The 115106-nt window shown below is 44.1% G+C and carries 121 protein-coding genes and 3 pseudogenes (1 of these 124 only partly in view); 55 read left to right on the top strand and 69 right to left on the bottom strand.

The genetic code is table 11. The annotated features are described in order from the left end of the window. The first annotated feature begins 28 nt into the window (after nt 1-28). Together BLS59_RS21840 and BLS59_RS21835 are read left to right on the top strand one after the other, a co-directional pair. Complete coding sequence (locus BLS59_RS21840) at nt 29-1999, top strand: sensor histidine kinase (RefSeq protein WP_091152573.1); 1971 nt, start codon at nt 29-31, stop codon at nt 1997-1999. A gap of 40 nt (nt 2000-2039) precedes the next feature. Further along, the gene (locus BLS59_RS21835; RefSeq protein ID WP_090463226.1) at nt 2040-2408 is read left to right on the top strand and encodes a response regulator; all 369 of its coding nucleotides are present in this window, start codon (nt 2040-2042) and stop codon (nt 2406-2408) included. Nucleotides 2409-2488: 80 nt separating this feature from the next. Here the strand turns inward: BLS59_RS21835 and BLS59_RS21830 are convergent, their stop codons facing one another. Then, nucleotides 2489-4492, bottom strand: coding sequence for a sensor histidine kinase (locus BLS59_RS21830; RefSeq protein WP_091152571.1), 2004 nt, complete (start codon nt 4490-4492; stop codon nt 2489-2491). 352 nt (nt 4493-4844) lie between these two features. Between BLS59_RS21830 and BLS59_RS32735 the strand changes: the two genes are divergently transcribed. Then, nucleotides 4845-5333, top strand: coding sequence for a response regulator (locus BLS59_RS32735; protein WP_091152569.1), 489 nt, complete (start codon nt 4845-4847; stop codon nt 5331-5333). On the opposite strand, the gene BLS59_RS21820 is transcribed toward BLS59_RS32735, so the two are convergent. From BLS59_RS21820 to BLS59_RS21800, 5 genes are all read right to left on the bottom strand, one after another. Continuing rightward, nucleotides 5232-6671, bottom strand: a complete 1440-nt coding sequence (locus tag BLS59_RS21820) for a sensor histidine kinase (protein WP_162842737.1) — start codon at nt 6669-6671, stop codon at nt 5232-5234. The genes BLS59_RS32735 and BLS59_RS21820 overlap by 102 nt on opposite strands. A gap of 819 nt (nt 6672-7490) precedes the next feature. Beyond that, complete coding sequence (locus BLS59_RS21815; RefSeq protein ID WP_091152565.1) at nt 7491-8654, bottom strand: ATP-binding protein; 1164 nt, start codon at nt 8652-8654, stop codon at nt 7491-7493. A 440-nt stretch (nt 8655-9094) separates the two neighbouring features. Beyond that, the gene (locus BLS59_RS21810; RefSeq protein ID WP_091152563.1) at nt 9095-10018 is read right to left on the bottom strand and encodes a HipA domain-containing protein; all 924 of its coding nucleotides are present in this window, start codon (nt 10016-10018) and stop codon (nt 9095-9097) included. A gap of 3 nt (nt 10019-10021) precedes the next feature. Continuing rightward, nucleotides 10022-10348 carry a HipA N-terminal domain-containing protein gene (locus BLS59_RS21805; RefSeq protein WP_240315308.1) on the bottom strand — a complete coding sequence of 109 codons (327 nt, stop codon included), beginning with the start codon at nt 10346-10348 and terminating at the stop codon, nt 10022-10024. Then, on the bottom strand, nt 10338-10580 hold the full coding sequence (locus BLS59_RS21800; protein ID WP_240315307.1) for a helix-turn-helix transcriptional regulator: 243 nt from the start codon (nt 10578-10580) through the stop codon (nt 10338-10340). The genes BLS59_RS21805 and BLS59_RS21800 overlap by 11 nt, the downstream gene beginning before the upstream one ends. Nucleotides 10581-11891: 1311 nt before the next feature. Between BLS59_RS21800 and BLS59_RS21795 the strand changes: the two genes are divergently transcribed. From BLS59_RS21795 to BLS59_RS21785, 3 genes are all read left to right on the top strand, one after another. Continuing rightward, entirely contained in the window at nt 11892-12848 is a 957-nt protein-coding gene (locus BLS59_RS21795; RefSeq protein ID WP_091152559.1) for a helix-turn-helix domain-containing protein, read from the top strand. Nucleotides 12849-13245: 397 nt separating this feature from the next. Further along, the gene (locus tag BLS59_RS21790; RefSeq protein WP_091152557.1) at nt 13246-13512 is read left to right on the top strand and encodes a hypothetical protein; all 267 of its coding nucleotides are present in this window, start codon (nt 13246-13248) and stop codon (nt 13510-13512) included. A 133-nt stretch (nt 13513-13645) separates the two neighbouring features. Then, entirely contained in the window at nt 13646-13996 is a 351-nt protein-coding gene (locus tag BLS59_RS21785) for a hypothetical protein (RefSeq protein WP_143014211.1), read from the top strand. Between the two features lie 59 nt (nt 13997-14055). On the opposite strand, the gene BLS59_RS21780 is transcribed toward BLS59_RS21785, so the two are convergent. The 3 genes from BLS59_RS21780 to BLS59_RS21770 are packed head-to-tail and all read right to left on the bottom strand — an operon-like array spanning nt 14056 to nt 19869. Next, nucleotides 14056-15423 carry a RagB/SusD family nutrient uptake outer membrane protein gene (locus tag BLS59_RS21780; RefSeq protein ID WP_091152553.1) on the bottom strand — a complete coding sequence of 456 codons (1368 nt, stop codon included), beginning with the start codon at nt 15421-15423 and terminating at the stop codon, nt 14056-14058. A 9-nt stretch (nt 15424-15432) separates the two neighbouring features. After that, nucleotides 15433-18504, bottom strand: coding sequence for a SusC/RagA family TonB-linked outer membrane protein (locus tag BLS59_RS21775; RefSeq protein ID WP_091152551.1), 3072 nt, complete (start codon nt 18502-18504; stop codon nt 15433-15435). Nucleotides 18505-18555: 51 nt separating this feature from the next. Beyond that, nucleotides 18556-19869, bottom strand: coding sequence for a redoxin family protein (locus tag BLS59_RS21770; protein ID WP_091152550.1), 1314 nt, complete (start codon nt 19867-19869; stop codon nt 18556-18558). Nucleotides 19870-20468: 599 nt separating this feature from the next. Here BLS59_RS21770 and BLS59_RS21765 point away from each other — a divergent pair. Then, nucleotides 20469-20762: a helix-turn-helix domain-containing protein gene (locus BLS59_RS21765; RefSeq protein ID WP_240315306.1), complete on the top strand. Its 294-nt coding sequence runs from the start codon at nt 20469-20471 to the stop codon at nt 20760-20762. A gap of 29 nt (nt 20763-20791) precedes the next feature. Here BLS59_RS21765 and BLS59_RS21760 read toward each other — a convergent pair whose 3' ends face one another. From BLS59_RS21760 to BLS59_RS21745, 5 genes are all read right to left on the bottom strand, one after another. Continuing rightward, the gene (locus BLS59_RS21760) at nt 20792-21739 is read right to left on the bottom strand and encodes a DUF5712 family protein (RefSeq protein WP_091152547.1); all 948 of its coding nucleotides are present in this window, start codon (nt 21737-21739) and stop codon (nt 20792-20794) included. A 12-nt stretch (nt 21740-21751) separates the two neighbouring features. Further along, nucleotides 21752-22303 carry a BfmA/BtgA family mobilization protein gene (locus BLS59_RS21755; RefSeq protein ID WP_090463317.1) on the bottom strand — a complete coding sequence of 184 codons (552 nt, stop codon included), beginning with the start codon at nt 22301-22303 and terminating at the stop codon, nt 21752-21754. Between the two features lie 46 nt (nt 22304-22349). Then, complete coding sequence (locus BLS59_RS31755) at nt 22350-22511, bottom strand: hypothetical protein (protein ID WP_162842736.1); 162 nt, start codon at nt 22509-22511, stop codon at nt 22350-22352. Nucleotides 22512-22799: 288 nt separating this feature from the next. Continuing rightward, entirely contained in the window at nt 22800-23111 is a 312-nt protein-coding gene (locus BLS59_RS21750) for a hypothetical protein (RefSeq protein WP_090465673.1), read from the bottom strand. Between the two features lie 23 nt (nt 23112-23134). After that, nucleotides 23135-23401 (bottom strand): helix-turn-helix domain-containing protein, encoded by a 267-nt coding sequence (locus tag BLS59_RS21745; protein ID WP_090463320.1) that lies wholly within the window; start codon nt 23399-23401, stop codon nt 23135-23137. Nucleotides 23402-23694: 293 nt separating this feature from the next. Between BLS59_RS21745 and BLS59_RS21740 the strand changes: the two genes are divergently transcribed. Further along, nucleotides 23695-24402 carry a hypothetical protein gene (locus BLS59_RS21740; RefSeq protein ID WP_091152545.1) on the top strand — a complete coding sequence of 236 codons (708 nt, stop codon included), beginning with the start codon at nt 23695-23697 and terminating at the stop codon, nt 24400-24402. A gap of 215 nt (nt 24403-24617) precedes the next feature. Here BLS59_RS21740 and BLS59_RS32730 read toward each other — a convergent pair whose 3' ends face one another. Further along, nucleotides 24618-24737: a tellurite resistance TerB C-terminal domain-containing protein gene (locus tag BLS59_RS32730; protein WP_143014213.1), complete on the bottom strand. Its 120-nt coding sequence runs from the start codon at nt 24735-24737 to the stop codon at nt 24618-24620. A gap of 514 nt (nt 24738-25251) precedes the next feature. Between BLS59_RS32730 and BLS59_RS32555 the strand changes: the two genes are divergently transcribed. Then, nucleotides 25252-25377, top strand: a complete 126-nt coding sequence (locus BLS59_RS32555) for a hypothetical protein (protein ID WP_262492970.1) — start codon at nt 25252-25254, stop codon at nt 25375-25377. Between the two features lie 11 nt (nt 25378-25388). Here BLS59_RS32555 and BLS59_RS21735 read toward each other — a convergent pair whose 3' ends face one another. Then, nucleotides 25389-25967 carry a Crp/Fnr family transcriptional regulator gene (locus tag BLS59_RS21735; protein WP_091152543.1) on the bottom strand — a complete coding sequence of 193 codons (579 nt, stop codon included), beginning with the start codon at nt 25965-25967 and terminating at the stop codon, nt 25389-25391. Between the two features lie 190 nt (nt 25968-26157). Between BLS59_RS21735 and BLS59_RS21730 the strand changes: the two genes are divergently transcribed. Next, nucleotides 26158-26904, top strand: a complete 747-nt coding sequence (locus BLS59_RS21730; RefSeq protein WP_091152541.1) for an SDR family NAD(P)-dependent oxidoreductase — start codon at nt 26158-26160, stop codon at nt 26902-26904. Between the two features lie 68 nt (nt 26905-26972). On the opposite strand, the gene BLS59_RS21725 is transcribed toward BLS59_RS21730, so the two are convergent. Next, on the bottom strand, nt 26973-27833 hold the full coding sequence (locus BLS59_RS21725; RefSeq protein WP_091152540.1) for a sigma-70 family RNA polymerase sigma factor: 861 nt from the start codon (nt 27831-27833) through the stop codon (nt 26973-26975). A gap of 386 nt (nt 27834-28219) precedes the next feature. On the opposite strand from BLS59_RS21725, the gene BLS59_RS21720 reads away from it, so the two are divergent. The 4 genes from BLS59_RS21720 (at nt 28220) to BLS59_RS21705 (ending at nt 30805) form a co-directional block, all read left to right on the top strand. Next, complete coding sequence (locus BLS59_RS21720; RefSeq protein WP_091152538.1) at nt 28220-28930, top strand: SDR family NAD(P)-dependent oxidoreductase; 711 nt, start codon at nt 28220-28222, stop codon at nt 28928-28930. A 186-nt stretch (nt 28931-29116) separates the two neighbouring features. Further along, entirely contained in the window at nt 29117-29254 is a 138-nt protein-coding gene (locus BLS59_RS31315; protein WP_240315305.1) for an SDR family NAD(P)-dependent oxidoreductase, read from the top strand. Between the two features lie 291 nt (nt 29255-29545). Then, nucleotides 29546-29998, top strand: a complete 453-nt coding sequence (locus tag BLS59_RS31310) for a S8 family serine peptidase (RefSeq protein ID WP_162842735.1) — start codon at nt 29546-29548, stop codon at nt 29996-29998. 402 nt (nt 29999-30400) lie between these two features. After that, entirely contained in the window at nt 30401-30805 is a 405-nt protein-coding gene (locus tag BLS59_RS21705) for a hypothetical protein (RefSeq protein WP_091152532.1), read from the top strand. Between the two features lie 254 nt (nt 30806-31059). On the opposite strand, the gene BLS59_RS21700 is transcribed toward BLS59_RS21705, so the two are convergent. The 6 genes and pseudogenes from BLS59_RS21700 to BLS59_RS21675 all read right to left on the bottom strand — a co-directional run bounded on the left by BLS59_RS21700 (nt 31060) and on the right by BLS59_RS21675 (nt 34004). Beyond that, nucleotides 31060-31419: a response regulator gene (locus tag BLS59_RS21700; RefSeq protein ID WP_091152530.1), complete on the bottom strand. Its 360-nt coding sequence runs from the start codon at nt 31417-31419 to the stop codon at nt 31060-31062. Nucleotides 31420-31433: 14 nt separating this feature from the next. After that, nucleotides 31434-31841 (bottom strand): response regulator, encoded by a 408-nt coding sequence (locus BLS59_RS21695; protein WP_091152528.1) that lies wholly within the window; start codon nt 31839-31841, stop codon nt 31434-31436. 307 nt (nt 31842-32148) lie between these two features. After that, the gene (locus BLS59_RS21690; protein ID WP_091152526.1) at nt 32149-32397 is read right to left on the bottom strand and encodes a hypothetical protein; all 249 of its coding nucleotides are present in this window, start codon (nt 32395-32397) and stop codon (nt 32149-32151) included. Nucleotides 32398-32406: 9 nt separating this feature from the next. Further along, nucleotides 32407-32809, bottom strand: a pseudogene (locus BLS59_RS21685) (DUF1810 domain-containing protein). After that, nucleotides 32800-33681 (bottom strand): SDR family oxidoreductase, encoded by an 882-nt coding sequence (locus tag BLS59_RS21680; protein ID WP_240315304.1) that lies wholly within the window; start codon nt 33679-33681, stop codon nt 32800-32802. The pseudogene BLS59_RS21685 and the gene BLS59_RS21680 overlap by 10 nt, the downstream one beginning before the upstream one ends. Beyond that, complete coding sequence (locus tag BLS59_RS21675) at nt 33678-34004, bottom strand: hypothetical protein (protein WP_091152524.1); 327 nt, start codon at nt 34002-34004, stop codon at nt 33678-33680. Before BLS59_RS21675 ends, BLS59_RS21680 begins: the two co-directional genes overlap by 4 nt. 133 nt (nt 34005-34137) lie before the next feature. Between BLS59_RS21675 and BLS59_RS21670 the strand changes: the two genes are divergently transcribed. Both BLS59_RS21670 and BLS59_RS21665 read left to right on the top strand, forming a co-directional pair. After that, on the top strand, nt 34138-34386 hold the full coding sequence (locus BLS59_RS21670) for a hypothetical protein (RefSeq protein WP_091152522.1): 249 nt from the start codon (nt 34138-34140) through the stop codon (nt 34384-34386). Then, the gene (locus tag BLS59_RS21665) at nt 34376-34657 is read left to right on the top strand and encodes a hypothetical protein (protein ID WP_091152520.1); all 282 of its coding nucleotides are present in this window, start codon (nt 34376-34378) and stop codon (nt 34655-34657) included. Before BLS59_RS21670 ends, BLS59_RS21665 begins: the two co-directional genes overlap by 11 nt. Here BLS59_RS21665 and BLS59_RS21660 read toward each other — a convergent pair. Further along, a complete protein-coding gene (locus tag BLS59_RS21660) occupies nt 34644-35741 on the bottom strand; it encodes a class I SAM-dependent methyltransferase (RefSeq protein WP_091152518.1) in 1098 nt (365 codons plus the stop codon). The two genes, BLS59_RS21665 and BLS59_RS21660, sit on opposite strands and share 14 nt — an antisense overlap. A gap of 350 nt (nt 35742-36091) precedes the next feature. On the opposite strand from BLS59_RS21660, the gene BLS59_RS31750 reads away from it, so the two are divergent. From BLS59_RS31750 to BLS59_RS21620, 8 genes and pseudogenes are all read left to right on the top strand, one after another. Next, a complete protein-coding gene (locus BLS59_RS31750) occupies nt 36092-36247 on the top strand; it encodes a hypothetical protein (RefSeq protein ID WP_162842734.1) in 156 nt (51 codons plus the stop codon). Nucleotides 36248-36485: 238 nt separating this feature from the next. Next, nucleotides 36486-36653, top strand: a pseudogene (locus tag BLS59_RS32725) (hypothetical protein); the annotation flags it as partial. 99 nt (nt 36654-36752) lie between these two features. After that, entirely contained in the window at nt 36753-36932 is a 180-nt protein-coding gene (locus tag BLS59_RS21650; protein ID WP_143014209.1) for a cell wall metabolism sensor histidine kinase WalK, read from the top strand. Continuing rightward, nucleotides 36899-37159, top strand: a complete 261-nt coding sequence (locus BLS59_RS32720) for a sensor histidine kinase (RefSeq protein ID WP_091152513.1) — start codon at nt 36899-36901, stop codon at nt 37157-37159. Before BLS59_RS21650 ends, BLS59_RS32720 begins: the two co-directional genes overlap by 34 nt. Before the next feature lie 134 nt (nt 37160-37293). Continuing rightward, entirely contained in the window at nt 37294-37518 is a 225-nt protein-coding gene (locus BLS59_RS21640; RefSeq protein WP_143014208.1) for a hypothetical protein, read from the top strand. 4 nt (nt 37519-37522) lie between these two features. Beyond that, the gene (locus BLS59_RS21635; protein WP_091152509.1) at nt 37523-38020 is read left to right on the top strand and encodes a DUF4142 domain-containing protein; all 498 of its coding nucleotides are present in this window, start codon (nt 37523-37525) and stop codon (nt 38018-38020) included. A gap of 475 nt (nt 38021-38495) precedes the next feature. Next, nucleotides 38496-39161: a response regulator gene (locus BLS59_RS21625; protein ID WP_091152505.1), complete on the top strand. Its 666-nt coding sequence runs from the start codon at nt 38496-38498 to the stop codon at nt 39159-39161. Then, entirely contained in the window at nt 39158-39439 is a 282-nt protein-coding gene (locus BLS59_RS21620) for a hypothetical protein (RefSeq protein WP_091152503.1), read from the top strand. Before BLS59_RS21625 ends, BLS59_RS21620 begins: the two co-directional genes overlap by 4 nt. Nucleotides 39440-39718: 279 nt before the next feature. Here BLS59_RS21620 and BLS59_RS21615 read toward each other — a convergent pair whose 3' ends face one another. From BLS59_RS21615 to BLS59_RS21600, 4 genes are read right to left on the bottom strand one after another with little or no spacing between them, the layout of a single operon-like run. Then, complete coding sequence (locus tag BLS59_RS21615; protein WP_162842732.1) at nt 39719-40972, bottom strand: cytochrome P450; 1254 nt, start codon at nt 40970-40972, stop codon at nt 39719-39721. Then, nucleotides 40956-41138, bottom strand: coding sequence for a hypothetical protein (locus BLS59_RS21610; RefSeq protein WP_091152500.1), 183 nt, complete (start codon nt 41136-41138; stop codon nt 40956-40958). The genes BLS59_RS21615 and BLS59_RS21610 overlap by 17 nt, the downstream gene beginning before the upstream one ends. A 23-nt stretch (nt 41139-41161) precedes the next feature. Next, entirely contained in the window at nt 41162-42160 is a 999-nt protein-coding gene (locus BLS59_RS21605; RefSeq protein WP_091152498.1) for an SDR family oxidoreductase, read from the bottom strand. Nucleotides 42161-42201: 41 nt separating this feature from the next. Continuing rightward, on the bottom strand, nt 42202-42765 hold the full coding sequence (locus BLS59_RS21600; protein ID WP_091152496.1) for a YciE/YciF ferroxidase family protein: 564 nt from the start codon (nt 42763-42765) through the stop codon (nt 42202-42204). 198 nt (nt 42766-42963) lie between these two features. On the opposite strand from BLS59_RS21600, the gene BLS59_RS21595 reads away from it, so the two are divergent. Then, on the top strand, nt 42964-43236 hold the full coding sequence (locus tag BLS59_RS21595; RefSeq protein ID WP_091152494.1) for a KGG domain-containing protein: 273 nt from the start codon (nt 42964-42966) through the stop codon (nt 43234-43236). 43 nt (nt 43237-43279) lie between these two features. Here BLS59_RS21595 and BLS59_RS21590 read toward each other — a convergent pair whose 3' ends face one another. Both BLS59_RS21590 and BLS59_RS21585 read right to left on the bottom strand, forming a co-directional pair. Continuing rightward, nucleotides 43280-43561 (bottom strand): hypothetical protein, encoded by a 282-nt coding sequence (locus BLS59_RS21590; RefSeq protein ID WP_091152492.1) that lies wholly within the window; start codon nt 43559-43561, stop codon nt 43280-43282. Next, the gene (locus tag BLS59_RS21585) at nt 43561-44217 is read right to left on the bottom strand and encodes a hypothetical protein (RefSeq protein WP_091152490.1); all 657 of its coding nucleotides are present in this window, start codon (nt 44215-44217) and stop codon (nt 43561-43563) included. Before BLS59_RS21585 ends, BLS59_RS21590 begins: the two co-directional genes overlap by 1 nt. 174 nt (nt 44218-44391) lie before the next feature. Between BLS59_RS21585 and BLS59_RS21580 the strand changes: the two genes are divergently transcribed. After that, entirely contained in the window at nt 44392-44859 is a 468-nt protein-coding gene (locus tag BLS59_RS21580; protein ID WP_262492972.1) for a BLUF domain-containing protein, read from the top strand. 98 nt (nt 44860-44957) lie between these two features. On the opposite strand, the gene BLS59_RS21575 is transcribed toward BLS59_RS21580, so the two are convergent. The 5 genes from BLS59_RS21575 to BLS59_RS21560 all read right to left on the bottom strand — a co-directional run bounded on the left by BLS59_RS21575 (nt 44958) and on the right by BLS59_RS21560 (nt 49151). Then, nucleotides 44958-46370, bottom strand: coding sequence for an MmgE/PrpD family protein (locus BLS59_RS21575; protein ID WP_091152486.1), 1413 nt, complete (start codon nt 46368-46370; stop codon nt 44958-44960). Nucleotides 46371-46400: 30 nt separating this feature from the next. Beyond that, complete coding sequence (locus BLS59_RS21570; protein ID WP_091152484.1) at nt 46401-46883, bottom strand: hypothetical protein; 483 nt, start codon at nt 46881-46883, stop codon at nt 46401-46403. Next, complete coding sequence (locus tag BLS59_RS21565; protein WP_205411326.1) at nt 46880-47965, bottom strand: zinc-dependent alcohol dehydrogenase; 1086 nt, start codon at nt 47963-47965, stop codon at nt 46880-46882. Before BLS59_RS21565 ends, BLS59_RS21570 begins: the two co-directional genes overlap by 4 nt. 69 nt (nt 47966-48034) lie before the next feature. Further along, nucleotides 48035-48196, bottom strand: coding sequence for a hypothetical protein (locus BLS59_RS31745; RefSeq protein WP_162842731.1), 162 nt, complete (start codon nt 48194-48196; stop codon nt 48035-48037). 10 nt (nt 48197-48206) lie between these two features. After that, nucleotides 48207-49151 carry a manganese catalase family protein gene (locus BLS59_RS21560; RefSeq protein WP_091152481.1) on the bottom strand — a complete coding sequence of 315 codons (945 nt, stop codon included), beginning with the start codon at nt 49149-49151 and terminating at the stop codon, nt 48207-48209. A gap of 283 nt (nt 49152-49434) precedes the next feature. Here BLS59_RS21560 and BLS59_RS32310 point away from each other — a divergent pair. Together BLS59_RS32310 and BLS59_RS21545 are read left to right on the top strand one after the other, a co-directional pair. Further along, a pseudogene (locus BLS59_RS32310) lies at nt 49435-49905 on the top strand (DUF4142 domain-containing protein); the annotation flags it as partial. A gap of 599 nt (nt 49906-50504) precedes the next feature. Further along, nucleotides 50505-51617: a PAS domain-containing sensor histidine kinase gene (locus BLS59_RS21545; RefSeq protein ID WP_091152474.1), complete on the top strand. Its 1113-nt coding sequence runs from the start codon at nt 50505-50507 to the stop codon at nt 51615-51617. A gap of 5 nt (nt 51618-51622) precedes the next feature. Here BLS59_RS21545 and BLS59_RS21540 read toward each other — a convergent pair whose 3' ends face one another. From BLS59_RS21540 to BLS59_RS21470, 15 genes are all read right to left on the bottom strand, one after another. Further along, complete coding sequence (locus tag BLS59_RS21540) at nt 51623-52153, bottom strand: DUF892 family protein (protein WP_091152472.1); 531 nt, start codon at nt 52151-52153, stop codon at nt 51623-51625. Nucleotides 52154-52233: 80 nt separating this feature from the next. Next, nucleotides 52234-52602: a response regulator gene (locus tag BLS59_RS21535; RefSeq protein WP_091152470.1), complete on the bottom strand. Its 369-nt coding sequence runs from the start codon at nt 52600-52602 to the stop codon at nt 52234-52236. Nucleotides 52603-52777: 175 nt separating this feature from the next. Then, complete coding sequence (locus tag BLS59_RS21530) at nt 52778-53149, bottom strand: response regulator (protein WP_091152469.1); 372 nt, start codon at nt 53147-53149, stop codon at nt 52778-52780. 1 nt (nt 53150) lies between these two features. After that, nucleotides 53151-54677 carry a PAS domain S-box protein gene (locus BLS59_RS21525; protein ID WP_091152467.1) on the bottom strand — a complete coding sequence of 509 codons (1527 nt, stop codon included), beginning with the start codon at nt 54675-54677 and terminating at the stop codon, nt 53151-53153. Nucleotides 54678-54830: 153 nt separating this feature from the next. Continuing rightward, on the bottom strand, nt 54831-55052 hold the full coding sequence (locus tag BLS59_RS21520; RefSeq protein WP_143014207.1) for a hypothetical protein: 222 nt from the start codon (nt 55050-55052) through the stop codon (nt 54831-54833). Nucleotides 55053-55182: 130 nt separating this feature from the next. Continuing rightward, complete coding sequence (locus tag BLS59_RS21510) at nt 55183-55377, bottom strand: DUF2188 domain-containing protein (RefSeq protein ID WP_091152461.1); 195 nt, start codon at nt 55375-55377, stop codon at nt 55183-55185. A 13-nt stretch (nt 55378-55390) separates the two neighbouring features. Further along, nucleotides 55391-56344 carry an SDR family oxidoreductase gene (locus BLS59_RS21505; RefSeq protein WP_091152459.1) on the bottom strand — a complete coding sequence of 318 codons (954 nt, stop codon included), beginning with the start codon at nt 56342-56344 and terminating at the stop codon, nt 55391-55393. Further along, nucleotides 56341-56724, bottom strand: a complete 384-nt coding sequence (locus BLS59_RS21500) for a DoxX family protein (RefSeq protein WP_091152458.1) — start codon at nt 56722-56724, stop codon at nt 56341-56343. Before BLS59_RS21500 ends, BLS59_RS21505 begins: the two co-directional genes overlap by 4 nt. Nucleotides 56725-56780: 56 nt before the next feature. Continuing rightward, nucleotides 56781-56948 carry a DUF3606 domain-containing protein gene (locus BLS59_RS31305; RefSeq protein WP_143014206.1) on the bottom strand — a complete coding sequence of 56 codons (168 nt, stop codon included), beginning with the start codon at nt 56946-56948 and terminating at the stop codon, nt 56781-56783. A 7-nt stretch (nt 56949-56955) separates the two neighbouring features. Continuing rightward, nucleotides 56956-57453, bottom strand: coding sequence for a DUF4142 domain-containing protein (locus BLS59_RS21495; protein WP_162842730.1), 498 nt, complete (start codon nt 57451-57453; stop codon nt 56956-56958). Between the two features lie 11 nt (nt 57454-57464). Continuing rightward, nucleotides 57465-58472: an SDR family oxidoreductase gene (locus tag BLS59_RS21490; RefSeq protein ID WP_091152453.1), complete on the bottom strand. Its 1008-nt coding sequence runs from the start codon at nt 58470-58472 to the stop codon at nt 57465-57467. Next, complete coding sequence (locus BLS59_RS21485) at nt 58472-58651, bottom strand: DUF6496 domain-containing protein (RefSeq protein WP_091152451.1); 180 nt, start codon at nt 58649-58651, stop codon at nt 58472-58474. Before BLS59_RS21485 ends, BLS59_RS21490 begins: the two co-directional genes overlap by 1 nt. An 8-nt stretch (nt 58652-58659) precedes the next feature. After that, entirely contained in the window at nt 58660-59460 is an 801-nt protein-coding gene (locus tag BLS59_RS21480; RefSeq protein WP_091152449.1) for an alpha/beta hydrolase, read from the bottom strand. A 16-nt stretch (nt 59461-59476) separates the two neighbouring features. Then, nucleotides 59477-60292 carry an SDR family NAD(P)-dependent oxidoreductase gene (locus BLS59_RS21475; RefSeq protein WP_091152447.1) on the bottom strand — a complete coding sequence of 272 codons (816 nt, stop codon included), beginning with the start codon at nt 60290-60292 and terminating at the stop codon, nt 59477-59479. A 6-nt stretch (nt 60293-60298) separates the two neighbouring features. Continuing rightward, the gene (locus BLS59_RS21470; RefSeq protein WP_091152445.1) at nt 60299-61507 is read right to left on the bottom strand and encodes a zinc-dependent alcohol dehydrogenase; all 1209 of its coding nucleotides are present in this window, start codon (nt 61505-61507) and stop codon (nt 60299-60301) included. Between the two features lie 96 nt (nt 61508-61603). Here BLS59_RS21470 and BLS59_RS21465 point away from each other — a divergent pair, with 96 nt between their 5' ends. From BLS59_RS21465 to BLS59_RS21455, 3 genes are all read left to right on the top strand, one after another. After that, on the top strand, nt 61604-63184 hold the full coding sequence (locus BLS59_RS21465; RefSeq protein ID WP_240315303.1) for an FAD-dependent oxidoreductase: 1581 nt from the start codon (nt 61604-61606) through the stop codon (nt 63182-63184). Beyond that, complete coding sequence (locus BLS59_RS21460) at nt 63174-64229, top strand: glycoside hydrolase family 130 protein (protein ID WP_091152443.1); 1056 nt, start codon at nt 63174-63176, stop codon at nt 64227-64229. The genes BLS59_RS21465 and BLS59_RS21460 overlap by 11 nt, the downstream gene beginning before the upstream one ends. A 114-nt stretch (nt 64230-64343) precedes the next feature. Beyond that, on the top strand, nt 64344-64616 hold the full coding sequence (locus BLS59_RS21455) for a hypothetical protein (RefSeq protein ID WP_091152442.1): 273 nt from the start codon (nt 64344-64346) through the stop codon (nt 64614-64616). A 46-nt stretch (nt 64617-64662) separates the two neighbouring features. Here the strand turns inward: BLS59_RS21455 and BLS59_RS21450 are convergent, their stop codons facing one another. Then, entirely contained in the window at nt 64663-66117 is a 1455-nt protein-coding gene (locus BLS59_RS21450) for an MFS transporter (RefSeq protein WP_091152440.1), read from the bottom strand. Between the two features lie 542 nt (nt 66118-66659). On the opposite strand from BLS59_RS21450, the gene BLS59_RS21445 reads away from it, so the two are divergent. The 4 genes from BLS59_RS21445 to BLS59_RS21430 are packed head-to-tail and all read left to right on the top strand — an operon-like array spanning nt 66660 to nt 70627. After that, a complete protein-coding gene (locus BLS59_RS21445; RefSeq protein ID WP_091152694.1) occupies nt 66660-67631 on the top strand; it encodes a glycosyltransferase family 4 protein in 972 nt (323 codons plus the stop codon). Nucleotides 67632-67654: 23 nt separating this feature from the next. Further along, nucleotides 67655-68935 (top strand): glycosyltransferase family 4 protein, encoded by a 1281-nt coding sequence (locus BLS59_RS21440; protein ID WP_091152438.1) that lies wholly within the window; start codon nt 67655-67657, stop codon nt 68933-68935. After that, complete coding sequence (locus tag BLS59_RS21435) at nt 68932-69495, top strand: D-glycero-alpha-D-manno-heptose-1,7-bisphosphate 7-phosphatase (RefSeq protein WP_091152436.1); 564 nt, start codon at nt 68932-68934, stop codon at nt 69493-69495. The genes BLS59_RS21440 and BLS59_RS21435 overlap by 4 nt, the downstream gene beginning before the upstream one ends. A 49-nt stretch (nt 69496-69544) precedes the next feature. Beyond that, nucleotides 69545-70627 carry a glycosyltransferase family 9 protein gene (locus BLS59_RS21430; RefSeq protein WP_240315302.1) on the top strand — a complete coding sequence of 361 codons (1083 nt, stop codon included), beginning with the start codon at nt 69545-69547 and terminating at the stop codon, nt 70625-70627. Here BLS59_RS21430 and BLS59_RS21425 read toward each other — a convergent pair. From BLS59_RS21425 to BLS59_RS21410, 4 genes are read right to left on the bottom strand one after another with little or no spacing between them, the layout of a single operon-like run. Beyond that, nucleotides 70583-71578 carry a glycosyltransferase family 9 protein gene (locus BLS59_RS21425; protein ID WP_091152432.1) on the bottom strand — a complete coding sequence of 332 codons (996 nt, stop codon included), beginning with the start codon at nt 71576-71578 and terminating at the stop codon, nt 70583-70585. The genes BLS59_RS21430 and BLS59_RS21425 overlap by 45 nt on opposite strands. Nucleotides 71579-71587: 9 nt before the next feature. Continuing rightward, the gene (locus BLS59_RS21420; protein WP_091152430.1) at nt 71588-72565 is read right to left on the bottom strand and encodes a glycosyltransferase family 2 protein; all 978 of its coding nucleotides are present in this window, start codon (nt 72563-72565) and stop codon (nt 71588-71590) included. Next, entirely contained in the window at nt 72562-74280 is a 1719-nt protein-coding gene (locus BLS59_RS21415) for a carbamoyltransferase family protein (protein ID WP_091152428.1), read from the bottom strand. The genes BLS59_RS21420 and BLS59_RS21415 overlap by 4 nt, the downstream gene beginning before the upstream one ends. Nucleotides 74281-74325: 45 nt before the next feature. Beyond that, complete coding sequence (locus BLS59_RS21410) at nt 74326-75795, bottom strand: ATP-binding protein (RefSeq protein WP_091152426.1); 1470 nt, start codon at nt 75793-75795, stop codon at nt 74326-74328. Between the two features lie 185 nt (nt 75796-75980). Here BLS59_RS21410 and glgX point away from each other — a divergent pair, with 185 nt between their 5' ends. The 11 genes from glgX (at nt 75981) to BLS59_RS21355 (ending at nt 93144) form a co-directional block, all read left to right on the top strand. Beyond that, nucleotides 75981-78110, top strand: coding sequence for a glycogen debranching protein GlgX (gene glgX, locus BLS59_RS21405; protein WP_091152423.1), 2130 nt, complete (start codon nt 75981-75983; stop codon nt 78108-78110). Then, nucleotides 78103-79935 (top strand): malto-oligosyltrehalose trehalohydrolase, encoded by a 1833-nt coding sequence (gene treZ / locus BLS59_RS21400; RefSeq protein WP_091152422.1) that lies wholly within the window; start codon nt 78103-78105, stop codon nt 79933-79935. The genes glgX and treZ overlap by 8 nt, the downstream gene beginning before the upstream one ends. Beyond that, a complete protein-coding gene (gene treY / locus BLS59_RS21395) occupies nt 79928-84076 on the top strand; it encodes a malto-oligosyltrehalose synthase (protein ID WP_091152420.1) in 4149 nt (1382 codons plus the stop codon). Before treZ ends, treY begins: the two co-directional genes overlap by 8 nt. Before the next feature lie 147 nt (nt 84077-84223). Further along, nucleotides 84224-87169 (top strand): CheR family methyltransferase, encoded by a 2946-nt coding sequence (locus tag BLS59_RS21390; protein WP_091152418.1) that lies wholly within the window; start codon nt 84224-84226, stop codon nt 87167-87169. Nucleotides 87170-87179: 10 nt separating this feature from the next. Continuing rightward, nucleotides 87180-88766 carry a PAS domain-containing sensor histidine kinase gene (locus BLS59_RS21385; protein ID WP_091152416.1) on the top strand — a complete coding sequence of 529 codons (1587 nt, stop codon included), beginning with the start codon at nt 87180-87182 and terminating at the stop codon, nt 88764-88766. A 37-nt stretch (nt 88767-88803) separates the two neighbouring features. After that, nucleotides 88804-89820, top strand: a complete 1017-nt coding sequence (locus BLS59_RS21380) for a chemotaxis protein CheB (RefSeq protein WP_091152414.1) — start codon at nt 88804-88806, stop codon at nt 89818-89820. 55 nt (nt 89821-89875) lie between these two features. Then, nucleotides 89876-90526 (top strand): response regulator transcription factor, encoded by a 651-nt coding sequence (locus tag BLS59_RS21375; RefSeq protein ID WP_091152411.1) that lies wholly within the window; start codon nt 89876-89878, stop codon nt 90524-90526. A 141-nt stretch (nt 90527-90667) separates the two neighbouring features. Next, nucleotides 90668-90976, top strand: a complete 309-nt coding sequence (locus tag BLS59_RS21370; RefSeq protein ID WP_091152409.1) for a hypothetical protein — start codon at nt 90668-90670, stop codon at nt 90974-90976. Continuing rightward, nucleotides 90964-91371 carry a response regulator transcription factor gene (locus BLS59_RS21365; RefSeq protein ID WP_091152407.1) on the top strand — a complete coding sequence of 136 codons (408 nt, stop codon included), beginning with the start codon at nt 90964-90966 and terminating at the stop codon, nt 91369-91371. Before BLS59_RS21370 ends, BLS59_RS21365 begins: the two co-directional genes overlap by 13 nt. Then, the gene (locus tag BLS59_RS21360; RefSeq protein ID WP_091152405.1) at nt 91349-91681 is read left to right on the top strand and encodes a single-stranded DNA-binding protein; all 333 of its coding nucleotides are present in this window, start codon (nt 91349-91351) and stop codon (nt 91679-91681) included. Before BLS59_RS21365 ends, BLS59_RS21360 begins: the two co-directional genes overlap by 23 nt. A gap of 11 nt (nt 91682-91692) precedes the next feature. Continuing rightward, complete coding sequence (locus BLS59_RS21355; RefSeq protein WP_091152404.1) at nt 91693-93144, top strand: sensor histidine kinase; 1452 nt, start codon at nt 91693-91695, stop codon at nt 93142-93144. 666 nt (nt 93145-93810) lie between these two features. On the opposite strand, the gene BLS59_RS21345 is transcribed toward BLS59_RS21355, so the two are convergent. After that, complete coding sequence (locus BLS59_RS21345; protein WP_091152400.1) at nt 93811-94149, bottom strand: helix-turn-helix domain-containing protein; 339 nt, start codon at nt 94147-94149, stop codon at nt 93811-93813. Nucleotides 94150-94370: 221 nt separating this feature from the next. Between BLS59_RS21345 and BLS59_RS21340 the strand changes: the two genes are divergently transcribed. Beyond that, the gene (locus tag BLS59_RS21340; protein WP_091152398.1) at nt 94371-94994 is read left to right on the top strand and encodes a DUF4142 domain-containing protein; all 624 of its coding nucleotides are present in this window, start codon (nt 94371-94373) and stop codon (nt 94992-94994) included. Between the two features lie 80 nt (nt 94995-95074). On the opposite strand, the gene BLS59_RS21335 is transcribed toward BLS59_RS21340, so the two are convergent. The 8 genes from BLS59_RS21335 to BLS59_RS21300 form a co-directional block, all read right to left on the bottom strand. After that, nucleotides 95075-95803 (bottom strand): DUF72 domain-containing protein, encoded by a 729-nt coding sequence (locus BLS59_RS21335; protein WP_091152396.1) that lies wholly within the window; start codon nt 95801-95803, stop codon nt 95075-95077. A gap of 10 nt (nt 95804-95813) precedes the next feature. After that, nucleotides 95814-96146 (bottom strand): hypothetical protein, encoded by a 333-nt coding sequence (locus tag BLS59_RS21330; protein ID WP_162842729.1) that lies wholly within the window; start codon nt 96144-96146, stop codon nt 95814-95816. Between the two features lie 40 nt (nt 96147-96186). After that, nucleotides 96187-96744: a YciE/YciF ferroxidase family protein gene (locus BLS59_RS21325; protein WP_091152392.1), complete on the bottom strand. Its 558-nt coding sequence runs from the start codon at nt 96742-96744 to the stop codon at nt 96187-96189. A 66-nt stretch (nt 96745-96810) separates the two neighbouring features. Next, entirely contained in the window at nt 96811-97299 is a 489-nt protein-coding gene (locus BLS59_RS21320) for a DUF421 domain-containing protein (protein ID WP_091152390.1), read from the bottom strand. Between the two features lie 126 nt (nt 97300-97425). Then, nucleotides 97426-97914 (bottom strand): inorganic diphosphatase, encoded by a 489-nt coding sequence (locus BLS59_RS21315; RefSeq protein WP_091152388.1) that lies wholly within the window; start codon nt 97912-97914, stop codon nt 97426-97428. Beyond that, nucleotides 97911-98363 carry a low affinity iron permease family protein gene (locus tag BLS59_RS21310; RefSeq protein WP_091152387.1) on the bottom strand — a complete coding sequence of 151 codons (453 nt, stop codon included), beginning with the start codon at nt 98361-98363 and terminating at the stop codon, nt 97911-97913. The genes BLS59_RS21315 and BLS59_RS21310 overlap by 4 nt, the downstream gene beginning before the upstream one ends. After that, nucleotides 98360-98842 (bottom strand): CinA family protein, encoded by a 483-nt coding sequence (locus tag BLS59_RS21305; RefSeq protein ID WP_091152385.1) that lies wholly within the window; start codon nt 98840-98842, stop codon nt 98360-98362. Before BLS59_RS21305 ends, BLS59_RS21310 begins: the two co-directional genes overlap by 4 nt. Then, the gene (locus tag BLS59_RS21300) at nt 98832-101048 is read right to left on the bottom strand and encodes a hypothetical protein (protein WP_091152383.1); all 2217 of its coding nucleotides are present in this window, start codon (nt 101046-101048) and stop codon (nt 98832-98834) included. The genes BLS59_RS21305 and BLS59_RS21300 overlap by 11 nt, the downstream gene beginning before the upstream one ends. Before the next feature lie 108 nt (nt 101049-101156). On the opposite strand from BLS59_RS21300, the gene BLS59_RS31740 reads away from it, so the two are divergent. From BLS59_RS31740 to tal, 7 genes are all read left to right on the top strand, one after another. Continuing rightward, complete coding sequence (locus BLS59_RS31740; RefSeq protein ID WP_162842728.1) at nt 101157-101324, top strand: hypothetical protein; 168 nt, start codon at nt 101157-101159, stop codon at nt 101322-101324. A gap of 38 nt (nt 101325-101362) precedes the next feature. Beyond that, nucleotides 101363-102046, top strand: a complete 684-nt coding sequence (locus BLS59_RS21295; RefSeq protein WP_091152381.1) for a DUF421 domain-containing protein — start codon at nt 101363-101365, stop codon at nt 102044-102046. 5 nt (nt 102047-102051) lie between these two features. Then, on the top strand, nt 102052-102741 hold the full coding sequence (locus tag BLS59_RS21290) for a YetF domain-containing protein (protein ID WP_162842727.1): 690 nt from the start codon (nt 102052-102054) through the stop codon (nt 102739-102741). An 8-nt stretch (nt 102742-102749) separates the two neighbouring features. Then, on the top strand, nt 102750-104345 hold the full coding sequence (locus BLS59_RS21285) for an alpha-amylase family protein (protein ID WP_091152377.1): 1596 nt from the start codon (nt 102750-102752) through the stop codon (nt 104343-104345). Between the two features lie 91 nt (nt 104346-104436). Beyond that, on the top strand, nt 104437-105381 hold the full coding sequence (locus BLS59_RS21280) for a manganese catalase family protein (protein WP_091152375.1): 945 nt from the start codon (nt 104437-104439) through the stop codon (nt 105379-105381). Nucleotides 105382-105392: 11 nt separating this feature from the next. Then, nucleotides 105393-105554 carry a hypothetical protein gene (locus BLS59_RS31735; protein ID WP_162842726.1) on the top strand — a complete coding sequence of 54 codons (162 nt, stop codon included), beginning with the start codon at nt 105393-105395 and terminating at the stop codon, nt 105552-105554. Nucleotides 105555-105746: 192 nt separating this feature from the next. After that, complete coding sequence (gene tal, locus BLS59_RS21275; RefSeq protein ID WP_091152374.1) at nt 105747-106841, top strand: transaldolase; 1095 nt, start codon at nt 105747-105749, stop codon at nt 106839-106841. 577 nt (nt 106842-107418) lie between these two features. On the opposite strand, the gene BLS59_RS21270 is transcribed toward tal, so the two are convergent. The 5 genes from BLS59_RS21270 to BLS59_RS21255 form a co-directional block, all read right to left on the bottom strand. Then, the gene (locus BLS59_RS21270; protein WP_091152372.1) at nt 107419-108870 is read right to left on the bottom strand and encodes a PAS domain-containing sensor histidine kinase; all 1452 of its coding nucleotides are present in this window, start codon (nt 108868-108870) and stop codon (nt 107419-107421) included. 216 nt (nt 108871-109086) lie between these two features. Beyond that, a complete protein-coding gene (locus tag BLS59_RS21265; RefSeq protein WP_091152369.1) occupies nt 109087-111393 on the bottom strand; it encodes a PAS domain-containing protein in 2307 nt (768 codons plus the stop codon). Nucleotides 111394-111449: 56 nt separating this feature from the next. Further along, entirely contained in the window at nt 111450-111623 is a 174-nt protein-coding gene (locus BLS59_RS31730) for a hypothetical protein (protein ID WP_162842725.1), read from the bottom strand. A gap of 324 nt (nt 111624-111947) precedes the next feature. After that, the gene (locus BLS59_RS32550; protein WP_262492968.1) at nt 111948-112082 is read right to left on the bottom strand and encodes a hypothetical protein; all 135 of its coding nucleotides are present in this window, start codon (nt 112080-112082) and stop codon (nt 111948-111950) included. Between the two features lie 979 nt (nt 112083-113061). Further along, nucleotides 113062-114282 carry a site-specific integrase gene (locus BLS59_RS21255; protein WP_091152367.1) on the bottom strand — a complete coding sequence of 407 codons (1221 nt, stop codon included), beginning with the start codon at nt 114280-114282 and terminating at the stop codon, nt 113062-113064. A gap of 616 nt (nt 114283-114898) precedes the next feature. On the opposite strand from BLS59_RS21255, the gene BLS59_RS21250 reads away from it, so the two are divergent. Continuing rightward, nucleotides 114899-115106: the start of an RNA polymerase sigma factor gene (locus tag BLS59_RS21250; RefSeq protein WP_091152366.1), read on the top strand. It continues 329 nt past the right edge of the window; the window shows 208 of its 537 coding nt (coding positions 1-208); its start codon is at nt 114899-114901; the stop codon falls past the right edge of the window.

The following is a 115106-nucleotide window of genomic DNA, read 5'->3' as shown; positions in this document are numbered from 1 at the left end:
TGCCGTTTTCTGGCCGCACCGAATAATAATGGCCAGACTCCAGCATCCACAAGAATTATCAACCCTGCAATCTATATTTGAAGGCATTGACGACGCGATATTTTGCCATGACCTTGATATGCGGATCACCCATTGGAATCCGGCAGCTGAACAGCTATTCGGCTATAGCCATGAGGAAATAATCGATGAATCTGTTTACCTGCTGATCCCTGAGGACAGGCAGCAGGAAAAAATGGACATCATGCGTGATATTATGGAGGGGAGACGGATCGGACATTTTAAAACGATTCGCAGAACCAGGGAAGGCGTTGAAATCCCCGTGTCTATAACCATTTCGCCTATCCGGGACCAGGAGGGACAAGTTACAGGATCGTCACAGATTGCCCGCAGTATCATCGAAGAAAATGCTGCCGAAGAAAAGCAGGCCAGGCTGGCTGCCATTGTCGCCAGTTCGGACGATGCCATTGTCGGTAAAAGCCTACAGGGCATCATCACCAGCTGGAATATCGGCGCAGAAAAAATGTTTGGCTATACGGAGCAGGAAGCTATTGGTCAACATATTTCATTACTAATACCGCCGGAGCGTCTGAATGAAGAAGATATAATTATCGGAAACATTCGTGCCGGAAAAAAGGTAGATCATTTCCAGACTATCCGCAGGACCAAAGGGGGACAACAGTTGCACATATCACTGTCGGTGTCTCCCATCCTCAACAAAGCCGGCGAAATCATCGGGGCTTCCAAAATAGCCCGGAACATTACAGCGCAGAAAGAAGCAGAGCGGTCCGTCGCTAAAAGCATGGAGCGTATGGAAATCCTTAATTCGATCAGTAAAAGCATTAACGAGGACCTTGATCTGCAACACATTTTGCAAAGAGTAACCGATGCTACGACCAGGCTTACCGGCGCGGATTTCGGCGCTTTCTTCTATAACCGGATAGACCAAGGCGGTGAATCCTATTGGCTTTATACCATTTCCGGGGCACCACGGGCTGCTTTTGAAAACTTTCCCATGCCCCGCAACACGGCTGTTTTCCATCCGACCTTTAGCGGCGAAGACGTTGTCCGGGTTGATGACATTACAAAAGATCCGCGTTATGGAAAAAATTCGCCATATTTTGGTATGCCCAAAGGCCATTTGCCGGTTGTCAGCTACCTGGCGGTTCCCGTTATTACTCATTCGGGCGTAGTTATCGGCGGGCTTTTTTTTGGCCACAAACAAGCTGGCGTTTTTAAAGAAGAGCATGAAGACCTGGTTGTTACCGTAGCCTCACAGGCTGCCGTTGCCATAGATAATTCCAGGCTCTTTGAGGAAGTAAAGGATTTGAGTAATAAAAAAGATGAATTTATCGCCTTGGCCTCCCATGAGCTTAAGACGCCACTGACTTCGATGAGCGGTTTTTTGCAGATATTAGAAAGAATGGTTCCGGATGGTAGTGCCAAAAGTTTTGCAGAAAAGGCACTGAAGCAATTGGCCAAACTCAACGAGTTAGTCAATGACCTGTTTGATATATCTAAAATCCAGGCCGGTAAACTACAGTTGAATTTTGAACCTTTTGATCTTTCGGATCTTTTGGACGAAATAACCGATACGTTTGAGCAGACCCATCCCCACTATAATTTGAAAATGGCGGCAGATGGAGAGCTTTTGGTCTCGGGCGATAAGATGCGGCTGGAACAGGTGCTCACCAATTTACTGGGTAATGCCGTGAAGTATGCGCCGGACGCCAGGGAGGTAAGCATGATTGCTATCAGGACCGGGAATGAGATTCGCATCTCTGTGAAGGACCAGGGCCCCGGTATTTTGCCTGAAAACCAGCAGCACATTTTTAGCCAGTTTTACCGTGTTAAAGAACAGGAGCGAAAGACCTCGGGGCTCGGCCTGGGGCTTTATATATCCAAGGACATTATTGACCGGCACGGCGGGAGAATCTGGGTAGAAAGCACCCCGGGCCATGGAGCGACATTTACATTTTCTCTACCAGCTTTTACAAACTAAAACAGCCTTATACACGTATATTAAGTATAACTGAAATTTTATGTCCACGAAAAAAGTGTTTGTTGTTGAAGACGATGAGGACATTAGGTTACTCATTGATTATATCCTAAAAGATGACCTATACCAGGTACAACTGTTTCCAGATGTTAACACGCTTAAAAAAGGCCTTTCCCTGGAATTACCGGCTTTAATTGTACTCGATATTATGCTGCCGGACGGCGACGGCGTCGAAATCTGCCGGCAACTGAAGGAGGATGCAGCAACCACCCATATTCCGGTTCTGCTGATGTCAGCACACCGGAGCAAGCGGGAAATGCAGGAAAATGCCCATAGCGACGGATTTATCAGCAAGCCTTTTGACATCAATCTTTTCAAGGCGAAAGTTGATGAATATATGATGGCTTCGTGATCCGGGAACATGGATGCAAATGCTGAAATATAATATAAATTGTTGTGTCGAGGATTCTTGCTTACTGCATCGGCTTTTGATCAATTCGCCCCATAGCTTATAGTGGGGATAGTCGCCTTTGGCAGCGCCAGCAAAAACGTTGATCCTTTACCCTCAATGCTTTCTACCTGTATCCGGCCGTTATGGTCATCCATCACCTGCCGGCACAAGTACAGGCCAATACCAAAACCTGATGTGTTGGTGGTGAATTTATTACGGACGCGGTAAAATTTTTCAAAAAGACGCTCCTGGTCCGCAGGCGAAATTCCATAACCTTCATCCCGTACAGATATCTTTACCTCGTCGCCTTCCTTATAGCATCTGATTTCAATGCTGCTGCCTTGGGTAGAAAATTTGGTTGCATTACTGAGTATGTTGAGCAGGACAGAGCCAATCTTTTCTCTGTCGGCATATACCAGGATATCTTCGCAAAGGGAAATGTCTATCGAATGTGTGCCGTTGGCGGTGAAGACTACCTGGTCTACCATCTCTTTTACCAGTTCACTGATGTAAAAATGATTGCGATTCATATCCATCTTACCGGATTGGAAACGTGCAACATCAAGGAAACTATTGATCAATACGTTCATTTTTTTGATCTGCCTGTATGCTTTATCTATTCCTCCGGGTATGAGCGCTTCAGTATCACTTTCAAGTTTGAGCTTGAGCAGTTGAATCATTGCACTAAGGGTCGTCAGCGGTGTTTTCAGCTCATGGCTGACGATACTGATAAAGTCATCCTTGCGTAGTTCTTCCAGTTTTCTATCTGTAATGTCGAGCACAGAGCCGATAAACCGTACAGCAACATCTTCGGTGTTGAAAAATACTTTTCCAATGGCCCTTATCCAGCGCAATTTGCCATCCGCTGCACCGATAGTGCGATACTCGATATCGTAATCCCCTTTGCTAACCGATTTGTTATAAAGATTTTCAATCACCTTGCTGACCCTGTCCCTGTCTTCTGGATGCAGTCCGGTTAGAAAGTCGTGACTATAGGATACGCTATCCTGGTGGGTAATCCCAAACAGCATGCGGCAGCGCTCATCCCATTCCATCGTACCATTAACAAGATCCAGGTCGAAGGTCCCCAGTTGCGCTGCTGTCTTGGACAGCCTGGATTGCTCAAGTGCCATTTCAAGTTTTCTGTTAGTGTCTTTGAGCTCTTGCATAGCATTACGCTCACCAGTGACGTCCTGAAGTGTACCACTGAACCGTTTTACCTCCTGCTGTTCGTTAAACAGCGCCTGACCTTTTGCTTTAACCAGCCGTGGTTCCTGCAGTTCGGGATTAAGAATAGTGTATTCGATGTCATATCGTCCACCTGACTCAAAGGCCATCGCGCCACTAATAGCATCGGTTACCCTTTGCCTGTCCGTTTCTGCTATCACCTCTGTTGCGCGCGATAGGGGTAACTCCGAATTTGCAGGTAGCCCAAACCAGGATTTCAGTCGTTCATTACAGGTAAAATGGTTGGTGGCAGGATTAAGGTCCCAGGTACCCAATTCGGCAGCCGCTATTGCAAATTCCAGCTCCGATTTAGCCTGTAACAGTTCATTAAAGGCATTTACTTTCTTGGTTGTTTCTGTGCAGATCACCAGGACCCCGCCGGTTTTGCCGCATGCGTCCAGCACCCGGCTGTAGCTAAATGTCCAGTAAGCATCTTCCAACCGGCCATTTCGATAAATAGGTATAAGCTGATCTTCATTCCAGGTACTTCCGTCTCCTATGAGTATCTGGTCGATCAATGGCTTGATCGTAGGCCATGTTTCTTTCCAGCAATCGGCACCGCGTTGGCCTAATGCTCTCGGATGTTTACTACTATTTCCCAGGCTGGGCCTGTAGGCGTCGTTATAGAACTGAATCAATTGCGGTCCCCACCATAAGAACATTGGGAACCTGGAGTTCAGCATAATGCTGATGGTGTTCAGCAGGTTTAGTGACCAGGTATTGGGATGTCCCAGGTCACCGGATGCCCAATCGTAAGAACGGATCAAAGCGCCCATTTCGCCGCCGCCTTCAAAGTATAATTCGTACTTGTTTTCCATATTGAACCGAGTGAAAGCATTTACCGTACTGTAAAAAAGCGAAATTCGTACCCCGGACTGCCAGGGGCAATGAGTTAACGAACTATTGCAACATTTGTTTAAACAATTAAAAACTGATCTTTAAGGTGAACCATCGGGAACTGAGACGTTCCTGTACCAGGTACGAAGGAATCGGCGGCTGATCTGAACGTCAATACGTCTGGCTGCTACAGAAGCCGCTTACCTTGCTGTGATAGCTTTCTATAACCAGAGATCCAAATTACGGGTAACCAAGAAAGTAATTGGCAATTACTGATAATAGTTCTTAACTTTAATTATTTCCATTCGAAACTACATCTAATTTGCCTTCTTGATGCATGAAACCATAGTTATTCAGGAAACGGACGCAGACGTGATGCGTGCCTTAACAGTTGCACTGGAACTGGAAAATTTTATTATTTGTCCCATTGAAAATTGCAAAAGTGACTATATTGATTTAATCGATCAGGCACGGCCGCATCTCGTAATGCTGGACTACAGACTTTCCGGAGATAACTGCATTGATATGTGCCGGGCGATAAAATCCAGATTCCCTTACCTTCCGGTGATTGCGATGAGTTGCAACAGCAATATTCATGAGCACTTCGATAAAGCCGGGTTCGACGCCTATATCAGGAAGCCTTTTGACCTGGACCTTTTATATCTTATAGTTCACAAATATAAACAAGTCAGAAAAAGAATAAAGCGACGTAAGGCACACCTAAAGTGGGATGGTAAACCAGAAGGTACTTCCGGAACCTACTTTGCTATCCACCCCGATTGCTCCCCCATGTTTCTTAATGATCTCAGAACTGATAAATAGTCCAAGCCCAAGCCCGGTATATTGAGTATCCAATTTACCCGCCTGATAATGGCGATTAAACAGAAGAGAAAGCTTAGCTTCCGGTATCCCCGGCCCATAGTCTGTAACCGATACTTTTGCTTCCGCCCCGGTCTTTTCGATGTTGATATTAACTTTCCTGGCGTTTGGAGCATATTTAATGGCATTGCTCAGGAAATTAATAATGACCCTTTCAATGCGTTCGGCATCAGCAGTAACCATCAGGTCTGAAGGGCCGCTAATGTCTACATCATGGGAACCTTCGAGGCGCAAATGTCCACTTGATTCTTCGATAACCTTGTACAGATTAAATGTCGTCTTTTTCAAGTTAAGCTGATCCTGGTATGTCTTACTGGCATTTAACAGATCATTAACCAGGACAACAATTTTATCCACACTTCGATTGGACTGGACTACTAATGCTTTTAGCCTATCTGGTAAGTCCTCCTGCATCCTGGCGAGAAGTTGAAGGGAGGTTTTCAAGCTGGTAATCGGCGTCTTGAGCTCATGACTGGCGATACTTATAAAATCGTCTTTGTGCCGCTCGGCCAGTTTATCCCTTGTGATATCTGCTATTGTTCCCAATACTTTGTCGGCATTACCGGAAGGATCATCTTCTATTTTGCCCTGAAAATTCACCCATTTAAGCGATCCATCCTTTGTTATAAGCCGTAATTGAAGATCCATCGATTTATGGTCGGGCAGTGATCGGATTGCCGACAAAAACTTAGGGCGGTCTTCTTCCAATATCAGTGGCAGATAACTTTCAATTGTCCATTGTGGCTGCAAACTGTCATAGCCAAATAGTTCATCATGCCCTTCGGAACGGTGAACCGCATTGTTTTTTAATGACATTTGCCAAACTGCCATTTTTGAATACTTCAAAGCCATGTTCAACCGTTTTTGACTTTCTTCGAAATCTTTCAGCGCGGTAATGTCATCGAGAACGGTGAATCCATAGGTTTCGCCCTGATCCTCAAAAAGGATAGTTGTAACGTTTACCCATACAAGGGATTTGTCTTTTTTATAAAGACAGGCCTGGAGTTTAAAAAAAGGAACCTCATTTGACCATAATTCCATTTGTAACTCATGCCAATGCTTGCGATAGTCTTCACAGGCATGTTCCAGGATCTTGGTTCCTTCAATTTCACTTGCGCTGTATCCCATTAATTCTGCCAGTGCGTCATTGACCTTTAAAATGGTCAGATCTCGCCCAATTATCTTGCTGGCTGCACTGGTACGTTTAAATATGGTATTAAATTTATCGTCGCATTCCCGAAATCTTTTCTCGAAATCCTGGGGATCAGTTTTCTGTTGCATAGACAAACGATTTATCAACTTGTAATAAACACGTTTAGGACCTAAAGTGTTTGATACCATCCGAAGCAACCTTTCTTATTTTTTTACCTCCTGGTAAGAAGCTCATAACTTGATAAGAAGATTAATTTGTGGATTAAACCATGAACGGTTAGGATTTCATCTTCGATCCAGCTGACCCAGACATTTCGCTCTACATAAATCTTTTCAATTTTATGAAGGGTTTCGGTAAGCCCTGATTTACTTGCACCTAGCATTACCCCTTTCCGGCAGACCAGTGCACGTTTGAGATCATCACCCCCAAATTTGCCCGCTCAAACTACAACGCCTTATTAAACCTTTCTTATAAAGATACTGGGCATTGGCGATCCATGATTCAGTGAACTTCGGTCCATACAAGTCTCAAGGCCACCGTTGGAGAACAAGCACAAGGCCCGCTTTGTATAGCTTTTACATTTTACCCGGTGGCGGGCTATATTCGCGGCCGTGGTGAATATGGGAATTAAAGCAGAGGCCGGACACTTTGCTTTGCATCCTCGCCATTCGGATTCTCTTTTAATGCCAGCCAAAATCAAGATTTCAACACAGATCGCAGTAACAAACCCTATAACCCGTAGTTGTAAATTACTCCTTATGCTTTAGTATATTCAGGTTAAGTCCCCGAAATTTGGAATGTGAATAATGAGATTTGAGGGAAAAATATTTTGAAAAATAACAGGGCGCAAGGGCATTCGGTTTTTCGGGCAATTTTTCTCTGAAATCATGGTAAAAAGTATAACCATTTTGGGGGGATTGACCGTAAATCTTAATTAAAGTACACGGTTATTCTGAAACATTTTTCCAGCTTAGCACATTATATTTTGTTCTTTTTTCATTTTCAGAACCGCCATAGATCAGTGTTTTATTTACTTCGGCCGGAGCTGCAATTTCTTCAAAACGATCCATTTCTTTGAATAAACCGGTGGTAATGGTTTGAGTTGCCTTGATCTCAAAAATGGAAAAGCCTTGCCCTTTTGTCATCAGCAGATCAACCTCATGCGCATTACTATCCTGCCAGAAATAATAATCCTGATGCAGATATAAGTGATGGTTCTTTTTTTGATATTCAGCCAGTATCATATTCTCAAATATGTGCCCTTTCAATCTGTTCTCTTCCAATTCCTCAGCAGTTCTTATTCCTAACAAATGATTTAACAAGCCGGTATCGTAAAAATACAACTTGGGGCTTTTGACCAGGCGCTTATTGAAGTTTTGATGATAAGGCTGCAAAAGGAATATAATATAACTGCTTTCGAGTATAGATAACCAAGCTTTAGCGGTTGTATGTGAAATATCGCACTCATTAGCTAAGGCGCTGAAATTTAATAATTGCCCCGCACGCCCTGCGCACAAACCTAAGAATGTCCGAAAAAGTTTCAAGTCCCTGATATTCATTAATTCTGTTACATCTTTTTCTATATAGGTTTGAATGTAATTTGCATAAAAAATAACAGGGTCAATATCCCTGTCGAAAATAGCCGGATAGAAACCCTTAACGCAGGTTCGGGTATAGGAATCTGCTAGTAAGCCACCAGGCTTTAATTCAGTAAAATCCAAAGGGAGTAATTTGAATAAGGCTACTCTGCCTGCAAGGGTTTGGGTAATGCTGTTTAATAAATGGAAGTTTTGTGAGCCAGATAGGATATATTGTCCCATTATTTTTGATTCATCAACCCTGCTCTGTATATAAGAGAACAAAGCTGGCGCTCGTTGGACCTCATCCAGAATAACTTTCTGATCATATTGATTCAAAAAAGCAACAGGATCTTCTAAAGCAAATGAACGTGTATTTGGATTTTCCAATGTTACATAACGGTAATCACTAAAAAGCTCTTTTAACAAAGTTGTCTTACCTGATTGGCGGGGACCAGTAACAACTAAAACAGGAAATTTTGTTTGTTGGGCCTTAATAATAGGTGCTATCTGTCTTGGTATAAATTTGCTCATCTCTTATAAAATAACAGACAAATTTACAATTTACATGGCGAAAACTTTCAATTTACATAACTTTAATTTGCAATATACATGAAAAAAAGGACTTCTGTAGATAATCTACGTGATAAAAGAGCAATATACTGCACTTTTTGCTGGGCTTCTTTGCGAAGTATAAGCTTTACATTAAAAAGTGTAATTTAATGCACTTTTTAATGTAATTACAAGAAATAGGAAAGCTTTTGAACAACCGAGCCTTATTCAACGCTTAAGCAACAAAAGCGCTTAGCCGGATCAAATGTCAAGGGCGGGCCAACCGCTGGAAGCGGACACAACGGCCCGCTTGTGTACCCTTGACTTTTGATTCCGGCGTGGGCTATCTTCGCGACTGCGGTGAATAAGGATTTTATTTTTTCTCACCAGGAGGAAAATCCACAATGTATAATTGTGGCTTGTCAATTAAACAACCGTTGCTTTTTATTCCAAATTTCCAGGTATAGTGCCTTTTTTTCGGGGCTCAGGAATGATGCTTCAATCATCTTACCAACCTCCTTATTACCGGAGGAAAATTTGTTATAGGTATTCCGAACGGCGGTTTCAGGTATATTCATACTTCTTGCCAACACATCAAAATCAGATAATCCAATTCTCTTCTTTTTGCCGTTTATTGTCAGGGCCAATTCTTCATCGTCCTGTGGATTAACAAGATTTACATTTAAAAGGTCATAGGCAGGGCTTAGGCTTACTCCTTCGTCCCCGTACAGCACAGAAAAGTTCTTCAGGTGCATATCATTGTTGCCTGTCAAAAAAGAAAATAACACCAGTTCAAAATAAGTCAGCGCATCAAAACCAGTTTGAGTACAGTATTTCAGGATAAGCTTCCCGATCTTTTCGTAAGAGCCCTTGTATTTATTTTCCGTTAAAAATTCAGAAAGCTGGCAGAAATCTTCCATGTGAACTTTATGGCCTTTTACCCGGTCAAATCGCTTGCCCAGATAAACCAAACTGCCGTCTGACGCCTCCATTAAAGTATGATCACAAGTTGGCATTTTAAACAGGCTTGCCAAATGCATAGTCAGATCTTCTGATTGCGGCATTTCCGGAAAACCAGGATGCTGCGGTTTAAGTATGTATTCTCCCCAAAGTCCTACTATAGTCAGACGGTTGTGCTCCTTCGTCTTTTTCAGGGTAACAGAAAGCTTGGGCTGAACTCCGGTCACAGCGATCCTTTCGTTGATGGTCTGTTCGCCCAACGTTTTCAAAAGTTTATTATTCAATTCCAGCTCAGGTACTTTAGCCGTACCGAAAAATCGCTTTGAACATTTTTCATGATAAGACGATATACCTGCATCCTGATAACAAAACCAACAATTTGCCATAGCTTAATCTATTTCGGGAATAACCGTTACAGCTCCGATTGCATCCCTGCATGTTAATAGTAATAATTCAAACCGGTCATTGCTTTTGACCTTCCAGTGTGTTGTTGCCAGATCCAGCAACCAACCTTCAGGTATCAAGCCATCGAAAAAAGCAAACAATACTTTACTTTCATATTTCTGGGTTGACAATGGCAGCGTTAAGCTTACCGGCTTTGCGTTCTTATTCTCTAAGTAATTCGCCTGGTAAGTAAATTCGTAACCATCATCAGTTTCCGCTAGTACACCAGCCAGCGTGTCCTGAAAATACACCAAACCTTTCCTACTCATCATTTTTTACTTTTAATACCACTCCGAGTTCTGCGCCAAATAACATCAACACCTGATTCACTTTATCCATCCGCAATGTTGGTTTTCCCTGTTCCATCTCACGAACGACCCTAAGTCCGACTCCCGCTTTAGATGCCAAGTCTTCCTGTGTGAGATTTAGTGATTTCCTTTTTTTCTTCAAATACTCTGACAACATATTTATACCCTTTCGGGTACAAATATAAATAAAGTTCATTAACTATACCCTATCGGGATTGTATCTTCTATTAACATCCTAATTATACCCTATCGGGACTATATAGTAAAATTATGCTTGTTTTATACCCTATCGGGATTAGCGGTCAGTTTAAAAAAAATCCAATACTGGTACTGAGAGTACCAGTATTGGACACTCTTTTACCATTCAGATTTTCAAATAACGGGGCCTGATGAATCAGCATCGCTACACACTTTTCCGTGACAAATCCTATAAGTTAAAGTTTTAAATTATTCGATAAACGTTTAGCATATCCCGAACGGATCGTTGAAATTTATGGTGTAAACGGAAAGTGTTTTTGTATTAATGTGTCCTGAATACTATGGGTATTAGGAGAGCGATTTTTCAGCAGGGTTTCTGTCAACACACAATATTCAGATAGCCAATAATGGGATGATAAAAAGTGCAAAATATTCGGCGAATAAGAAAAGTAATAAGTCAACCCAATTGTTAATTGATCAATTAACAATCGGTAATGTCGATTTTATCCTTTGTTAAATACGTTCTGAACCTTTGTTTAGTGACAAAAGAACATCCATACTATAACTTTAACCAGATGGGATAAAACTCACGTTTTAGCTAAAAATTGCGAAAAAAGGGTAGGTAAAGCAACTTCATTTGTGATGTATATTAATCCATTTATTAAGGTAGAACGCCCTTTTTTGTAATGTAGATCAACTCATTTTGTAATGTAATCGATTGATAAAAGATTTTGAGGAGCATAACTTTAATCTGATAAAATACGGTGTTAACGCTTTAGCTAAAAATTGCAAAGAAAAGGGTAGATAAGATAAGTGCACGATCATCTGAAATAAGGAAACAGATAAATAGGAGAAAATTAAAAGGATACTTCGCCGGAAGATTCTACCGATACATATCAGAATAAATGGTTCGCTTCTGATGAAACTGCTGTCATAGAGAGAAGAAATTTTTTACAGGGGTAAAGGGTAGTAACTATTTTTTACTTTTTTTCATCGCGAAGAACCCCAAAAGAGCCGATTTATGCAATAATTGTTGGCGTTGAAGTGATAATCAGGCAAATTATAGGGTGTTTGCTCCCTTTTTCGCCCCAAAAGTCACCACCCTTTTACCACTGTTTTCGCATAAAAAAAATGCATTTATTCAACCCGAAAAAAAATATTTACGCATGTCACACTTTTGAATATAAATAACGCCGAGATTAAGCAGCTTAATTAAATAAGCTATTGGAATATTAAATTATTTATGGTTAAACACACCTAAGGCAGACTCCTGATACAGATAGGAGGCAGCCAGATTTTTAGCAAGCCTATGAAAAACCCTATCATCTTATATTTTTCTTCTCCGGTTATTTCCCGGAGCCCCATTCGTCAAAAACCGCCAGGGTACAGTCGTTACCCGGTAAACTATACCGAGGCCGAGTTGATCCGACTGGAAGGGGGTACATTACTTCGCCAGTATCATAGCCATTACCTGTTTTATATTGAATTGTATGAATTTAAACTGGACAAGGAGTTATCCCTGAGTTACCAGGTGGAGGAATCAGCCCTGTTTCTTTTTTTCATGCTGGAGGGGTACATTCGTTTTTCCACTCCCGATGGTACGCTCATTACCGAAGCAGACAAGGGCACATGCTATGCCACATTCAACAAGCCAGGCGAGTATATTGGCCAGCTACAGCCGGGCATTCACCGTATCTTTTACATCGCTCCAAGAATGGAGTGGCTGAAAAAAGATATCGGCCAATATCCCCAACTAAAGGCATTTGTTTTTGACCTCGATAATGGCAATTCTTTATATGGACATATGCCCCGATGCCCGATAGCAGGACCGATCTACCGGACATTGCTCCAGTTATACGAGCTGAATGATCATAAGGCAGCTGATATTGAAGCAAAGCTGCTCCGGTTCTTCAAACAGTTACTGGCCCAATACGACGAGATGGTTTCGATCAAATTGGAACAACCGGCCTACCGCATTAAAAACTTTCTGGAAAAAAACTATACAGACTCCGAACTCAGCAACCAAACACTGATCCGGACTTTTCATATCACGGAGAAAACACTGATCGAAAACTTCAAAGAAGAATTTGGCACCACACCACATGCATTCCTGATCAATCTGCGTTTACAGAAGGCAAAACAATTGTTTGCAGCGGGCCAGCTATCCACCAATGAAGTATATATGTTAGTGGGATATAAGGATGTGCAAAGTTTTCGCATACAGTTCAAGAAATTTTTCGGATACCCGCCATCTGATAGTCTTTAAGGCTTGTTTTATGCCCATTCTCTCCTTTTCTCAAAAACAGGCATAAAAAAACTTACCCTTTTTAGTGGTTTCCCATCCTTATTATCTCTGTTTTTTTATGCTTTAAGGGAAAACAGATACCGAGATTTACTAAACGCAACGATCAATACCGTTGCAAAGATACGTAAGGAGAGTACCGGGAGCCGAGCCGCCATTTCCTGGCGGTAAAGTATCAGCAACATGATAGCAGCCCCTAAAGTAAAAACTATCAGAGGGATATCCGGCCGGTACTGTTAAGATGGCACCGGATGCTGATGCATGGAACGCGGGTACAGCGATAAAGCGCACAAACCCAGGACAGGTGACGCCAAGGCTGCGCCGCTGGTGTTAAGTTGATTAACAAGAAAAAATGTAGAGGATGAAAACGTTTGATGCAGCAACAATCAGGGACATGGCAGAGGATTATAACTCAAAGGTCATGTTGGCCGCTATGGCAGCGCTTTGCATCCGTTTTATCCAGAGGTACATGGCAGCATATCTGTGGTTTTATACCATCAACATCCGGCCTCTTTTTAATCAAGCTTACGTCCGAAAGAGAATTACCCACACCAGTGTTCACGACCGTAAAGAAGCCCTATTCACGAAAAACCCGAATAGCCGTGCCGGGCTATTCGGGATCAGGTAACCATTACATCAAGGGTGTAAAAAATTACGGTGAGGTCTGCCTAAAAGGCAAAACGCAATATAAAAATATAAACTTTCGACATTTTTTAAGGTAATCTTTTTTAGCAAAAAAAGACCATGCTATGAACGTTAGATTGTTCAAAAATAAATTAAAGGCTATAGTAGCCTTATTTACAGTTTTATTGATAGCCGGTGCAGCATTTGCATTCACAGATGCAATAAAACATCCCATATTAAAAGTGATAAATAAGAAGCCAACTACTAATTATAGGTGGTTTCAAATTAGCGGGAACCGTACGCCCGCACAATCGGTGGCCTCCGCAAATGCCGCCTATATCAGCACAGGAACCACCGCTCCAACTGGTACAGGTTGTAGTGGATCAACATATCAATGTGTTTCTGGCTTTGATTCAACCCAAGTAAATGCTTCTAACCATTTGATTGGGTCGCAAACACCGCAAGTTGTTGCCTATACAAAAAATTAATCTGCAGGCGCAACTGGAAAGGAGGCTTCTAACACAGAAGCTTCCTTTTTTCAATTATATTAATAACCGATGTTCTGCGTCAAATTTGGATCGGCATTTATTTCCGTTTGCGGTATAGGATATAATGCAGCACTCGGCTTCCAGTTAGCCTTTTCCGATGATAAGATCTTATTAGCCCGATTGGTTCTTTTTAGATCAAACCACCGGTTTCCCCCTTCACAGAATAGTTCCGCCTGTCTTTCATTTTCTATAGCCAATAAGATGGTCGTTTTATCTGAAGCGGTTGTGTTGGGCAATCCAGCCCTATTCCTGATCATGTTCAGATCAGTGATGGCCCCAATAAGATTATCCAGGTTTGCTTCGGCTTCAGCCCGGATTAAATATTGTTCAGCAAAACGTAAAATCACATAACTTTCAGTACGTGGTGATGTAGCTGACGTTCTCTTATATTTATACGGATAGGGATAGGACTGCCCTGACACGATATTAATATTAACCCACTTGCTTTTTCTTAAGTCATTAGTTTCAAAAGAGCTGAACAATTTGTTTGTCAGGATGTATTTGGGTGTGGTTGTCGTAGAAGACGGCACAAAAAAATACGCTTCCCATGTTTCCCTGCCGGGAAACACCGGAATAAACCTCCAGATCGTTTCTTTACTTGTTGCCAAAAAGACACTGTTAAGGTCTGCCATCAATTGAAACTGGCCAGAGTTAATAATCTTGTCTGATTCAATTTTGGCCAGCGCATATTCTCCCCGATATAAATAGACCTTAGCCAGCAACGCAGTTGCGGCATAGTAATTTGCTCTTTCACTTATCGTTGAACTACTTAGCAAATTTGCTTGAGCAAACTTTAGATCAGCTATGATCTGAGAATAGACAAGGTCTGCTGAAGATCTGCTTAATAACCTGTTTATATTGTAATCTGTCGTTATTGCAAGCGGAACAGGCCCGTACAAGTTGACTAGGTTGAAATATAAGAAAGCACGGATACATTTAGCCTCTGCACACAGAATATTCTTTTGAGACGATGACATGGCAGTTCCTGCCTCTATGCCTTCTATGCATGCATTTGTACCATATATAAAATTGTAAGCTAATGTCCACAATGCCGTATTGGTGTCATTAGTATTTGAGATGTTATTGGCGTAAAACTGACTGTTGATATCTGTAGTTGACTGATAGATTTCATCAGAAGACAAAGCCGGATAAGTAGTTACGCCGCCGGAACTAAAACTTAATCCAAAAGCTTGCATCATATTAATATATATACCTAAAACAGCCGCATTTACATCTGTGCTGTCTGCAAATACCTTATCAGAGATTATTTGATTTTTTGGGGCATCTATTTGAACGAACTTTTTACAGGATGAGCTAATGGCTAATACAGGGCAAAGACATAGTAGTATGATATACAATTTTTTCATAATCGTTTTTTAAAGGGTTAATTGCAGTCCGCATGAAATCGTTTTTAAGGGCGGAACGCCGTAAAGGGTCTGTGTCTCCGGGTCATTTCCGAGGTACCGGGTGATCGTAAACAAATTTTGAGCGCTTGCGTAAATACGGAGATTTTGAATGTTAAACTTTTTGGTCAACTTAACCGGAAGATTATAGGATAGCGAAACAGTTTTAATTCTGATATAGGATGCATCGCTATAAACACCGCTTGACTGAAAGAAATTACTGCCCGCATCATATTCGGCACCATACTGAACGGAATACTTTTGGATGTTCGTTTGGTCTCCAGGCGCTTTCCACCGGTTAAGCAGAGCAACCGGCAGGTTCTGCTCCATTCCGGGGAGCGAATAATATACTTGCTGTAGATAATTGACGCCAAGTTGTTTTTTAAACTCCACGAAGACATCCAGCTGAACACCATTATAAGTAAATGTGTTTTGAAACCCACCATAGAATTTCGGATCAAGATTGCCTATGTTATAATAATCATTGAACTTACCGGAAGATGGTGGAAGCGGGCTATCGGTTATTTGACCATTGGTATCATAAAACTGAAACACACCGGTTGTTGCATTTACTCCGGCAGATTTGAATCCATACACGGTGTTTATAGACTGGCCTGCCGTATAGGTGGTTGAATAGCTGGATTTTTCAAGGTTGGGAAAGGACAAAACTTTATTCTTTGGTAAAGTCATGTTAAATGATGAAGTCCAGGAAAACCGTTTACTTTTAATAACGGATACCTGTAAGGTCAATTCCAGCCCTGTGTTTTGAACAACTGCATCCCAGTTCTCGACAACGCTATTAAACCCTGTTAACGCGGGTAGCTGGTAGGTAATTAACTGATTACCGGATCTGTCGCGGTACCATGTAGAATTAAAGAGTATCCGGTCTTGCAAAAAACCTAATTCAAGCCCAAATTCCAGCTTTTTTGTCGTAGCCCAGCTAAAAGTCGGATTATAGAGATTTTGTGGTAAATACCCCAGGCCTCCTTGATAAGTGTAATTAGTTGGTGCCCATCTGGAGAGATATTGATAATCGGCTACAGCATCACTGCCGGTTATACCATAACTCCCCCTTAATTTTCCATAGCTTAGAAATGCAAGATTACTATTTACAAACGATTCCTCATTAAATAACCATCCGGCACCAACCGATCCGAAATCTCCAAATTGCTTATTTGGCCCAAAGCGGCTTGATCCGTCCCTGCGGGCATTGATATTAAGGATATATTTATTGTCCCAGCGGTAGTTTATCCTGCCAAATATGGCTGCATATCTGTATTCACTATAGCTGTCGGAAGCATTCTGGGTAGGCGCGCCGGATATGGATTCGATGAGGTTATCGTTAATATAGCCTGATCCATCCACTTCAGTTTTTGAATTGCTGTTTCTTTGATAGGTGCCTCCAATCAGGATGCTATATGCTCCTTTACCTAAAGTGTTCCTGTATTCCAATTGTGGTTCGGCGATCCATGTAGTATAGTTATTATTTCCAAACCTGGCTGATGCGGTAGGATTGCCAGCCGGATTTTGTGCGGATTTGGGATTACCATAATATTCCTGGCTATAAAAGGTATTATAGCCCAAACTTGAACGAAAGGTCAGGCCATCGAGTAGTTTATATCCAATTTGTAAATTACTGTTCAACGATTTATTTTGGATGTAATACCTACTCTTTAGGTATGAGAATGGATTTATATTGGGTGTGTAGCTACTTAGTGAAATCCCTTTGTAATCCCAAACGAGATTTCCATTACCATCCAACAGGGATGGATAATTGGGTTCCATGCTGTAAGCCGTCAATAAATTAGGTGCCCCTGCTGAATTATTTTTATCGTATGAATAATTTGAAGAAAAATCAAGTGTAAGCTTTTGATTCAAAGAAGTATGATGCAGGTTCATTAGAAAACTTGCCCTGCTGTCTGCAAAGTCACCGGGGAATATATAGGTGTCACGGTTATAACCGCCGCTAATACGGAATTGAGTATTCGTACTCCCGCCCGAAACAGAACCGTTAACATTGGTATTGTGTGCTGTATTACCTAAAAATACTTTTTTCCAATCAGTATATCTGGTCGTATCAAATGCTAAAAGATCAGGGGCGAAACCATCATCGTACAAGGTAAGATTTGGAGTTAAACCACCATTTGCTAACGCCTCCTTCCGCATGCCCAAATACTGCTGCGTATTCATCATCGGCATGGTATGGCCCACTACACTAATACCATTGGATGCATTCAGATTGAAATCGGTCTTCCCGGCTTTCCCTTTCTTCGTTGTGATCAGTATAACCCCGTTTCCTCCTCTTGAACCATAAATTGCCGTTGCATCTGCATCACGCAAGACTTCTATACTTTCAATATCAGATGGATTAATACTGTTAAAGGGACTTAAGCCCCCGTATGCATTATTATAAACACCTGCAATGCCAGGGGATGCCAAAGAGGGAAATTGATTAACGCTGCCATTTTGCGGGGCATAAGGGACGCCGTCAATAATGAATAACGGGTTATCTCTTGGGGTAACTATCGTTTGTAAATTGGATTTTATCGTGTTTTGGCCTCGGATTTGAACATTAAATGCCGCTCCAGGGATGCCGCTGGTTGCGCTTACCACCAAGCCTGGCACCCTGCCTTGCAGGGCAGCTAAAGGATTAGAAACGGCTTGCTTACTGATATCATCTGCGGTGACTTTGGTAACAGATCCTACATTATAACGCTGCGTGTTGGTACCATAGGCGATGATCTGAACTTCATCCAGTTTATTGACTTTCGTTAATAGCGTAACATTTATATTTTTTTGACCGGCCAAAGTAACTTCAAGGGGTTCTACAGTTGCTGCTGTAAACCGTAATATGGCTGTAACATCATTTACGCTGATCGTAAATTCACCCTTTTCATTGGTGATGACAAATTGATTTATTCCCTTTAAAGTAACCGTTACTCCGGGAAGTGGCTCATTACTTATATTCCTTACTGTGCCCGTTATGGTTTGTGCGAAATTGATAACAGGAGATAATAATATGATGAGCAGGTATAAGTATTTCATTTATAATACGATTATATGGTTAATGATTAGGAGATATTGATCTGCTGGGGGCTAATGACTTATGCCGGCTACCGGAGTTGCAGAAAAGACCAGAAAACTCAATTCCCGTTTTTCCTTGTTTAATATAAACCCCTGTTCTTTAAAACTCCTTTTTAACAAATCCTCGTTGGTAAGGTCTGCCGGAAGATTTACGTTTAATTTACCCCCAAAACCAGTTTCATCAATGAGCGGTATTTTCAGTACATCGTTCATTTGATCTATCAGTGCTGTTAGCGGATAGTTCCTGAAGTATTTAGGTTTATTATCCTTTTCATCGATATTGGTTTCGGGTTCGAAACTATCAGGTGCTTCATGCTTCAAACTGCCGACTTTTTTTAAGACAAAACAGGGGGCTTGCCGGTTCTCTATATGAACGGTAAGGTCAAAATACCTCCGTAAATCATCCTGCATAAGTTTAAGTGCACTATCAATGAGCTGCGGTGGAAAAGTAAGTTCATAGTTATATAAATGTTTACTGTTCCATGAATAGGAGTTACTGTCTGCCGAAAAATCAGTCGGATTTGATACGTCGAAAATAATTTGATTCCTTTTGAAGTTTCTGTATTCGCGATACGCCTGCTGGTAAAGATTTAGTATAGATGTATTTGTCTGGTAAATCCGCGCGGCGATCTTATCATTATGAGAGATCACACCCAATGAACTTCTTAACCCTCTTACATAGCCTGTCAATACAGAGCGGAAAATATAACCGGGAGGGGTTCCCCCATTACCTTCAATAAAGAGGGGCTTTAAAAAGTTGTAATCAATGTCATTCTTGGCATATAAATTAATTTTTCCATTTGTTAGAATAGCTTGAATATTCTCCTGGTTAACATCTTCGGCCGACGTAATCGCTGCCACTTTATTATTCATTATCCAGACGCTATGCGGTATCGATTTATGTGGGAATAATACTTTAAGTGTTGTATCGTAAATGACAGAGGGTAATTGATAAAGGCCCTTTCGTTTGGTAAAGAAAGCTTCTACTTTTAATTTATCATCCCTGGTATCTTTAGTGTTTACTAAAAGGACTTGTATTTGTCCTTTAAATTCTTTTTGCAGGTCATAAAGCTCAGGAAATGTACTGATACATGAACTGCACCATGTAGCCCAAAAGTCAAGTATGAGTAGTTTGCCCTTGAAGTCAGCTATTTTGGCGGCGGCGGGTTTGCTGGCTGCGCTTTTGTAATTGACGATGTTGTTGATGGTAATGTTGGGCACGCTGTCGCCGATTTTGAGAGTGGTGATCGTGGGTTTTTCCTGGGCGTTTACGGCTAATTTTGAGCAAAGCGTGGCCAGTACGATGTATATCGCTATTTTTTTCATGAATTTTTTTAACTGGTTTGGTTAAAACGGACTTCTGATTAAGACTACGAAAAGGAAAACGGCAACCTGAAATGGACTATTAACTATTAAGCTGATCTTAGGTTGCCGTTTGTCCTGACAACTTAATCCGGAGATTTGATGATATTTTTAAAGCGGTTTTTGAGAAGTTGAGATAGAGTTTCTTGAAGAAATGAAAAATGCGCGATATGAGCGTTGCTATAAATAGCAAGTCCTACATAACCGAAATTTGACAGTTTTAAACTCATTATTGATGGATGATGAGTCTCGATGTTTGAATAAGAATAGGCAGGGCCTAACAAACCACCGCTTCTTAGGTGACAGCCAAGAAAATGGATTTACAGTAAGGCCCATACCTATTCTTACGTGCAAATATATGCACTAAGTTGATATGGGCATTATTCTTACTGTCTCGCATTCTTGGCTGTCAATCTTTGAGCGACGAGACTCTTCAGTTAATGCCTCAAAAAGAGGAGGCAATCTCTCTATTGTAACTAATCTATTTTACCACAATTTATTAATTATCAAACATAAATATAATTTGTAATTATTCCAAATTTGGAATAATTATTTCTGATTAAATGAGGTCATTTTGTTTTATGGGTGAACAATTCATAGATAAAAAGTCTTTAGAAACTATAAGAGAAATATTGTGGAATATTTGCAATGAGAAAAAAATAGCATTAGAGGATATTCAGGACCGAACAGGATTTAGCTATAGCCAAGTTTATAGAATAGTTAGAGGGAAAAACAATATGTCAGTTAGTGGACTGATTGCAGTTTGTAAGGCTCTTGAAATTCAACCAACCGAGGTATTCAATTTTAAAATTCAAATCCCCAAACACCGCCCCACAAGGAAAAATTTCAATCTGTAGTTTTAAGCTATGTGTTAATTAAACGGTCGCTATCGGGTATTAGTTCTTGCCTGCCTTTTTCTATGACGATTTCTCCCATGTATAGCCTCATCATCCACATCATCTTTGATGTCGACATGGATAGGGCTGATGAAATCTTCAAAAGACTGGCCTATGGTGGCAGAATATGGATGAATGCCTGGTGCTAAGTCCATATCGGTCTGATCATCGGTAAGGCTTGTATCTAAGTGTGTAGCTTCTTTTTGATTTTGGGTTTCCATCTGCATCCGCTCGGCCAGGCCGTCGTTTTTCTGCGCATTGGCATAGGCCATTGTATCTTTAAGTTGCCTGTCAAACTCAAATAATTCGTCAAACAACGTTTCCCCGCACTGTTTAAAAGCCACGCGATCAAACTGTCCCATCTTTTTAGAGTGATCTTCATTCTTTCCTCTGGATGTATTCATCGGGCTGAGCTTAATTTTGTTGGTTGCATCTTTCCGGCTGACAATGACCTGTACATGCATTTGCCCGCCCTCCTTACGATCTCCCCGTTTTTTGATACCTTGTTTAACCTCCGGATCATTGTGGGTGTAATAACGATAGTTTTCCAGCTTCCCGAACCATATCAAATCTTCGTGACTGTTAATGCCTTCCCGTTTAAAATTCTGTGCGTAGGCATCCATCACCCTGACAGCAAAGCCTTTCATCTGATCTTTGGCTCCGTCCTCACCGTATTGTTCCTTTAAAAAGGCAATCTCTTTTTGGCTGGGGCTAATATTAAGCAGGAAGAATTTTGCGTCATCCTTGCCCAGCTTGGCGATATTGTTGTCTATTGCCCGCATAGCCACGTATGGATCTATTCTGACTTGCTGCCCATTGAACCAATACTCGGGTTCATCATTATTATATATCCGGTTCTCTTTTTCCAGGTAATGAACCAATCCGCTGCTGCTGCCCTTGTTAGCCGCTTCTTTACTGTCGGTAATATTGATAAACATAATGTCGATTCGTTATAATAATCTGATCTGCTCTTTCGTAATAGCGATCAGTTCATCTTTTTCCCTGCCTGATGTCATCATACCGAAAGCCTCCCTGGATCTGATATAACCATCCAGGATAAACAGGAACTGCTCTTTCAGGGTTTCCTTACTTTGCATAGCCTTCAAGATCGCATCCATTACGCGGGCTACTTCCCCGAACGCTTTGGCGTGGCTTTGCAGGTTGTTTAACACATCCACATTATGCTTCAGCACTTCAGAATTAAAGCGGTCGATGATCTTTCCCTGTGATCGGGAAACCCTGTCCATTTCTGTTTTGATGGGAATAAGCAGCATAGTTTCCTGTGCCCTAATAAAACCGATGTACTGCTGATGGTTCTTCATCAGCGCATTTTTTAAGAGTTCATCATTCAGGTCTATAGGATCTTTCTTGCTTTTATAGAAGTAATCCACCATCTGAATAAAAAGCAAACGCTTTGTGCGGCCCAGTTTAAGGGCGATCTTTTCAAACTTCTGGTCAACGGAAACCGGGTATCTTACTGATCTTACATTAATATCTTCCATCGTTTAATTTTTAACGAGGCATTAGACTGTATAACAGGATATGCCTTTAAATACCTATACAGGATACCGCCGGGTATCCTGTTTTCTTCTTTTTTGCCGGCAAAAACGCGGTAAAGTATCCCCGGAGGATACGCAAAACCCCATTTGCAGCGCAAATGGCAAGCAAAGTAGGGCTCTGCCCAACTTCCGCTTGCTCCTTTTCTTCCATGAAGAAAAGGACGTTTTGACTGTCGCATACGGCAAATCGCTACTACAGGAGGGTTGATAGAGTTAATGCTGCTAAACTTCAATAACGGACTTGAACAATTACTCTGCATAAAATTATTTGATTTGCGCATACAGGTTATTGCATTAGGGACATCTCCGTTTTTAAAGTCTCTTGGAAATAGTCTTTCGCTATTGGGAGCGAAGTATTCGTTGTGTGGGTTCATTTCGTATCTGGGTATCAACACATCTAACGATCTTTAGATCAACTGATCTTACGATCTTGCTATCCTTAAATCAAGTGATCAGCAGACCTATTATCATACTTATCCTCTGGCCAATCAACCAGGCTGCCTTTTACTGGGTGATAAGATGGGTAATAACGGATGTACCCAAACGTTTCCAGTTCCTTTATACATTTATGATAGGTAGCGGTAGATGCGATCCGGCTATAGGACATTAGCAACTGTCGGCTAACCGGAAACGGATTACAATACTCATTCCGTTGCCAGCAGACAAACAAAGCTGCATACATGCTTACGTGGGTAGCAAGCAGGTGCGGATTCGCACCCATTTGCCTTACCCGCTCAGCATAAGCCGCCATTTCTTTTGTTTTAACGATGGGTTTCAATGTTTTCCCCCTTCCAGTACTTTATGAATATCTTCCAGTTTGTAATACATCATGCCGCCAATCTTGGTATAGCTAAGCGTACCGTTGATACGCAGGTTTTGTAAAGTACCGGGGGAGATGTTCAATAGCTTTCTCACATCTTTGCTTTTTAACCATTGCTTGCTTTGTCCTTTCCCCGGCTGAAGAATAATTTCTATTTTTTCAATGAGCCTTTTCTCGAATGCTTCCAGATCCCCTTTTGTAATTAATTCATTTGATGTCATTGTATTAAATTAATAGTAATCATATGTCTCGCCACTCGCTACTTTATGGGAATGGCTACCCCTAATCCGCAATTAATTGAATTGCAGTCGCTTTCGCATAAATCAAATATAAAATATTGTTTTGATAAAATAAAATATGTCAAAACAAATGATTAATTTTAACCTGTTCAATCAGAAAGCACCTTCATTTGGTTTGCTTATTTTTGATTAAGCTTGATAAATAATCATCGGTTAGTTAGAAGCAGTGAACACCGAAAACAGCCAAATAGCATCAAAAAATATTTGTTAAAAAAGTGAATAAAATCAGTTACAAAACCTACTTAAATGACCGTCTGAAGCAGGTTGACTTTCACGGACAGCTTACATATCCTTTATATGTGCAGGTAACTTTTGAGCGGAAGACCATATTTTTTAAAAGTTATTATTTCGAACTGTTCTCCAAATCCAGGTATGGACTGGAGTTGCCTGATGGGAGTGTTAAAGGGCCTGATATGGAACAGATCATCGAAAAGGAGAACGAAGTCATTCGTTTTGTAATTGGTAAAATGAAGGACGGATTTTCATTGGAGGCATTTAAAAAAAACTACGCTTATCTCAGCAAGGATCTTTGTGATGTGACTGAATTCGATTTTATCACTTTCCTGTACCTATTCTTTGATAACAAGGAAATGCCACACATGGCGGAATTAATAAAATGGGGTGCTCTTCAATTGGTAACTTATGATCTGATCATGGATTTTAAAAAAGTGCTTAAAAAGGCTTTGTATAATGAGCTTATCGAGCAAGCATTTGAAAAGGCACCACCTTATCTGCAATTATATAGCTTTATGATGGATACCAAAAAATGGCCTATGCTTTGCCTTACGGCTATGGAATGGGATAATATGGAAACGATCAAGTCTTTTAAGAAATATGTAGAATTGCATTATCCGAAGTTGAAGTCTACAACATTGATTGGACAGGTAAGTGCCTGGCCGAATTATCGAAGAAAGGTTTTCTGAGATTTTCAAAGAAAAAATCACTAACCAAGACAATCTTAGCTAAGGGCTCCTAAAAACACAACTTATAGATCTACTAAGTTGGCCTCACATCTAGGTATATATTAACAATAAGTTTAATATTCGGTACTTATTCCAGTGCAAAGAATTTCCAATAATACTGCCTACAATATAGAAGTGTCCAAACTACCCCTCATAGTAAGCAGTCAAGAGCTATTTCACTTTTCATTGTTTTGTAATAGCGCATAATAATCAGCATTTATAAGATAACCCTCAACTGTACTTTCAATCAAGACATTGTCGATTACCCCATAACAGTGTTCATTGATTGTATCAATGAATGAGTTGGCCGCATTTTTCCATTAGGTACACACCGGATTTGCGTCTTTTTGACTGCAATCTCGTACATAAAATGGTATTTTGATATTGTTTTAAGTAGGCGACAGGATACAGTTATGTAACCTCTTAATCGGGGATTTGAAGCTTTTAGCATGAAATAGGGCATCAGAAAATGACCGCTTTCGTCGCAAAAAAACAAATTGCCTTCAGCAATAAACCGAATAAACCGGTTATGCAAGACTACGCAGATTAGCCGTTTTAATGATGTTGTTCGAATTTGATATATGACGGGTACCGATGCCGGATAATAAATAGTTATCCCGCTGGGGCTACTTAATACGTGACTTTTTTAACTTGATATCAGTATGAGTATGGATATTCCGGATTTGAATTTAATTTATAAGCAACTCATTGATCTAAATCGCACGGAACAGAATGGTAAGCATGCCGGAATGTCCATCTTTAGTCATTAGCAGTAAACAGGGCGCACTGAGGGGCTGATGGATGATATCAATGCGCGTTAAGGAAGAGGCGCAATACCGGTTGCCGCGGAGAGTTACGAAAAATCTGGAAGATGAGGCAGGAATTTTAAGTAAGCAATACACCTCCAACTGGCAGGATATTACCGTCGCCAAATGACGAATGCCGGTTTATTTGTGAACAGACTGGCTTCTGATGCGGCTTAGCGTTTCCCTGGAAACTCCAAGATAAGAGGCGATCATATATAAAGGAATACGGTAAAAAATATCCGGGAAACGCTTCATGAAATGGTGATACCTTTCTTCAACGGTGTAACTGATCGCTCCGATAACACGGTGTTGTATAGCGTCGTAACTTCTGGCCATCAGGCGATCAATAAAATCCTTCAACTTGGGTATGCTCGTCAGCAGGTGCACAAAATCCAGCTTGTCGATCAGGATCACCTCGCAATTTTCCAAGGCATCGATGTTACAGTTAGACGGACTTTCGTTATTATAACTTTCACGATCACTGATCCACCAGGTTTCAACGGCGAAACGCAGCATATGTTCTGTTCCATCGTCTCCCACGGTGTACATACGCAGGCAGCCTTTAACAACAAAACAGTTGTAATGGCAAACATCTCCTTGCTGCAGCAAGTATTGTCTTTTTCTAATCTTTTTTTCAATGCTGACGGCCTGGACAGCCTTAATTTCTTCCGCATCCAAACCTGCCTTTTCCCTTAGATATTTTTCAAATACTTCAAACATGACCATGCCCCTTTAACAAATTTATCTAAAATCAGGCGATGTGCAATTTTGAGGCATGAAAATGGTATACAGTTGACAAGACCTATCAAGATCATTACCGTGACATTTATCACAAGTATTTTGCGCCAAATGTCCTTGTCACTTTTCAACAAATCTCTGGAAGTTTGCCTTATAAATAATTGATCATACCATGAGATTAAAAAACAAGATAGCCGTGATCAGCGGCGGCACCAGCGGCATTGGATTGGCCATTGCCAGGAGTTTTGTAGCAGAAGGCGCAGAAATATTTATTTTTGGTAGAAGAAAAGACGCCTTGGATGAGGCAGTCAAAATTATTGGCGGCAATGTGACCGCCATTCAGGCGGATGCCGCGAAACTGACCGACCTTGATCATGTCACCGAGGTGGTCAGGAAAGCAAAAGGTAAAGTAGATATTGTGGTATCTAATGCCGGTTTCACGGAACAAGTGCCGCTTAGTGAAATTACGGAGGATCATTATGACCGCACGTTCGATTTGATGGCAAAAGGCCCGCTTTTTCTTACCCAAAAGATGCTTCCTTTAATGCAACGCGGCGGTTCGATCATTCTGGTTTCTTCGGCGATGCATTATATGGGACTCGCCAATCATTCTACCTACGCCGGTGCAAAAGCGGCGCTGCGATCATTTGTCCGTACCTGGGCAGCGGAGTTTAAAGACAATGGTATTCGGGCCAATCTATTAAGTCCGGGTCCATTCCCAACGGCGATTATGGAGGGTCAGGCAGCAACACCGGAGGAGCTTGCCGCACTTCATTCGCATTACGCGAATTATGTTCCGATGCTCCGGCTCGGACGTGTCGAAGAGGCAGCATCGGCGGCCGTATTTCTGGCTGCTGATGAAAGTTCTTTCATGACAGGATCTGATTTGGTTGTCGACGGCGGAATCAGTAATATCTGAATAAACTACGTTTAAATTTGAGCCGAAAAGGTCGTCCCTGCGGCGTTTTCGGCTTTGACAGGTAAAACCTAATCGAGATAGCCCTTCAACACCCAACTGCGGGAATTCGCCCGAAGCCTGGCCAGCGCTTTGTCTTTGATCTGCCTTACCCGTTCACGGGTTAAGTCGTACTTGTCACCGATCTCTTCCAAACTCTGTGGCTCCCCGTCGCCCAAACCGAAGAACAGCGTTAAAACGTCTCTTTCCTTTTCACCCAGCAGGCGCAGGCTTTGCGCCACCTCGGTTGACAAAGATTCGGCCAACAGCCCCTTGTCTGTACCTGGCTCGTTACTTTGCAGCACGTCCAGTAAAGTATTGTCCTCTTCGGCCGAAAATGGCGAATCGTAGGAAATGTGTCGGCCGGAATGCCCCAGCACATCACTCACTTTTTCAACCGTGGTTTCCAGGCTTTCCGCTAACTCTTCGGGTGTGGGCTGCCGTTCATATTGTTGTTCCAGTTGGGATGCCGCTTTGGCGATCTTGGATAAATCCCCGACCTTGTTCAAGGGTAACCGGATCATTCTGGATTGCTCATTTATAGCAGACAAAATGGATTGGCGTATCCACCATACCGCGTAGGAAATGAATTTGAATCCTTTGGTTTCGTCAAAGCGCTTGGCCGCTTTCACCAGGCCGACATTACCTTCGTTGATAAGATCTCCGAGGGTCATGCCGGAGCTTTGGTATTGCTTGGCTACCGAAACCACGAACCTTAAGTTCGCAGTCGTTAAGCGCTCCAATGCCGCCTGGTCGCCTTCCCTGATCTTCTGCGTTAAAATCACTTCATCCTGCGGAGTTACCATCGGAATCTTGGCAATATCGGACAAATACTGATTCAACGATGCTGACTCACGATTGGTGATCGACTCACTAATTTTAAGTTGTCTCATTTATAAAAATTTGTTAAATGTGAATGATAAAGATATGGTGCCTTATCGGGCGCGAAAAGCTTGGTGCTTATGGTAGGCTGATGCCTGCGGAGGAAAGGATGCTTAAATATCTTTAACATACAAATATAAGCACCAATTGAAAAAAATGTGTTGACTGAAAGTCAAGAACATAGACAGAAACATTGATTTTCTGATTAAATATTTAGTGATTTTACACCTTTAAAGATCATACGTGCGGAAGAGTTTTAGCAGGCGAACAATAAGATAGGTAGAACATACCGACAGCCGGTCTGACCACCATCTGGGCGGGCAGGTAATCCAGCAGCAAATCGAAAGGCCGCGGTTTATTCATCCCAACAAAGGCAAGCGAGCTTTGTTAAAATAACATGGCAAAGATATTCATTACCGGTTCCGCTGATGGTTTAGGCCTATTGGCGGTAAAAGCATTGGTTAAAGGCGGGCACGAAGTCGTGCTGCACGCCCGTAACGAACAGCGTGGTCAGCAGGCGATCCAGCAAGTTGCGGGTGCGAAAGACGTACTGATCGCCGATCTGTCGGATATCGACGCGGTGAAGTTGCTCGCCGAAAAAGCGAATGCCTTGGGAAATTTTGACGCAGTGATCCATAATGCCGGCGTTTATCAAACCAACGCACAGCAATTACTGCATGTCAATGTGCTGGCGCCCTACCTCCTGACGGCTTTGATGCACCAGCCGGAGCGGCTCATCTATTTGAGTTCGGGCATGCACTTATCGGGTAAGCCGGAGTTGACGGAGCGACTCACCTATTCGGATACGAAGCTGCACGTCCTGATGATGGCGAAAGCTGTAGCCAGGATATGGCCGGGTGTTTACGCCAATGCGGTCGATCCCGGCTGGGTACCGACCAAAATGGGCGGAAAAGGTGCGCCTGACGATCTTCAAAAAGGTTATGAAACGCAGGTCTGGCTGGCGGTCAGCCAGGATAAAGCCGTAAAAGTCAGCGGACAGTATTTCCATAATCAAAAGCCTGCGCGATACAATCATGCTGCGGATGAGCTTACCGAGCAGGATCAGTTGCTCGCATCGTGTGCCGGGCTGACTGGCGTTACCATTTAAATACCTCAGGGTACGCCCGTCAGTATTTTTGCGATTAGGGTGACCCGGTGGCGCCCGGTACTTCAAATTATTGTTCTTCGACTCCTGTTATCGTTATTGACATTTATCACATTGCTTTTGTAACAAATGTCCTCTTCTGCCGGCCTCCCTAACACGCACCTTTGTTTCATCATAATTTAAAAAAAAATGAAACTAAAGAATAAGGTAGCAGTAATAACCGGAGGCAACAGCGGAATCGGGTTCGGCATTGCAGCAGCCTTCAAAAACGAGGGTGCAACAGGCACCATTACCGGAAGAAACCAGGAGACACTGGACCGTATTTAAAGCCAAGATAAAGCAATATTGGTGCCTCTTAGTGAATACTTTTTATCTGAACTTCATTCATCCGAATGTAGAGAATTGTAAATAGATTGAATCAAAGAGATATTCAGATCCGGAATGGTTAAACAGGCATCCAGTCACTTTACAAACCGGGTATCTAATGCCGGCGTCTTTAACGTCCTGTAATATCGTTTCCTGTATGGCCAGTTTCATATTCTGATAACCATGTTCGCTAACCCAGACTTTCACTCTCATTAAGAAGCCGTCAGCCTGCAATTCGCCGATGCCCTCGGGTTGGCGTGCATCAAGCCGGATGTCGTAGAATACGGCGGTGATTTTTTGCGGAAGATCGATGGCTTCCTCATTACACAACATAACGAAACGTCGACGGCAGTGGTGAAGACTGGCGCAGGCCGAACAGGCTTTTTAGTAGGAACCTCCTTCGCCGCGCCAAAGGTTGCGCATATTGTCGCCCAATTGGCTAAGAAATTTTCCAACGACAGCACCTTGCAATGTAAAGCGTTAGTTATTCAATCGGCAAGATTACCTGAACACCTTTTCTTCCAACCAAATACTTTAGCCCTGCGCATTTTAGGGTATGTTGCACCGGACACCCAACGCGCGCTGGAGAACACTATCACATTACCTTTCTCACGGAAGGCCGGGTTGCAGCGCAACAAGCGAATCTTTACTCTGTGGCCATTTCGCCAGCGCTCAGCCGCGCTGGTACGGATTACGATATTTTAATTGAAGTCACCATATCAGCCAGGAATACCGCCGGTTTGATGGATAAATACGCGGAAATGCGGGCGTAGTACCTGTTACAAGGGTTGGATACCTGATTTGCAGAAACTTAAAACCGTTGATATGCTAATTATTGTTATTACTACAAAAGGTATAAAAATAATTTCTCTTTAATGATCGCTCTGGAACTGTCTTACTACTTCCCGCCTGTAAAAAAGATCATAATGATCGGTTTATGGTCATCTACCACTGATAGGCGGGACCCAAAATGGCAGCCCCGGCTAGCCAAAAGGCTGAACCATGCCAATGCTAAAGGAGCACCTAACCGAAGCACAAACCCACTGAAACAACTCCCCGACCCATTATCTTATCGGATCGTTAAAATTTAAAAAACAAAACACTAAGATGAATAAACTCAAAAATCTCTTGCTATTGCTCATATGCATCTGTTTTATGAACTGTACACCGGCGTTGGCACAAACCAGCAAAGACTCTGCTAAAGAACGGACAAATTCACAAAAAAAGGGATCGCCGGGGGATGATCAGGCAGCTGATCTGAATGGCCGCGGCGAAAAAAAAATGCTGGAGGATACCGGGGGGAAAAGCGGAACTCAGGGAATTGGAAAGGATGATCGTAACAAAACGGAACGTAAAGAAGCCAGTCAGACGGCAGATGCACCCGGCTCGAGAGATAGATACGTTATTTGGGGAATAGTTTTGCTGGTAGCGTTTGTTTTAGCGGGACTCGTAATTCGGTATGTCGTTAAAGATAATCGCATTAAACAAAAAAATAATAATGACGCGACATAAAATAACGCGTTTAAAAGTTTATCCCTATAGTGGGTAAAGCCATTTTTGCCGTAGCACTATTAATTAGTTATAGCTATTATGTTTATCACCGACAAAACGCTCATGCTGATAAAATTCGTACCAAGCCCCGGTGATTTAACAAAAAAGTTACTTTAGCTCTGAATATCAGGGCAAGCAGCACGTAGAGCTCAGACAACCAGCTCATTCGACCAGGGATATTACCTTAATTAAACGGTTACATTTTCTAAAGCGGATTAATTCAGCAATTTCTCAATTACCCCGATCAGTTTATTTACATCAAACGGTTTGGGAATATAAGCGTCATAACTGAACTTGGCCAGCGATATGGCCATTTTATGATAGGCCGACATCAGAATCACGGGCAGGTCACGGGTTTCCTCCCGGCTTTTCAGCAGGTTACAGATCTGCCCGCCATTCAATCCCGGCATCATATAATCCGTCAATATCAGGTCCGGATCATAGGTTTTTATGGTGGTAAAGATATCTTGTGTTCGCGGAATACCGCTGACCTGATAACCGCTGAGCTGGAGCGCGATCTCCAGTATGCTTAAAATATCAGGGTCGTCCTCGATGATAAGTATGTGTTTTGACATAAAAGATAGTAATATTAGTGAGCAAAAATGACCTTTAACCGGTCAAGGTCGACCGGCTTGGATAGGAAATCGGATACGAGCGGGTTATCTCGGCTGTCCTGGATCTCTTCCTTGTTGATAGTAGATGACAATACATAAAGCTTACTTCTTCGCTCCTCCTGAATAGCCAGGTTATCAAACTCCTTTAGGAATTCCCATCCGTTCATTACCGGCATGCGCAGGTCCAGAAATATATAATCCGGCAGACGGCAATTTGAATCTTTATTTAAATGCTTCAACTGGGTAATCGCCTTAAGGCCGTCATTGTGGGTTTCAATGGTAGCGTAGGGGAGCAGCCTTTTGATCACCAGTTTAAAGATATGGTTGTCAAGCTCCGTGTCATCAATAAGCATGATCGTTGCTAACGATTCGTTTAGATTCATTGAAAAATAACCTCGAATGTGTCCTAATGTTTTATTGAAATGATAACCTTTGCCAAAATTTATCGTTTAAATTAAAATTCGATTTCAATAGGTTGATAAGTCCGTGGCGTTATTTGATGTTATCCTGTTGGCTGATGTCATGCTCATCAGTCTCTTTCGCGCAAACCTTTGATCTTAGGAAGGAATCCTTATAGACGGTGTCAAACTGGACGGCAACTGGCAATTTACTGGGCTCAAATACTTGATACGGCAATGCCAAGACATCTGCGGCCAGTGAAGTAAGCTTTGTATCGATCCAAAATAGCTTTTAGACCTTGCCTTTATGATCCCAGTGATCTTTTACAATATTGCCGTCCTCGTCTGTAAGTAACCGCCGCGCGAAACGCTCACCATTAATTTTCCCTTGAGCGTTCTTTTTCCCGATAAACAGTAAGACCGGACGACCGGCATCATCGGTTTTCATTACCAGGTCGTAGCGCTGAAAAATCATTTCAATCAAGGCCGAGGGTTCATAGGTTTTCGAGAGCACTTTGGACAATTCAGGACCGATCTTCATGGCATTGATCTAATAATTCCATTGTTCGCGGATCGCGTTCACCGCCGAAAACTTATCCAGTACTTGGCTGAAAACCGGAAAGGTTGCGGGCACGGCATCGAACGGCGTCAGGCAGGAGCGTAGTTTCAGGTCATCGGGCGAGCCGAAGATCGTACGCGCGTCGTTAATAGGCTGTTCCAGCAATGCTTTACAGATCATCGTCATCCATGTGCCGAGTTGCTGATCCAGCAGATATTCGGTCGTTTCATTAATGTCTTTGATGGCATAATACCTGGAGCCTTCCGTCACCCAGGCCCGCGAGTTGGGGAAAGACATACCACATCCAGTGGCCGCGCTTTCTGCCGCTTTTGATCTCACTGAGTGCTGTTTCATAATCCTTTTCCAGTGCTGTTTTAAATCTATCTAATTCCATAAAATTGCTATTAAACAGCCGACAGGCCACCGGTAACTTGCAAGGTTGCGCCATTGATATAACTGGCTTCGCCTGACGCTGGCAATACAAGCCGGTGCCAGTTCCACCGGCTGGGCTACCCGGCCCAGCGGCGTTTCACTGCCGAACTTTTTGATATTTTCCGGCGACATTGATGAAGGGATCAGCGGCGTCCAGACCGGGCCGGGCGCGATCGCATTCACCCGGATACCTTTTTTACCCCAAAGTTGCGCCAGTCCGGACGTGAAATTCTGTATTGCGCCTTTCGTACAATTATAGGCGATCACCTGCGGTGCCGGGTGATACGCATTGATGGAGGCTGTGCTGATGACACAGCTGCCGGGCTCCAGGCAGCGTTCTGCAGCCCGGCAAAGCCAGAATAGCGGGTAAATATTGATCCTGAAAGTTTTGTCCCATTTCTCCAGGCTGATCTCCTGCAAGGAACCATGTTCCTGTGAAAAGGCGGCGTTACTCACTATAATATCCAGCCCGCCGAATTCCGCTACCACCCGGCTAATCAATTGTTGGCAGTGACTTGGTTCGGCAACATCGCCGGCAAGCAGCAGGCATTTACGACCTTCGGCTTTAATATAACCGGCAGTATCCTGCGCATCACTATCTTCATTCAGATAACTGATGGCTACATCAGCGCCTTCGCGGGCAAAGGCAATAGCCACCGCCCGTCCGATTCCGGAATCGCCTCCAGTGATCAGAGCCCTGCGGCCGGCCAATTTACCGCTGCCGCGGTAGCTTTCCTCGCCGTGGTCGGGCTTCGGCTGCAATTCGCTGAAAGTGCCGGGTACCGCTTGATTTTGCTGCGGTATGGCGGATGCGGATATTACTGCGCGGGTCATGTAACGTCATTCTGATCATCCTGCTTTAGGGTGTTTGTCTCATCCGAATAACCGCCGTTGCCGTCTGTATCGTTTGCCGATTGATCTTCGTTTTCGTCTGGCTGGTAATCCTCCGTGTCCGGTTCGTCGAGATCATCGCCGGCTTGTATCTCATGGAGGTCATCCGGGTTTTCAATATTATCGGGGTTTTTCTCCGTCGAAACGGCTGCGTTGTCTTCTTCTTTTAATTGGTCCGCTGAAAGATTGGTTGTGCCGCCCAATTGTTCTTCTTTTTCATTCGTATCGCCTTGCGTACTTAATGGTTGTCCGTTTTCACTGTTCATGATACTTTTGCTTTAAGGGGTCAACAAGCACAAACCACCGCCGGTTTTACAATGATTTAAAAACGCGTAATTACCTCTTCGTTTTGCGTAGTTTGCTTATCGATGTTTTTTTTCCTAAGCCTTAAATTTGATCATGCATTTCGAAAAGACGCACTTACTGCATTTTCAATATCACCGGACAGCATATAGCTTATCCGTTGATCAGCTATGTTTGCCTGGCGGCAACGCGATCTTTAAGATCGAAATGCCTGCTGTCCGCTATTGGCTGATCCGGCGCCAGGACGAATGGAAATTTATGGCGGACGCCCCAACAGACGCAGCTATCCGCCGCTTATTGATCAGAAAGATCCGCATATTATCTACAACCGCTTATGATGCCTGATTGCATTAGATCTACCAACCCTGAAGATTACGAAGTTCAAATGGACCGTTTCGCGGAGGGCTTGCTCCGTGTGCAGCAGCGTCATTATTACTGGTTTGAATCCCGCCATGGCGAAAATATAACGCAGGATCACGATACGATCGGCAACCATGTGGTGATCAACTTCCGATACCCGGTGCTTACCTTTGGCTACTGGTCAGATTCACAACTACCCGAAAATATCCGCGCCGAATGTAATGCTTGTTTTGACCAAATTTTTAAGCGGTCCTGAAATCCTTTAAGCCGGTTAACTGCACTGCCGGTATATCTTTTCGCTGGATCAGAACTTTAAACTTTCTGCCCATATCAATTAATAAGGTTCTGGTCAAGTGCGATTCCTGTATGGCCAGCCGGAGAATGTCTTTCTCGTCACTTAACTGCTGCCTTAGATAGCCTTTAAAATCCAGTGCCAGCAGGAATTCTGCCTGACTGGTCAAACCGCAGCAGAACAATCCGTACTGATGACCCCAATGGCATAATCCCGAAAAATTTACATGGGACGTAATATCCTGTTTGCCTATATTTTCATAAAAAGATTCATTGACTTGGTGGCCTTGATAACAAAGCAGGGTTCCACGGCTTCGCCGGCTACTGTAGAGTTCATTGGAAGTATAACCATAATCAATGGTAAGGACAAAGCCTTTTTGCAGGTATCGGCTGATATTTTCCAGCCAGGCGGCCGCTTCCACGTTGACTTCTGCACGATAACCAACAGGCAATTCGACGTTTAAATTCTCAAAGTAGGCTTTTAACGCCGCACTTGCCGGCCGTAACACCTCCACTAATCCATTACGTTCTTCCAGGAAAACTTCCATCAGCTCATTATACATGACCACCTGGTGTACGGCGAAATTGTCAACTAGTTCATTAGAGAGCACACAACCAGTAAACGCGCCTAACATTTCCAGTGTGTCATACCAGCAAACTTTTTCGGGCAAGTGGGCCTTCTCCTTTTTACGCATGAATGGGCTTTTTTCAATGATCACATATTGCAGGCGTTCATAGAAATTAGTGTAATTCCGGAAGTAGTCCAGGATATCATGACAAAGCGTGCCATCTCCGGCACCAAATTCCACTACCGTAAAATTTTCTTCTCCCGACAAATGCCACATTTCAACCAGCTGCTTGGCGATCATTGCTCCGAAAACCGAACCCAGGCTACAACTCGTATAGAAGTCGCCCTTTGGGCCAATCTTTTCACGACTGGCCATATAATAACCATACTCCGGATGGTAAAGCGCCATCTCCATGAAGTCATGGAATGAAACCGGGCCATTTTCCCTTATCTGCCGGCAGATCAGTTCGCTTAATTCCATCTAATCATTTAAAATATAGCCATTGGATCAAACAAGCTAAAAACAATACGAGCCAAAATAGAAGTGTCAATGACACTTCTCTCCTGAACCAGAAAACCAGTTCCGTCCAAAGTTGTCTTATTTCCGCTGTAATTTTTAGCCGCATTTGTTTAGTTCTATTCTTTAAAAAAACACACTCCTTGTCTTCAGGTTTTGCTGATAAATCGCAAAACGGCGGAGCTTTTTACCTGATTTTTCCGGTTAACTACGTGATGTAAGCCCATGGTTTTCAATTGGCCTGAAAACAGCAACGTGATCATTAAATTGCGCGGTGAAGCGACCTACGGGATAACAGCGTTTCGCCTGCTCATATGGCTACGGACGCTGATCTGCTTTCGCTGACCGAAAGCTCAAACTTATTATTTTTTGCTTTCGACAGGTCTGCCGAAGAATTCACCTATATCAATGGCAGATTCTTAGAGTTTTCAATCTCGAAACTGCGCCTGGCGATCCACTCATTTTGCTGACGCTTGTACATCAGGAGGACCGGTCTTATATCACTGACCTGTTCAACCGTTTAATCGAGGGAGATGCAATCGATGTGGAATGCCGCTTTATCCGCAATGGTGATCAGCGCACCTTGCGGATTAACGCCGGAATCGAATCGCGAAATGATCGGCAGCTCATCTTCGGGCATGCTGAGGACATCACCGTTTCCAGGATTATAACCAGACGTTAGCAGCGCATGGCAATAAAAAGAACGCTATTCTGAATATCCTGACTCATGACCTGGCCGGGCCTATTGGCTCCATTGGTAATTTCTGTGAGCTGATCCACTGGAACCTCACTGATGAATCGGACAAGCAACTGCGCAAACATATCGACACTATCCAAAAGATCAGCAAGAGCTGCATCCGCCTGATACGCGATTTTTTAGACCAAGAATTTTTGGAATCCGTCGGGGTTCGCCTGGTGAAGCGCCGTACTGACATGGCGGCTAAACTTCGGGAGATAGCTGATGAATATCAGGGTATGCAACCAGCTATGACCATCAAGGTGCTCTGCCACGCACCGGAGCATCCCGTGTATGCCGCGCTGGATGGAGATAAATTTTCACAGGTCATCCAAAACCTGATCTCTAACGCACTCAAGTTTACGCCGGATGGCGGAACGATCACATTGGATCTAAAAGAAGAAAAAAACATATTATAGTTATAGTTGCAGATACTGGCATCGGCATTCCGGCCCAATACTGCCAAACGCTGTTTGAAAAATTCAGCGAGGCCAGGCGCACCGGATTGCGTGGCGAGCACTCTACCGGATTGGGCATGTCGATCATCAAAACGATCGTCGAGTGGCACGACGGACAAGTATGGTTCGAAAGTGAAGAACATACAGGCACAACGTTTTATATCAGTGTTCCTAAACCTAAAGAGTAAGGCAGTTTTGTGGGTATTAAAACAGGTACTTAGCCCGTAATATCACGTAGTTGATCCGCAAACACGACGCCGAAGCAGGCGTTGTCTTTTAATTAACATTCTAAAAAAAGATCAACATGAAAAAAAAGATCAACATGAAAAATTTCACATGCATTTTAGTTTTAGCCGGGCTCCTTAGCACCGGCTTAACGGCCTGTCACAGTAAGACGAGCAGTAACAGTAGTACGGACAGTACATCATCCATGGGCAGCGGCAGCAGTAATGCCGACAGTGCTGCGACTGGCACCGGTTCAGGAATGACTGCCGACACCAGCCGTAGCAGCGATACTTCACAAATGAAAGACAGCACCAAACGTTAATGGTATGAAAAAGCTAATGACCTTCTTGCTGCTGGCGGGATGCCTGCAGCTAACACCCGCATTGGCGCAAAAAAGCGCTGACACGGCTTCGGCAAACTTTGTACAGAAAGCCGCGAAAGGTGGCATGATGGAAGTGGCCTCCGGCAAACTGGCAGCCGCCAAGGCGGCCAACAGCCAGGTTCGTGATTTCGGCCAGCGGATGGTCCGTGACCATTCCAAAGCGAATGCGCAATTGAAAAAAGTAGCGGCCTCCAAAAACATCAACCTTCCGGCCCCGCCTCCGGACGACCCGATGCTTAACCAGGCTAAAGGAGCCGACTTTGACCGAAGTTATGTACAAATGATGGTCAAAGACCATGAAGAGGATGTTGCCATGTTCCAGAAAGCTGCGGACACCTCGACTGATCCGCAGGTTAAAGCTTTCGCTGCTCAAACATTGCCGGTACTGAAACAACACCTGGTCATAATTAAAAAGATCGCGGCAGACCTTCATTACCAGTGAGCGCGCGCCTGCTGTTGATCGACGACGACCCGGTGCTCCTTGCATTATTGACCGAAGTCTTTGGAACCGAAGGTTAGCGTGTTACTGCGGTACCGACGGTAACCGATTTGGCCGGCCTGCCGGAAAGCAGCCGGCCCGATTTGGTCATTACCGATTATCGTTTAGAGAAGGGTTACAACGGACACCAATTTATACTGTCAGTTGAGGGCGCTTACCCGTTTCAAACGGATACCGGTGTTGCTGTTGTCCGCCTGGCCGGATGCGCGGATTACCTTCGAACAGCAGCTTTGCCAAATATGGGTCACTAAGCCTTTTGAACTTTGGAACTGCTGGTCTGCATTAACGAATTGCTACAATTCTATAAACCAGATGCGTAATTACCGCAACTACACTGCGTATTTAACTTTTAAATCAGGTATTTAACCCCACAAACCCGATTGTGCATTGTTTGTTAAAACTTAAAGGAGTATCGGCAATGAGGGAAATTCTGATCATTGAAGACCATGGCGTAGTTCGCGCAGGAATCAGCCACATTCTGGAACGTGAGCCCGGGCTGGAGGTAGCCGGCGCAGCGGGCAATGGTCAACAAGCATTGAATTTGGTTAGGAACGGCCTTCGCCCGGATGTCGTATTGTGTGATCTGCACCTGGGTGATATGTCGGGGATCGATCTTGTGCGTGAGTTGCAGCAGCTGGCGCCTGAAGCGGGGGTGATCATGCTGACGGTAGAAGCCAGCGAGCATTACCTCTCCGAAGCTTTTCAGGCAGGCGCTAAAGGCTACTTGCTTAAAGAAGCAGATAGTGATGATCTCATTTATGCGATCAAAAAAGTGCTTCAAGGCAAAAATTTCATATGTACTGGACTGGCTAGGCGGTATAAAGAGCAATTGCTTCATAGCAAACATGTTGCCGCACCGCAGCCGGAGATCGAACTTTCCGAACGTGAGTCCGAAGTTTTGCATTTACTTGCGGACGGGTTCACCAATATTGAGGTCGCCGACCGCCTGTTCACCAGCAAGCGGACGGTAGAAGGACATCGGCTTTCGCTCCTCCATAAAACTGGTGCCCGGAATGGTTTGGAACTGATTAAACTGGCGATGCTGCAGGGCCTCATTAACATACCTGAAAGAAGATTATCATGATCGGAGAAAAATCATTGACCGAAGAAATTGCAGCTGTACTCAGCGTCAGCCTTGACGGCCGCGCTAGCGTTACCGGCGGTGACTGTCATGTCCTGATCGTTCTCGGCGATGTGGATTTCGAACAAAACCTGGGGCACATCTTTCGACAGGTGTCGCTGATCATTGACGAAGCTATTCCGGATCGCCCTGACGATATTTCACTGGTATTTCGAAATGAATCGGGCAAGCATCAGCAGCAATTCCCTTTATGGCATTCCGCTATCAAACCTCTCAATTAAGGGAATGGCGTAACAGCAAACGATTCCGGAGATACCACCGGCCGGCGAGCCAGTCGAACCATAGCCAGGGCATCGTTATCCAAGCCGGAAAGGGTAAACCTGACCATGCGCTGTCCTTTATCCAGATATAATGGCGCCGCTCGCTAAATCCTACAGCATTCGCTGATCTGAGGGTGAGCAGGCTTTCATTTTTTCGGTTATTACGGAAACTTCGATTACAGCCGGTTCTATACCATGGCGCTTACGAATATAAAGGCTGACCGTTTGTATATTCATGATCTAATAATTGTAAGCGAATGACTTTCGAATGTTAGTAAGTATAACGCCGCTTTCAGGTGTTGTCGGCATCCGGGAAAGATCGGTCTTAAGATCCTGTTCTGGAAGGCTATACCGGACCTCACCGGTCAAAAACTTGAGGGCGGTGTGCATTAACGCAACCGTGATTTTTTCACCCGGACAGCGATGTCCAGTCGCTGCATCTCCCCCGCCCTGCGCCAGGAAGTCGAAGGGCCGGATCCGGCGGTCATGAAAGCGATTCGGATCGAAACGATAGGGCAATGGCCATAGCCGCGGATCATGGTTCGTGCCATATAGGTCCAGCAAAACAAGCGCACCTTTTGGCATCCGATACCCCTGCCAGTCAAAATTTACTTTAGCTCGGGCACCCATAAAAGGCGCAAGTGGGTAAAACCGGCGTACTTCATCGATAAAATGCGACTGATCGTCATCTCTATCCGCGATGAATTTCAAACGCCAGTCCGGGCTTTCATGCAGGGCAGTAACCGCGAAAACGATATACCAGGCGATTGCAATGGTAGGCCGCAGGATATTGATCAGCTCAATAGCTGCCAACCGGTCGCTGAGCGGTTCGCCCGATGGTTCACGGTAGGTGGCAATGCAGCTGAGTGCGGTGCCGGGATCGGCGTTCTTCCGTCCATCCTTAATGATTTTCGTAAGCCAGCGTTCTGCTCGCGTGCGGGCAAAGCGACCCCGCCAGTTACGCAGGCCAACCGAACTAAAAGCATCCACCATGGCTATAAAATCGGCGGCGCGTCGTTGTTCTTCGTCCGGCGGGCAGGTCACACCCGCCCATCCGCATACGGCAGCACAAAGCGCCCTTGCCATTTCGTCAAATAGTCGGATCGAGGGCTCCAACTGCCAATGCGCAAAGCGCCGGTGGAGCGCTTGGTTGAACAGTCCGCTCAGGCGGCTGATGTTTTCATCGGTCATCAGCGACAGAAACATAGATTTACGCAGAGCATGCACCTGCCCGTCTGTGGTATGGATAGCGTCCTTACCCGTAAGGGTTTGCTGCACCGTTGAGGGCACCGCCCCTTTGCGCTGCATCTTATTCACGTCATAAAACATTTTGGCCGCTTCCTCGCCACGGAGGCAAATCGCCGTTTGGCCAAACAAACGGATCTGAAAGATATCCGTCCGCAGTTCCTCGCAGGTATGTCCAATAAATTGATACCCCTCTTTATAAAGGCGGTAGGCACCTGTCAGTAAATTTTTTTTAGGTATTTCGGTCATCCTTCGTTCCGTCTTCTTGCTGCGCATTCTCTCGCATCTGATCCAGCTGATCTTCGTTGCGTGCACCTTTCACAATTGTTTCTCCTGGCAGTTGGGTCTCTTTTAAGCCCTGCTGTGTTTCCGGATTAGCGCTACTTGGCCCGGCTTGGTTTCCTTTTTCTTCCATGTTCTGTTATTTAAATTGATTGATTAAGGTTGCCCGTCACCGCCCGATGCGCCATAGATCTGGCCGGTAGCATAGCTGCCTTCGTTTGCCGCCAGTTGTACATAGATCGGTGCCAGTTCGGCTGGCTGACCGGGTCTGCCCATCGGCGTTTTTTTTCCAAAGCTCTTGTCTGGTGTCGAGCCGCCTTCGGCTACCTGCAGCGGTGTCCAGATCGGCCCGGGGGCCACGCCGTTGACACGGATCCCTTTCGGCCCTAATTGCTTTGCCAGTGATTTGACAAGGTTCATCGCCGCCGCTTTGGTCAGCGCATAATCAACGAGGTCTTCTGACGGGTCGTAGGCCTGCACCGAAGCAGTAGCCACAATTGCGGAGCCGAGTTTCAGATAAGGCAGCGCTGACCGGATCAGCCAGAACGGCGCATAAATATTGGTCTTGATCGTCCAGTCGAACTGTTCGGTAGTCAGTTCTTCCAGCGATTTGTGAATTTGCTGCCGCGCCGCGTTGCTGACCAGGATGTCCAGCCCGCCTAATTGCCGCGCGGCGTCATCCACCAGTTTTTTGCAAAAATTTTCGTCACGCAGATCGCCGGGGATAGCGGCTGCTTTGCGGCCCGCGGCCTTGATCAGTTGGATAACTTCCTGCGCGTCGGCTTCTTCTGCCGGCAGATAATTGATGGTCACATCCGCACCTTCACGTGCAAAGGCAATGGCGGCGGCGCGGCCCATTCCCGAATCACCACCGGTGATCAGCGCCTTACGTCCTGCCAGACGGCCAGAACCTTTATAGCTCTTTTCGCCGTGATCTGGTTTCGGGTCCATCTTGCTTGCCAGCGCCGGCCAGGGCTGTACCTGTTGCTTAAAAGGCGGCTTGGGATATTTGGTAGTGGGGTCTTCCAGTGCTGTTGCAGCAAGGGTTAGGGGCCTGCTTCCGGCGCTGAATGCCGGCGAAACCGCAAACGCCGCCAAACCTTTACCGAGACCACCGATCATGCGTCGTCGGCTGAATTTATTTTCATTTTTCATAGGGTCAGTATAAATAAAGCGGCCGCGGAAGGGCCGCTTTACTATTGTATAAGATGTTTAGCTGGCCAAGAAAACAAGCCGCCTGTTGCCTTTTGCTCTGTGCTTGCCTGGTAATTGATATCGTTCTCCGCAATCTGTGTCAGCAGCTCGTCAGCTTCTTTTTCCTCGGTTAAGGTTTGCGCGAGGATATCGGCTGCTTCCTGATAGCCTAGTGTCTTAGCCAGGGTGACCATACCGCCATAGGTGGCAATCTCATAATGTTCGGCCTTTTGGCTGGCAAAGATCAAACCCACATCGCGCTGTGCGCTGCCTTCATCGGTATCATCGATAATGTCTTTGCCTTCGCTCACGATGCCGGCCATCGCCGGGCATTTGGTGCTGTCCACCTCCTCGCCAACCAGGCCAAACACTTGTTCCAGGCGGCTAACGTGTTCTTTGGTTTGCGCACAGTGATTGGCAAATGCGTCTTTCAATTGCTGCGAAGTGGCTGCTTCCTGCATTTTCGGTAGAGTCTTCACCAATTTTTGTTCGGCCCAGTATAAATCTTCCAACTGGTCGACAAAAAATTCTTTCAATTTTGAATCGGTTTGAATTGTTGTTTCCATGTTGTTGTTATTTAAGATAGAAACAGTTGCATAGCCTGCCGGTTTTTTGGAGAAATACCTGAAATAGCGGGTAAAATACGTGGTTAACGCTACTGTAAGAAATCAGGTAGTTAAGCACATAAAAATGCGTAGTCTTTCTTCAAACTTCGTTTCTGTCGTGCCTGTTATTCCTATAATTAATTTATTTACCATTAGAACTTGACATTATTACAACGAAACAGCAAAACCGCAACGAAGAAAAAAAAACAAGGATTACAAAACCGCGGTAATCAACAGGAAGGCAGCTTGCAAAACCGGGGCAGGAATGACCAGGAAAGTCAGGATCAGTCGGATGACAACAACAGCTCCAATCACGGCTTTGCCTCTATGGACGATGATCAGCAGCGTGAGATCGCCAGTAAAGCCGGAAAAGCGGTGAGCAAGGACAAGGAACACATGGCCGAGATCGGCCGAAAAGGTGGTCAGCATTAAGCCTAATGCCATCAACACAAGTTTTTTAAGTTTTGTTTTATGTTTAATCGCCCTTCGGGGCGGTTTTTTTGCGCAGCAGACATTTTAAGAATTCCAGTACAGCGTGCCGCTCGAACTTTCCTCGGCCTGATACTTCAAAAGCTTTGGTCCGCGGCAAAGACGGGCATTCCATTTCGTCCCTTATCAGCGGATGGTTACGCAGAAACTGAAACCGGGTACCGGTTAATGCCGCTGGTTCTAACTTTAATAAACTTACGAACAGCCGCCGGCCCCTGGGATCGTGTAGCAGCCAAAAAGGCGTGGATTGATTTTCGATGATTTCCATTATTGTGTTTTTTGATTGGCACTTATCAATCCGTCTTTAATCATCTGTGCTTCGATTGACTTAATATAACCTTTGAGGAAACTGTCAAGATTGGTAGGATCATAGGTTTTGGACTGCGCGGCCCAGATCAATTCTTCTGTCTTCGCATCATAAAGATTCGTTTCCAGATAATAAACCTTTTGCTGATCATAATATCCCGATGCGTAAATGGACGGATACCAGTTGCTGTAATAGGTCCAAAAACGGTGGTAATAGCCAAAGCGTAGGCTCGGGTTATAATAACCGCCGCCGGGAACATAACGGCTTTCCGTTTCCTGGCGCAGCAATGCTATTGTCAGGATACCATCAGCACCGGTTTGCTGTATCTGGCCCAATATGAGTCCGCGTTTGGCACCGGCCTGCGTACTGAAGCTGGGCGGGAACACGTCAACGCTTTTTTCGACGGTCAGGCCTTTGGTGCTGAGCTGCTGCTGCAGACCCTTCTCAACCGCCTGCTTTACCGGGATGTTGCCGGTCATAGCCGCAACAAAAATATTATGATATCCGTTGGCCGTGGCATGGTCCTTACGCCAAGAGCCGGTGATCATGGTGGTAGTGCCGCATGCGGTTACCATACCGACCAAAAGCAATAAATGAGCTTTTATTTTTACTTTCATGGTTAATGTTGTTAAATATCAAGAACAACAGCGCATAAAGCACAGGTGGTTTTCGTAGTCTTACAAAACAGGTAGTTAACCCGTTATTATGCGTAGTTAATGCCGTAATATGTAATTAAGAAAAACCTTCAAGTTTCGTGATTGTAGTATGCATATGAATCATGCTGAGCCGATATCTATACCAGTAAAGCTAATTCGTTTATGACCGAAGAAAAATTGACTTTACTACTAAAGCAGTCGCGTCAAAAAAACAGTAAACAAGCCATCACTGGTCTGCTATTGTACATGGAAGGACGGTTTTTGGATCGAATGGAGGGGCGATTTATCCAGTTGCTCGAAGGACAGGAGACAGCCGTACGAGATATGTATGCCCAAATATCAACTGATGATCGTCACCGCAACATCTTGCTACTAAACACTGGCAATTGCACAGAACGTAACTTTCCAGATTGGACAATGGGTTTCCGTTCGCCGGATCTGCACCTGAACGAAACGTTGGCTGGTTTTTTACAACTTGACGATATCTTCGGAGTTGAGCGGGTGCATCCGCGACCCGCAGGCCTACTTAACTATTTTCGTTCATTCTATGAGATCAATCAGGTCGACGGGCTGACAAGGCGGCACCTATCAACTAGGCCCTGATCACAATTAGGTACTAAAATACTATACCTCAATGTTCAGTTCAATAGCCTTTGCAATGTCACTGCTCAACTGATTTCATCTTGGGAGTTAATGATCTGTTACTTTATTCCCCCCAACATGTTTATGAACATCCTCATATCATTTAAATTGTCAAGATTCCGTACCGTGACGATGAGTTCATCCTGCGCTTCACTGCTCAGGACACCTGCGCTTAAACGCAAGAACTTTCCGATCACCTCTTCCCAGGAAAAGGGCCGAGTAAAAAATCCATGATAATCTTCCTGCTCTCGCGTAAGGGTTTGACCACCCTTAAGACTGATCTTTACTTTTGTTTTCATTTTATTCGGGTAGGCGAGCGTATAAGGATCAAGCATGCCGGCTACTACCAGTGGCTCATGCAGCGGGAAACCCGTGCTTACCTTAATTTTTTTGAGCAGTTTCTGCACGTCGGTGCTTTTGATCCGCTCCGGTTCATATTGTTCCGGGTAGATCTCGCCGTCCAGCAACAACACCGCTGCCGCGTAAAACAAGCTGTGATCGGCCTGTTCCTTGGTTTCTACAATCTGGCGGTCCCCATAGGCGCCCGAGCCAATGATATGATAGGCAGTCAAAAAAGTGGTTAGTTCCACCTTGTCAATTTCGTCCGGGTCAATCAGGTTTGCTTTTTGTAGTTCGTCTATAGCTTCCAGTGTTGCCTGGCTATGCACTTCCACATTATATTTCTTCAGCACGCAGCGCGGGATCAGCTCGAAAGTTTCCTGGTCCCAGTCATAGTCCAGCTTCATGCCGAAGACATCGTCAAAGCCTTTCGGGCCTTCGAAAATAGCGACCGGGCCTGTCAGGCCTTCCCGGGCCAGGAAACAGATATTCACACAATCCAGCGCATCCATCGAGGAAGCAAAGCCTTTCCATTCATAAGTATAAGAAGCCCGGCTGGTCACCATCGGGCTGATCGATGTACCGGTGATACCCAAAGCATGTGCAGTATGTTCTTCGGTCATGCCTAACAGGCGGGCAATACCCGCGGTCATGGAATAACCGAGCAGCAACGTATGATCAATACCCTCCTTCATCACCGGAATCTCCAGAACCAAGCGGCATTCGATTTGGTACGCAACGGCCATCGCAGTTAAGAACTCCTTGCCGGATGTCGGCCGGAACTGCGCCGCCGCCAGCAAAGGGCCAATATTGTCGCTGGGATGGCAGGTCGCTTCCTTGCCCATAAAATTATCCATGAAATCCGGGTAGCGGATCAATGCCGTAAAAAGCTGCGCCGCCCTGTCATAAGGCAGGCTTTCGATCAACGGCACTTTGCAGCTGCCGCCTTCGCCCATCACCTGCAATTGCTTTAGTAATTTGTGAATGGCCGGTTTGGCACTAGCATGGACCAATGAGCCCAGTGCATCCAGCAAATGGCGTTTTAACTGGTCTATATTATCTTCGCCGATGTCATCATAGCGAGCATTCAATGCAAAGCGGGCAATCTTTAAATTTTGCAGTTCCTTTTTCATAAGGCAATTCGCTGACGTTGTTGAATTAGATCATTTTTTTCTTTTTACAGAAATCATCAGTGCTGCACCGGCAAGTGCCGCAAAAGCTACTTTCGTCAAAACTGCTATACGGTTGTGCTTCCATTCCATGCCAAGTCCGCGTTCTTTGAACAGGTTCGGCAAATGACCGGTTCTGATATCGTCGATCAGGCCTTCAAATACATTTATACGGTCAGCCAGAATAAGCGGTATCCAATGCCGGTAACGATCCTCACTGTTTCTAAAGGCATAACGCCGGATGGTGCCGCTTAAACCGGTAGGCGGTACCGAGGTGCCGAAAACCGCGGTCGGGCCGGGACGTTCGGTGGACAATAATATCTCGACCGTTAGCGGCTGTTGCGGTGAACGCTCGTAATGGATCCGGTTATGATCATCGCCGGTGTAGTTTTTAATGGGATAGGTCGGCTCGTTCTCTGGGTCGGCATCTATGCCCCAGCCGGGTATGTTTTTATAGTCTTCGTTTGTTGGTTTCATGGGATCAGAACGGTTTTAATACAATTGTCTAATTTAGAAGAGAACAGCCGGTAGGCATCGGGAACCTCTTTCAATGGCACCCGGTGGGTGATCAAACCTTTTGGGTCGAGTCTGCCGGACAGAACGTGATCGATTAGTTTGAGCATTAACCGTTTTGGCGCCGATTGGTTAGCCCGGATAGTAATCCCCTTATTTAGAACATTGCCGATCGGCACAAAATTATATGGGGGTCCGTAAACACCAACTACCGATACGATGCCGCCTTTTTTTACAGAATTGATCGCCCATTGCAGTGCGGTGGCGGAGCCGGCCTGCATCAGCATTACGCGGCCGCTGAACGTTTGCAGGGTATTGCCTTCGGCTTCGCAGCCCACACAGTCGATACAGACATCGGCACCATACCAATCGGTCGTTTTCTTTAAAAAAACTACCGGGTCGGCCATTTCCTTAAAGTTATAGGCTTCGCATTTCGCATAGTTTTTGGCAAACGCCAGCCGGTAGTCGATATGATCGATAATGATGACCCTGGCTGCTCCGAAGAACCAAGCGCAGCGTGCCGCCATGATGCCGATAGGCCCGGCGCCAAACACAATGACGGTATCGCCTTCCTTGATACCGCCCATCTCCGCGGCCTGGTAACCGGTCGGCACGACATCGGTCAATAGTACGGCATCATCCGGATCCATTTCCGGCGGAATAATGGTCGGGCCAACGTCGGCATAGGGTACACGTACATATTCCGCCTGGCCGCCGTCATATCCTCCTGCGGTATGGGAGTAGCCAAAGATGCCGCCGACGGCGGTAGCCATCGGATTGGATTCATGGCAGTTGCCATAAAGGCCCTGCTTGCAGAAATTACATTTGCCGCAGGCGACATTAAATGGCACCAGTACCTGGTCGCCCACCTTTAGTTTTTGCACCAGCGGACCAACCTCTTCGACGATGCCCGTAAATTCATGGCCAAAGGTCGAACCGACGCGGGTGTCGGGCACCATACCGTGGTACAGGTGCAGGTCAGAACCGCAGATGCAACTGCGGGTCACCCGGACGATGGCATCCTCGGGATGCAGGACCTCCGGCATGGGTTTATCAACTGTGCGAACCCGGTAAGGCCCGCGGTAACTCATTGCTAACATAAGTATGTTTATTTTTTAGCCGGCATCGTTATCATCGGTCAAATCGCCTGAAGGGAAAAATTTAGTTTGCCCGTTGTCCAGCTTTACTTCAATATTATCGCCTATCGCATCGGTAACTTCGCCTCCGCCTTCCGGCGAAATCACACGCTGACCTTTGAGGAACAAATGTTCGTCCATGTTTAATATTCTATTCTTCTGTTATCTCGTAAGTACTCCACTGGGCAATGCCTGCTGGTTCGCTGTTTTTCACTTCCGTACTCCGTACTACGCTCATTTGCTGATCCAGCTTTTGGGTTTCTTCCAATTCCTGATTTAAGGCCTCATCATTTTGGGTGATACCCTGCGTTTCTTTGACGTAAGCTACCGGGTCAGCGATATAATTCCATTGCTTACCCATAGCCGGCATTTCGCCCTCGTTCCAGGGCCCGCGAACGGTCGCACCATTAGACATATTGAAATACTGTTGGGTGAAGCGTGGATCAGATGCCAAAACTCCCGGTGGAAAATTAGGCTGGATGTCATTCAGCGCGGCTTCGAACATTTTATAATGGGCTACCTCACGGGTCATTAAAAATGACAGCGATTCTTTGACATACGGGTCATCGGTAAATTTCATCAGGTGCTCATAAACCAGCTTGGCACGGGATTCTGATGCGAGGTTACTGCGCAGGTCAACGGTCAGATCGCCATTGGAATGAATATAGGATGCACACCAGGGAATGCCCTGGCTGTTCCTGGGCGTAACACCGCCGCCGGTGATGATGCCGAACTGCGGATTGGCCGTTAAAGCCTCATGAATAATACTTTCTTTGGCGCCTTTGCCGTTCATCACCTGCATGATCTCGGAGTTACCAGCCGCGTCTTTCAGTTTCCCGTTGACGCCTTTTAGCAGCATCTGGATGGTGGCACCAACGATCTCCAGGTGGCTGAATTCTTCGGTGGCGATATCCATCAACATATCGTATTTATCGGGATGCGGCATCTTCGCGCCGAATGCCTGGGTAAAATATTGCATAGCAGCAGCTAGCTCGCCATTCTCGCCGCCAAACTGTTCTAGCAGCAGGTTGGCAAAACGCGGGTCAGGGCGCGAAACCCTGGCGTTGAATTGTAGGTCTTTAACATGGTGAAACATAATATATCTATTAAAGGTGTTCGGAAATAACAGTCAGGAATACCGCCGGTTTGATGAATAAATACGCGAAAATGCGGGCATACTACCTGTTATGAAGGATGAATTACCTGATTCGGAGAAACTCAAAACTGTTGATATGCTAGTTACTGTTATCCCTAAAACATCAGTTATGAAAAACAATTTCACTTTTAACGATCGTTTTGGGAACTGTCTTACTGCTTCCCGCCTGTAAAAAAGATCATAATGATCAGTATACCATGAGTAGCCAGGACTTGTTACCCAGGCATCCAGCGGTGATATGTTTGAAATTGCAGCTGGCAACCTCGCCCTGCAAAACAGCACCAATGCCAACGTCAAAGCTTTCGGTAACCACATGATCACCGATCACAGGCTGACAGGCACCGAAATGGCCACGCTGGCTGCAAAAAACGGCTGGATCGTCCCTACCGACATGGCTACCAAGTAGCAAAATAATCACAATACGCTTGCTGCGCTCAGCGGCGCCGTGTTTGATAAGCAGTTTGCCATGATGATGGTCACCTCACACGACGAAACTATTGCCTTGTTCCAGGATGCCACCCGTGACAGCGGAGTTCCGGATGCCGACCTGCACGGTTTTGCCTTGGGTAAATTGCCTACGGCTGAAGCAAAATATAAGTTGTCGGCTTCTACGAAGTATGCAGATGACCTGATTTTGATAGAATTTGATGGAATCGCTAAGGCCTTTTTGAACAAGGGATGTTCGGTTAAGTAAATGTGAGGCGACCTGATTTCACGGCAAAATATAAGCGGCTGATGCAGCAGTAATTATGGCACTTTTTTGGCTATTTAAGGTTGTTAATTTGGGTGGCTCATACACGATTGGCTTTTGATAACATGCAGGGTCTACAGTTTCATAGTTTGTGAAACTTTGTGCTGTGATACGTCCTATGATAATAACGGGGCTGAATCTGACTTTCTCCTTTTCCGCTCCGGCAAAAGCCAACCCACTATTTGCTCGAGCGCCTTTAGAATATTAGTTTGCTACTCTTCTGTATTAATATCACTGACTATATCGCCATTGAAGCGAACATGCAAAACTGCGTAATAAATTCTGGTACCATCGCCTATCAGAAAAAAGAGCTGAAAGAAAAGCGCTTAACTGATTGGTAACTGATGCGACATTGGTCATCATCATTCATGCCGAGTAAACGACTATATTCGATGTCCATAAAATTTCATAACATAAAATTCGCTTAGCGGTTTGACAGATCTCTTGTTAAATCATCTTTGTAGGGTTGCGGGTATAAAAGATAACACACCATCTCCCCAAAATATAGTATTTTTGCAAAGCACATAACGCGCTTCATCGCTTTGAGTAATAATAGCAATTCAGAAGATTTACCTAAAGAAATTCCTGCCGGACAACGGGGAAATAAACTTCCGCAATTAGATGCCGCCCAGATCGCTATCGATTCGGCAAATGTCGGCATCTGGCTTATCAATGCAGTCACACGGGAGTTTTTACCATCCAACCGTACCAAAGAACTCTTCGGTTTCAGGGCGGATGAAGAAATGTCGGTAGAGGCAGCGATGAACCAGATATTGGAAAAGTACCGGCAAAATACAATTTCTGCAATCGAAAACGCATTTAAAGTGCATAGCAGCTTATATGTAGAATATCCTATCACCGGTTACCATGACCATCAAAGCAGGTGGTTGAGTATTACCGGCGGCTTTACCAGTTTTGACGAAACGACAACTTATTTCTCAGGATTGGTGATGGATATTACCGAACAGAAGAAAAACGAACTCAAAAGAAGTAAATTCATCGGCATGGTTAGCCATGAATTGAAAACGCCGCTTACCGCTTTAAAAGCTTATGTTCAAATGCTTGGAAACTGGGCTCAGAAACAAAAGGATAACTTCGCCGTTGGCGCATTATCCAAGGTGGATAAGCAAGTGAGAAAAATGCTGAATATGATCAACAGCCTGCTTAATTTATCGAGCGCGGAAGTTGGAAAGATCCATATTAACAAACAGACCTTCAGCTTGGACAACCTGCTTAAAGAAGTCGTCGAGGAAACACTTTTTATAACCTCTTCTCATCACATTACGGTAGCACCGTGTGACAATATAGAAATAAATGCTGACCGGGATAAGATCGAACAAGTCCTAGTCAATCTCCTGAGTAATGCTGCTAAGTATTCAGATAAAGGTTCCGCTATTTATGTTACATGCAGCAGGGAAGAACACAAAGTAGTAATAGGTATCCAGGATGAAGGTATGGGTATCACTGAAGAAGCCGTTGAAAAAGTTTTCCTGCCCCACTACCGGGTAGAAAGTAAAGAAACAGAAAAAGTAACCGGTTTCGGAATAGGTTTATATCTATGCTCGGAAATAATTCAAAGGCACGACGGCAAGATCTGGGTAGACAGCGAAATTGGAAAAGGCAGTACGTTTAAGTTCATACTCCCGATCGCCTGATGTTTTTATTCCTTTGCTGTAATATACTTGGCCGTGATTAATAACAACAAGGTACGGTCGGCTTTTGCTTCATCATAATTTTCTTTGATCAATTGCTTGATCTGTTTGTTTTTCAACTTTACCGCAGCCATTTGTAAAACCTGAAAGGAGGCCATTTCCATACTTTCGATGTTTTGCATGTAGAATGCAATGGACAGGTCACGAAGTTCCGGGTCGCCGCTGTTTAATTTGATATCTTCGAACGCATCGTCAACGAGACCGGTTAGTCCACTATGGTTGCCTTTAGAAATTTCCGCATCAAGAATGTTATAGATGATCTCCATCCTGGCCATTTGCTTTTCAACATCTTCTAATGTTTCCATTATAGCCTGACGAAGATCCGTGAAATGAGCGCCTTCAGCTATCTGAGGTAAGTGACGTACCAAATGTGCTTTGGCTGAATAGATCTTGTCTAAATGCTTAACGAAGTAAGTCTTTATTTTTTTGGGGCCAAGGCTGATTTTACCTGGCTGCTGGTGTTTTTGATTTTCTTCCATAGGGTCAGCATAAATTCAAAGATAATAAACCTGTCAAAAACTCGCAGGAATTATCTTGATTTAAGTATTACCTCAAGAGATTATAAAAAACTTTTTACATGGTTGAGCAGCTGAAAAATGTCAAAAGGCTTATTGATATACAGGTCGGCACCACATTCATTAGCAAGCATTTTTAAGTCTGTTTCAGCAGAAACCAAAATGATTGGCATTGGCTCCTCTTTATACCTGTCTTTAATTTCAGCACAAATTTCATTACCTCTTTTTGGTGAACCTTCAATTCGTACATCAAGCAAAATCAGATCAGGGTGAATGATATGGATATGCTCTGCGGCTTCCCCCGTGTTGGACAGAACAACGTCATAACCTTCTTCCTGAAATATTATATTCAGGATCTCTAAAATATCTTCGTCGTCGTCAATTACGAGTATTCTTTTAGGTGTGGCGTTCATGTTCACTCTGTAACAAATGCCGTACCTTTTAAGATTTTTGCCATAAATAACATCTTTTAACCTTCAATAAACTCAAATCCTTAGGGTTAAGTGTAAATTATTGATTAAATTATAAAGCATTGGTGTATCGAGTGTACTTTAAATTAAACAACAGTTTTTCGAAAAACATTCGAAATTAAATCTGACGGTGGGTTTCCAGATGCTTTGCTACCATTATCAATAATGCATCCATGTCATAGGGCTTTTCCAAAAAATCATCGGCACCCGCAGCAAATGCGACTGCTCTTCCATCTTTACTGGCAGAAATAACAATGATCGGAAGATTGATAATGTTAATGTTCGTCCTTAGCTGAGTTATTACCTGATCACCTGATAGTCCTGGCATCCAAAGATCAATCAATAAAATGTCGGGTTGTTGATTTTCGATATGTGAGACAACTTCATTACTGTTAATAATAGCAGTAACGTCATGCCCTGAATCTTCCAGTATTAATTGCGTTATGTCCAATATTTCCTGTTCATCATCGCACACCAAAATTTTGCCCATATTAATGATTTATAGGAATAGTGAAACTAAATATAGCACCTTCGCCTTCCTTGCTATCTACCCACAAGGTGCCTTTATGTTCTTTGATGATCTCATTACTAACATATAACCCAATCCCCACGCCGGGGAACTTTTCCGAGATCTGATCAGTCCGGTAAAAGCGCTCAAAAATTCGCTTATGATCACGCTCATGAATGCCAACCCCTTTATCGGTAATTGAAATTTTTACATAATCAGGCAGGATGCTCATATGAAGTGTGACATCTTTACCGTCCGGAGAATATTTGACCGCATTACTCAATAAATTGAGTAGTACCTGTTCCAATCGCCCAAAATCTGCAGTGACTTCAATATTTGCCGATCCTGTGACTTTAATGGTATGGGTATTGGTAGTTGCCTGGATGCCACTCACTGCCTCGTTTATTAAACGATCAAGCTGAAACGTCGTAAAACTAAATGCCACCCGGCCTGCCTGGATCTTTGAAACGTCGAGCAGGTCATAGATCAGCCTTTCCAAACGGGCAACAGATTTAACCGCTGTTTCAAAACCGCTTAAATACTGTGTATCATTGTTTTGCTGCGCTTTTCGCTGTAATAATTGCAGATTGCCTTTAATACTGGTCAGTGGAGTTTTCATTTCGTGACTGGCAATACTGATAAAATCTTCTTTACGCTGTTCAATTTCCCGACGTTCCGTAATATCTTCAATAGCTAAAAGTATTCTGTCCTGGTACTTCCCCTTTAAAATGACTTGCCGCGCGTTAAGCACCAGTAATTTGCGACCTATCTTAGGGAACTCGTTTTCTATTTCAAAACCTTCAAAAGGATTATTATTTGGCAGCACATTAATTAACAGGTTTTTTAATTCAGGCAGGTTCCACTGCCCGTTATTGTGCTCAAAGAGCACTTTCCCTTTGATGTCCTTTTCTACCGATTTAAAGAAACGGCAAAAATGTTCGTTGACACTTAACACCTGCATGTCCCGGTCAAGGACAACCAGACTTTCGCGCACTGTCTCGATGATACTGGCAAGATAGGCTTCGCTTTCCTTTAAATCTTCGGTACGTTCTAAAACACGTTCCTCTAAATTATCTCTTTCTACAATTAAGGCCTCTTCCGCTTCTTTACGGCGTGTGATATCATTTTGAATACCAATAAAGTTGGTGACCATTCCATCCTGATCCTTTACAGGGGATATGGTCAATTCATTCCAGAACAGCCTGCCACCTTTTTTGTAGTTACGTATCTCCACCGAGCAGTGCTCGCCTTTTCCTATCGCCTCACGAAGAATGTGCCGCGCCTCCTGGCCGGCATCTCCATCCTGAAGGAAACGGCAATTATGCCCGATGATCTCTTTATTGGTATAGCCGGTCATCGTTTCAAAGGCCTTGTTACAATATATGATGGGTTCGTCGGGCTGGGTGTGATCGGTGATCACTACGCCGTTATTAGAAGCGCTAACCGCCGCCGCAAATAACCGGATATCTGTTTGCCCGGTGTGCGGTAAACGCCTTAAAAATTCTTCCATAAATTAACAATACTCGCTAAAAGATTAGCGCTTATACCTCTGACAACAGGATTTGTAAAAAATAGTTTGAAACCTATAGTTTAATTAATTATTTGTGGCATTGGAACAAGAGTTGCTTCATAAACAATAAAATGGTTTTATGTAAGCGACATATTAACTCTGCTTGCGCTTTAAATCAACTGCCGAAACGCAGTGCTTCCCGGTCATACTTTTATCCGCAGAACATGAGCTTATCTTTAGTGGATGGATATGATCCTGCAAACTGTCTACCAAAACGTTCTCGTCAAATAAAGTCTTTTGATTTAAACCTCGTGTCATGTCCTGGAATGGGTATTTTCCTTTGATGTTATGGTTGAACCAAATGCCTTTAACCATAGAGCGCATTTGCTTGAACACATTTTCCGGTACATTCAAGTAATGTAGACCTTGCCGGAATGGTAATGGATCTCCAGCGTTTGGCTCAGTGCGTCGTAATTATGGGAGGCGATGATGGCAGAGGGCATGATCAGTTTTTGTTTTCCTGTCTTTCTTCCGGATGCTCTTCAAAATATTGCCGGGCTCGTTTCAATCCTGTGGCAATAGCAATGCCTTCATCACCGCTTTCCTTAATGATCTCATTGGCGATTTCGACCGCTTTCTCACGGAGATACTGAGGTTGATTTTTATAGGATGGCGGATAATCTCCGTTATACCAAGGCATAATTCCTCCTTTTTTATTTTTTAAATAGCCATAAGCCCGCAGTAATACCTGTTGCTAATGCCGCGGCGATATATTTCCGATGCGCTTTGGGCTTCCCTGGCAAGCCAAAACCGCCGTGAGTAGACATGCCGTAATCGACCGTGTTGAATAAATTACCATCAGTCAGCTTAATTGGGTCTGCATTTTTCAAATAGCGGCGCATTATAAGACCGGTCATTTTGGTCATCAGTTCAGGGGCAATTGCATGAGCTACTTTTAACAACATGGATGTGCTACCAACATATTTATTTGAACGAGGATCTTGCACCATGGAAACCATGGCATCGGCTAATCGATTCGGATCGTAAACTGGTGGCGCGGGTTTCAATACCTTACCTGTGTGGTTGCCAGCATGCAAAATGCCGGGTGTATCTAGAAAAGCCGGGAAAAGGTCGCAGATATGGATATTCGGACATTCCGTAAGTTCACCTTTTAAAGCTTCCGACCATCCTCGCAAACCAAACTTGGCAGCCGTATAACCGGCCCCATAAGGCACAGGTAAAAAACCGCCTATGGAAATATTGTTGATCAGGATTCCTGCACCTTGTTGTTTAAAGATCGGCAGCACGGCATGTGCGCCATTCATATAACCAATTAAGTTGGTTTTGATGACCTGCTCATGTATCGCCATTGGTGTTTTGTCAAAATCACCGGCAGCTAACACACCGGCATTATTGATCCAGACATCTATACCGTTAACCGAATTCGCTAATGCGATCATCGCTTTGGCATCGCTTGTATCTGTAGGTACCACAAAGACTGTCGCACCCAGTTCTTCGCATTCGCCCTTAACCTCGTTTAAGGCTGTTTCGTTTCGGGCTGCTAATACCAAAGTGCATTGGTGTTGCGCGAATTTCAGCGCTGCGGCTCGACCGGCGCCGCTGGAGGCACCGGTAATGACAATGGTTGTATTTTTCAGATCTTTCATGAGGTACTTTTTAGGGCCCAATAAACCAGCAAAGGCTGGAAGAACAAACGACCGAGCCGTTTGCCATCCGTATTTAAACCAAAAGCATTTTGGTGATGGGTATATTGAGCGATGTTACCTGGGAAAACTGAGGTGAAAAAGGCCGCGGCTACTTTACCAACCCTATCTTCATATTTGTTCGGTGTAAACACCAAGGCACTGCCCAGTGCTATTTCAGCAAACCCCGAATAGATCACCGTATCGTCTTTTTTGAGCGGCACCCAATTGGGCACCTGCGCTTGAAATGCTTTACGCGCAAAACTTAAATGGCTTATACCAGCGAATATGAGATTAGCACCCAGTAAAATGCGAGCGGCCTTTTTGATCGTTTTAGTTTTCATAGGTTTTAATGGCAAGAATTATACCTATTTAAAATAAACCCCTTTCGGGGCTTATTTTATTTATCTAACTTTTTTTCGACCGCATTGCGTTGATTGCTGCCGATTGATTTTTTTGCGGCTTTAACTTTATCAGTAGTGGTGCCGGTTTTCCTGGCTTCGTATTTCATTTCGTATGGTTGTTCTGATACGGAATGGCGTTCCACTTTTGATCCTCGTGTTGTCATGTTCTTTTTATTTTAATTGTTTTTCAATGGTTTTGATGTGTTCCAGATGCATTTTTAAGGTTGGTAGCATTTTTTGCACCCAGGCCTTTACAAGCGGATCTTTGCCAGTAGTGGCGTAATTTTCAAACATTTGCACCGTATTACCATGCCCGGCAGACATCGCGTGTACAAAGGCCGAATCGAAATTGCGGGCATTTGCCAATAGGGGGTCGGACTTAGTCCCGCCGGTAGCGGCGGGTGGCAAACTGATGCTCCGGCTTTTGGCTAATTGCAATAATTCCTGTTCGGCCTGCCCGTGATCTTTTACCATCATTTGGCCAAATGACTTTACGTCAGGGCGTTTGGCTTTCTGCACCGCTTGCTCACCGGCGCTTACTTCCTGTAAGTTCTTGATGCTGGCTACAATCAAAAAATGTTTAGCGGTAGTATCCGGATCAGGTTGCGGGATCTGCGCGTGTGCAGCTAACCCGTTGCACAACGCTATAATAATTATCAGTTTTTTCATCATTATCGCTATTAAGGTTGGCCTACACCACCTGATGAACCATAAACCTGGCCGCTGGCAAAACTTGCGTCGGCAGCGGCTAACTGTACATAGATGGATGCCAGCTCTGCCGGTTGCCCCGGGCGGCCCAGCATGGTCCAGCTGCCGAACATTTGCTGTTTCTCAGGTTGGGCACCGCCGCTGATCTGTAAGGCTGTCCAGATCGGGCCAGGTGCCACGCCGTTTACCCGGATGCCTTTTGGCCCCAATTGCTTGGCCAGTGATTTCACATAATTCATGGTAGCAGCTTTGGTTTGCGCATAAGCGTAAAGATCTGGCGAAGGATCATAGGCTTGTTCAGAAGTAGTACCGATAATGGCTGCGCCCGGCGGCAAATGCGGCAGCGCTTCACGGATGATCCAGAAGGGCGCATAGATGTTGGTTTTCATCGTCGCATCAAACTCCTCGGTAGTAACATCTACAATAGAATTAATGGATTGCTGACGGCCAGCATTATTTACGATGATATCCAAGCCACCCAGGCCATCGATAGCTTTATGCACTAATTGCTTGCAAAACTCCTCGCTTCGCAAATCGCCCGGAATAGCAATGGCTTTACGGCCTTCCTTTTTTATCAGCGCAATTACTTCCTGCGCATCCTGCTCTTCGGTTGGGTAATAGTTAATAGCTACATCAGCACCTTCGCGGGCGTAGGCAATTGCCGCTGCGCGTCCCATACCCGAATCTCCCCCAGTAATAAGGGCTTTTCTTCCCATCAATCTGCCCGAACCTTTATAGCTGGTTTCCCCGCAATCCGGTACCGGGTCCATTTTGCTTTGTAAACCGGGCCATGGCTGCGGCTGGCTTTTAAAAGGTGGTTTGGGATGAAGTGTGGTAGGGTCGCTGATCTTCGCAGCCCCTTCATAGGTCGTTTTTTCTATGTTCGTTCCTCCGAATACCGGCGATACCGCAACAGCGGCCAGCGTGGTTCCCAAACCGGCGACTACCTGTCGCCGGCTCATTTTATGATTGTCTTCCATTAGTCTTTCTTTTTAGGGACTTTCGCACCTTCTTTCCTTGCTTCGGAAAGGCCGATGGCGACCGCCTGTTTTTTACTGGTTACTTTTTTACCGCTTTTGCCGCTTTTTAGCGTGCCTTCTTTTTCTTCGTGTAAAGCCTTGTGGACCTTGTCCTGTGCTTTTTCTGAATATTTTGCCATGATAAAAATTATAAAGTTGCCGGTGTAGTATTGTACTGGTGCTCTTCGTGAACGGTCAGCCACTCACTGATATAAGCGGCGACTTCTTCCCAGCCCAGTTCCCCGCAAATCCAGTGGCCACGGTTAGGAAAGGCTTTAAAATCAACAATGCTTACCTCATCGGTGTAAGCCTCTGCATTTCGTTGATTTAATTCGTAGGGTACAATCTGGTCTTCTTCTCCGCCGATAAATAATAAAGGCGCGTGCGGCAGGTCAAGATCTATCTGCCCGGCTTCACCCATACAGTCCCGCAAAACATTCCGGCTGTCATGCGTGGCTGTGCGCTGGTAAGCTTCCTGCGTATCCTCCATGCTCATGGTATTACAAAAAGATTCATGGAAACTTTCGAGATTCATTTCAAATGGCGCATTACCCTTGAACGGATTAGCGATCAGGGCACTGTTTTTCATAAAACCCCAGTCAAAAGCCAGCATGGCATTTGGTGCAATAGAGTTAATAGGTACGCCAATTTCAGCTAAACCTTTCTGCACCAGCAGTTGAACAATGAGTCCACCAACCGAATGACCGATCAGGATCGGTTTTTCGGGCAGCGAAGTAACAATGCGCTCCATTTCGTCAACAATGGTTTGTAGTTCGAGATCACCTAAACCGGCGGGCGGATTGTTGCGAAGATCAGCTGGAACACCCTCATGCAGCGGCCAGGCCGGCGCAATACAGTCGTAACCTTTTTCATTAAAATAGCTGATCCATTTTTCCCAGCTCACCGGGTTCTGGAACATGCCGTGGATAAATACGATTGTCTTTTTCATAGGTAGATGGCTGATGTTATGATTGTTTATTTTGTTGCTGTTGTTCCTGCTCAACAGGCTGCTGCTGCTCGTTCATATTGTGCGCCACCGCGCTGTCTGGCATTAGGTTGGCCATGCTGACCTGCATTTTGTTTTTAAAGCCAGAAATTACGCGGTCTTCGCCGGCCATTAAAGCTTCGTAACCATCCTTGGCAACATCTGCCGGATTGGCTTTTACACTTTCGTCCTGTAGCGCTTTGCTGTCATTCATGCCTGCTTTATTAAAGAAATCTGTATCGGTAATACCTGGCATTAGTGCAGTAAATGTAATTCCCGAATCTTTCATTTCTTCGCGGATAGCGGTGGTAAATGACAGCACAAATGCTTTCGTCGCATGGTATACAGCCTGCCATGGACCCGGAACTTTACCTGCTACCGAACCGAGGTTCAATACCTTACCCTCGCCGCGGGCAGCCATTTGCTGTACAAAATACTTGGTCAGGATAACCGTAGCGCAAATGTTCAGATGAATAATATCGAGTTCGCGCTCAATATCGTTGTCTTTGAACAAGCCGTAAACGCCTTGGCCTGCGTCGTTTACCAATACATCGATTTGTCGGTCTTCCAATTCCTGACAAAGCGCAAAAGCTTCGTCCATCTTGGACAAATCTTTGGAAATGGTTTCGACCTGGACGCCCGAAGCGCCGAGTTCACGGGTGGCACTTTCAAGCTCGCTTTGGTCGCGGGCGACAATGATTAAATTGTAATGATCATTAGCGAATAATTTTGCCAATTCTTTGCCGATCCCGCTGGTTCCGCCAGTGATCAGCGCTGTTTTTTGTTGATTTTCCATAGGTATTTAGTTTTCAATTTTTACAGGTTCCGCATTTTCAATTTCCTTGCGTTGTTCCCAGGGTTTAAGTACTACTTTCACGCAGTCCTCTTCCTTCTTGTTAAAGATGTCGTAACCGTGAGTCACTTCGCTAAGCGGCAATGTGTGGGTGATAATATCATCCAGTACCACCTTTTCGGTTTTCACCAGTTCGATCAGGTTATCTATGTAGTTTAGTACAGGAGCCTGCCCCATTTTCAGGGTAATGCCCTTGTCAAATACACGGTGCAACGGGAAGTTATCATAAGTAGAACCGTATACGCCCATAATCGAAACGGTGCCCATCCGGCGAACAGCTTTAAAGGCCGTGTCCAACACCTTCATGCTACCTACTTCGAAATTGAATAAGGCCTTGGCTTTATCTAACAGGTCGCGTTCCGGCTCAAAGCCCACGGCATCTACGCAAACGTCGGCACCGCGCCCGCCGGTCATGCTACGGATAGCTTCCACCACGTCCACTTCATGTGGGTTCAGGGTATCTACTTTATTAACAGCTTTAGCTTTTTCCAGGCGATAATTTAAAGGGTCAATAGCAATGACTCTGCTTGCGCCATTAATCCACGCGGCTTTTTGCGCCATCAGCCCCACGGGACCGGAGCCGAAGATCGCTACTACCTCTCCGCCTTTTAACTGAGCCCAGTCGATAGCTGACCAACCGGTAGGAAATATATCTGTCAGAAACAACACTTGCTCGTCAGTCATATTATCCGGTACTACGCGCGGGCTGATATCCGCATAGGGCACTCTTACATATTCGGCTTGCCCACCCGAGTAACCGCCGTATAGATCGGTATAACCGAAAAGTGCAGCACCTTTTTGGTCGGCCATATCACCGTCCGGCCCGTAATGTTTGTAGTTCGAATTCTCGCAGGCGGGCGAGGCATTATGCTGGCAGAAAAAACAATGCCCACAGGAGATCGGGAATGGCACCACTACGCGGTCGCCTTTTTTCAGGTTTTTGACGCCTTTGCCCACTTCCTCCACGATACCCATAAATTCATGGCCCATCACCATAGGTTTAGGCTGCGGTACGCCACCGCTGAGGATATGCAGATCGGAACCGCAGATGGCGGTAGAGGTGACCTTCAGAATGACATCCGTGTCCTGTTCCAGGCGTGGGTCTTCTACGGTATCGTAGCGAATATCGCCGGGTTTGTGAAAAACAGCTGCTTTCATAATAGGTAGATTTAGTAATTATTGATTAAATTATTATCGTTTTAATATTTTTTAAACAACTACAGGTTATTGGGGTTTTAAAAAAGATAAAAAAGTATGCTGGCTGGAGTTGGCTTAGAAAATCTGCTGGAGAAACGTAAAATGAAAACAAATACCATTTCAAGAGACGGGGCACTCACTAGCCCCTGGCAAATTGATTTGCTCACGGTTGTACAAAAAGAGAGGACTACCGATCAAATTTTTGATTGCCTGATAGTAGGCGGCGGGATCACTGGTCTGACAGCCGCGCTGCTATTGCAGCAGGCCGGTAAAAAGACCGTGATCGCAGAAGCACACACCATAGGTTTTGGTACGACCGGTGGGACGAGCGCGCATATCAATACATTCGCGGATACCACTTATCAAGAAGCGGAAAGTGCATTTGGCGCTGAGGGTGCTCGGTTGTTTGCAGACGCGATCAATGAAGGTTTCGCATTGATCAAAAGCCAGATCGCCCAGTTTAAGATTGACTGCGACTATGAACCCAAAACCGCTTATTTATACGCCGAAAATGAGGACGAGATGAAGCTTTTAGTCGGCATATATGAGGGCGCAGTTAAAGTGGACGTACCGGTTGAATACTCAGATGATGTGCCAACCCCAGTGCCATTTCAAAAGGCTTTACGCTGGGAAGGTCAGGCGCAGTTCCATCCCTTGAAATATTTAACAGCACTACGATCAGCATATATCGAAGCAGGTGGATCCATCTTAGAAAATACTTTGATCACCCAAATAACCAGCGAAGATGGTGTCCACACTGCCGAAGCCAAATCGCGGAATATTAAAGCTAAAACGGTTATCTATGCTACGCACATGCCCCCTAACATCAACCTGTTCAATTTTGAGTGCGCACCTTACCGCAGTTATGTGGTGGCGGTCAAGTTGCACAGTGGCGAGTACCCTGACGCGTTAGTTTATGATTCGCAGGAACCATATCATTACGTACGTAGCCACATGATTGATGGAAAGGAGCTATTGTTGATTGGCGGACTGGATCATAAAACCGGGCACGAAGATCCGGAAAAAGCTTTTGCGGATCTCGAAAAATATGCTCGTAAATATTATAGTATTTCATCAGTAAAATATCGTTGGTCGAGTCAATACTATGTGCCGGTGGATGGGCTTCCTTATGTTGGCAAAATGCCCCTGGCGGCGGATGGCATCTATTGTGCCACCGGTTATAACGGAAATGGTATGATGCTGGGCAGCGTGGCTGGTAAAATTCTCAGCGATCTTGTCAGGAAACGGCCTAATAAATATGCGGAGCTGTTTGATCCATGCCGTGTAAAACCTATAGATAGCTTCAGCGAATTTGTAAAAGAGAACAGTGATGTGGCCTATCATTTTGTGGCCGATCGTTTCGGCCTTCACGAAACGGATTCTTTGAAACGTTTGGAACCGGGTACCGGCAAATTGGTAGAAGTGGACGGAGAAAAGATAGCGGCATATCGGGATGAGAACGGAAATATTCACGCACTTAATCCGACCTGTAGCCACGCGGGTTGCATAGTGAACTGGAACGGCGAAGAAAAAAGCTGGGACTGCCCTTGCCATGGGGCGCGGTATGACATAGAAGGAAACGTGTTAACCGGCCCAGCAACCAAAAGTTTAACTCAAATCGGCAGCGATGGAAAATAAGCTTGATTTAGCTCGCCGGTTTCCTGAAAACCCCTTGCTGTTACCTAAAGATCTGCCGGCAAGTAAGGACGGATTACAGATCATTAGTCTGTTAAATCCCGGTGTGTTCCGTTTTCGGGATAAAATATGGCTCATTGTCCGTGTAGCAGAAGGCGTGGCGCAAAAGGAGGGTGTATTGTTTTTCCCGGCGTTAAACGCTACCGGCAATACCGAGATTATTAATATACCGCTTAATGATCCCGACCTCATTGCTACTGATGCACGCGTGATCAGTTATAAAGGATTAGATTATTTGACCACTATATCGCATTTGCGTTTATTGGCGAGCGACGATGGAGTGCATTTTTCGGAGCAAACTGATTATCTGCCGCTTTTTGGCAAAGGCCAACTGGAACGTTTTGGCGTAGAAGACTGCCGGGTAACACAAATAAAAGATACTTATTATCTTACTTATACTGCCGTTTCAGACAGTGGTGTAGGTGTGGGAATGATGACCACTACCGACTGGCGGTCTTTTGAAAAAGGTGGGATGATACTTCCGCCCCATAATAAGGACTGCGCCATTTTTGAAGAAAAGATTAATGGTAAATATTATTGCCTGCATAGGCCTAGCAGCAAAGAAATAGGTGGTAATTATATCTGGCTTGCCGAATCTTCAGACACCAGGCAATGGGGTAATCATCAATGTCTGATCAAAACCCGGCCGGGCATGTGGGATAGTGCAAGGGTTGGCGCGGGCGCAGCACCCATTCGTACAGAACGCGGCTGGTTGGAAATTTATCATGGAGCTAACGCAGAACATCAATATTGTTTAGGGGCTTTTTTAATGGATCTGAATGATCCGTCAAAAGTGGTAGGCAGAACACTTGATCCGATCATGATACCGACAGAAACTTACGAATTGAGCGGCTTTTTTGGTTATGTGGTATTCACCAATGGACATGTTGTTGATGGCGACGAATTAACTATTTATTATGGTGCCGCTGATGAGTTTGTTTGCGGGGCAAAATTTTCGGTTAGTCAAATTTTAAAAAATGTGAAATAAAATTAATTTTTAGTTTAAACATAATTCACTCATTTTAGTTGTAAATATAAGCATACGGTTGCAATTTTAAACAGCCGGCGTTAGATAGCCGGGTAGCATAATAAACTCAAGCATATGGTAAGATTAATTAAAAACAATAGCAGCCGAAGCCTTGGGCTTTTGTTTCTTTTGCTGTTTTGTAACGCCTGTAATTCTGGTGACAGCCATAAAACCATCGGCAATAGCCAAGATACTACCCGCGTAGACAGGGCCGGGGGGCCGCCGATCCGTGACACTGCTACGATCAACAAAGATCGGCGGGATTCTGCTAAAATTACGTCTGATGATTCGACGAGCAAAGGAAATGTAGACCCGTCAGGCCATGCATCTAAACCACCGGAAAAATAAACGATGGGTATGAATGACGTACGTTGTGTGCTTTTTGAGATATCTGCTATTTAATTTTTGCAGTTAAAGTTGGTGCAGAAACATCGTTAACTACCCTTCGACTTACATTTTTGCGAAGCTTACGGTTTAATGACGCGCGCATGTGAGTTACTGCTTTTCTTTTATGAACCTCGCCTTGCTCCTTAACTTTTGTGAGCAGCCTTAATGATAAAATAGCCAAAAATCCGCCAATTAAAAAAAAGTAATTCCAACCCTGCAGGTTAAGTAATTTTAAGTTGTTGATCCCATCTGCGCTTTTTAGCTGTATGTTCCAGGCTATCTGGTGTGTAGTAAAAAAATCGGCAAGCAGGCCGCCTATCATCGGAGCTATAGTCGAAAAGAATGCCACAAACATACTTTTTGCGGTTATATAAACGATAGCCTCGCTTTTCGGTGCCAGTTTAATTCCGATGTTACTTAATGCCAGGTTGATGCCCGCGGTAGCGATGCCGCTGGTTAAATAAATTACAGTGAGTAAGGTCAGCCTAGTTAATAATGAAGCCGGCATAGCTGTAAATGCAAATGCCAGTATACAGGTTATGTAAACAGGAGCACAAACACGGATGATGGTTTTGTTGCTAAACCTGTCTGAATATCTACCCCACAATTGCAGAGACGCTATGCTGCTTAACTGACTGATTATGCCCAAAGCAATAACATAGGATAAAGGCAACCCAATTGTTTTCATCATAAAAACCGCAAAGAAAGGTGTCGCGAGGTTTAAAGCAAAAGCCCAAAGTGAATTGAATGCAAGCAAGTGCCTGAAATTTTTATCGGTTACCGCTTTGCTAAATAATTTCAGCACTTTGCCATCTATTGGTATAGGCTTTGGCTCGGGGGTACGCAACAGCAAAAACACACTAAACATGCCCAGGGCTCCTCCCGCTAAAAACAGGGTGGTATAAGCGGTTATTTCCTGGGCAGGATAATGTGTCTTAACATAATCTATGCAAATAGCTGTGGCCAGGCTAAGCGTCACGTTTAAGGTTTGTGCAATGCGGCTCCTGCGTGAGAAAAAACTTCCCAGCCGTTCACCCGGGATTAAATCCTTCATCCAGGCGTTCCAGCTGGCGCCGGCTATATCACCAAAAATGTGCTGAAAGAAGAGTAAAACCAGTAAAACCTGTATGGTGGTACTTCCTTTAAATAATAAAGGCATTATACCTATGGCAAGTAGTGGAAGCCTTGCCAGCAGATTAAATAAGGCACTGATGATTTTGCGGTTATTGAATTTTTGAACCAACCATATTGAGGCCAATTGAAAAATAGTGGTGAATGTTGGTAATGCAGCTAATAAGCCTAACTGAAAATTGCTTGCGCCCATGTGGATTGCCATGGCAGTTAAAAATGTTCCGCTGGTAAATACTACCATAGCTTCTGCCGAGAGTCCATCGGCGATTACCAGTTTTAGGCCAAAAGTTAACTGATTGTTTGTAATTGTTTCTGAAGGACGTAAATTCATAATAAAAGTATCCGCACAGGGATACCAGCTACATTTAATAAATAGTTTAAATTAACAGGGAACAGGCTTAGGGCCTGCGCTTTATAAACTACAAATTGCCTGCCGTATTATCTTCGGTAACTAAAAATTTAAAAATAACTGATTTTCAACGTTTTACTTATTAATTAAAATATATTTTCTCTGCCAAATATGCAGAAGTGTAGAACCATGCAGTATTTGGTTCCGCAATGTGTGGTGGTGTCATGCAAAGTTATCTACAGTTGCTTTTCTTATTATTATAGTTATTTGATGACTGTTGAATTGATTTAAACAAACACTTATTTCATTTTTTGGTGCATGTTGTTAGGAGAAATGTACATGAGGATTTTTTAAAAAGATCGTATTAATTGTAAATCCGTAAAAAAAATCGCTTTAATGGGAGCGATTTTACTAAAATTTAAATTTTATAATAGTTATTGATAACAATTTTTAATTATTTATTAATTAATCAGCACTTGGCTTTATTATTGTTTGTATTTAAATTATTTCATATAACGATAATTATGCAAGACAAGTTGAAGGTTTTTACCTGGCATATTCACGGTAGCTATTTATACTACTTATCTCAAGGGAATTATGACATATATATTCCGACCAAGTCCGAAAGAACAGAAGGCTATTATGGCCGTGGGGAAACATTCCGCTTTGGGCCAAATGTTTATGAAGTATCCGCTGAGTTGGTTAAAGAGCAGGAATTTGACATTATTCTTTATCAAACAAACAAAAATTACCTTGTTGATCAGTATGAAATCCTGTCATCGGAGCAGCGCAGGCTACCGAAAATATATATAGAGCATGACCCTCCGCGCCTCCATCCTACCGATACCAAACATATTCTCGATACGCCAGACGTAACGCTTGTCCATGTAACGCACTTTAACAGCCTGATGTGGGATAGTAACCAAACACCTACCGTGGTTATTGAACATGGCGTAACAGAGCCGGATATTGCTTACACAGGGGAACTGAATAGAGGCATAGTTGTAATTAATAACTTACCTGCACGCGGCAGATTACTCGGCCTTGATATTTTTATGGAAGTACGTAAACACGTACCGCTCGATTTAGTAGGCATGGGGACGGGAGAAATGGGTTTGGGCGAGGTATTGCATCCTCACCTACCTAAGTTTATAAGTCAGTATCGTTTCTTTTTTAACCCCATCCGCTACACAAGTCTTGGACTTGCAGTTTGTGAGGCTATGATGATGGGCCTGCCGGTGGTAGGCCTTGCGACTACCGAACTGTCTACAGTTATCGCCAATGGCAAATCAGGGTTTATACATACAGATATAAAATATTTAATTGATAAAATGAACTTTCTAATCAATCACCAGGAGGCAGCTCAAAACATTGGCGAGTGCGGACGGGCAATGGCTTTAAGCCGGTTTAACATCAATCGATTTATTAAGGATTGGGAACACTTGTTTAATAAGGTAGTAAGTAAAAGACCGTCCGGTATTTTTATTTCAGCATAATGTATAATTAACAGATATCTATAATGAAAAGCTTAAACCAACAGATCGCTTTGATCAGTGAACACGCATCGCCATTGGCAGATTTAGGAGGGGTTGATACGGGGGGACAAAATGTATATGTGACACAATTGGCCAGGTATTTAGCCAAGGGTAAGCAGCGGGTTGATATTTTTACAAGATGGGAAGATGAATCGCTGCCGCAGGTGGTCAATTGGCAGCCTGGTATTCGGGTGGTGCATATTGCTGCCGGTCCCCAATTGGTGATTCCTAAGGAGGATATTTTGCCATACATGCATGAATTTAAGCAAAACATGCTGGCTTTTATTTTAGCTGAAGATATTAGGTATGATTTAATACACGCCAATTTTTTTATGTCGGGCCTGGTAGCTGCAGGTATTAAAGAGGCTTTAAACATTCCTTTTGTGATTACTTTTCATGCTTTGGGTCATGTTCGTAAAATACACCAGGGTGATAATGATCGCTTCCCGGCTGAGCGTTTGCAGATAGAGGCGGATATTGTACAACAGGCGGATGCAATCATCGCAGAATGTCCGCAAGATAAGGATGACCTGATCAATCATTATAACGCACCAATTTCCCGTATTACAATAATTCCCTGTGGTTTTAGCGAAGAAGAGTTTCACCCGGTTGAAAAGCCGCTTGCGCGTAAAAAACTTAATATTCCGCAAAAGGCGAAGGTATTATTGCAGCTTGGCCGCATGGTTCCACGTAAAGGAGTCGATAATGTAGTTAAAGCGCTTGCCGAATTAAAAAAAATGGGTAAACAAGTACTGTTAGTAATTGTGGGGGGCGAGCAGCAGCATACGGATATAATTACCTGCCCCGAGAGAAAACGACTGATGGATATAGCGCAAAAAGCCGGCGTTTTAGATATGATTCATTTTGCCGGGCGAAAGGATAGGGAACAATTAAAATACTACTATTCGGCGGCTGATTTATTTGTAACTACCCCCTGGTACGAGCCTTTTGGCATAACGCCACTTGAATCAATGGCCTGCGGAACTCCTGTTATCGGATCGAATGTTGGGGGTATTAAATACTCTGTGTTGGATGGCAAAACAGGTGCGCTTGTGCCGCCCCATGATCCTAAAGCGTTAGCCAATGCCATAGTAAAGCTTTTAAGTAACAAACAGGCATTAGAAAAAATGAGCATTAATGCATTGAACAGGGTGAAGAGATATTTTACCTGGGCAAATGTTGCAGTTAAGGTTGATGCGCTTTATAAAAAAGTATTAAGAAACACTACCCTGCAACGTACTATTGAAGAAACAAAGGCTGCATGAACAAAGCTGTTTTTTTGGATAAGGATGGCACGTTGATAGATGATATTCCGTACAATGTAAATCCTGCATTAATTGCACTTAGCAAAAACAGCCAAACAGGCTTAAAAAGTTTGTTAGGTGCCGGTTACCTGTTGGTGGTTATAAGTAACCAGTCGGGAGTGGCGCGCGGTTTTTTTACCGAAAGAGCGCTGTCATCTGTCAAAAATAAATTGAACGAGTTACTGGGAAAATCTGGTATAAAGCTAAGCGGCTTTTATTATTGTCCTCATCATCCGGCTGGTATTAACCCAGGATACAGTATAGATTGCGATTGCCGTAAGCCAAAACCCGGTCTTATCCAAACTGCTGCCGGGGAATTAAATATCGACCTTGAAAAATCATGGATGATAGGCGATATTTTGAATGATGTAGAAGCAGGCGCGAGGGCAGGATGTAAAACCATACTTATCGACAATGGTAATGAAACAGAATGGACGGATGGAGATTACAGAACACCCAATCAAAAAGTAAATAATATTAATGATGCTGCGGCTTATATATTAAATCAGCAATATGTTTGACAACAACTGGCAACACTGCAAAAATGTTCTCTGTATACGTCCTGATAACATGGGTGATCTGCTCATGAGTACACCCGCCATCAGAGCATTAAAGGAAACATTCAGTGCCAGGATCACTGTACTAACTTCATCGATGGCGGCCGGCATAGCCCAGCAAATAAGCGAAATTGATGATGTGATTTTATTTAATGTGCCTTGGGTGAAATCAAGCTACACGGATATTGGCGATTTTAACAATATAGTAAAAAATATAAAAAGCCGACGGTTTGATGCCGCGGTAATTTTTACCGTTTATAGCCAAAACCCGCTGCCAACGGTAATGCTTGCTTATCTGGCGGGCATTCCGCTCAGGCTGGCTTATTGCCGGGAAAATCCATATCAGTTATTAACAAATTGGGTTCCTGATCAGGAACCTTACAATTTCATAAAGCACCAGGTAGAGCGCGATCTGGATTTGGTTGCATCGGTAGGCGCCAAAACCGCCGATCGAAACCTCAGTCTAAAACCACAAAGCCGGCTTTGGCCGCAAATATTAAATAAACTGGTTTCGGCAGGTTTAAATGCAGAAAAGAAGTGGATCATTTTGCACGCCGGCGTAAGTGAACCTAAACGGGAATATCCCGTGAATTATTGGGTTAATGCGGCAAAATTAATAATAGCACAAATCGGCTGTCAGCTAATCCTAACCGGCTCGGCATCGGAAAAACAGCTGACAGTCGATCTGGGTGAGCAAATAAACAAAGAATGCATCATCGCAGGAGGATTGTTTACTTTAGAGGAATTGACTGTTTTGATAGCTAAAAGCCCTGTGCTATTATCGGTAAATACGGGCACTGTCCATATAGCCGCTGCAGTGCAAACCCCGGTTGTGGTCCTTTACGCGTTAACCAATCCCCAGCATACGCCCTGGCATGTGCCCTGTAAGATCCTTCCTTTTACGGTAAATAGCCAACTGCAAAGTAAAAACGAGGTGATAAAACATGTTAACAGTTTTGAAAACGATGTAATTGAATATCCATCGGCAGCAGATGTTTTGAACGCTGTAATAGAGCTACTCACCAATCCCACTGAATACTTAAACCAGGAGTTAAACCTTATTAACAGGATGAAGCAAAAGCGCAGCCTGGTTTAAAACATAATCGAATCCGGGTTCCAGCAGCCAATTAATGGTTTTGTGAAGGTGTTTGTTAATTGGTCCCCATCGTTCGGGCTCGCCGTCCATGCTGATCACGATACTTGGCGTTTGAAATGCCGCAGCAATATGGGATACGCCGGTACAATTAGATACTAACGCACAGGCATCCCTTATTAATATTGCCATAGCACTCAGATTGGTTTTGCCGGCTGCATTGATAGCCGGATAGTGCATATGAGCTATAACGCTCTCAACAAGATCCTGCTCTGCTTTTGTACCGGTAACTACTATTTGAAAACCGGCTTCGGCATAATAATCCGCAATAGCGGCAAAATGCGCAACCGGCCATTGCCGCCATGCTCCCCGCGAACCAGGGTGAATACATATATACTTTTTAGATTTGATACCCAACCCTAAGCTTTCCAAATCTTTTTGATCCTGATCTGTAACCGGGAACTCCAGGTTATTACCTTGAGGGGGTACACCTAAAAAATCCATCAGCAGTAAATGCCTATCTATCTCAGATCCATAATCCGGGTATTCCATGAAATAATCCCGGTTAGGTGCGTAAGCCTCTTTTTTGAAATAACCTGCTGTTATTTTTGCGCCAAAAAGTTTTATCATTGGGTTTACAATAGAGCCATTGCCCTGCAGTTGAATAGCAAGGTCGAATTTTCGGTTCTGAACTATAGATAAAAATTCAGTGAATGCAGCAGGGTTTAATTCCTGCTCGGGCAAGCCGGGATAGCCGGGAAACCAAATGAAATCGTCAAAGTACTTATTAAATCTCTCGGTAAATGAAGCTGCCCAGGGCATACCTGCTAAAGTAATTATTGCACAAGGATAAGCATGCCTTAACGCGCGGATCGCCGGCACGGCACATAGGGTATCGCCTAATTGCAAAGCACGAAATATAATGATAGATTTTATGTTTTTTGGTAGATGCATTGTATTGATTTAAACAAATAACACACGGTATTTAATAGCCCCATAGATTTGCCAGAATATAGATAAAAACGGAATAGCCAACGAAGTAACAATCATTTCTGACACATGCTGAACGCTCAAACGCGTTAAATGCAATCGTTTTTTGATGAACCACATAGTAAACACACCCCATATTAAAAAGCCCGATAGTGCTGCAATAGCCGAATTAACTGCTAATCCCACAACCATTATCGCAAAGCCACCAATCATTATATAATAGTTAAGCGGCGGACGCGGCTGAATTTTTTTACGGTACATCCACGGGTACTTTTTGTAAAGCAGTGCGTTAAACATCGTTTTCTTTTGATCCTTTATACTGATACCCCAGGACGCTTTACGTACCGGGTGAATAACTTGCGCGTGATCAATCTTTACAATTTCAATTCCTTCATTCAATAACTTAAACTGCAGGTCGCTGTCTTCGCGCCAGGCCATTGTAAATCTTTCGTCGTAGCCGCCAACCAGTTCCAGCACCTCCTTTGGGCAGCAGCAGTTTGCCGTAATAAAATCTGCAAATTGAAGCCCTAATGTATTAAGTTCATGGTCTGTAGGCCTGCTTGATATCGGCACCACTGTCTGACCGGTAAAGGCAACTTTTTCGCCGGATGTGTAGCTTTTTAAATAAGCATTCAGCCATGTTCGTTCAGGTACGCAATCATCGTCTGTAAAAGCCACCAGTTCGCCCCGGGCATTAAGCCAACCGTAATTACGCGCGGCAGCGGGCCCTTTTTTATGGCTCAGCATAAAAAAACGGATGTTTAATGATGGCCGTTTTTTAACCCAGCTATCCATTAACCTCCTTGTTTCCACATCCGGCCCATCGCTTACAACAATAATTTCATAGCTGTTTTTTTGAAGTTTTTGGGCCGCCAAAGCATGCAGGCATTTCTGCAAAAGTAAAGGCCTGTTATAAGTAGGTATCACTACTGATATTTTTATGCTGCTCATTTTTCAACTATAAATGATCCTATAACCAATGCGTCAAAAGGTGAAGTCCAGAAACATTCAATAGCATCCCTTGGGGTACAAACAATCGGCTTTCCTAAAGTATTGAAAGAGGTATTGACCAATACCGGCACTCCGGTTTTTTTGTAAAACGCCTTTAGTAAGTCGTGATAACGTTGATGCTGCTGGCGATTAATGGTTTGAATCCGGGCCGTTCCGTCAACATGCCTTATAGCAGCAACCTTATCAGCTTCGTCGGGCTTAACATCATACACAAACAGCATAAATGGCGAGTATCCGGCTCCTTCAAACCAATTGTGTGCTTCTTCTTCCAACACCACAGGAGCCACAGGCCGGAAATCCTCCCTATCTTTAACCTCGTTTAAACGCGCTTGCATAGCTGCGTTGATAGGCGAGGCTAATATAGATCTGCTGCCCAACGCCCTTGGCCCAAACTCCATACGGCCCTGGTACCATCCAATAATTTTGTCCTGAGCCAATATTTCGGCGGTATCTCCGGCAATGTCATCCAGCTTGCGGTAGGGCACTTTCCATAACTTCAGTGATTTTTCAATTTCTTCGTCGGTGTATTCAGGACCCCAGTAACAGTGGGTCATCTCGCAATTCCGCTCATTGGTTTGGCGTTCCTGCGCATCAACCCAAATGGCCGCACCCAATGCTGTACCATCATCGCCCGAGGCTGGCTGTACCCAAATGTTTTTGAATGCGCCCCTATCACGAATGCGGGCATTGGCAACACAATTGAGCGCGACGCCGCCAGCAAGGCAAAGGTTTTCTTCACCTGTTTCTTTTTTCAGCCAGCCGGTAAGTTCCAGCATGCTCTCTTCAATAACTAATTGCAGCGAATGGGCTACATTAAAATGATGAGAAGTAAATTCTTCATGCCTCAAACGCTTCGGGCCAAAGCGTTCTTCCAGCTTTTGGTTATTTATAGTGTATTGACCGTTGCCGCTGATCTGCACGATCTCTCTGAAATCTTTTATAAACTCGGGTTTACCATATGATGCCAGCGCCATAACCTTATATTCATCTGACGAATGCAGGAAACCAAGGTAGGTGGTTACGTCTTCATACAACAAGCCAAGCGAGTGCGGCATATTCACCTGCCCAATCCGGCTTAGTTGCTGGCCGTTGCCGATGTTATAAGTAGTAGTGGCCAGTTCTCCGCGGCCATCAACGGTCATTACCGCGGCATTTTTAAACGGCGAACAATTAAACGCACTTGCGGCATGCGATATGTGGTGCTCTACAAAATGCCATTTATTTCGCTGAATATTACAACCCACGAAACGCTTTTGCAGATGATGGGGATAGCCGTCTCTTAACTGGCCAGGTGCATTAACAATTGATGAAAGAAATAGGGGGTCCCAAACGTTTTTAAATTCTTTGCCTAACGCTGATGAACCCTCTTCAAAAGGAATTTCAATGGTTGATTTATTACGGTATTTAGCGCCGATTAACAGATAGGGATCAAAGGAATAAGCGATGTGATCAACATCATTGATATGGATACCTGCTATTTTTAAACAATAATCAATAGCATGAAAGGGAAGTTCCCAGGTTGAAAATGGTACCGGTCTTTTGCCGTGTTTAAAATGAGTAAAGCGTTCTTCTTCTGTAGCCGCCAACAATATTCCATCTTTAATGATACATGCGGCGGAGTCATGAAAAACGGCATTAATTCCTAAAGTGTACATAATGTTTTTCGGGGGTATAGTTTGTTTGTTATTTGTCGGTTTATGCTAGCTTTTGCTCGTTGGTAATGAAAACGAAAAGACGGAACCTTTGTCTTTTTCGCTCTTTAACCAGATTTTTCCTCCATGTTGCCCGATAATTGCTTTAGATATATGCAGGCCCAGCCCAATTCCAGAAATTTTTCTTGAAGTAGCGGAACTTGCCCGCCAGAATCGTTTAAAGAGATTAAGCTGTTCACTTTTTGGAATACCTATGCCTTCATCGGTGACGCTCACGGTTACCATGTCAAGTTTTTTATTCATCTTTATATTTACGGTTACGGGCTTATCAGGCGGCGAGTACTTACATGCATTGTTGAGTAGGTTATTTATAACCTGCGATATCCTTACACGATCTGCAAATACACTCACACTTTTCTTTCCTCTCACAAAAAAAGTATGTTTGTCAATCAGTTTAAGCTCGATCACACACTCCGTTATTAATCCGGCAAGATCAAAAATGGTTTTCTTAATGATCAATTCGCCCAGTTCAAGTTGACTTGTATCGAGTAGATAACCGACTAAAGACATTAATTTATCCGTTTTTTCATTAACTTTTTCAGCGGTGTTAGCCAGGAACTGATCACCGGAATCCATAGCCCGCTTTCTTAATATTTGAGCATATGATTTAATTACGGTGACAGGTGTTTTGATCTCATGGCTGGCAATACTGATAAAATCATCTTTTTGCTGTTCGAATGACTTGCGTTCCGTAACATCCTCAACAGAGAATAATATAAGGTTACTGGTGTTTACCGGGTGCTTTAATTTACTGGCATTTATAAGAAAATATTTTTTTCCTAAGGAGGGCCAATCGTGCTCGAGTTCAAAATTTTCAACCGCATTACCAGACTTTCTTACCTGTTCTAACAGATTAGCCAGTTCAGGAATATGGAACATGCGATTACCTAACATTGCAATTGTACTATTCTCAGCTGCTTTTTGATGGAGGCCGAATAAGTTGTAAAAAGCATCGTTAGCTGCGTAAATTATCAGATCGCCGGTCAGGACCAATATCGGTTGTCTTGAATTTGAAACGATTGCTTCCGCATAATTTTTGAGTTGGTTAAGCTGATCTTCGGCCATTTTTCGTTCGTCCAGATTTCGCATTACCTTGGTAAAGCCCAGGTGTTTTCCGTCAGTATCAAGTAATGGAAACATCTTACCGCTCGCCCAGAATACAGATCCGTCTTTACGAACATGGTACCGTTCATCAACTGCGCTGCCAAACCTTTTAGCGTTTTTCAACTCTTTTTTGTTGGCCGACTTTTTAAGATCCCCTGTCGTAAAAAAAATCGCCGAATCCTTACCTATGATCTCATCCGCCTGATAGCCTAAAACCTGGCCGGCGCCGGTATTCCAGCTACTTACAAATCCGTGTTTATCTGTAGTAAAAATTGCATAATCATCAATGCTATTTAATATCAATTGATGATAGTGGCTGTCTTCACCGGCGTTATGACCTTTGGTTTTAACCATGATGCCTTAATTTATTGCTGATTTAATAACCTTGTTTACAATAAAAATGTTTATAAAATTAATCATTTAGTAATTATTTTAATTTCTAATATAAATTCATGCGTTTAAAAACTTTTTATCATTAATTTAATTTATATACACCGGGACCGCTGTCCCGATGTATATAACCGGATTAATTACTTTCAATGAATGCTAAAACTTTACCAGGGAAACCGTTCCCTTTAGGACCAACTTATGACGGCGAGGGTGTAAACTTCACCTTGTATTCGGAAAACGCGACCGGCGTGGACCTTTGCCTTTTCGATGACGAAAACAGCGGCAAGGAATCCGCGCGGATCAGGCTTACAGAAAAAACAGATTTCATCTGGCACATTTATGTAAAGGATATAAAGCCCGGCCAGTTATATGGTTACCGGGTAAGCGGACCATATGAACCCCAAAATGGTCATCGCTTTAATCCTAACAAGCTTTTAATTGATCCATACGCAAAGGCAATCGCCGGTTCAATTAAATGGGATGATGCGCTGTTTGGATATAAAGTTGGCAATGATGAGGCGGATCTGGGCTTCAGTGATACCGATAGCGCCCCCTTTATACCTAAATCTGTAGTGATCGATCCGGAATTTGAATGGGAAGATGACAAGTCCCCTTCCTTGCAATATTATAATACCGTTATTTACGAAGCACATGTAAAGGGATTTACCATGTTAAATCCCGCTATCCCCGAAAACATCCGCGGCACTTATGCAGCGATCGCGCATCCGGTAACCATTACTTATCTTAAGGAACTGGGCATAACGGCTATCGAACTAATGCCGGTACATTCCTTCATATCTGATCGTTCGCTTAAGGAAAAAGGTTTAAGTAACTACTGGGGCTATAATACTATAGGTTTTTTTGCACCTGATGCGAGGTATACCTCAGGCGCTGTGCGTGGCGAACAGGTTACTGAGTTTAAATCCATGGTCAAGGAACTGCACAAGGCAGGAATCCAGGTTATTCTTGATGTTGTTTATAACCACACGGCCGAAGGTAACCAGATGGGGCCAACGTTATCGTTTAAGGGCATTGATAATGCATCCTACTACCGGTTAACGGATGATAAGCGTTACTACAATGATTATACCGGTACGGGTAATACCCTTAACGCCAATTTGCCCAATGTTCTCAGACTGATGATGGACAGCCTGCGGTATTGGGTTACCGAAATGCATGTTGACGGTTTCAGGTTTGACCTGGCGGCTACCCTGGCCCGTGAACTCCACGAAGTAAACCAGCTGAGCGCATTTTTCGAGATCATACACCAGGATCCTGTTATCTCACAGGTAAAGCTGATTGCCGAGCCCTGGGATGTCGGAGAGGGAGGGTACCAGGTTGGCAAGTTTCCTGCAGGATGGGCGGAATGGAATGGTAAGTACAGGGACTGCATCCGCGATTACTGGAACGGGGCAGAAAATACCATCGCGGAGTTTGCCGACCGCATTACCGGCAGTGCTGATCTTTACCAGGACTACCGTCGCCCTACCGCCAGCATAAATTTTATTACCGCCCATGACGGTTTTACTCTTAACGATCTGGTTTCTTATAACGAGAAGCATAATGACGCCAATGGCGAAGATAATAACGATGGGGAAGGGCACAACCGGTCATGGAACTGCGGTGCCGAAGGCCCAACGGAGGATGAAGGGATTAAGGCCTTACGTTCCAGGCAAAAGCGTAATTTTTTGGCCACATTATTCTTATCGCAAGGGGTTCCTATGCTGGTTTCAGGCGATGAAACGGGCCGTACCCAGGGAGGCAACAATAACGCTTACTGCCAGGATAACGAAATTTCATGGCTCAACTGGGAGGCGGCAGACCATGAACTGCTGGCGTTCACGAGCAAACTTATCCATCTGCGGAACACTCATTCCGTCTTCTCGCGAAAAAACTGGTTTAAGGGAGTACCTGCCAAAGATTCCAAAATCGAGGATATTGCATGGTTCCTGCCTGACGGCGCCCAAATGGAAGAAAGTCACTGGAAAGAAGGCTTTGCCAAGTCGGTAGCAATGTATCTCAGCGGTGACGGTATTGAAAGCGTTGATTCTGATGGCAGTCCCGTTAAAGATGATAACTTTTACCTCATTTTTAATGCACATGAAGAGGGCCTGGATTACAAGATTCCTCCCGAAAGATACGGAGGGTCATGGGTGGTAGTTATAGATACCAGCCGGGCAGAGGGACCAGAAGAAAAACAATATCAACAAGCAGACAATATTCATGTTGAAGGCAGGTCTGTTGTACTGATACAATGTAAAAATGAGAAAAATGGATAAGGTATCGATAGACGGCAGAAAATTAGGCGTAAACTTCAATAGTGTTGGAAAAGCCGAGGTATTGATCTGGGCGCCAAGGGCAGAAAAGGCTACGATCCGCATCCGAGAGGATCAGGATATCGAACTCGGAAAACTTGATTACGGCTATTGGCAGTTAACCACTGACGAAATCCATCCGGGATCCCGTTACCGGGTAATTCTTGATGATCAGGAATGGCCGGATATTGCCTCCTTAAACCAGCCGGATATTCACGGTCCATCTTTCGCATTTGATTTGCGTGAGTTTCAATGGACGGATCAGCAATGGCAAAATATTCCTTTGGAAGATTACATTATTTATGAATTACATACCGGCACCTTCAGCCCGGATGGTACGTTTGAAGGGCTTAGCGATAAACTGGATCATTTGATTTCGTTAGGTATTACCGCTATTGAATTGATGCCTGTGGCCCAGTACCCGGGTAACAGAAACTGGGGCTACGATGGTGTATTCCCATTTGCCGTGCAAGAAAGTTATGGCGGTGCCGCGGGTTTACAAAAACTTGTCGATACCTGTCACCAAAAAGGGCTGGCGGTGATCCTGGATGTAGTTTACAATCATATTGGTCCTGAGGGTAATTACTTTGAAAAATACGGTCCTTTTTTTACGGATAAGTATCATACGCCCTGGGGTAATGCCATCAACTTTGATGATGCGGGCTGCTACGGCGTCCGGCGGTTTTTTACCGAAAATGCCCTGATGTGGCTGCGCGATTTTCATATCGATGCCCTGCGAATGGATGCGGTTCATGCCATTAAGGATTTTAGCACTAAGCATATCCTGCAGGAAATAAAGGAATATACGGAGCAATTAATTAAAAAAAACGGCAGGCGGCATTACCTGATCGTAGAATGCGACCTCAACGACCCGCGTTTTATCAATCCCCTGAGCAAAGCGGGTTTTGGTATGGATGCGCAATGGACGGATGAGTTTCACCACGCGCTTCGTATTGCTTCCGGTGGCAAAAAGGAAGGATATTATAGCGACTTTAACGGTATAGGCGACCTGGCCGAAGCGTTTAATCATGGGTATGTTTATTACGGTCGTTATTCTGCCCAGCGGGATAAATTGTTTGGTGCCGATCCTGAAGAAAACCCAGGCAAGCAATTCGTGGTTTTTTCTCAAAATCATGATCAGGTCGGCAACAGGATATTAGGCGAACGTTCCAGCCGCCTGTTTAGTTTTGAAGTGCAAAAACTAATGGCGGCTACGGTTTTGATCAGCCCATTCCTTCCTATGCTTTTTATGGGCGAGGAATATTGTGAGCTTAATCCGTTCCTGTATTTCGTGAGTCATACTGATCCGGAACTGATCAGCGCGGTCCGCGATGGACGCAGGAAGGAATTTGCGGCTTTTCACTCCGAAGGTGAGGCCCCAGACCCGCAGGCAGAGGACACGTTTAACGCTTCAAAGTTAAACTGGACTTTGCTTAAACAACCGCCGCATAAATTAATGCTGAATTATTATAGCGCCCTTATCGCGTTACGCAAGACTAAACCGGCTCTGCGCACACTTGACAGGCAACAATGCAGGGCGACTGTTGATGAGGAGTCACATGTGCTTATCGTCCGGCGGAGGTATGAAGATGACGTAGTGACCTGCCTGCTTAATTTTTCGAACGAAACAAGAACAGTTTTTTTAGCGGATCATCACAACTGCCGGCTCATCTTTAACTCCATTGATTGGCAATGGAACGGACCAATTTATACAACAGCTATAATACCTGATGGTCCACATTTTACGCTTCAGCCACAAAGTATTCTAATACTCGAGCAATATGTATAACCCAATAGCCACTTACCGCCTGCAATTTCATAAAGATTTTACTTTCCGGCACCTGAAGAAAATCTTACCATACTTGCATGAACTTGGTGTAAAAACGATTTACGCTTCGCCCGTTTTTGAAGCTGTGCCGGGTAGCAATCATGGCTACGATGTGGTAAACCCGCATCGGATCAACCCCGAGATCGGAACGCTGGAAGAATTGGAAGATATCAGTGCTGCTTTGAAAAAGCTGGATATCGGGTGGCTCCAGGATATCGTTCCTAACCATATGGCCTTTCATCAAGCTAACAACCGGCTGATGGACGTGCTGGAAAACGGGAGAGAATCGCAGTACGCGAGCTTTTTTGACATCATATGGGAGGCTCCTGAGTTCGACGGTAAGCTCATGGTCCCTTTTCTGGGCAGCCCATTACCCAATCTGATCAAAGACGGGGAAATCAGACTAATTTGGGCGAACGGCCGTATAGGCCTTCAATATGCAGATCAAACCTACCCCGTTAACAGCGATACCTATTTTCGGGTGTTTCAGTTAAAGCGTGGAAACGTTCCACATGAACTTCAGGTGCTTCTGGAGTCAACCACCACCGGCGATGAAATTAAAGATGCCTTGCATACAGTGAGAAATAATACGCCCGTGGCGAAATATATTAAGTCAGCGCTGGAAGTCATTAATAAAAACACCGAACTGTTACAGCAGGTAGCCGAGGAGCAACACTACCGGCTTAGTTTTTGGAAGGACAGCGACGAGCAGATCAATTATCGCCGCTTTTTTACCGTGAACGGCCTTATCTGTCTTAATATACAGGAGGAAGCCGTATTTAATGAGTACCACCGTTTTATAAAGGAGTTGTTGGATAAAGGAATTTTCCAGGGATTACGCGTAGATCATATTGATGGCTTATATAATCCCGCCGGCTACCTTGACCGGCTTCGCAAACTTGCAGGACCTGATGTATATATCGTTGTAGAAAAGATCCTGGAAAGCGGTGAACACTTTCCTGCCGACTGGCCGGTTCAGGGCAATACGGGTTACGATTTCCTCGCCATTGTTAATAACCTCCTCACCGCGTATGATAATAAAAGCCAGTTTACCGCCTTTTATAAACAACATATTCAAAACGGAAAAACGATTGAAAGGTCCATACTGGAAAAAAAGGCGGCTATCCTTCACCAACACATGGCGGGTGAATTAGAAAACCTGACCCGGTTGTTTTTTGATCTTAACCTTATTACGCCAGCCCGGCTGCGAAAAGTACAGCCCGGAGATATTAAATCCGTTATTGCAGAGTTCCTCATTCGCTGTTCGGTTTACCGTTTTTATGGTAATCAGCTACCGCTAAGCAAAGAGGAGGCGAGGTCGGTAAGCCAATTGCTCAAAGCCGTTAAGGCTGACAAACCTCAGATAAGCTATGCTGTGCATCTTTTAAAGAACCTGTTAACCAGGCCGGCGGGCAATGAAGAAAGACGGGCAGACATCCTGCGCTTTTACCAGCGTTGTATGCAGTTTACCGGACCGCTGATGGCTAAGGGCGTTGAAGATACGCTGATGTATACGTACGAGCGGTTCATTGGCCATAACGAGGTTGGCGATTCGCCTGCTGAATTTGGTTTAAAGATCAGCACATTTCATCAAATGATGACCGAACGGCAGGAAAAGTTTCCTTTTACTATGAACACAACGTCAACCCATGATACTAAACGCGGCGAAGACGTAAGAGCTAAGCTTAACGTGCTGACGGAAATGCCCGGCGAGTGGTTTAAAACAGTGACAGCCTGGCAAAGCCAGTACGAAAAAATTAAAAAGAGCGGCGCGCCCGATGCCAATGATGAATACCTCATCTACCAAACTTTGGCCGGTTCTTCTGCCTTGCCGGGCCAGGAGCAGGATAATTTGGCCGAACGCTTCTCAGCGTATTTAACCAAGGCCCTACGCGAAGGAAAGGTAAACAGCCAATGGGCAGCGCCCAATGAAAATTATGAACAAGCCACCCTCCACTTTGCCCAACTACTGCTCAAGCCGCAGAGTAGTTTTATGAAGAGGCTGGATGACTTACAAGCAAAACTGGCCGATCATTTCGTGATTAATTCCTTAGTGCAGGTGTTACTTAAGTTCACCTGCCCCGGCGTTCCTGATATTTACCAGGGATGTGAGCTGTGGGACTTTAGCCTCGTTGATCCGGATAACCGGCGACCTGTTGATTTTGAAACCAGGGCGCGACAAGTCAACCAATTACGTGACCTTGATCCAAAAACTTTATGGGATAACAGGTACAACGGCTCGTTAAAATTTTGGTTAACCGATAAATTATTACATCAACGCGGTGAATACCCGGAGTTATTTTCAAAGGGAGTTTATATTCCGTTACAGGTTAAGGGAAAATACAGGAATAACGTTGTAGCGTTTGCCCGGCGTTACCATAGGGATTGGCTGCTTATTGCTGCACCGCTGCACCTGGCAAAACTGACAGATCAAACCTTTCCGGGTTTCGACTGGGAAGATACCACAATCCTGCTGCCGGAAGACGCACCTGTTCAATGGACGAATTTGCTTAACGGGGAAAAAAGTATCATCAACCCCCGGGCAGAGGTTAGCGCTATTTTTAAGGAATATCCATTTTGCGTTTTGAAGGCCGATAATCAGCAAAAAAGAAGCGCCGGCATTATTATGCATATCACCTCGTTGCCTTCGCGCTATGGCGTCGGTGATATCGGCCCTGGCGCAAGGGCATTTGCAGATTTTTTGGGCAACGCACAGCAACGCTACTGGCAACTGTTACCCCTAAACCCAACCAGCGAAGCTACAGGATATTCCCCTTATAGTTCAGCCTCAAGTATGGCTGGCAACACCTTATTGATCAGTCCGGACGACTTAGTGGCCGATGGCCTGCTCAGCCAGGATGACGTAGCCCCATATTATTTGTCGGATACAGCTACCGTGGATTTTGATGGGGCGGGGGAGCTCAAAAATAAATTATTCGTAATTGCCTGCCACCGTTTCCGGCGCAACGCTTCCTCAGAAGAACAAGAAGATTATATTCGTTTCAAAAAAAAGGAAAGTTCATGGCTTGATGATTATGCGCTGTTCGCAGCATTGAAGGATCATCATAAAGGCCTGCCCTGGTATGATTGGGGCATCGCTTTTAAGCACAGGGACAACGATGCGCTGGCATCGTTTTCGAATGTTAATCAAGGTAATATTGAATATGTAAAATGGCTCCAGTTCAAATTCTTTCAGCAATGGACGAAGCTTAAAGGTTACACTAATCATTTGGGTATTCAGCTCATCGGTGACCTGCCATTTTATGTAAGTTATGATTCAGCCGATGCCTGGACACATCCGGAAATCTTTAGTCTGGACAATAACAAAAACATGATTGGGGTAGCAGGCGTTCCGCCGGATTATTTTAATGAAAATGGCCAGCTTTGGGGAATGCCTGTTTACCGCTGGGATAAGCTAAAAAGTACAGGCTACGGTTGGTGGATCGACCGAATAAAAAGAAACCGCGCGTTTTTTGACGTCATCCGTTTGGATCATTTTCGCGCATTTAACGATTATTGGGAGGTGCCGGCAACCGAAACCATCGCCGTAAACGGGTGCTGGAAGGCAGGCCCCGGCGTGGCCATTTTTGATGTCTTTAAAAAAGTTTTAGACGGACTGCCTTTTATTGCCGAGGATCTGGGAAAAGTTGGCACAGAAGTATACGAATTACGTAACAAATTGGGACTGCCCGGCATGAATGTATTACAATTCGCGTTCGGAGCGGACATGCCGGTTTCAGTTCACGCGCCCCACAACCACATGCCAAACAGCGTAACTTATACAGGAACACATGATAATAATACCAGCCGGGGTTGGTATAAAGAAGATTTGACAGCGACCGAGCGCGCGCTGCTTGCGGCCTACCTGCGCACGGCTGTTAACGAACGGAATGTCGATAAACTGATGATGGAGTTATGCTATGCCTCCGTTTCGGCTATTGCTATCATGCCATTACAGGATGTTTTGGGTTTAAGTGCCGATGCGCGCATGAATATACCCTCATCTAAGCACGGTAACTGGCTTTGGCGGTTGCTTCCTGGCCAACTTAAGCCACAGGTATCCACGATGCTGAGGCGTATGGTCAAGCTATATAATAGATAGCAACGAGATTTGCGATTCACTACCTATTTATGCCTCAGTGCAAATCTTTAAGCTTTGGGATGGACTGTGCTGTTTATTATAATATAACTACCTAATTAAATTATATTTATTTTTGATCATCTATCCATCTATCCTAAATAGCCTCTCATGCCAGAAAAGTCGGTAAAGCCAGTAAAAAAAATTAAACCAGAAACCGAAGTTGATGAATCCGGAGAATTATACCAACGCAGGGGAAAATCCTTCCCCGTGGTTGCTTTAGGCGGATCAGCTGGTGCTTTTGCTTCATTTAAAGCATTTTTTACCCACATGCCTGCCGAAAGCGGGATGGCCTTTGTTATCATTATTCATCTTGACCCTAATCATAAAGGACAAGTAGCTGATCTGATTAAAACTTTCACCGCTATGCCGGTAGTAGAGGCGGTTGACGGCATGCAGCTTGAAGAAAATAAGGTTTATATAATACCGGCCAATAAGGATATGGGCTTGCATAACCGGCAATTATTACTGCTTCAGCCCGCAATAACGCATGGGTACCGGCAACCCATAGACTATTTTTTGCAAAGCCTTGCAGATGATCAATGGAACAGAGCGGTAGGCATCATATTTTCCGGAATGGGATCTGACGGTGAAACCGGTGTGCGTATGGTAAAGGAAAAATTAGGCATGGTAATGGTGCAGGACCCTCAAACAGCGCAATACAACAGTATGCCTTTGGCTGCAATCAGTACAAACCTGGTAGACTACGTACTATCGCCCGAAGAAATGCCCGTAAAACTAATTCAGTATCTTAATCACCCGGTACTGGCCGAAGAGGCATCTGAACAGGTAAAGCAGGCAATCCAGGACTCAAACGCGGTTCAAAAAATATTAATGCTGCTGCGTTCCCATACCGGGCATGATTTTTCTTTATATAAAAAGAGTACCATTAACCGGCGTATAGACAGGCGTATAGCCTATCATCAAATACCCGATTATGCAACATACGTGACTTTTTTAAGAGAAAATCCGCAGGAGACAGATGTTTTATTTAACGAGTTGCTTATCGGCGTTACAAAGTTTTTCAGGGATGTGTTCGCTTTTGAATCATTGAAGCTGCAGTTTAACACGTTAGTGAAACAAAAGAAACGAAACGAAACTGTAAGGGTATGGGTAACGGGCTGTTCTACTGGCGAAGAAGCATATTCCATTGCAATATTGCTAATGGAAAGTCTGGAGGAAGTGGATAAACATGATTGGCCAAAGCTCCAGTTATTTGCTACAGATCTTGATTCAGAGGCCATAGATCACGCCCGGTCTGGCATATACTACAGTAATATTGCGGCCGACGTTTCGCCGGAAAGGCTGGAGAAGTATTTCATAGGAAACGAAAATACCTACCAGGTTAAAAAAGAACTGCGGGAAATGATAGTTTTTGCACAGCATAACCTTATTAAGGACGCGCCGTTTACCCGGTTAGACCTGTTATCATGCCGCAATGTAATGATATACCTCACCACCGAACTGCAGCGAAAGATCATCCCTGTGTTCCATTACGCCATTATTCCGCACGGGCTTATGTTTATGGGGCCTGCCGAAACGATTGGTGGTTTTACAGACATGTTTACTTCTGTTGATCCGAAGTGGAAAATTTATGAACGCAAGGAAGGTAGCGCTTCTGTAGGTCGCATGATTGATTTTCCTTTTAATGTTTCAAGGCACCTGCCTGCAGCAGGCATTAAGCTGGATGATCTGGACAAAATAGCCACTAAAAGATCTGTAGCTGATACGTTTAATAAAATCTTGTTAGAAAACTTTACGCCCGCCGCCGTTTTAGTTAATGAAAAGGGCGATATACTATACAGCAACGGAAAAACGGGTAGATTTTTAGAATTACCGCATGGAGAAGCGGTTATGAATATTCATAAAATGGCACGGGAAGAGCTTCGGTACGTAATTGGCAATATCATTCACCAGGCCCGTAGCCAAAAGGGGCAGGTGAATATTGAAGATATAAAAATAAGGGAAGGCAACCAGTTAAGGCTGATATCGTTAAAGGCAACCCTCCTGGAAGATACAGGTTTGCATGGCCTGGTACTTTTAGCCTTTGATGATAAAGGCTTATCAAAGAAAAATCGCAAAACTATTGCTGCTGGGGGACAAAAAGATCAGGTAACTGAAGAATTGGAAAAAGAACTGGTTTATACCAAACAGCGGTTGAACAATACCATTGAGCAAATGGAAACATCAGTTGAAGAGTTAAAATCAACCAATGAGGAGTTGCAGAGTACCAATGAGGAATTGCAAAGTACTAACGAAGAATCCCTTACCACCAAGGAAGAAATGCAATCGCTAAATGAAGAGCTCATGACCATAAACATGCAGTATCAGTCAAAAACAGATGAATTGACCAGGATCAATAATGATATGAAAAACCTGCTTGATTCTACCGAGATAGGTACTATCTTTTTGGATAATAACCTGGATATACTGCGTTACACGCCCCAGGTAAGAAGATTATTTAACCTCATCCCCACTGATGTTGGCCGGCCCATATTACATGTTGTATCCAATTTTGATAATACCTCCATCGAAAATGATATCAAAGAGGTAATAGAGAAGCTGCTGAACAAGGAACTGGAGGTGAAAACTAAAAACGGCGAATGGTATAAGGTACGGATAATGCCTTACCGCACACTTGATAATTTTATTTCGGGCGCTGTAATCACATTTACTTTAATTACAGAATATAAAAATATGGAGCAAAAGCTGGAATTGGTGCAGCAGTTTGCAGGTAAGGTAATAGATATTCCGGGGGTGCCGATATTATTGGCAGGACCCGACCAAAAAATTATAAACGTCAATAAGGCGGGCAGGGAACTTTTAAACGGACATAATGATGGAATTTTGGGTAAGTCCGTAATCAGTTTTTTAAATGGATCTTTTAGGGATGCAGCGCAGGTCAAAAGGTTAACCGCATTTATAAAAAATACCGGAACCGAGCCGGCAGAGTTGGTCATAAACGGGAAAAACTATCAGATATATGCCCGTAAAATAAAATCACAGGATGAAACCGGCGAAATGCTTACCATGATAACGCTGGTTAAAACCGCTTAATTTTAAACGTATGGAAAATTCAGGCTCGTTCGGCAACTTACGCATGAAAGCCGAAGAAGTGTTGCAAAAGTTAGGAGAGGCAGGCAGTAACGTTAACGAAAAGGATATGCAAGTGCTTTTCCAGGAGTTGCAGGTGCACCAGATAGAGCTGGAAATGCAAAATGATGAATTAAGCACGGCAAATCAGGAGTTGGAATTGCAGCAGCTAAAGTTTGCAAGTGTTTATGATCTGGCCCCGGTTGGTTATTTTATTCTTACGCAGGCCGGGCTTATAAATGAAGTGAACAATGCCGGTACCAGTTTAATGCAGGCAGGTAAGGCAACGCTTATGAGTAAGCCGCTACGCATGTTTGTAGCTCAGGAATATATAGATCATTTTAATACTTTTTATCATGCTTTGCGCTATGGTGGCCGGCATACATGCCAGCTTAAATTGATATCAACGAGCGGCCGGGAGTTTTACGCGCAGATAGAAGGGATATTTACCAGCGAGCAATCGCCTGCATTAAGGCAGTACTATATTGCCGTAATTGACATCACCGAACGTATACAGGCCGAAAAGAACCTTGCGGAGGTAAAGGAAAGGCTTGAACTCTCACTGGAAGCCTCATCTGCGGGCACATGGGAACTGGAACTGGAAACAATGAGGTTTTACCTGGACGAATTTAATTATAATATTTGCGCAGTACCGGGCGGTAAGTTTGATGGAAAGTATCAAACTTTTATTAATTTGATACACCCTGAGGACAGAGAGATGGCCGATGAGCATTTCAGGACTTCCATTAATCAGGAAAAGGAAATAGATGTGGTTTGCCGTATGGTTAACACAGAAGGCAAGATTTGTTATGCCGGCATCCGCGGCCATGTGATCGCTTTGCCCGGGCAACAAAAGCGCCTGGTAGGTATTATGATGGATATTACCGAAAAACGAAGATTTGAGGATGAAACCATCCGGTTAAAGCAAAATCAACAAAAAAACATTGCGCTTGCTACCCTTAACGCCGGCGAAAACGAACGAAAAAGAATAAGCGATTCGCTGCACGATAGTGTGAGCCAGCTGCTATATGGTGTAAAAATTAAATTAGGCTTGCTTAACAGCGATAAAGACAATATCAAGGCGGTACTGGAGATAAGTGAATTGCTTGACCTGGCCATTCGCGAAACCCGGAATATATCGTTTGAACTTGCGCCCTCCATTTTAACGGATTTTGGACTGCCTGCTACTGTGGAAGAGCTTGTAAAACGCTTATCCGCCAAAAATATGGAGATAAGGGCCAAAATATCTGGTTTTAACGAACGTTTAGATCCGCTGATGGAAATAAGTATTTTCAGGATAATACAGGAATTAATCAACAACTGTATGAAGCACTCCGGCGCAACATTGGTAAAATTAACCATTAAGAAAAACAAAAATATCGATATCGAGGTAAAAGATAATGGAAAGGGGTTTAACGTAGCAGAACAGGAGCAGCTACCCGGGGGATCTGGTTTGAGCAGTATTAAAAACAGGATGAACTTATACAACGGGCAAATGAAGATAATTTCAGAACCAGGTAATGGAACAACGGTAAACATCAGCTTGCAGCATAGCTTCTGACAAAAATGGCTATGCCATTTAACCATATTTATACTTTATGGAAGTTAAACAAATTATTGTAATAGGTTCGTCTGCAGGTGGTATAAAAGCAGTCAATCAGCTCTTAAGTAAATTATCGCCGGGGCTGCCAATAGCCGTTTTTGTGGTAATCCACATGTCAAAAAATTCGCAGGCCGAGATTATTCGTACGCAGTTTCAACGCGCTACTAACTATGAGTGCCAGGTTGCGGCAGACGGTGAACCTATTACTGCAGGTAAAATTTACATAGCGCCTGCTAATCACCATCTATTTATAAAGCGGGGTATTGTCAGGTTAACAAATGGGCCTCATGAAAACCGGTGGCGCCCATCCATTGATGTATTGTTCCGTTCGGCGGCCGCCGCTTATGATTCACATGTAATTGGAATTATATTAACCGGCATGCTTGACGATGGCACATCGGGTATGAGTGCAATAAAAAGAAGCGGCGGAATATGTATTGTACAGGAACCCGGTGAGGCCGAATTTGAAGATATGCCTGCCAATGTGCTTAATAATGTACAGGTGGATTATCAGGTGCTTATAAACGATATGGGCTACATCATCGAAGAAATACTTACGCAGCCGAAAAAGGATTTGGTGCCCATACCGGAAGATGTAAAAATAGAGGCGGCGATTACCGAGCGAATGATTAGCAGTATTGATGAGATGGAAAGAATAGGTGAACATAGCAACTTTACCTGTCCGGATTGTGGCGGTAACCTTTGGAAAATGAAACATGAAGATTTTGCGAGGTACCGGTGCCATACCGGGCACGTTTATACAGAAAACGCCTTAATGGAAAAGCAAAATGAAGCTTTGGAAGAATCTTTGTGGATATCTGTAAGAATGCTGGAAGAACGAAAGAACCTTTTCCTGAATTTAGCCGGCAAGGCGGGCGAATTGCAAAGTGGCGCGGAAACTGAGACGACATACAGGCAAAAGGCCGCACAATTAGCGATACATATCGACCGTTTAAAAAAATTATTGGTAGCTATAGGAAAAACGGGGCCGGCAGATGAAGGTTATCTTTAAACCGTTAGCCTGTTTATAGGTAATAAGATACGGGACAAACCAAACCAACAAGGGCATGATTCAAATCATACTGGCAGAAGACCATAATATAGTGAGGAACGGCATCCGGTCGCTTTTTGAAAAGGAAAAGGATTTTGAAATAACCGGCGAGGCTTTGAACGGGAGGGAAGTGCTTGATCTGCTGAAAAAGGGTATAACGGCCCACATTGTACTTGCCGATATGAATATGCCCGAACTTTCGGGAATAGAACTCATAGCCAAATTAAGGGACGTTGCCCCCGGCTGCCGTACTATAGTGTTAAGTGCGCTTGATCACGAAAAATACGTGGTGCAGGCCTTCCAGACGGGCGCCAGCGGTTATCTGTTAAAAAGCGCAAGTGCCGACGAACTAATATTTGCTATTAAACACGTCTTTGCCGGTTCGCAATATATTTGCTCGGAGCTGACTACGCGTTTTTTGAACCGGCTGCTTACAATTCCCGATCCGGTAAATACCGAACTTGTAGACGGAATAGAGTTGTCAAGCCGCGAGGTGGAAATACTTGGTTTGGTAGCTGACGGGTTTACCAATCAGGAAATCGCCGATAAAATATTTACCAGTAAACGTACTATCGAAGGGCACCGCCAGGCGCTTATTGATAAAACCGGCTCACGTAACACCGCAGCGCTCATTCGCTTTGCCTTGGTAAATGGAATAATTGGTTAATTATTATTTTATATTTTTAATATTTTAAGTGTTGATTTTAATTAGAAATATAATATACCGTATTTATTCTGTTAGGTTGTAGTATAAATACGGTACTGTAAAAAAAACGGCTGTTTACATTTGATCATCAAACCAACAGCCATGAAAATACAGATCACGCCCACCCTTATCGATTTTTTGATAAAATCAGGGTACCACCACTGTTATTCCCGCACTACGTTACTTGGAATGAAGACCTGTATTACGCTCACTCCGGTAAAAAAGACGCCAAGGTTAAAATTCTTACCGCTTGCCTACGATACTTATTTTCAGACAAAAAAGGAGCCAGTGCTTATGGCACAAGGGATAGATGATGACACAGTAGTTGTTATTGATACAGGTAAGGGCGGACTGAAGTCACATGAATCTTTTTTTACAAAAAAATTTGAAAAGGATATATGGAAAGTCTAAAAAAGGTAATGATTATTGACAACGACGGTGACGTTTTGGATGTGATGGAGGAGGCGTTGACTTATGAGGGTTTTCAGGTAAATGTAACAAAAAGTACCGATGATATATTTGCAGACCTTGATGGTTACAAACCCGATATACTACTGATAGATTATTTACTTGATGGTATTAATGGCGGTGAACTTTGTCACCAGGTAAAAAGCAATCCCAGCACAAGTGCTTTGCCGGTAGTGATTATTTCTGCTTACCCTAAAGTAATTTTATCGCTCGGAACCTACAATTGCGACCGGTTTATAGCCAAGCCTTTTGATTTGGACGAATTGGTTGATCAAATCAACAGCTTATTGATCTCTTTTAGTAAAAATAGCAGTAATGGATTACAGGAACGGTATTAACAAGGTGGTGTTGGTTGGCCACATTTGTAATGAGACTGCCATGGAAGCTCAGCCCGGGTCCGTAGAATATCTCCGGTTTCGTTTTGTCACGCAGGAAAGAATTGCTAAAAAAGCGGGAAACGAAGATCATGCAGAATACCATATAATAAGTGTACCTGCGGGTATGTTACGTAGCGGAACAAGATACTTGAGTAAGGATAAACTGATTTGCCTGGAGGGTAAGTTGAAAACAAAAAGTGACACCGATTCTGATGGCATCAAACGGTATCAGACAGAGATACTGGTAAGTAAATTATATAGTGTTGGTTGAGGCGCAAGGGCATGTTGTCATATATTAATAAGCATTTATTTGAAAATGGGTTGTTGCTGCGCATCGGAAACGCAGCAAGTTCAAAGTCGCGCCCGCTATGGCTGAAATTGATAGCTCCGCTGTTGCTTTCATTTTTTGCCACCTGGCTGCTTGGCGTTCCTTTGCAACAGATTGGCCGTACCGCACCGTTTATATTTTATTTTGCCGTTGTTTTCGTCTGCGCGTGTTTGGGCGGCAGCATATCTGCTTTCTGGGCCACTATTTTTAGCAGCATTTGTGCAGTCGTTTTCATTTTACATGTTTACCCGCTAAAGGAGCAAATTTATTTCGGTGTTTCAGCCGGCTCATTTACCATTGAAGGGTTATTGCTGACCGGCTTAATCCGAATAATCGAAATTACCCAGCACCGGTTGAGTAGCGAAAAAACACGATTGCGTGAAATATTGGAGAACAACCCGGAAGGTTTTTTGACGGCTGATGAAGATGGAACAATTACTTATGTATGTTCGTCAGTAGAAAAAATCCTCGGTTTTACACCGGCAGAGTTGAAGACGAGCAAGCTACATGACCTTATCCACCCATCAGAAGAGATGGAATTTAAACTTAATTATTTAAGGTTATTGCACGGCAAAAGTAAATCTGTACCGTTTCTGCAAAGGCTCAGGAGCAAGAATGGCGAATGGAAATGGATTGAGGGTTGTGTTAATAATATGCTTAGGGATGAACCTGTTAAGGCCATCGTTTTCAATTACAGAAATGTTACCAGCAGGATCAATAAAGCCAGGCAGCAGGATGATTTTGTGCATATAGCGTCGCATGAATTAAAAACACCCATCACTTCGTTGAAAGGATTTTCCCAGTTGATAAAGTTGAAGCACCTGAAAGAAGGCAGAACGCAGGACTTGCCGCTTGTTGAACGTATGGAGGCTCAACTTGACCGCTTATTGGCCTTGATTGATGATATGCTAAACATGACCAGGATTCATGCCGGTGAAATGCACTACCATAAAGACTGGTTTGATTTTGCCGGCTGTATAACAGAGGTAACGGAAGCGGTACAGGCAACTTGCAGTAGTCACAGCATCAAAATTTTTAATTTAACAAAGCCTGTTCGCGTTTATGCCGACCGAAACCGTATTAGCCAGGTGATCACTAATCTGGTTACCAATGCCATTAAATACTCTCCGGACGCAAATTCGGTGGAATTAGAAATAGAATGTAGTGACGATGAAATAAGGTTGAACGTAAGGGATTATGGTATTGGCATTCCGCAGGATAAACAGTCACAGTTGTTCGAGCGCTTTTACCGCGTAGATGGCAAAATTAAGGAGCAGGTTAATGGCTTAGGACTCGGTTTGTTTATTGCCCGGGAAATTGTTGAAAAACACGATGGTAAGCTTGGATTGATCAGCACACCAGGTAAAGGTTCAACGTTTTGGTTTAGTCTGCCCATGTTGCGTTAAATACGTAAAATACATGTATAAATACGTGATTAATACTTATCCTTTGATGCCTGTCAAAATTTAATACCAATTTTATGATGAATTATATATAGTAAGATTTTTTTATGTCTGGCAGTTTAATCAACTTACTTAGAACTGAAGCTCCATTACTTTTATGTGATGGCAGGAATGAGGCTTTAGAAAAGTTGGCGGATACTTGCTATTTATTCGGAGATTTAACTGTCACTTTTTTACACACCTGTAGTTACCATAATTATGGTACTGTCTATTTCACAGAAGCGGGGCAAGGTTCCTTTTCCGGTTTGTTCAGGGTGTATATATCAGATGATCAAATACGCACGGCTTTATATTCGCTGGACAATGTGAGACTTATTGACACTCCTCACCATGAGTTTATCCCTCAGCTACAGGCATGGCTGAGCCAGGTTTAACGGCAGCCTTTTCAAATATGGCAGGCTAATCCAAATCTTTTTTAATTATTCGTTAGGCAACAAATTTCAATATCCATCGTATTAGTTATTACTATTAAAAGCTAAAACCGCTTTACGATAGTACCTTAATAGCCGCTACGATAAACCCACTTCAAGTGGGTTTATATTTCCAAGTGTGATTCATAGTTTCAAATCGTTTTATGAGAAGATAAATTGCGAAATTTAACAGTGCAAATCAGGTAGTTTCATTACCTATACGTATTGCCTCAAATAATTCAATTACTTTTTTTTGAAGATCTATTACTTCTGTTTCCCTTACAGCAAGTTTTTGATATAAATCTTCCAGTATATTCAACCCATCTACCTCATTCGCTTCGCCAAGGGCTAATAACTGAACCGTTGATATTCCATATACACTCGCCACTTGTTCAAGCCTCGATAGGTTGATGTCCGTAATGCCCGTTTCTATTTTTGAATAGGCGGGAATAGAAACGTCAAGCATTTTGGCAACAATTTCCTGGCTCCATCCTTTTTGATGCCTTAAAAGGCGTATATTTTGTCCAAGTGTTTTCATTTGCCGGTTGTTTAAATGACGCTGAAGCTTTTACGTTCAAAGATCTTAATTTGTTATTATTTTAAATTATTAGAAGCTCATTAATAGAATCATGAATAAAAGATTGACTAATTCCTAAGGTCAACGGCGAGAATAGCATTGTATTTATTCAAAAAAAATAAACATATGCACTTTTTTATTGTATTATAAATTAATGTATTTAATTAATAATTACTCCCATTATGATCAATAAAATCAAAACTCAACGCTACAGCCTATCGCTGTTATTTAATATTTGCGGTTTATTTATTGCGGTTTTATGTTGCGCCGCCTGCAACAGCGGCTCGAAGGATAGTAAGGAAAAAGCTGATAGCGTAAACAATTTTTATGATTCACTGAATAACAAGAAAGCTGGCAGGGGTGACCGGGAAGTCAGTTCACCTGATGCGAAATTCGCTGTCGAGGCTGCCGACGGTGGCATGGCTGAGGTTGAATTAGCTCAACTTGCGTTGCAAAAAACCGTTAATTCCGGTGTGAAGGAATTTGCATCTATGATGATCAAAGACCATTCGAAGGCCAATGAAGAATTAAAAGATATTGCCAGGGCAAAAAGAGTGGCCTTGCCGGCAACATTAGGTAAAGAAGAGCGAGAAATTAAATTACAACTGAGCTCCAAAAATCGATCGGACTTTGACAGGGCTTATGTTGAAGCGATGGTTGCAGATCACCAGAAAGATATTAAAGCTTTCCAGGATGCCAGAAAAGTTGTTCATTATCCTGAAATGGCTACTTTTATAGATAAGACGCTGCCGGTGCTAAAAATGCACTACGATACGATTGTGAAGTTACGCGCTAATTTGAAATAATTATGCAGTTTGACCTAGCAGCAAACTATGACTGTTGCTGTCTAATTGAAAAATTTGTTGTAAATCAGTGTTGTTTAAAGCTACAATATCTTACCAGCGAGGTCAATTAGTGTATGTGCATTTGGAATAGCGGCTACCGCCGCATCATTATTAAAATAACACCACACTTCTTTCACACCGGGTTCCACCCTGATCTTATCGGCAACAATTGCCAGCGCCTCTTCACTATAGTACGAGCGATACAATTCAGGCACACCGTGAAAACGATAATATACTACTGATCCAGTTATTATAGGTTCTGCCGGTAGGTCGGGGTGGCTCATGCCACAAAAAGTTAGGCCTCTGTGCCGCAGCGCTGTATAAACCTCTTCGCACCACCAGCTTGTATGACGAAACTCCAGGACATTATTAAAACCCAAGTCGAGCTGATCCAGTACGCGCTGAAGCCTCTCCGGTTCATAATGGAAACGCGGCGGGAACTGGAACAACACCGGGCCGAGTTTAACGCCCAATCCTTCCCGGATCGTCCCGTAAAAATCGCTGAGCATATCGCTGGTGCCATGAAATTGCTTAAAATGTGTTATCGCTTTGGGTGCCTTAACCGAAAAGCGGAAGTCTTCCGGTGACCGCTCGTACCAGCCGCGTAGTACCGGGCCCCGTGGAAAACGGTAAAATGTCACGTTCAGTTCCAGCGTGCCAAACTGAGCGGTATAAAATTCAAACCATCGCTTTTGCGCCAAGCCTTCCGGGTAAAAGGTACCTTTCCAATGTTTATAATGAAAGCCCGAACAACCGATATGCCATTTCATTCTTTTCGTGCTAATTCCATTTCTGCGGATTATCCCGGTGATTACTTAAAAACTCGATCACCTGCTCAAGCTCGCCATTTTCCAGCGACATTTTGCCAGGATGGTAGCTGAACAGCTTGTCCGGCAGTTCAAAATCGATGTGTCCTAAATAATTGGGATCATTGATTTCTTCCAGGTGTAGGCTGTTTTCTTTACTGCGGGCGATCAACGGATTTCCGGTATCCGTGTCTTTGAAGAGGCTGTAAGTTTGAGTAATCACCGGATGGCCATCCAAATGCGCCAGTGTATCCGGGATGATCATCAGCTTTTGCGCTGAACTGAGTTTAAAGTATAATGGTTCCATATTAAAAAAGGCCGCATTCGCGGCCTTCTCCATGTCTAATTTATTCAACTTCCGCAGCAGCGGCTTCGTTCACGTAATTTTCGGCTACCTTGGTCAGCAGGCCGTCCGCATTCTTTTCTTCGGCGAGTGTCTCGTCCAGCATTCCCTGTGCTTCGCTGTACCCTAATGTTCCGGCCAGGGTACGCAGCGTTCCATAGGAGGCGATCTCATAATGTTCCACTTTTTGAGCGGCAGAAATGATCGCCACATCACGCACCTCGGTGCCATTATCGGTATCGGATAGCAGTTCGGTAGCTTCCTTCAGCAAACCCTCCATCGCCAGGCACTTTTTAGCGGCGGCTTTTTCGCCAACCGATTCGAATACGCCTTCCAAACGAGTCACGTGGTTCTTGGTCTCTTCCAGGTGATTGGCAATGGTTTGTTTGAGATCTTCCGAGGTTGCTCCTTTGATCATTTTAGGCAAAGCGGAAGCCAAATGCTTCTCGGCCCAGTAAATATCTTTCAATTCATCAACGAATAATTCTTTTAAAGCACTTTGGGCTTCCGGTGAGCGACTAACAGCTGCTGTAGCCACTTTTTTGTTTGCTTTTGTAGCCATAATAGTTAGATTTTTTATAATTATTTATTTGTGTTGGTAGACTACAATTCCCGTTCCAAACAGTGTTTATTTTTTGATGGCGCTGATATCACCATTTCGTTCCATAAAGACCTGATCGATCTTGTTCATGTCATCCGTCAGCGCGGATTTTCGTACACCCTGCATGATGTCTTCCTGGCAAACCAGCGCACGTTTCATTCGGTCATGATCGAATTCACCGTTACGGAACAGCGGAATCTTTTGCCCTTCCACCCAGCGGCCGAACCGTTTACTGTGCGCAATCAACCAGCCGAACAACCGGTGGAGCAACACGATCACGAAACAGCATACAATGACAGGGACAAAAGCCGAAGCGCCCACCACGGCCCGGCTCATGATAGCACCGAGCGAAATACTGATGATGTTATCCAGCGGCGTCCGTACCCCGAAGGAACGGCGGCCCGATATGCGGATCAGGATAAGGGCGATAAAAAAAACGATGATGCCCCGGCTGCTCATCTGCAGCGCGTTAAGGTCTTTACCTTGTCCAAAAACAGTGTACAACAGATTTTCCATAGTTTTAATTTTTTATGGGCCGACCGCAAACGGTCGCTGGTTTAACTTTAGTTGCCGGCTTTCGCCACGCAAACCAAACGCCTGCCGCAAGAAGTATAGTGATGAATAAAAAAACCAATGTTATTTTCATTTATTGAGTAATTTGTAAGCCGCTTCTGTCTCCAGTCTTTCCAGTACCCGGAACTTTTTGCCCGCTTGTGTATTGTAATTTTCAAAAAAAGCTTCGAGCTGCGGCAGGATATCTTGCGGCAGATCGCTCAGCGTTTTTATATTCGCAAACTGGCGCGATACCTCAGAAACGCCGATATAGCGGTCGTTGCGTATTTGTTTGCCGTCACGTTCCGTTTGGTCGGCCGTCAGTGCACCAATGAGGCGGCAGTCCACCAGGCAACCCGGAAAGGTACCAGTTTCCGCCAGGACGATAATATCCAACGGGTCGCCGTCCTCGCCTTTGGTTTCCGGGATCATTCCGAAATCAAAGGGGAACATCAGTCCCTCCGGCAAGAGCTTGCTTAGTTTGATACGACCGCTTTCTGGTTCATAATCAAATTTCTGCCGGTAGCCTTTGGGCGATTCGATTAGCACGGTGATCGATTGTTCTTTTTGTTTACTCATTTTTTATGGTATCGTTTAGTCTTTTGCTGGTTATTCGCTTCAGCCGCATCAATCGAATGCGTCTGGGTGAGGTCGTTTTCCTTCTGCGCCAGCTCCGAAAGCCGGATATAGAATTTATACAGATGGTCCAACTCTTCTTCGGTAAGGTCTTCTATATTGACCATGCGGTTACTCGTGCCTTCATGCGAGGCCAGCAACTCATTGAGTTTCAAATGGACTGCTTTGGAATCTTTGTTCTGCGCTTTCTGGATCAGGAATACCATCAGGAAAGTAACGATAGTTGTGCCTGTGTTGATGATCAGTTGCCAGGTTTCCGAATATTGAAAGACCGGGCCGGTCACCGCCCAGACCAGGATCGTCAGTGCGGCAATTATAAATGCCGCTGAACTCCCGGTTGCCGTGGTCGCCCAGTTGGAGAAGCGCTCAAAAAAGTTTGGTTTCTTTTTCATCTTAAACGGTTGAGTTCGGTAATTAATAATTCTGCGGTTGCCCGGATCGTTTGATGGATGATCTCTTCGCAGGAGCCGTCAAATACTTTCCGGAAGCTGGCGGTATTACCGCGAATAAGCGCAAAGACAAACATAGTCCCCACGGGTTTTTCGGGCGTTTCACTCCCGCCCGGCGTTGTCAGGCCTGTGACCGCTACATGGATATCCGCTGGGATCAAAGCAGGTAAGCGGTAAGCCATTTCGCTGGTCACTTCCATGGATTCCGGCGTGAACTCATCAATCATGCTCTGGGGCACTTTCAGTAGCGAAACTTTCAAATCTGCATTATAACAGGTGAAGCCGCCCTGTAGGACTTGGCCCGAGGCTTCGGTCAATGCAAATTCTGAACAGAGCCAGCCTGCCGTCGCGCTTTCCGCAAAGGCAATGGTCAGGCCTTTTTTCGCCATCAGCTTGCCGCAGGTTTCGATCTTACTTTCCATGGTTCCAGTGAATAATTAGTTCTGCATTACCAGGCACCTCGTATTCAAGGTTACCGTTGGCCACTTTTTTCCCGCTTAACGGTTCCTTGTTGCCCTTAAGTGTCACCACTACTTCCGGTAGTTTCGCGGGCCCGGTCTTAACTATCATCAGGTGGCAATTTAGCCGCCCATCACCGGCCAGGCGGAAATGCACACGTTGTTTGACCTTTGCCGAAAAACCATAACTTGGGTAATCAGTGTAGATCATCAGGCCTGCATCCTGCGCCTGCATATAATGCCGCGGCAAAATACCAAAGGCGTTACCAGCGCCGTAGACTTCCTGGCCAACCTGGCCGCTTTTTTCCCAGCCGTCCTGTAGGTCTTCCAATGCGATCCAGAGATTAGGGTCAACTTCACCTATCTTCGGCTTGTCCTGGAGCATTTCTTTGGGCAGCATGGTAGGGTAATAATAACTGGCCCTGTCTACCAAGTAACGGATATATTCCGCGACAAGTAAGCGTACCGATGGATGAAGGTCGACATCTTCCGCATGCCGCAGGTAATCATGCAACGCACAAAAAACTTCCTGCTCTTCGTAAACTGCTGAGTATGGCGCATCATTCAGTGGGAACAGCGTAAAAAAGGACGGGAAGTTTTTTCCATAACCGTAGTTACAATCCCAGAGCCGAACGTTCCGGAAAATATTGGCCAAGCATAAGTAACTCAGGTCTTTATAGATTTCCTTTTTGTTAACTTTGTATAAGCGTAAGATGGCGCCCGCCGAAAAGGCAGTATTGTTCGCCTGGTAGAACAGCTCAAAACCCAGCCCGATCAGCTTTTGCGCCGACTTTTCGGCTTCCGCCAGGTAGCGCTTTTCACCCGTTAGCTCCCAGGCCTGCAGCATCACATGTGCATACAAACCGGGCACGTCTTTCTCCCCGCCCTTGCCTGGCTGCGTTTCGGCTTTTAGCACTTCCAGGGTATCCAGCTTATAAAATACCGGCCACTGGTAATTAAAATGATGAGCTACTTTGATAGAAAAATCCAACGAATCCAGGAACAGCTTTTTCGCCGCCTCGTCGCCTTTGAGCGCAAGCCGCGACAGGTTCAACAGCGGATGATGCAGGTACCAGGAATCCATGGTCATCGGCTCTTTTTGTTCTTCTTCTCCTTTCAGTTTGTCCGCCAGTTTGGGGTGCCAGCGCACAATGGTCTTAAGTTTTTCATCATAAAAAGCCGGCAGCCCATCCTTGATCTTTTTCATCACCATCAATTGCGCATCGTTCCATTCTACATAGTCCAGCAAAGGCAGTAGCACCGCCAATTGTACCATGATCTCCGGAGGGGTGGCATAATCGCATACATACGCGTTAAAATAATGATTGCCGTCCACCTGCGACCAACAGCCGGGACTGTCGATTAAGTCGGTCAAGCCTTTTTGCAGGATATCCGGCCAGTGTTTATAATTCGTTGCCGGTTTAGGCATGGCCAGGTAAACGGCCGCCAACAGATCCAGATACTGCTTGGTCATCGCCACTTCCTCAGCAGCAACCTCTTCAGAAAATGCGACTATAGCATCGCTAAGTACATAGCTTTTACCTGCTTCCAGCGGTTTGTTTTTAACAGTCGGAGGAAGTGCGAAACCCACTTCCGGCCATTCACCACCAACAGTTTCCGCTGCCGAAGTTTCCGTGGCTTCATTATAATCGGCCAGCGCGGTTAAGTTCTGTAGGTAAAGAAACGAACCCGCCTTAGGTCTGGTCAGTTTTATATACAGCTGGCCGGAACGCGTGCCCACTTGTTTAACCAGGATCTCGCCTTCAGCCAGCAGATCATTGCTTGAAGTACCCAGCGGCACAATATCGCGCGGCCAGAACGGAAACAGTAACGGAGCAGCTGTGGTCAGGGTGGTTGTATACCGCAAAACGGGACAGGTTTCATTTGGTAACTCTACTGTCACTTCATATTTTCCGATCATTGAACTGATCTGGATTACAAGCCCATTTTGTTTTTCATTGATGTTGATATCCAGCTGATCATTAGGTGAATAGGCTAAACGAAAAGCTATCCGGCTGCCTCCTGGCCAGTTGGCGACCAGCCAGCAACTGTCTGCAAGGTCATAAACGCCAAAGCGGTAACCATTAGCCGTTGTTTCATAAAGTGGTTTTTTTCCGGCTTCATTGAGCATGGCATTTGTATTCAATAACCAGGGTGAATAGGGTTTCATAGGTAAATTCGATTTACTAAAATTTAAAACTATAGAGTGTATGGGCTATGAAATAATTATTAAAACATTGCTTTTTATTTTTAGTTTTTAATTAAAAAATATCGTTATATGAAAAAATTAAATATACTCCTGTTTCTAAGCCTGTGCTTGCTGTTCAGCAGCTGTGATGCTATCGCCGGCATCTTTAAGGCCGGTGCGGTTGTCGGCATCATCGCTGTAATCATTGTTATTGCCATTGTTATCTGGATCATTTCGATGTTTCGCGGAAAAAATTAAGTTTAGAAAAGTAATGTACTTGAACTACCTGCTGGTCTATGAAAAAAGAGGATATCCGTTTGTATGATTGGGCGCGCATCCTGTTTGGGGAAGCCCCGCCCTTTTTTTTGCTGGAAGTGTTTATTCGCACGTTAATCATCTATATTTTTCTTTTATATACACTGCGCTGGCTTGGTAAGCGGATGAGCGGGCAACTGACCATTATGGAGTTATCGGTCATGCTTACCCTTGGTGCCATCGTTTCCGCTTCGATGCAGCTGCCTGACCACGGTATCTTGGCAGGTTTCCTGTTGCTGCTGTGCGCGTTAGCTTTCCAACGTGGTATTAGCTATATCGGCGTATTAAACAGTCATTTTGAGGAGCTTACCCAAGGCCGTCCAGGTACGTTGATAAAAGACGGGGTTTTACAACTTGACGAACTAAAGAAATTCCGTGTTTCGAGGCAACAGATATTTGCGCAGCTGCGCAACCAAAAGATTTATAACCTGGGCTTAGTGGAAAGAATGTACCTGGAAGCCAGTGGTATGTATTCCATCTTTTCGGCCGCTGAGCCTAAACCCGGTCTTTCCGTCCTGCCGCCAGACGATTCAAAGATCCAAACTATGCAAACCGAAGATCAAGATTTGATGGCATGCCGCAGTTGCGGAATGGTACAGCAAACTAGTGAAAATGATAGTTGCAACGACTGCGGTTGCAGAGAATGGACAAGAGCAGTGAATTAACCACTATGAAAAAAGAAGAGATACATTTAGCAGACTGGCAGCGCATCGTTTTCGGTGAAGTACCAGGCGGCTTCTATGTCGAATTAATTATTCGTGCAGCGATCATTTACCTGCTGCTGATGTTCGCTATGCGGATGATGGGGAAACGCATGAGCGGACTGCTCACCCGAAACGAGTTGGTGGCCATGGTCTCGCTGGCCGCAGCCATAGGTACGCCGCTAACCTCGGCAGACCGGGGTATTCTACCGGCAGTGATCATTGCTTTCTTAGTGGTGTATATCGAGCGCTGGATCTCGGCGTTTGCTTTCCGCAACGAAAAATTCGAACGTTACGCTATTGGCAAGCTGGATATTTTGGTTAACGACGCGGTGATTGACCTCGAGGTGTTGAAAAAAGTACGCATTTCCCGTGAACGCCTGATGGCCGAACTCCGGGGTTCAGGTGTGCGGCAGTTGGGTAGCGTCAAGCGTTTTTACATGGAAGCAAACGGCGCGTTTACCCTAATCAAAAACGAAGAGCCAAATGAGGGATTGTTGATCTTACCCAGCTGGGACCGTGAATTTTGTGAGCGCTTAACCCGATCGGTAACTCAGTACGCCTGTGTTAGTTGTGGCTTACTTCAACCGAAAACCATTGATCCGACAACCTCCTGCCCGCATTGTCGCCATACGGAATGGCAAGCGGCTTTTAAATAAATAACATAATGATGAGAAAATTGCTTTTGATATTGGGAATTTCAGCCGGGCTTTCCGCCTGCAAACCAAAGCCGCCGCTGGAAGCGCAAGTAAACGCCTGGTATAAGCACCTCGTTATTTATAACCTGGACGTAAAGACTTTTCAGGACAGCAATGGCGATGGTGAAGGCGATTTTAAAGGGTTGATCTCCCGCCTTGATTATTTGAGCGCACTAGGTGTAAATACAATTTGGCTGGCGCCTTTCCAGCCCTCGCCACTGGCAGATGACGGCTATGACATCACCGACTATACCGCAATAGATGCTAAGCTAGGTACGGCAGCAGACTTCAGGATTTTTATGCGGCAGGCGAAGGCCAGGCATTTAAAAGTGATTATGGATATCGTGCTCAACCATACATCTATTCAACACCCCTGGTTCAGGCAAAAGCCGGATTGGTACCTTTGGTCAAAAGAGCGGCCGTCTGACTGGGATAAGGGGATGGGTTTTCCGGTTGTTGAAAAAGATAGCTGGCACCTGGATTCGCTTTCCCATCAATACTTTTTTCATCGTTTTTATCATTTTGAGCCAGATTTGAATTACCAGAACCCGGCGGTGGTCAGGGAAGCGGAGCGGGTATTGGCTTACTGGCTGGATCAGGGGATGGACGGCTTTCGGCTGGATGCGGTACCCTTTATTATCGACGACCCGCGTAAGGACGCTGCCAAGCCCCGATTCGATTTTAATATCCTTCATAAGCTAACCGGATTTGTCAGCAAACACAACCCGCAGGCAGTCCTACTCGGGGAGGCGAATGTTGATCCCCAAGACAATGGAAAGTACTTTACCGGCCATCACGAGGGCCTACAAATGATGTTCAATTTTTATGCGAACCAATACCTTTTTTTAGCGCTGGCCAGCGGCGATGCCGGTCAATTTAAAAAGGCATTAACGCAAACACAGGTTAAACCGGGCATTGCACAATGGGCCTGGTTTCTGCGCAATCATGACGAGATAGACCTAGGCAGGCTTAGCAAACATGAGCTGAACCAAGTCTATCAAAAAATGGGACCTGATACCAATATGCAGTTATACAAGCGTGGCCTCCGTCGCCGGTTAGCAACCATGCTTGGGGGCGACCCGAAACAAATAAATCTTGCTTACAGTCTCTTGTTCTCCTTGCCGGGTACTCCGGTCATCCGCGAAGGTGAAGAAATTGGGATGGGGGAAGACCTGCGTTTGAAAGAAAGGCTGGCTATACGCACGCCGATGCAATGGGACAGTACAGTAAACGGTGGTTTTACCAAAGGAAAGCCTTTCCGGCCACTGATCAGCAGCGCGGAATATGGCTACCAAAAAGTTAATGTACAAACCGAAACGAAAGACAGTACTTCCTTGCTTCATAAAATCCGTACGCTTATTAAACAACGACAGGCCTTTCCCGAGATTGATAATGGCGCCTGGCAGGTTCTGAAAACACCGGATACTGTGCTCGCCCTGCTTTACAGCAGTAACGGAAAGCAGGCATTGATTATAAATAATTTCAGTCGCAAACCTCAAGAGCTTAATTACAAGGGCCGAATATATCACCTGGCGACTTACGGCACAGTGTGGCAACATTTGTAATTTAATTTCTAATTAAATTAATTTCAAAATATTGAAACAGGCAGGCACTATTTGAGGTTATTACTGTATTACCTTTAAAAAATCAACCCTTATGTTTCACCATGTAAAAGACCTACAATTTAACGCCAGGGTTTCTCGTCCTGATCCGCGTTTTGCAAACCTCCTGCTTGAACAATTTGGCGGCGAAAACGGCGAACTGGCCGCGGCCATGCAGTATTTTACTCAAGCATTTGGCGCTAAGATGCCGCATCCAGATAAGTACGATATGTTGATGGATATCGCCACTGAGGAATTCTCCCATTTGGAGATTGTGGGTGCCACGATCCAAATGCTGCTTAATGGCGTCAACAGCGAACTGAAAGACGCCGCCGACCAAAGCGAAATTATGCAGGTCATGAACGGCAAAGGCGCTAAAGAAAGCATTATTCACGAAGCCTTAATTGCCAACCCGCAGTTTGGCATTATTACCGGCGGCGGTGTAACCCCACGTAACAGCCAGGGCATTCCCTGGTGCGCTTCCTATATCCATTCTAACGGTGACCTAACCGTGGACCTGCGTAGTAACCTGGCTTCCGAATCGCGTGCCAAACTGGTGTACGAGCATCTCATGAAATTTACGGATGATCCATACGTAAAAGAATCGTTGTCTTTCCTGATGACCCGTGAAGTGGCTCACTATAAAATGTTCGAGGCTGCGCTGAACGATATCCAGCCCAACTTCCCGCCGGCAGTACTGGGCGCAGACCCGCGCTTTACCCAGCAATATTTCAACCTGTCGAACGGTACGACTTTCCGCGGCCCATGGAACGAAGGTGAAATGCCGGGCATGGGTAAAGAATGGAGCTATATCGCCGACCCGGTCGCACATATCCAGGAGACCCAGGGACTGACCCAAACCGACAAAGCGCTCGATAAAGAACTGAAGGAGACACTAAAACACGACAAAGAAATGAGCGCCGTAAAAAGCGCTGAAGTGAGGAACAGCGAGCCGGAAGGCGTAGCGCAGTGGAGCACTTACGCAATAGAGGAGAAATAAAACTTAAAGCGATGAATGAACACCTGTTCCTGAAAGGCCAGCGCGTGATCACATCTCAAGGCAAAGGCGAAGTCGTAGATGCCATCGGCAACAAGATCGTAGTCAAACTCGATGATGGCGCTACCGAAACTTTTCTGGCCGACGACCTGACAGACGACAGTAGCGCGGGCTAATCATCTAAAAACAAATCAATGTTAGTAATAAGTTATGGTGGACCCGGTAGGGTTCGCTATAAATAAAAAATTGGTGTGGGGGGTATCTTACCGGTTCGACATTCCGCAATGGATTTATAACGGGGTCAGCGCTACTGACCGCTGCTGAAATGCATAAAGCAGCAGCACACCACTATTTAAAATTAAAAGATCATGGCTGAAAATAAAGTAAAACAAATCTATGAGTTTAAGCAAAGTATCTGGCTGGATTTTATTGACCGCCAAATCATGCGCTCGGGGAAACTAAAACAAATGATCGAGGAAGATGGCCTCCGGGGAGTTACTTCCAACCCGGCCATTTTTGAAAAGGCAATATCGTCCAGTGCAGATTATGATGATGACATTAAAAGGCCCGGTCAAAGCGAATTAACTGACGAACAATTATTCTTTGAACTTGCGATTAGCGACATTCAAAAGGCGGCGGACATTTTTGAACCCGTTTATAATGATAAAGTTGTTGGTGCCGATGGGTATGTCAGCCTGGAAGTTTCGCCTGCGCTTGCGCTGGATACCGAAGGCACCATATCCCAGGCGCTGGAGCTATGGAAAAAAGTAGACCGGAAGAACGTTATGATTAAAATCCCCGGAACCTTGCCGGGTTTGCCCGCTATCCGCAAGGCGATTGGTGAAGGGCTAAATATCAATGTTACATTACTGTTTGGGCTGGAGCGGTACGAAGCGGTTACTGAAGCTTATATTTCCGGACTGGAGGACCGGCTCCAAAATGATCAGCCTGTTGATCATTTTGCCTCTGTAGCCAGTTTTTTCCTGAGCCGTATTGATCTGCTGGTAGATCCGATGCTGGAAGAAAAAGGATTGAAAGATCTCAAAGGTGAAACCGCTATCGCTTTAGCAAAAAAAGCTTATGAAATATATCAACGTGTTTTTAGCGGTGAACGTTGGCAGAAACTGGAGGAACGCGGCGCCAAACCGCAGCGGTTACTTTGGGCTAGCACCAGCAGCAAAGACCCCGCCTCTAGGGATACCAAATATGTGGAAGCACTCATTGGCCGTGATACGGTCGACACCGCGCCACTGGAAACAATCAATGCATTCCGCGACCATGGGGTAGTAAACGCTACGCTGGAGACAGGTTTGGAAATTGCGGGCAATCTATTGCGTCAATTAAAAAATGCAGGTATTGACTTGGAGAAAGTAGCGCAGCAATTAGAGGAGGAAGGCATCAAAAAATTTAATCAGCCCTTTGAAACGATGCTGAGTGCCATCTCCGAAAAAAGAAAAGGGTAGAGCGGTTTTTGGGTGGGTTGTAAATGGGTTGCAATCGAAGATGCCTCATGATTGTCCCCGAAAGATCTTATTGTTTTTATAATAAAAATAACACTAATTGGATTAGTACCAAAAGAATCGATGACTACTTTCGGCCGACACCCTACCGAAAAACTAATTAAGAACACCAGGTCGACAACACCTAACGAAAATTGTTTAATTTAAATATTGGATTTTCTTACAAGAGCCTCTCTTTAGATTGGATGATTTAACGAGGATTCTTTTAGGGAGTGCTTAAAAATGATAACTTGCCTATTACAAGTAAGTTATCGTGTCTTATATATTTAACGATACAACTATACAATCTTTTTTTGGAGTGATATTATGTAAATTAACGTTTGAGTAAAGAACAACTAAAATTGATTTTGTGGCTACATGGTCATCTTTAATCGATGAAAAAATAAGTTCGAGCCGTCACCCGGGCTGTTCATTAAGATTGAATTCAGTTGTAACTCGGCTACGGTCGATAGGCGAGTAATGTTTTCACCGGTTACAATTCAACTACGGCACCCTCACTCACAAATTGCCTGAATTTAAACTAATGCTTCTCGCTGAAAGCCGGCAATGTAAACCAGAAGGCACTGCCGATGCCCAACTGGCTGTCAACGCCAATCTTCCCGCCATGCTTTTTGATGATCTCGGCAGAAATATACAATCCGAGGCCAAGACCTGAATTCTGACCACTATTTTGATGTGTGCGGTAATAGCGATAAAATAAGTAGGGAACTTTTTCTTTTTCGATGCCCGGACCTTTATCGCTCACCGACACTTTAACGATACCTGGCTCCTCGTCTACACGAATGACAATCTCCCTGGATTGCGCTGCATATTTAACGGCATTATTCACCAGGTTTACGATTACGCGCTGTATCCTTTCAGAGTCCGCTTCCACTTGTGCATCTTTTACCCCTTCTGTGACGATCTGAAAAACTCCTGCCGAAGTCACATGGAGGCAGCACTCGTCAATTGCTTTCGATAAATTGAATCGTGTCTTCTTCAGATCTAATTCCCCGCCGGAGATACGGCCCGCATTAAGCAGGTCATCGACTAAGCCCGTAACTTTATTCATGCTTTTTCCAGCCTGTACCAATAAGGCTGGGAGCGCCCGCGTAGGTTCGTCCTTCATGCGTTCCAATAATTGCAGGGAACTTTTTAATGCGGTCAGCGGTGTTTTAAGCTCATGGCTGGCAATATTGATAAAATCATCTTTTTCTCTTTCCGCCAGCTTGTCCTTGGTAATATCATACAGCGTGCCGAGTACACGTTCTTTTCCCTGCGATGTAGTTTCGGCGCGCCCCTGCAGGTTGATCCACTTAATGATCCCGGCTGGTGTCTGGATGCAGCCCTGGAAATCAAACTGCTGTCCGGGTCTTACGCTATCCAGCATTTCTTTTAGTTTTACGCGGTCATCAGGGACAAATACAGCGAGCAGGGTTTCCTCGTTCCAGCTATCGGTGGTTGCGCTTAAACCGAAAAGCTGATCAAAGCCATCAGAACGGCTGATCGAACGGTTACCAAGGTCCAGTTCCCACACCGCCATTTTTGAGTACGTCAGCGCCATCGTAAGCCGCTGTTCGCTTTCCTGCAAGGCTTTCCATGCAGTAAAATCATCCAGTATCGTATAAGCATAAGCTACACCGTTCTCTTTAAAGGCGATGGTCGTAACATGCACCCAGGCAACGGTCTTATCCTTTTTAATGATACAGGCATCGAGCTTAAAGTTAGGCTTGCCTTTTTTCCACATGGCCTCCTGCAATTCTTGCCAGTGCTCCTTATCTTCTTCGCAGGCATAATCCATAATCCGTGTGCCAACTAGTTCCTCGCTTTTGTAACCCATCAGTTCCGTCAATGCTTCGTTCACCTTTAGGATCGTTAATTCGCTGTCGATGATCTTACTGGCTGCAGTGGTCAGGCCGAATACTGCCTCAAAACGGGTATCGCACTCGTTAAATTTGTCTTTATAATCGTCTCGTTCTAAATTCGTTTCCATAGTGGTAATTGCCGTTAGATAACAGGCACATCCTCACCCTGGTTTGAATTATTTAAAAATTGTCTTCTTTTCTTACATCAATTCGTCCTTAATTTTGCGAGCACAGGTACCTATAAGACGCAGCTCCGGTAACTGACTGGAACTTAATTAAGAAGTTTACTTTTACATATCAAGGTTATTCAATGCGCAGAACCCTTTGCTGGTCTTGAAATAACTTCAATGTAATTCTTCAACGTTTTTTATCTCATTATTTATCTCGTGTACCATCTGATCCATTTCGGTTGCACACCTGTTGAGCAGGGGAAGTATTTCGTTTCTTTCTGCCTCATCCTCTGCCTGGTTCATGAGATCCACTAGGCCCAGGATCGTTGCGACAGGACGCCGGATCTCGTGTGAACTCATCCATGCAATTTTTCGCAGCAAATCATGCTGCCGTTTAGTCTCCGCTTCTTTTTCTTTCCTGAAAGTAATGTTCTGGCAAACGGTCACATACCCCTGAAACTTTTTACTTTCATCATACGAGGGTGTAAACTCTGCAGATATCCATAATGGGACGCGCTCTTTTGTATAAATTATAACGTCGAGTGAAAAAACTTCTAGCAGCTCCTGTTTGACACGGAGAGCGGTTAACATATCTTCAGAAGATTCGGGTCCGCTTAAAAAACCGGCCGGTACCTTGCCGCCAATCTCGCCGAGATTGTAACCTGTCATATCCTCAAAAGCTTTATTTACCCATCTAACCCTGCGGTAGGGATCGGTGACGATGATCATATTATTGACCCTGGTAATCATATCTGCCAACTGCCTGTTTTCATGAACTGAGCGCTTCAGCGCATCAATATCTCTGACCGCACCAATCAGACGAATTGCTCTTTTTTGTTCATCATAAACGAAGTACCCCTGATCGATAATGTATTTGTAAATTCCGTTTCCGCAATTCAGCCTGTATTCACACTCCCAGTTGGTTCTTCCTTCCCTAATGATCAACTCCTGGCCCCGCACAACATCTGCCAGGTCATCCGGATGAATCAGCCCTCGCCACCATTCAAGGTTATACTTGATGTTTTCTGGTAGTACGTTGATAAGGTGTGTAAGACTGGTATTGTAGATCAGGTGGTCCTGCAGCATATTCATGTCATAAACAACATCCCGTGTTGCCTGAGCGACTAATTCATACCTTTCTACTGCTTCTTTCAGTCTGGCGTCTTTTGATCTTTGTTCGCTAATATCAGTGAAATATACGGCGACACCTTCGTCGGTAGGATAGGCTGCCAGTTTGATCCATTTATTTAATACAAGTGAATAATCTTCTTTTTCGCAAATGACGCGGTCTTCAAGCGCTTTTTGATAAACCGGGTAGAAAACATTCTGCTCTTTGGAAAACAAATCGAATATACTACGACCAATAATATCGTTGCTATCCCTACCGGTTAGTATCCTGAATGCCTCATTCGTCCGGATAATAATTAATTCCCGGTTTAACGCAAAAAAAGCGTCGCTCATACTGTTCAGGGTGCTCTCAAAACTTAGTTGGTACCTGTCCCTTTCCTCCTTAAGCATTTTCAGTTCGGTAATATCCTGAAGCGACCCGGTAATTTTTAATGTTTCCGGACTGCCTGAATCAATTTTGGCAAGTTGCCGAATATATCGTGTACTGCCGTCAATACCGGTGATCCGGTGCGTTACATCCAGCAGCTTGCCATTAGCAATCAGATCATTGAGGGCGTTGATCATCATCGCCCGATCTTCCGGAAAAATATGTTCCAGGTAAAGGTCGAAGGGCTTCCTGAAGTCTTCTTTCAGGATACCTGCAATCTCATATATTTCATCTGACCAAACCAGTTTCTGTTCTCCCGGAAAAAAATCCCAGCCGCCTATCCTGGAGATCAGCTGGGTTTCGCTAAGTTTCCGTTTCTCCTCCTGCAGGTCCTTATTAATATTTTCGAGTTTTTTTTCAAACAGGATGGTTTCCGTCATATCCCTAGCCAGAACCATAACGTGCGACTGACCATTGAAGCTGATCTTGTGGGAGGTAATACTAACGTAGATTATAGTTCCATCTTTTTTAAGATGCCGCCAGATGCCACTATTATTGATACTGTTTTCTAAACGAGCGGCTGAAGCGATCACCTTTTCCGCATCTTCCGGCGGTCTTATCTCCAAAATAGTTTTTTTCAGGAACTCATTTTTGCTATACCCGTAAGCGGCTATTGCAGCATCATTTACTGATATAATTCTCAACTTGCTTGGCTCATAAATCCACATCGGATTGGGATTAGACTCATACATGCTCCGGTACTGCTGCTCACTTTGCTTTAACTTCCTGTCATCGGACCTGATGATAGCAAAGAGCAGTAATGCAGTTACTATGACAAAAAAATAGCCTTTGCCCGAACTAATCGTTAATATTTGGTCTGCACTTAATCGGTGCTGAAAGAAAAACAAGATATGGTCGCTAAAAGTGATCCAAAGTAAACTGATTACTAAATAAACAACCGCAATCCTGAATGCTCCGTACCTCATAATTTTATTCCCTGAGGTTTTAAACGGGAAATTTAATTATTGGTTACAATGCTTTATTAATTTGACATTTTTGCATGGTTCAATCGAATACGTTTAGCGACAACGACGATATGAATTTCTATAATCGCCATTTTGATTTCTTCTTCGCTTACACTGAACCTCTTAGTGAAATAAGGCAGGTCATAAACCGCTTGGTCAGCACCGTATTGCGAGTACTTTTCGTTTTCCATAACCTATGGACAGTTGTAAGGCAGGCTGGTTTAACGCCAAACCTCTTAAACTATTTAATCTCCGGCTTCAACTGTGTTTCCGGAGAAGGATTAACTTCCGGCGGATATTCTTCGGACTAATTTGCGGGTCTTCCTGCGGCACTCCGGTTCCCGGGGATCTGATGGCTCGCGTATTTCCGGGCTTTCTTTTGGCACCGGCCTTTCCGTTTGCTCATCCGGAAATATATCATGTTGTTTCCCATATTTTGTTTGGTTGGTAGTCCATCCATTTCAGTTTGCTGATGTCAAATCCTAGGACAATCGCTTTTTCTTTTTGCCATAAGACTATTTTTTAGAGGCTCGTTCTTTAGTTAGTAAACCGGCATATTGTAGCTTTCTGCCTAATTCGTCATCGGACCCCAGTTTCAGGAAATCTTTTTCCAGTCCCATAGCAAATAACAGCTGGAAATAAGCTCCCATGGCTACAGTAGGCGTGCCCTTTTTCGATCTGCCATAAAGTAGCCCTGCTAATGACAGTTCGTTCTGAAATCTTGGTAGTGTTCAGCTTTCTAAGTAAACGGGCAAGCTTAATGTTCTCACCCAGGCCATTAAGCAGCTTTTGGGCTTTGGTAAAAGAACTAGTTGCTGTTTCATAATGTAGCATTACCCTTAATTCGCAAATCGAGAATATGCAAATGACATTAATCTTATACATCCTACAGAATTGCCGGGTCACGCCTGCCGGTAAGTGGGAAAGGTTTTTAGCATTAATTGTGATAAAGTTTATTTTAAAGAAGAAAATTGAATAACCATATATTAACTACACTGTAATTCTAATTTATCATATATTTGTTTTAACGATTTAGAATCATTTATCCATTGCGTGATTCGGAAAGTACTTGAAATTTTAATTTGTAAAGCGTTGAAAATTACAGTGTTATGAGCGATATTCATCACCTGTCCAACTTTGGTCTCGTTATCCAAAGACTACCCAAATTAAACGTTATTAGCATTCAAAATAATAGACGGTTATAAAGCCAAAAATTCAAACGCATATTTGCTCAGTAAAGTTGCAAGACTTAAGAAGGTTATCACAACTTGTGATAACCTAAAAACAATGTAATTATTCAATTCAGTAAAGTAAATTGATGTAGCAATTGCGCCATCAATGTTTAAAATTCTGTTTTATCTATTTAGCCGCGTTAATTCGTTCAAATTTGGTGTTGTATAATTAATACTGTGACGTTAGTGGATTGCGCCACCTATAACTAATGATTTTGTCTATAAGTTATCAGGTTTAAAGCAGATTCGTTTTCGTTTTATGCCCACGGATATAATAGATTTTATTCATGATGATTTCATCAGGTATCAATTGATTTTCCATTTTTTTAGATTGAAAGGATAAGATGGGAATAAACTCTATAGGGTGCCATTTTGCCACCTTATAGAGTTGTAATTATTAAATGGTTAGATATTTCTGTTTGAGAGCTGCCATGTCCTGGCTGACTTTTAAATCCAATATCTTAGCATAATGCTGTGTAGTTTTGATATTAGTATGGCCGAGCATTTTGCTGACTGTTTCTATCGGTACACTATTGGATAAAGTAACAGTTGTGGCAAACGTGTGCCTCGCCAGGTGGAACGTCAAATGTTTATGAACATCCGATAGATCAGCTATTTCTTTGAGGTAAGCATTCATTTTTTGATTACTCAATACAGGTAATAGCAATCCTTTATTTTCACATTGTGGATGATCCTGATAACGGTTTAATATTGCTGAAGCTACAGGGAGCAGAGGTATACGGGAAGATGTATCCGTTTTTTGACGGCTGGTAAATATCCATTGTTCGCCGTCCATGCCAATGCCTATCTCATTTCTTTTCAGCTTCTTGACATCGGCATAAGACAAACCAGTGTAGCAGCAAAAAACAAAAATATCTTTTACTTGCTTCAGGCGCTCAATCGTAATCTTTGGGGATGTCGTAATATTATCAAGTTCCTGCTGCGTAAGAAAAGTGCGTTCTTTTGCCTTAGCAGTGGATTTAAAATTGATGAATGGATTTTGCTTTAGCCAGCCATTAGCAATACAGTGATTAGCTATTTTTTTAAGATGTTTAATGTACTTGGCGGCAGATACACCGGTAATCTTACAGTCTGCTTTCAGGTAAAACTCAAATCCTGTAATAAAGGCGTAGTTTAATTGGCTGATCTCTATATCTGTTTTGCCATATTTTTTTTGCAGGAAGCCAGTAAGGTGTTTTTCAGACGTATTGTATCCTTTTAATGTATTCGCCTCAAATCCATTACCAATCAACGCTTTTACTTTCGCATTATGTTCGGCAAACAGTTTCATCAGATAGCGACTCTTTTCTGTTTTTCCCGTGAATTGGTTCTGCAGGCTTTCAGTGGTGATGCGCTGGTTTGCATCAATCAGCACCTGGTGCGCATTTCTAACTTTGGTTAGCAGGCTGTCCAGGTAATTATTAAGCGATTTGATCTCTTCTTTTGCGCCGATGGCCCGACCGGCATGGCTGTTCCATTTGGCCGGATCACATTCACGTCCGGCAGACATTTCTACGCGTTTACCATCTACGGTAATGCGCATGTAGACGGCCATAGGGCCGCCTTTGTAGTTCTTTTGCTTTCTCAGGTAAAAAAGCAGGTGGAAATTACTTTTCATAATTACAAGCTTAAAAGTGAAACAAAAGTAAGTTTGTAGCCTGCTATTATCAAGATGTTTAATAATTGAACATCTTGATAATCAATTAATTATAAGCAATTCGGTGCGTAGCATTTTTCCATTTAGGTACGCACCGAATTTGCATCTTTTTTGTTGCAATTGGGTGCATAAAATGGTGTTTTGATATAAACAAAAAAACCTGCAATCATTTGATTTGCAGGTTTTTAGCATCTTACAAGCGTCAGCCTTCCGAACTACACGAATAGCTCACTGTGCTTGAATACGTTTTAACTGCATTTGCTACACTACAAAGATACGTATTTGAGGTGTAATTCTAAAGCATTTAACATAAAAGTGTTTCTTTTAGCTATAAACGCAACTTTTTCAACTGTGCCAGATTTTTGGAGTGCCAGGCATTATAATAAAAATGTTCGAGCCTTGGCTTGGCCTATAACCCTTGTAAGTGCTTTACTTAAGTTTATATGTCACTAATATGCTCAACTTATCATAAAATGCTTATAATAGCCGAAAATCTTTTTATATCAACACGCGAAATTTACATATTACCGCGCCGGAGTACTATTGGTTATCTTTAAAAAAAGGTGACGGAGAAGCTATGGAATCGCTATACAAGTTATATTCAAACAGCTTATACAACTATGGTTCGAAGTTTACAAATGATCAAGACCTTATCAAAGAATGCATCCAGGAACTGTTCGTGACCTTATGGACACGCCGGGCACATTTAAGCGAACCGGCAAATGTCAGGAACTACCTGTTTAAGGCCTTCCGGCTTTCCCTGTTCAAAAAAGGGAATATGATTC

Origin of the sequence: Mucilaginibacter pineti (assembly GCF_900101875.1) — a bacterium.
Classification (GTDB): Bacteria; Bacteroidota; Bacteroidia; order Sphingobacteriales; family Sphingobacteriaceae; genus Mucilaginibacter; species Mucilaginibacter pineti.
This window is presented reverse-complemented; position numbering and strand designations above follow the sequence as displayed.

Coding starts and splice junctions, on each gene's coding strand:
- BLS59_RS21840 (WP_091152573.1), top strand. CDS start 29: ATGGCCAGACTCCAGCATCCACAAGAATTATCAACCCTGCAATCTATA.
- BLS59_RS21835 (WP_090463226.1), top strand. CDS start 2,040: ATGTCCACGAAAAAAGTGTTTGTTGTTGAAGACGATGAGGACATTAGG.
- BLS59_RS21830 (WP_091152571.1), bottom strand. CDS start 4,492: ATGGAAAACAAGTACGAATTATACTTTGAAGGCGGCGGCGAAATGGGC.
- BLS59_RS32735 (WP_091152569.1), top strand. CDS start 4,845: ATGCATGAAACCATAGTTATTCAGGAAACGGACGCAGACGTGATGCGT.
- BLS59_RS21820 (WP_162842737.1), bottom strand. CDS start 6,671: ATGCAACAGAAAACTGATCCCCAGGATTTCGAGAAAAGATTTCGGGAA.
- BLS59_RS21815 (WP_091152565.1), bottom strand. CDS start 8,654: ATGAGCAAATTTATACCAAGACAGATAGCACCTATTATTAAGGCCCAA.
- BLS59_RS21810 (WP_091152563.1), bottom strand. CDS start 10,018: ATGGCAAATTGTTGGTTTTGTTATCAGGATGCAGGTATATCGTCTTAT.
- BLS59_RS21805 (WP_240315308.1), bottom strand. CDS start 10,348: ATGATGAGTAGGAAAGGTTTGGTGTATTTTCAGGACACGCTGGCTGGT.
- BLS59_RS21800 (WP_240315307.1), bottom strand. CDS start 10,580: ATGAACTTTATTTATATTTGTACCCGAAAGGGTATAAATATGTTGTCA.
- BLS59_RS21795 (WP_091152559.1), top strand. CDS start 11,892: ATGAAAAACCCTATCATCTTATATTTTTCTTCTCCGGTTATTTCCCGG.
- BLS59_RS21790 (WP_091152557.1), top strand. CDS start 13,246: ATGAAAACGTTTGATGCAGCAACAATCAGGGACATGGCAGAGGATTAT.
- BLS59_RS21780 (WP_091152553.1), bottom strand. CDS start 15,423: ATGAAAAAATTGTATATCATACTACTATGTCTTTGCCCTGTATTAGCC.
- BLS59_RS21775 (WP_091152551.1), bottom strand. CDS start 18,504: ATGAAATACTTATACCTGCTCATCATATTATTATCTCCTGTTATCAAT.
- BLS59_RS21770 (WP_091152550.1), bottom strand. CDS start 19,869: ATGAAAAAAATAGCGATATACATCGTACTGGCCACGCTTTGCTCAAAA.
- BLS59_RS21765 (WP_240315306.1), top strand. CDS start 20,469: ATGAGGTCATTTTGTTTTATGGGTGAACAATTCATAGATAAAAAGTCT.
- BLS59_RS21760 (WP_091152547.1), bottom strand. CDS start 21,739: ATGTTTATCAATATTACCGACAGTAAAGAAGCGGCTAACAAGGGCAGC.
- BLS59_RS21755 (WP_090463317.1), bottom strand. CDS start 22,303: ATGGAAGATATTAATGTAAGATCAGTAAGATACCCGGTTTCCGTTGAC.
- BLS59_RS31755 (WP_162842736.1), bottom strand. CDS start 22,511: ATGGAAGAAAAGGAGCAAGCGGAAGTTGGGCAGAGCCCTACTTTGCTT.
- BLS59_RS21750 (WP_090465673.1), bottom strand. CDS start 23,111: ATGGCGGCTTATGCTGAGCGGGTAAGGCAAATGGGTGCGAATCCGCAC.
- BLS59_RS21745 (WP_090463320.1), bottom strand. CDS start 23,401: ATGACATCAAATGAATTAATTACAAAAGGGGATCTGGAAGCATTCGAG.
- BLS59_RS32555 (WP_262492970.1), top strand. CDS start 25,252: ATGCGCGTTAAGGAAGAGGCGCAATACCGGTTGCCGCGGAGAGTTACG.
- BLS59_RS21735 (WP_091152543.1), bottom strand. CDS start 25,967: ATGTTTGAAGTATTTGAAAAATATCTAAGGGAAAAGGCAGGTTTGGAT.
- BLS59_RS21730 (WP_091152541.1), top strand. CDS start 26,158: ATGAGATTAAAAAACAAGATAGCCGTGATCAGCGGCGGCACCAGCGGC.
- BLS59_RS21725 (WP_091152540.1), bottom strand. CDS start 27,833: ATGAGACAACTTAAAATTAGTGAGTCGATCACCAATCGTGAGTCAGCA.
- BLS59_RS21720 (WP_091152538.1), top strand. CDS start 28,220: ATGGCAAAGATATTCATTACCGGTTCCGCTGATGGTTTAGGCCTATTG.
- BLS59_RS31315 (WP_240315305.1), top strand. CDS start 29,117: ATGAAACTAAAGAATAAGGTAGCAGTAATAACCGGAGGCAACAGCGGA.
- BLS59_RS21705 (WP_091152532.1), top strand. CDS start 30,401: ATGAATAAACTCAAAAATCTCTTGCTATTGCTCATATGCATCTGTTTT.
- BLS59_RS21700 (WP_091152530.1), bottom strand. CDS start 31,419: ATGTCAAAACACATACTTATCATCGAGGACGACCCTGATATTTTAAGC.
- BLS59_RS21695 (WP_091152528.1), bottom strand. CDS start 31,841: ATGAATCTAAACGAATCGTTAGCAACGATCATGCTTATTGATGACACG.
- BLS59_RS21690 (WP_091152526.1), bottom strand. CDS start 32,397: ATGAAGATCGGTCCTGAATTGTCCAAAGTGCTCTCGAAAACCTATGAA.
- BLS59_RS21680 (WP_240315304.1), bottom strand. CDS start 33,681: ATGACCCGCGCAGTAATATCCGCATCCGCCATACCGCAGCAAAATCAA.
- BLS59_RS21675 (WP_091152524.1), bottom strand. CDS start 34,004: ATGAACAGTGAAAACGGACAACCATTAAGTACGCAAGGCGATACGAAT.
- BLS59_RS21670 (WP_091152522.1), top strand. CDS start 34,138: ATGCATTTCGAAAAGACGCACTTACTGCATTTTCAATATCACCGGACA.
- BLS59_RS21665 (WP_091152520.1), top strand. CDS start 34,376: ATGATGCCTGATTGCATTAGATCTACCAACCCTGAAGATTACGAAGTT.
- BLS59_RS21660 (WP_091152518.1), bottom strand. CDS start 35,741: ATGGAATTAAGCGAACTGATCTGCCGGCAGATAAGGGAAAATGGCCCG.
- BLS59_RS31750 (WP_162842734.1), top strand. CDS start 36,092: ATGGCTACGGACGCTGATCTGCTTTCGCTGACCGAAAGCTCAAACTTA.
- BLS59_RS21650 (WP_143014209.1), top strand. CDS start 36,753: ATGCAACCAGCTATGACCATCAAGGTGCTCTGCCACGCACCGGAGCAT.
- BLS59_RS21640 (WP_143014208.1), top strand. CDS start 37,294: ATGAAAAATTTCACATGCATTTTAGTTTTAGCCGGGCTCCTTAGCACC.
- BLS59_RS21635 (WP_091152509.1), top strand. CDS start 37,523: ATGAAAAAGCTAATGACCTTCTTGCTGCTGGCGGGATGCCTGCAGCTA.
- BLS59_RS21625 (WP_091152505.1), top strand. CDS start 38,496: ATGAGGGAAATTCTGATCATTGAAGACCATGGCGTAGTTCGCGCAGGA.
- BLS59_RS21620 (WP_091152503.1), top strand. CDS start 39,158: ATGATCGGAGAAAAATCATTGACCGAAGAAATTGCAGCTGTACTCAGC.
- BLS59_RS21615 (WP_162842732.1), bottom strand. CDS start 40,972: ATGACCGAAATACCTAAAAAAAATTTACTGACAGGTGCCTACCGCCTT.
- BLS59_RS21610 (WP_091152500.1), bottom strand. CDS start 41,138: ATGGAAGAAAAAGGAAACCAAGCCGGGCCAAGTAGCGCTAATCCGGAA.
- BLS59_RS21605 (WP_091152498.1), bottom strand. CDS start 42,160: ATGAAAAATGAAAATAAATTCAGCCGACGACGCATGATCGGTGGTCTC.
- BLS59_RS21600 (WP_091152496.1), bottom strand. CDS start 42,765: ATGGAAACAACAATTCAAACCGATTCAAAATTGAAAGAATTTTTTGTC.
- BLS59_RS21590 (WP_091152492.1), bottom strand. CDS start 43,561: ATGGAAATCATCGAAAATCAATCCACGCCTTTTTGGCTGCTACACGAT.
- BLS59_RS21585 (WP_091152490.1), bottom strand. CDS start 44,217: ATGAAAGTAAAAATAAAAGCTCATTTATTGCTTTTGGTCGGTATGGTA.
- BLS59_RS21575 (WP_091152486.1), bottom strand. CDS start 46,370: ATGAAAAAGGAACTGCAAAATTTAAAGATTGCCCGCTTTGCATTGAAT.
- BLS59_RS21570 (WP_091152484.1), bottom strand. CDS start 46,883: ATGAAACCAACAAACGAAGACTATAAAAACATACCCGGCTGGGGCATA.
- BLS59_RS21565 (WP_205411326.1), bottom strand. CDS start 47,965: ATGCCGGAGGTCCTGCATCCCGAGGATGCCATCGTCCGGGTGACCCGC.
- BLS59_RS31745 (WP_162842731.1), bottom strand. CDS start 48,196: ATGGACGAACATTTGTTCCTCAAAGGTCAGCGTGTGATTTCGCCGGAA.
- BLS59_RS21560 (WP_091152481.1), bottom strand. CDS start 49,151: ATGTTTCACCATGTTAAAGACCTACAATTCAACGCCAGGGTTTCGCGC.
- BLS59_RS21540 (WP_091152472.1), bottom strand. CDS start 52,153: ATGGAAGAAAATCAAAAACACCAGCAGCCAGGTAAAATCAGCCTTGGC.
- BLS59_RS21535 (WP_091152470.1), bottom strand. CDS start 52,602: ATGAACGCCACACCTAAAAGAATACTCGTAATTGACGACGACGAAGAT.
- BLS59_RS21530 (WP_091152469.1), bottom strand. CDS start 53,149: ATGGGCAAAATTTTGGTGTGCGATGATGAACAGGAAATATTGGACATA.
- BLS59_RS21525 (WP_091152467.1), bottom strand. CDS start 54,677: ATGGAAGAATTTTTAAGGCGTTTACCGCACACCGGGCAAACAGATATC.
- BLS59_RS21520 (WP_143014207.1), bottom strand. CDS start 55,052: ATGGTTAAAGGCATTTGGTTCAACCATAACATCAAAGGAAAATACCCA.
- BLS59_RS21510 (WP_091152461.1), bottom strand. CDS start 55,377: ATGCCTTGGTATAACGGAGATTATCCGCCATCCTATAAAAATCAACCT.
- BLS59_RS21505 (WP_091152459.1), bottom strand. CDS start 56,344: ATGAAAGATCTGAAAAATACAACCATTGTCATTACCGGTGCCTCCAGC.
- BLS59_RS21500 (WP_091152458.1), bottom strand. CDS start 56,724: ATGAAAACTAAAACGATCAAAAAGGCCGCTCGCATTTTACTGGGTGCT.
- BLS59_RS31305 (WP_143014206.1), bottom strand. CDS start 56,948: ATGACAACACGAGGATCAAAAGTGGAACGCCATTCCGTATCAGAACAA.
- BLS59_RS21495 (WP_162842730.1), bottom strand. CDS start 57,453: ATGAAAAAACTGATAATTATTATAGCGTTGTGCAACGGGTTAGCTGCA.
- BLS59_RS21490 (WP_091152453.1), bottom strand. CDS start 58,472: ATGGAAGACAATCATAAAATGAGCCGGCGACAGGTAGTCGCCGGTTTG.
- BLS59_RS21485 (WP_091152451.1), bottom strand. CDS start 58,651: ATGGCAAAATATTCAGAAAAAGCACAGGACAAGGTCCACAAGGCTTTA.
- BLS59_RS21480 (WP_091152449.1), bottom strand. CDS start 59,460: ATGAAAAAGACAATCGTATTTATCCACGGCATGTTCCAGAACCCGGTG.
- BLS59_RS21475 (WP_091152447.1), bottom strand. CDS start 60,292: ATGGAAAATCAACAAAAAACAGCGCTGATCACTGGCGGAACCAGCGGG.
- BLS59_RS21470 (WP_091152445.1), bottom strand. CDS start 61,507: ATGAAAGCAGCTGTTTTTCACAAACCCGGCGATATTCGCTACGATACC.
- BLS59_RS21465 (WP_240315303.1), top strand. CDS start 61,604: ATGCTGGCTGGAGTTGGCTTAGAAAATCTGCTGGAGAAACGTAAAATG.
- BLS59_RS21460 (WP_091152443.1), top strand. CDS start 63,174: ATGGAAAATAAGCTTGATTTAGCTCGCCGGTTTCCTGAAAACCCCTTG.
- BLS59_RS21455 (WP_091152442.1), top strand. CDS start 64,344: ATGGTAAGATTAATTAAAAACAATAGCAGCCGAAGCCTTGGGCTTTTG.
- BLS59_RS21450 (WP_091152440.1), bottom strand. CDS start 66,117: ATGAATTTACGTCCTTCAGAAACAATTACAAACAATCAGTTAACTTTT.
- BLS59_RS21445 (WP_091152694.1), top strand. CDS start 66,660: ATGCAAGACAAGTTGAAGGTTTTTACCTGGCATATTCACGGTAGCTAT.
- BLS59_RS21440 (WP_091152438.1), top strand. CDS start 67,655: ATGAAAAGCTTAAACCAACAGATCGCTTTGATCAGTGAACACGCATCG.
- BLS59_RS21435 (WP_091152436.1), top strand. CDS start 68,932: ATGAACAAAGCTGTTTTTTTGGATAAGGATGGCACGTTGATAGATGAT.
- BLS59_RS21430 (WP_240315302.1), top strand. CDS start 69,545: ATGGGTGATCTGCTCATGAGTACACCCGCCATCAGAGCATTAAAGGAA.
- BLS59_RS21425 (WP_091152432.1), bottom strand. CDS start 71,578: ATGCATCTACCAAAAAACATAAAATCTATCATTATATTTCGTGCTTTG.
- BLS59_RS21420 (WP_091152430.1), bottom strand. CDS start 72,565: ATGAGCAGCATAAAAATATCAGTAGTGATACCTACTTATAACAGGCCT.
- BLS59_RS21415 (WP_091152428.1), bottom strand. CDS start 74,280: ATGTACACTTTAGGAATTAATGCCGTTTTTCATGACTCCGCCGCATGT.
- BLS59_RS21410 (WP_091152426.1), bottom strand. CDS start 75,795: ATGGTTAAAACCAAAGGTCATAACGCCGGTGAAGACAGCCACTATCAT.
- glgX (WP_091152423.1), top strand. CDS start 75,981: ATGAATGCTAAAACTTTACCAGGGAAACCGTTCCCTTTAGGACCAACT.
- treZ (WP_091152422.1), top strand. CDS start 78,103: ATGGATAAGGTATCGATAGACGGCAGAAAATTAGGCGTAAACTTCAAT.
- treY (WP_091152420.1), top strand. CDS start 79,928: ATGTATAACCCAATAGCCACTTACCGCCTGCAATTTCATAAAGATTTT.
- BLS59_RS21390 (WP_091152418.1), top strand. CDS start 84,224: ATGCCAGAAAAGTCGGTAAAGCCAGTAAAAAAAATTAAACCAGAAACC.
- BLS59_RS21385 (WP_091152416.1), top strand. CDS start 87,180: ATGGAAAATTCAGGCTCGTTCGGCAACTTACGCATGAAAGCCGAAGAA.
- BLS59_RS21380 (WP_091152414.1), top strand. CDS start 88,804: ATGGAAGTTAAACAAATTATTGTAATAGGTTCGTCTGCAGGTGGTATA.
- BLS59_RS21375 (WP_091152411.1), top strand. CDS start 89,876: ATGATTCAAATCATACTGGCAGAAGACCATAATATAGTGAGGAACGGC.
- BLS59_RS21370 (WP_091152409.1), top strand. CDS start 90,668: ATGAAAATACAGATCACGCCCACCCTTATCGATTTTTTGATAAAATCA.
- BLS59_RS21365 (WP_091152407.1), top strand. CDS start 90,964: ATGGAAAGTCTAAAAAAGGTAATGATTATTGACAACGACGGTGACGTT.
- BLS59_RS21360 (WP_091152405.1), top strand. CDS start 91,349: ATGGATTACAGGAACGGTATTAACAAGGTGGTGTTGGTTGGCCACATT.
- BLS59_RS21355 (WP_091152404.1), top strand. CDS start 91,693: ATGTTGTCATATATTAATAAGCATTTATTTGAAAATGGGTTGTTGCTG.
- BLS59_RS21345 (WP_091152400.1), bottom strand. CDS start 94,149: ATGAAAACACTTGGACAAAATATACGCCTTTTAAGGCATCAAAAAGGA.
- BLS59_RS21340 (WP_091152398.1), top strand. CDS start 94,371: ATGATCAATAAAATCAAAACTCAACGCTACAGCCTATCGCTGTTATTT.
- BLS59_RS21335 (WP_091152396.1), bottom strand. CDS start 95,803: ATGAAATGGCATATCGGTTGTTCGGGCTTTCATTATAAACATTGGAAA.
- BLS59_RS21330 (WP_162842729.1), bottom strand. CDS start 96,146: ATGGAACCATTATACTTTAAACTCAGTTCAGCGCAAAAGCTGATGATC.
- BLS59_RS21325 (WP_091152392.1), bottom strand. CDS start 96,744: ATGGCTACAAAAGCAAACAAAAAAGTGGCTACAGCAGCTGTTAGTCGC.
- BLS59_RS21320 (WP_091152390.1), bottom strand. CDS start 97,299: ATGGAAAATCTGTTGTACACTGTTTTTGGACAAGGTAAAGACCTTAAC.
- BLS59_RS21315 (WP_091152388.1), bottom strand. CDS start 97,914: ATGAGTAAACAAAAAGAACAATCGATCACCGTGCTAATCGAATCGCCC.
- BLS59_RS21310 (WP_091152387.1), bottom strand. CDS start 98,363: ATGAAAAAGAAACCAAACTTTTTTGAGCGCTTCTCCAACTGGGCGACC.
- BLS59_RS21305 (WP_091152385.1), bottom strand. CDS start 98,842: ATGGAAAGTAAGATCGAAACCTGCGGCAAGCTGATGGCGAAAAAAGGC.
- BLS59_RS21300 (WP_091152383.1), bottom strand. CDS start 101,048: ATGAAACCCTATTCACCCTGGTTATTGAATACAAATGCCATGCTCAAT.
- BLS59_RS31740 (WP_162842728.1), top strand. CDS start 101,157: ATGAAAAAATTAAATATACTCCTGTTTCTAAGCCTGTGCTTGCTGTTC.
- BLS59_RS21295 (WP_091152381.1), top strand. CDS start 101,363: ATGAAAAAAGAGGATATCCGTTTGTATGATTGGGCGCGCATCCTGTTT.
- BLS59_RS21290 (WP_162842727.1), top strand. CDS start 102,052: ATGAAAAAAGAAGAGATACATTTAGCAGACTGGCAGCGCATCGTTTTC.
- BLS59_RS21285 (WP_091152377.1), top strand. CDS start 102,750: ATGATGAGAAAATTGCTTTTGATATTGGGAATTTCAGCCGGGCTTTCC.
- BLS59_RS21280 (WP_091152375.1), top strand. CDS start 104,437: ATGTTTCACCATGTAAAAGACCTACAATTTAACGCCAGGGTTTCTCGT.
- BLS59_RS31735 (WP_162842726.1), top strand. CDS start 105,393: ATGAATGAACACCTGTTCCTGAAAGGCCAGCGCGTGATCACATCTCAA.
- tal (WP_091152374.1), top strand. CDS start 105,747: ATGGCTGAAAATAAAGTAAAACAAATCTATGAGTTTAAGCAAAGTATC.
- BLS59_RS21270 (WP_091152372.1), bottom strand. CDS start 108,870: ATGGAAACGAATTTAGAACGAGACGATTATAAAGACAAATTTAACGAG.
- BLS59_RS21265 (WP_091152369.1), bottom strand. CDS start 111,393: ATGAGGTACGGAGCATTCAGGATTGCGGTTGTTTATTTAGTAATCAGT.
- BLS59_RS31730 (WP_162842725.1), bottom strand. CDS start 111,623: ATGGAAAACGAAAAGTACTCGCAATACGGTGCTGACCAAGCGGTTTAT.
- BLS59_RS32550 (WP_262492968.1), bottom strand. CDS start 112,082: ATGGGAGCTTATTTCCAGCTGTTATTTGCTATGGGACTGGAAAAAGAT.
- BLS59_RS21255 (WP_091152367.1), bottom strand. CDS start 114,282: ATGAAAAGTAATTTCCACCTGCTTTTTTACCTGAGAAAGCAAAAGAAC.